Raw genomic sequence first — 113,116 nt, 5'->3', positions numbered from 1 at the left:
AGGACCACAGCCGCGCTCCGGCGGAAAACCGGTCGACGCCGGCCAAGGCGTCTTTCAGCGCAATGCCCTCGGCCTCGATGATTTCTTCGGTGATGCCAGTCAGTCCAGTGAAGAACGGATCGAGCGTGTACCGCTCGCCAAACCGGTCGACCGGTCTGATATAGGCTTTGTGCGTGCCCAGCACGGGGAAGTCACCTTCGAGGCCGAGCCTTGCCGCGCCGATCTGCGCGATGATCGGATCGGGATCGTGGGCCGCGCACCAGAATCGGCGTTGTGATCCCTCAAGGCAGAGAAACTCGCAGTCGAAGATGATTGCCGTCTTCACAGTAGCACCCAGATCTGGAAATCGCGAAACCAAGAGAGATCGCGGTGAGGTGATAAGAAGAGATTAGCCATGCTCTTTGTCACGAACTTCGGAATTTTCTCACATTCATGATTGTCCTCAATAGCTCGATCGCTTGCGGGACCGATGGTCCGCTGATTGGCGGCGGTTCAGCTCGCTCGCAAAATTCCCGCCATATAAAGAGCGTCAGTTCCGCGCCATCGGTGAGCGTGTCGCCCTCCGGCTCTGCAAACGTCTTGAGCAGCCGATATCGAGTGTCCCGCCAGAAGAGTTCCTCGACCCAATCGTATACCGGAATGACATGAAAATGGATCGGATAACCGGGAGTATGTCCATACCGGCCGATATAGACGCGCTGCGCAGTCAATGTTTGCTGCAGGGCACTTTGGGCGCCTGCCAGCAGTGGACCGAGCTCGGACAGGGCCTGCTCGGACAAGGTGGATAAATCGTCGCTGAATCTTCTGGAGCTGACCATCAGATAGCCCGGAAGGGCTGAGTTGATCCGGTGACTTACAAGCCAGCCATCTGTTTCGAAGACATGGAATTGTTGGGGTATCTCCAAAGAACCGACTTTGGTTGGCACTGCGATCTCCCGGCCAAAGACGTATTCTTCTCACGAAAAAGGCGGGAGACAATCCCCCGCCTCTTTCGGTTTGGCTTGTCGACCGCCTAATGCAGGCGGCCGCTGGCATGGGCCAGCATGGTGTAGACCTTGCCGGTGTCCGACGTGAGATAGGTCTGCGCCATGATGTTGTCGCGGTCGTTGCGCGAGACATCCTTGAGCAGCTTCTCGAAATCGTCGCAATAGCGGTCGACGGCGGTGCGGAATTCGGCCTCCGCCTGGTACTTGCGGCGGATTTCATCGAACGTCTGCTGGCCCTTGAGCGTGTAGAGCCTGCGCGTGAACACGTCACGCTCGCCGCGCCGGTAGCGGTTCCACAGCTCGATCGAGGCATCGTGGTCGATGGCCCGCGCGATATCGACGGACAGCGAGTTCAGCGATTCCACGACATGTGCCGGCGAACGCTGGGCAGGGGCCGCGCGCGGGGCTTCCGCTGGCGCCTGGGGAGACGCCGGCCTGAGCTCGGCATCGTTCGACGCGGCGGTCAAGAGATCGCGCACCCAGCCGCCTTGCGGCGCGCGGGCAGTGGCGTCGGTGGCACGCTGGCGCGGTGCTGCCTCAGCCGGGCGCTCCAGATCGAGCGTGCCGCGCAGTCCCGCGCCGCCCAGTGGCGCCTGTGGCGGGCGCAGATCCGCCTGCGGTGCCGGAGCGCGACGGGGCGGCTCGGCGGCGCGTGCGGCCGGCGCCTGCGGCGCAGGACGCAAGGGGCGCGGTTCTGAAGTGTCGCCGCCACGACCGGACTTCGCCACGATGTCCGAAAGCTCCTTCAAGGCGTTGATCTGCTCGGAAACCGCGCGGCGGATGGCCGATGTCGACTCCTTTGCCTCTTCCGGCATCTCGATGACGCCCTTCTTGAGCTCGGCGCGGGTGAGGTCGAGTTCACTCTTGATCGAGCCCGCGGTGCGCCGCATCTCCTCGGTCGCATCGGCGAAACGCTTGGTTGCCGAATCGACGACGTCGGTGATGGCGTTGCGGATCTTGTCGGCGGACTCCATCGTCTTGCCCTCGGCGTTCTGCAGGGTCTGGCCGACGAGATTTTCGAACGAGCGCATGACCCTTTCGAGATCTTCCGACTTCTTGACCAGGCCGACGGCGAGGTCCTCAAGTGAGGACTGCCTTTCCAGCGTGTGTTCGAGGTTGCTCTGGGCCGAGCTCAACAGGTCCGAGGCGCTGGCCAGCAAGCGGCTGTGTTCATCGAACTTGGTGGCGATCGAGGCGACTTCGCGCAAGGTCGACGACGACAGTTCCGTCAGCCTCGTCGTGTTGGAATCGACCAGACGCGCCGAGCTGGCAAAGGTCTGCGCCGCCTTTTCGGTGGTCGCCGCGAAGCTTTGCGTGCTGCCGGTCAGACGTTCGTCGACCTCGCCGAGGTTGACCGCGGCCTGCTCGATCAGCTGACCGAGCTGCGAGCTGGACTTGGTCATGCGGCCGATCAGATCGGCGACGCTGTCGGACAGCGACGAGCGGGCGCCTTCGACCGCCGACAAGGTTTCGGCGGTGCGGCTGGCCAGTGCGTTGACCAGGGCTGCATTCTCGCTGCGCAGCTTCTCGGTCGCGCGTTCCGTGACCTCTTCCATGCTCTTCTGCAGTTCCGAGCCGCCCTGGGCGAAGCGCTCGACCAAAGGCCGCGCGGTTTCGTCGAGGATCTTCGACATCTCGGCCGACCGCGCCGCGAGCATGGTGTTGAGCTCGCGGGTGTTGGCGCCGATCGTCTTGGCCGCGTCATTGGTGCTCTGGCCGATATGTTGTCCGACCGCGGTAAAGGTTTCCGCGATCACATTGGCACGCGATACGAGTTGTGCCTCGGCACTCGACACCTGCTCGTTGAGCTTCTGGCCCATCGTCTCGGTGGTGTAGGCGAGCCGGTTTTCGACCCCAGCGATCTGTTCTTCGACACGGGCGGCCGCTGCCGCCGCGCTCGATGCAAGACGCTCGTCGGCGCCAGCAAGTGCCTGCTCGATTTCGCGGGCGTGCACGGCCAGCTCCTGACCGGTCTGGCGGGCGCGATCGGCGACCCGCTGCTCGGTGCTTGCAAAGGCGCCGACAATGGTCTGCGCATGCTCGCCGATCGTCGAGGTGCTGTCGGCGATGCGCGAAACCAGGCGCTGGTCGGCGTCGTCGAAGATGCGGGCGATTTCGGATGCCCGGCTGGACAGCGCGTCCGAACCCTCGGCGATGCGCGAGACCAAGTGCTGGTCGGCGGCATCGAAGATACGACCGAGGTCCGACGCGCGGGCGGCGAGCGCCTCGGCGGATTCGCCGATGCGCATGCCGAGCCGCTGGTCGGCGCTTTCGAAGTTCCGCAGGATGTCGCCGGCGCGGGCGGCCAGCGACTGCGCCGTTTCCACGGCACGGGCGACCAGCTTCTGGTCGGCCGCGTCGAACGTGCCGGCAATCTCGCTTGCGCGGGCGGCCAGCTGATCGGCGGTTTCCTGGGCGCGGGCGGCAAGCTTCTGGTCGGCCATGTCGAAGGTGCCGGCGATCTCGCCGGCGCGGGCAGCGAGTTGATCGGCGGTTTCGTGGGCACGGGCCAGCAGCGAGCTGGAGGTGTCATCGGCGCGGGCGAGCAGGGCGTTCGACGTATCCTCCGCACGGGCGTGGAGGCGACGATCGGCCTCCTCGAAGGTGCGGGCGATGTCTTCGGCCCGGGCCAGCAGGGCGGCGGACGTCTGCTCGGCGCGCTCGGCGATCTTGCGATCGGCGTCGCTGAAAGCCGCACCGGCCTGTTCGTGCAGCGTGCTGGTGACTTCCAACACCTTTTCGCGCAATGCGCCGGCGACGAAGACAGCGCTCTTCTCGAGCACGTTGCGGACGTTGTCGACACCAGTCGAGAGCGCGCGCTCCATGGTGCCGGCGCGTTCCTCGATGATGCCGGTCTGGCGGCTGAACGCCTGCTCGATCTTGTCGACATCGGCGGCGATCGCGGCGGAAATGTCCGTGCTCCTGGCCGCGATCTGGTCGATGTGGCCGGACAGCGAACGATCGACCTCCTTGCGGCTCTCGGCGAGCTTGCCGAGATCATCTTCCAGCGCGCGGCTGAGCATGTTGCGGCCTTCGGACAACTTGCCGACATGTCCGGCGATGATATCGTCGATATCGCCGCGGCTTTCGGTCAGCTTCTGCAGGTCGGCTTCGAGAGCACGCTTGAGAATGTCGCGGCCTTCGGCGAGCTTCTCGACCTGGCCGGCGACCAGACCGTCGATGCTGGAGCGGCTTTCGGCCAGCTTGGCAAGGTCTGCCTCCAGCGCACGCTTGAGGACATCGCGGCCTTCGGCAAGCTTCTCGACCTGGCCGGCGACCAGACCGTCGATGCTGGAGCGGCTTTCGGCCAGCTTGGCAAGATCGTCCTCGAGAGCCTTCGACAAGGTCGAACGCTCCTGCACAAGCCGTTCCGCATGATTGTTGACGTGGGTGCCGACAGTCTCAAGGTCGGCCTCAAGCGCCTTCGACAAGGTCGAACGCTCCTGCACAAGCCGTTCCGCGTGACTGCTGACGTGGCTGCCGACAGCCTCGAGATCGGCCTCAAGCGCCTTTGACAGTGTCGATCGCTCTTGGGCAAGTCGGTCCGAGTGGCTGTTGACAAGGCTGTTGACAGTTTCGAGATCGGCCTCCAGCGCGCGGGCGAACTGGGCGCGGTCGTCGACCAGCTTCTGGGACTGGTCGGCAACGGTGTTTCTGACCGTGCTGAGGTCGGCTTCCAATGCGCGGCGCAGGATATCGCGGCCCTCGGCGAGCTTCTCGACCTGACCGGCGACCAGACCGTCGATGCCGGAGCGGCTTTCGGCCAGCTTGGCGAGATCGTCCTCCAGCGCCTTCGACAAGGTCGAGCGATCCTGAACCAGCCTGTTCATGTGGTCGGCGATGACGCTGTTCACATTCTGCAGATCGGCTTCCAGAACACGTGAGAGCTGCCCGCGATCCTCGGCCAATCTGTCCGACTGGCTCGATATGACGTTCTTGATCGTATTGAGGTCGGATTCCAGCGCACGCTTGAGGATGTCGCGGCCCTCGGCGAGCTTCTCGACCTGGCCGGCGACCAGACCGTCGATGCTGGAGCGGCTTTCGGCCAGCTTGGCGAGGTCGGCTTCGAGCGTCTGCGACAGCAGGCCGCGGTCTTCCGCCAGGCGTCCCGAATGGCTGTCGATCAGCCCGCGTATCCCCGACAGGTCGCTTTCGAGCGAACGGCCAAGCTGCGTGCGGTCCTCGGCCAGTTTCGCCGAATGCGCCTCGATGAGGTTCTTGATACCGGCAATGTCGTTTTCCAGCGCCTTGGCGAGCACCGCGCGGCCCTCGGCGATTTTCTCGACCTGGCCGGCGACAAGGCCGTCAATGTCGGCGCGGCTCTCGGACAATTTGCCGAGATCGGCCTCCAAGGCGCGCGACAAAATGTTGCGGCCTTCGGCCAGTTTTCCAACATGCCCGGCCACCATTTCATCAATGATGGTACGAGCTTGCACCAATTTTCCGGAGTCTTCGTTGAGAGCCAGTGAGAGCCGGTTGCGGCCTTCTTCCAGCCTTTCGAGGTGGCTGCCGAGCGACGCATCGATGGCGGCACGCGATTCGTTGACCTTGCGCAGGTCTTCTTCGAGCGCACGCGCTATCAGGCTGCGGCCTTCGGCCAGCCTCTGCACCTGGTTGGTCACCGCCGCATCGATGCCGGCGCGGCCTTCGTCGAATTTCTCCAGGTCCGCCTGCATGGCTGCCGCCATGCGCTCGCGGCTCTCGGAGAGCTTGCGGCTATGGTTTTCGACGGCTTCTTCGATACCGACGCGCGCGTCGGCGAGCCGCTGGATGTCGGCATCGAAGGAGCGCGACACGACGTGGCGGGCTGCCTCCATGCGGCCGGCGAAATCGCTGGCGCGCGCTTCGAGCATGGAAGAGGTCGAGGTGACGATGTCGGCCATGTCGGCGCCGATCTGGGTCTTGCCCTGATCGATCATGGCCGACAGCGTGTCCTTGCTCTCGGCGAAGGTGTGGGCGATTTCGCGCGCGCGCTCGACCAGCGTTTCGTTGATCTGGCGGGCGCGGGCTTCCAGCGCGGCATTGAGCTTCTGGGTGCCGGTGTCCAGCGCTTCGGCGCGGGTCTGAAATTCGCTGATCAGCGCCTGGCCGCGTTCGGCCAAGGTGCGTTCGATGCCGTTGAGGCTGGCCTCGAACTCGGAATTGAGGGTGCGCGCGGCGCCGCCGAGCAGCGACACCATGCCGGTGGTGCGATCGTCGAGCAGGTCCGTCAACGAACGGGTCAAGCCGTCCGTGGTGTCCGTCAGCTTGGCGATACGGGTGTCGAGCAGGCTGGCGAAAGCCTCGCCGGAGGTCGAAAGCCGGTCGGTAATGTTGTCGAGACGGCCCTCCACCGAATCGAAGATCGACATCGAGCTTTCGTTGATGCGGTCGATCAGCGTGTCGCCGGAATTGGTGATCGTCATCGACAGTTTGGTCGACGCGTTGAGGATGCTGTCCCGGATGATGTCGCTTGCCGCGCCGATTTCATCGCGCAGCGTCTCGTGCGCGCCGGAGATCGAGGCGCGGACGCGTTCGGCATGGGTGACCACTGCTTCGCGTTCGCTGCCCAATCCGTCGACCAGCGACCTGATGCGGGTTTCGTTTTCCGAATAGGAGCGCTCGATCTGGTTGACCTCGCTGTGGACCAGCGTCTCCAGTTCGACGGCACGGGCAAGGGTGCGTTCGATGCCTTCGCCCATGGCAGCCACCTCGCGGCGGACGGCCTGGCCGATCATCATGACGCGATCCTGGGCCATGTTTTCCGGCTCGGTCAGGCGGAAGGCCACTTCCGTCATCGATTGCGCGGCGATGCGCATGTCCTGAGCGCGGCGAATCATCGTCGCGAAGGCCCAGAACAGGATGACAGGCACGATAGCCGCGACGGCAAGGCCGATCAGTTCGGGGCGGGCGAAGAACTGGTCCAGCGTGCGGATCCGCCAGATGCTCGGTCCAAAAAGCAGGTTCGCCAGTCCGCCGGCGCCCGCGATCCAGGCAAGCGAGACAAAGGCGATGACCCAGTAAATGGTGTTGGAGGCGCGCCTGTTCAGGCTGTGCAGAAGGGTCTTGTAATCTTTCTGACGATCGTCGTTGGCTGGCGCGAAGCCGGCGGGCTGGCCACCATTGCGCGTCTCAACCGGGCGAAGTTCGGCCGGCTTGGCGTTTGGCGCGGGCTTCGCGGCCTGGGGCTGATTGACGACGGGCGCCGGCTGCTGATTGCGTCCCTCGCGTGCCAGTTCGTCGGCGGCCTGTGATATCTGCGCTTCCAGATCTTCCATCGAGGCCGCGATATCGAGGTCGCCGCTATCGGTATCGCCGCTCAGGTCGAGATCGAGCGCTTTTTCGAGTTCCCTGGCTACGTCGCTGTCGAGAGTTCTGGTCGTTGTTGGTTTCTTCGCCATGCCTTCGCTACCCTGTACTAGCTGCCGCGGGGGCTTATAATTGTGCTTGTCTTACCCCCGCGCAGGAGGCTGAAAATGGACCCTCGTATCGTAATGACACAGGGGGGTAAAGAAAACATGCATTCCGCGGGATACGTAAAACTTTAAATATAAGGTTAACGGAAGCGTGATTTGGGCGCCCCTTTCGCAACATTTTTCCGGGCCATCCATTAACCCGTTGTCCACTGGATTCGCCTAGGTTTTCAGGCGACCGAAGAAAATGGAGTTCGAGTTCATGCGTGGCGAAAGCGGCATTGCCTTCTCAATGCCGGGGGGCGACGTATCGGGAACGAGGCAGTCCCGACCGGTCGATTTGGCACACCTTGCCCGACAAACGATGGGCGACCGCGCCCTCGAGCAAGAGGTGCTGGCGCTGTTTGTACAGCAGGCACTGTCGGTACGCGACAAAATAGTCGATGCCGACATCAAGGACCGGCTCCTGCTGGCTCATGGTTTGAAAGGGTCGGCCCGTGGCGTGGGTGCCTTCGCCATCGCCGATTGCGTCACCGATATCGAGCATCGCCCGGAAGACGCCCAGACGCTCAAGCGGCTCGGCAGGCTGATCGACGAAGTGCGCGACTTCATCGCCGCCATCAATCGCTGATCCAGGTTGCGACAAAAACGTCACGGAGCGCCGCTTTCGCACGGCAGTTGACTTGTTTGCCGGAGTGATTATCTCGGGCGAAACTCGCTTTCCCCTCGGGCGAACTCCCTTCGTCCGGGGTGGAACTCCCTTCAGGTGACAAATGACCAAACTGACCTTCATCGCCCATGACGGCACACATTTCGACGTGGACGCCGAAAACGGCTCGACGGTCATGGAGAACGCCATCCGCAACGCTGTCCCGGGCATCGAGGCGGAGTGCGGCGGCGCCTGCGCCTGCGCGACCTGCCATGTCTATGTCGATGAGGCATGGACGGCCGAAGTCGGCGAGCCCGAGGCGATGGAGGAAGACATGCTGGACTTCGCCTACGACGTCCAGCCGAACTCGCGCCTGTCCTGCCAGATCAAGGTACGCGACGCGCTCGACGGCCTGATCGTCCGGGTGCCCGAGCGTCAGGGCTGAAGCCAGCACGGGCGATTTTTGCCGCTGACGCTTGGCAGCGGGCCGCTGGTCATGCAGTCTCGCCCGGACTTTCGCAGCGAGGCGCATCATGACCGGCATCATCAGCACAGACGTCCTCATTGTCGGGGCAGGGCCGGTCGGCCTGTTCGCCGTGTTCGAGCTCGGCCTGCTGGACCTGAAATGCCACCTGATCGACATCCTCGACAAGCCCGGCGGCCAATGCGCGGAACTTTATCCGGAAAAGCCGATCTACGACATTCCCGGCTGGCCCTCGATCTCGGCGCAAGGGCTCGTCGACAAGCTGCTCGAGCAGGTCGCGCCGTTCCAGCCTGAATTCACCTATAACCGCATGGTCTCCAGCCTTGAGAAGCTGGAAGACGGCGGCTTTCGCGTCACCACGGACGAGAACGAGGTATTCGAGGCCAAGGTGGTGGTCATCGCCGCCGGCGGCGGCTCATTCCAGCCGAAGCGCCCGCCGATCCCGGGCATCGAACCCTATGAGGGCAAGAGCGTCTTCTATTCGGTGCGCCGGATGGAGGATTTCCGCGGCCATGACCTTGTCATCGTCGGCGGCGGCGACTCGGCGCTCGACTGGACGCTGAACCTGCAGTCGATGGCAAAGAGCGTGACACTGGTTCACCGGCGGGCCGAGTTTCGCGCGGCGCCCGACAGCGTCAACAAGATGTATGCCATGCAGGAGATGAAGCAGCTGGAATTCAGGGTCGGTCAGGTGACCGGGCTCACCGGAGCCGATGGCCAGTTGTCATCGGCCACCATCAAGGGCGGCCCGGATGGCGACATCGAGGTGCCTTGCACCCGCATGCTGCCGTTCTTCGGACTGACCATGAAGCTCGGCCCGATCGCGGAATGGGGGCTCAATCTCCACGAGAACCTGATCCCGGTCGATACCGAGAAGTTCCAGACCTCGGTGCCCGGCATCTTCGCGGTGGGCGACATCAACTGGTACCCGGGCAAGCTGAAGCTGATCCTGTCGGGCTTTCACGAGGTGGCGCTGATGGCGCAGGCCGCCAAGCGCATCGTCAGCCCCGGCGAGCGTATCGTGTTCCAGTACACGACCTCGTCCACCAGCCTGCAAAAGAAGCTCGGCGTTTCCGGCTAGTTATTCCGCCAGGATCGGCGCCGGATCATCGACGTGGCCCCGAAGTTCTTTCTCGGGCATCAGCGTCAGCGTGACGAGGCCCAATCCCAGAGTGCCGGCCGCGACGAGAAAGATCATCACGAAGGGTTGGGCCGATACGACATGTCCAGCCACCTGAACGCCTTCGCCGGCCAGCGGCAACCCAAAGCCAAGGGCGACCGCGCCGAGCATCGCCACCCCCAATGCACTGCCCAGCGAACGCAGAAAGGTAAGCACCCCCGTCGCCACGCCAAGATGCATGCGGTCGACGGCGTTCTGCACGGACACGGTGGTTACCGGAAATGTCGTGCCGGTTCCCAGCCCGATACAGATGGTCAGGGCTTCGACGACAAGCAGCGATGCATGGCCGGCGACAAAGGCCAGCAGGCCCATGCACAGGATGGCGAAGACGACGCCGACCACGGCGATGCGCTTGTAGTGGGTGAAGCGTGGTATCAGGCGGCCGCTGGAAGCGGCGCCGCCCACGGTTCCAAGCAGAAGACCAAGCATTGCAATGCCCGACTCGCTGGCCGTGAGGCCGAGTATCGACTGCAGATAGACCGGCAGATACACGGCAAGGCCGACGCTGGAGGCCTGGAGCAGGAACATCGACAGGGTGCCGGCCAGGACGATCGGGTTGCCCAGCACCTCGAGCGAGATGAGCGGTTCGGCCGCCCGCATCAGCCGCAAGGCAAAGGCGCCCCAGAACAGCGCGGAGCACGCCAGGACGCCGATGACTTCCGGCGATAACCAGGGATAGGCACTGCCGCCCCAGTTCAGTGCCAGCAGCAACAGCGCCGTTGCCACGATCAGCAGCAATGCGCCAAGGCCATCGATGCTGTGGTTCTTGGCAGCGATGGGCAGCTTCTTGAGCGGCTTGTTGATGATCGCCATGGCAAGAAAGCCCAGCGGGATATTGATCCAGAAAATGAGAGACCAGTGCAGATGCTCAGCGAAGGTGCCGCCCAGCAGCGGCCCGGCGACGCTGGCAACGGCCCAGGTGCCGGAAAACCACGCCGCATAGCGCGCCCGCTCGCGCGGCGGGACGAGGTCTCCGACCACGGTCTGCGTCAGCGCGAAAAGACCACCGCCGCCGGCCCCCTGGATCGCGCGACCCAGGATGAGGACGAACATGTTGGGGGCCAGTGCGCTGACCAGCGATCCAGCAAGGAAGATGAGGATTGCCGCGTAGACGGTTGGCCGACGCCCATAGACGTCGGAAATCTTGCCGTAGAGCGGTGCCACGGCGGTTGCGGTCAAGAGGTAGCCGGTGACGATCCATGGCAGGTATTCGGCACGGCCGAGCAAGCGCCCGATGGTCGGCATGGCGGGCGCGACGATGGTCTGGTCGAGGGCTGCCAGCAGCATCGACAGGAGAACGCCGCCAATAATGGCGTTCTTTTCGCTTTCGCTCAGCGGCGCGCTCACGGCCGCCACGGCCTGCTTGTCGACAGCGTGGTCCATAAATCTTCTCGTCCATGCGCTTTGCGCTGCCGCATCACCATTGGGCTTGTCTGGTGCATCCGCGGCGTGATCGATCGTGATGCCCGTGCTTCTGGATTGTGCCCTTGGCAACCCTGGATATGTCGTTCCGTATAGGCCGATTTCGACGGTTGCTCGAAAAAAATTCCAAGCTGGCACTACGCTTCCGCCCGGCTGGCTTGCATCCAGGCGAACGGAGGCGGCGAGGAGATTCAGGCCGGCGGCCGCAACTGGCCGCTCTCGATGCGCTCCATCCGGTAACGCAGCAGCCGCAGGATGCGGCTTTCGAAATTGGCGCCTTCGACACGGTCGAACCGCACCTGGTCCCTGTCGTGTTTGGCAAGCTCGGCCGCAGTGATCGCGGCGGCCTTGGCCTTTGCGGCATCGCAATCCTTCTGCGGATAAGCTGCCTTCAGGGCGTCTTCCAGCGCGCGGCCGTGGTTCTGGGCGATCTCGACATGGCGGTCTTCATGGCGCTTGATGTCGGCGGACAAGGTATCCCAGAACAGCCGCACATCGGCGTCGGCTTTGCGCGGGCGGCGCCATTCCGGAAGGATCACCTTGACCTTGACGGTGACGGCCGCGTCGGCGATCCGGCAGGAGCCCGGCTGGCTGGCGTAGCTAATGCGTGTCGTGAAAGCCATCTGGGTGGCGCCAGGGTGGCGCGACCCCGTGCTTTTGACCTGGGGCCCGTGTTTGGCAAGTTGCTGCTCGATATCCTCCAGCGTTCTGCCGCCAATGGCGAAATAGCTGTATGTCTTCACCAGATTGGCCGCATTCGCCGGAACGGCGGCGGTAAGCAGCAGTGCGCAGAGCAGGGATCGTATCATCATGTTGCCTCTTCAATCACCTTGCTTTACGGCCTTCGCCGGCGCAACGGAATTGATCCAATGCGGACCACAGATCGTTGATGACATCTTGGTTGATGAGCCCATGGTTGAAGCGCAATGACGGCGGGGCGATGGCAATTGGCGCATGGACGCCATCTCGAGCTTGGCGGCAAGGCCGTGGTCGTCGGCATCCTCAATGTCACACCCGACAGCTTCTCCGATGGCGGCTTGTTTGATGCTCCTGAACCCGCGCTCGTCCAGGCGCGCCGCATGATCGGGGAAGGAGCCGCCGTCATCGATGTCGGCGGAGAATCGACTCGCCCGGGCGCCGCCGCGATATCGGCCAGCGAGGAGCAGGCCCGTATCCTGCCCGTGATCGAGGCGTTGGCGCAGGTCGGCGACGTGCTGATTTCCGTCGACACCTATCGTGCCGACACCGCCCGGCTCGCCGTCAAGGCCGGTGCGCATATCGTCAACGATGTCTGGGGTCTGCAGCGTGAGCCCGACATTGCGCGGGTGGCGGCCGAAACCGGCGCCGGGCTTGTCATCATGCATACCGGACGGGATCGCGACAAGCTGCCCGATGTGATCGCCGACCAGCTGGCGTTCCTGGGAAAATCGCTTGAGATCGGGCGCGGGCAAGGTGTCGCCGACGGCCATATCGTGCTCGATCCCGGCTTCGGCTTCGCCAAGGAGACGGCGGAGGAAAACCTCGATCTGATGGCACGGTTTGCCGAGCTTGGCGCGCTAGGCTTCCCGCTGATGGCCGGTACGTCACGAAAGCGTTTCATCGGCACCGTCACCGGCCGCGACGCCGCCGACCGGGCGGCCGGCACGGCGGCGACCAGCGTCATTCTCCGGCTCAAGGGCGCGCATCTGTTTCGCGTCCATGATGTCGCAATCAACGTGGACGCGCTGGCGGTGGCGGATGCTATGCTGGCGCGGGAAACCGGATCGGAACGCTGAGCCATGTATGTCATCCGCATGAAGAATTGCGCCTTCTTTGCCCGGCATGGCGTGCTGGACGAGGAAGAAGCGCTGGGGCAGCGCTTCTATGTCGATGCCTCGCTCACCGTCGAGCCGGGACGCGCGCTCGTCGATGACGCCATCGGGGAAACGGTGAATTACGGCGTCGCCTTCACCGTCATCGAGGAGATCATCACCGGACACCGGCGCTGCCTGATCGAGGCGCTGGCCCTGGAAGTCGCGAAGGCTCTCACCGGGCGCTTTCCCCAGATCCGGAAAGCCGAGGTCACCGTTCGCAAGCCCAATGCGCCGGTGCCTGGCGTGCTCGATTACGTCGAGGTGACCGTTGTCTGGCCCGAATAACACCGTCTATCTGAGCCTCGGCGGCAATCTGGGCGATCCGGCGGCGTCGATGGGAGCCGCGTTGCGCCTGCTCGACGCCGATCCCGATACCGACATGGCCGCCGTCTCCTCGCTCTACCGGACGCCGCCCTGGGGCAAGCTCGACCAGCCGGATTTCCTCAATGCGGCCGCCGAATTGTCGACGCGGCTGTCGCCGCGGGCATTGCTCGACCTCTGCCTCGATGCCGAGCGAAAGCTCAAACGTGTGCGTGAGGAGAGGTGGGGGCCGCGCCTCATCGACATCGACATCCTGGTGTTCGGCGACCGCATCATCCATGAAACGGGCCTGGAAGTGCCGCACCCGCGCATGTTGGAGCGCGCCTTCGTGCTGGCGCCGCTGGCCGAAATCGCGCCGGATCTTGCCGTCGGCGGCAAACGCGTGGCCGATCGCCTGAGCGCGGTGGATGCGGCCGGCATCGAGCGGCTGCCGTCGGGCCGCGACTGGTGGCGGCGCTAAATCGCGGATCAGCCGGAGAAACCACCGTCATCCAGGAATGCTTTTTCCTCAGCCGTGGTCTCGCGGCCAAGCATCCGGTTGCGGTGCGGAAAGCGGCCGAAGCGCTGGATAATGTCGCGGTGCTCCAGCGCGTATTTCAGATTGAACGCGGCCCTCGCGGTATGAAGTTCGACCGACCGTTCCTGGTCCGCAAGGTTTTCCGAATGTTCGAACGGCAAATAGAGGAACACACGGACCTCCGGCTCCAGTGCCAGATCGTGGCCGGCATCGACCGCTTTTTGCGCAAAATGCTTTGCCAGTGGGTCGGTCGCAAACATGTGGCCGGTGCCGCGAAAGCAATTGCGCGGGAACTGGTCGAGCAGGATCATCAGCGCCAGCGAGCCCTCGGCATGGCTTGACCAGACATCGCATTCACGGCGCGCTGCAGCGTAGTGGAGATCGAGGAAGCGGTCGCGGAAATCGGCATCGAAAGCGTCGTTCTTCTCGAACCAAGCATCCTCGCCGGCGTCGCGCCAGAACTTGGTGATCGACAGGGCTCTTCTGTCCAATTCCATGCCTAACTCCCTCAATCCGCCGATTCGGATTTATGCAGGACGCCGGCCGTTTCCTCGTTGAGCGCCTGGCCAGGACGGCGGGGCGTGGAGAGTGGGGTCGGGATCGGCGTACCGATATTGCCTTTCAGGAAACGCTGTCCCGAGCGGATGCCTTCGGCGAGCTGGGTCTCGAACCGGGCCGTGTCGCGGCGCCTGACGTCCTCGATCGTTTCGGCGACGTCCTCGGGATCGACGCCCAGCGCCTCGAGGGTCGAGCCACCAAAGACGAGCGCCGATTCGAAGGTTTCGCGCAGCTGATAATCGACGCCGGCGCGGATGAGCTGCAGCGCCGTGCCGCGGTCGAACGCACGGGCCAGCACCGTAAGCAAGGGGAACTCAGCCTTGACGAGTTCGGCGATGCGGATGGCGGCGTCGGGCTTGTCGACACAAATGAGCACGGCCCGCGCCCGGCCGGCCCCGGCCGCGTGTAGGATGTCCAGCCGCGTGCCGTCGCCATAATAGACCTTGAAGCCGAAATCGGCGGCCGCCTGGATCATCTCGACATCGTTGTCGATGATCGAGACGTCGATGCCGCGCAAGAGCAGGGGTTGGCTGGCGATCTGGCCGAAGCGGCCAAAGCCGATGATCAGCACGCTGCCGGACAGGCCGTCGGCGACTTCGACGCCGTCCAGCGACTGCTCGTCCCGTGGCGTGAAATAGCGCAAGGCGATGATCGCCAGCGGCGTCAGCACCATGGAGATGATGACTATCGCGGTCAGCGTTGCGTTTGCCTGGCCGTCGATGATGCCGACGGCGGCGGCCGCGGAATAGAGCACAAAGGCGAATTCACCGCCTTGCGCCATGAAGACCGCGCGCTCCAGTGCCTCGCGGTGGCCTGATTTCAGGATGCGGGCGACAATGTAGATGCCGAAAGCCTTCATCACCATGTAGGCCACGACGTAGACGGCGATCAGCTTCCAGTTCGCGGCCACCACATGCAGATCGAGCGACATGCCGACCGCCAGGAAGAACAGGCCGAGCAGGATGCCGCGGAACGGCTCGATGTCGGCTTCAAGCTGGTGGCGGAAGGTTGATTCCGAGAGCAGCACGCCGGCCAGGAACGCGCCCATCGCCATCGACAGGCCGCTGAGCTGCATGGCAAGCGCCGATCCGAGCACGACCAGCAGAGCCGCAGCCGTCATCACTTCGCGCGCACGGGCATCCGCCAGGATGCGGAAGAAGGGGTTGAGGAGGTAGCGTCCCGCCACCACCAGGCCGATGATCGCGGCGAGGCCGATGCCGACCTCGGTCAGCCGCTCCGACAGGCTGGTACCGGCACCGCCCGGCGCCAGGAAAGCAATCAAGGCGAGCAGCGGCACGATGGCCAAGTCCTCCAGCAGCAGGATGGAGACGATGCGCTGGCCCTTGGGCGCGGCGATTTCGCCGCGTTCTTCCAGAAGCTGCATGACGATGGCCGTCGAGGTCAGCACGAAACCGGCGCCGGCGACGAAGGATTGCGCGATCGGAAACCCTCCGGCCATGCCGACACCAGTCAAGAGCACCGCGCAGACGCCGACTTGAAGCGCGCCCAGCCCAAAGATCTCGCGGCGCAGGCCCCAGAGCCGAGACGGCTGCATTTCCAGGCCGATGATGAACAGGAACATGACCACGCCGAGTTCGGCGACATGGAGGATGGCTCCCGATTCGGAAAAGACGCCGAGGCCGAACGGACCGATCACCACGCCGGCGGCCAGGTAACCGAGAATCGAACCGAGACCCATGCGCTTGAAGATCGGGACGGCCACCACGCCCGCCGCCAGCAATGCCACCACCTGAATGAGATCGCTGCCCGCTGCCTCTGCCGCCATGATCCGTCCCTTTGTCGTATAGCACTCCTTGCATGCAGTGGGAGCGGGAGGCAAGGGCGGGAAGCCTGCCAGGAAAGGTAGGGTGCTGCCGGTGCGACTCCCCCGGTGGAACAACGGTCTCCGCTTGTCTGCGGGACGTTCGGCATCTATATCAGCTGCATGCTTGACCGTTCGTCCCAGCCGTCTTCGCCGTCCCATATCCCGATGGATGCGCTCAGCGAAGTCCTGCAAGACTTTCGCCTGAGTGGCGTCAACTATGGCCGCTGCGAGCTCCGACATCCATGGAGCATAGAATTTCCGCGACAATCGCTGCTTCGTTTTCACTTTGTCGGCCAGGGTCCGTGCTGGATTCACACCGAAGCGCAGGGCTGGCAAGAGTTGCGCGATGGCGATCTGGTGCTGCTGCCGCAGGGCATCGCCCATCGGCTGGCGAGTGCGCCGGACGTGGTGGGCGACTCGCTCGAGGGCTGCCAGGTGATCAAGTTAGGGGGCAATGTCTGCGAAGTGGTGCGGGAAGGAACGGGCGCGACAAGCACCCTTTTCTGCGGCTCCATGGCCTTGGACTCCTGTGCGCTCAATCCATTGATCACGTTGATGCCGGCTGTCATCAAGGGTTGCGACGTGGCCGGCAATGACCCGGTCGTTGGTCCTTTGCTGGCTGCCATGACGATGGAGGCCGCGCAACCGCAGATGGGCAGCGCCACCATCTTGTCGCGTATGGCGGATTTGCTGACAGCCCGGCTCATCCGCTGTTGGGTCAATTGCAACGGAGCCTCGACCACAGGTTGGCTCGCAGCCATCCGCGATCCCCATATCGGCCGCGCCCTGGCAGCCATGCATCGAGACCCCGGCCACGACTGGACGCTGGGAAGCCTTGCGAGCGTGGCAGGCCAATCGCGATCGATTTTCGCCGCGCGTTTCAGCGCTGTATTGGGCGAGGGTGCCGCGCGCTATCTCGCCCGCCTGCGCATGCAGCTTGCCCGCGAGTTGTTGGGGCAGAGCGGCTTGTCGGTTGCCGAGGTCGCTACCCGTTTGGGCTATGATTCCGAGGCATCCTTCGCTCGCGCGTTCAAGCGCATCACCAATGTCTCGCCGGGAATTGTGCGTCGCACAAATCCCGGACGAATAGACATGAATTTCGGATTTTAAGATACATATCATCCGACAGAACTCGTCTATCAAGATCTCCAAACTTGGAGATCTTTCCGTGACAGACACAACATTACAGCTTGAAGACACCGCGATTGGCCTTGATGCCGACACGCCGGCCGCGTGGAGTGCAGCCACCTGGTTTGCGGTCATTTCACTGGCGGCCACCAGCTTTGCCCTGGTGTCGGCCGAATTCCTGCCGGCAGGCCTGCTGACGCCAATGGCGCGCGATCTCGGTATCAGTGAGGGAACGGCCGGACAGGTCGTCACCGCCACCGCTTCCGTCGGCGCCGTGACGGCCATGTTGAGCAATGTTCTCATCGGCCGATTGAACCGCAAGACGGTGCTGGTCGGTCTCATGGCTTTGGCGGTGGCTTCCAATATCCTTGCGGCGCTGGCACCCAATTTCTGGCTGTTGTTGTTGGGCCGGGCCGGGCTGGGGATCGCTCTCAGCGCTTTCTGGGCACTTTCGGTTGCCGTCGTGGCGAGGCTGGTCGGCGCCAATGCGACAGGCCGGGGCATGGCTATCGTTACCCTCGGCGTCTCGCTCGCCACCATTGCCGCGCCGTCCTTGGGGGCGTTGATCAGCGACTGGCTGGGATGGCGCAGCGCCATGGCCATGACAGCGGGGCTGGCCGTATTGGCCATGTTGGCGCAGTTGCTCAGCCTGCCGACCTTGCCGGCGACAACAAGCAACAGTCTTGCAGACGTGTTTCGGCTTACACGGCGGCGCGGCATTCAAATCGGCATGCTGGCCATTGTCTTGCTGATGACGGGGCATTTTGCTGGTTCTGTCTATGTGCGCCCCTTCCTCGAACACGTCACGCTGCTTGCAACCGGTCCAATTGCCCTGGCTCTGCTTGGGTTTGGCATCGCCGCTGTGATCGGCAACATTGCCGGCGGCCGCATGGCCGATGCCAATATTCACATGGCTCTCGTGGTCACCGCGGCGTTAATGGCGGTTGCGGCGCTGGCCTTGGTGCTTTGGGGCGTGCACATTGGCGTTGCCTTCGGATTCGTCACGCTTTGGGGCTTCGCCTTCGGCATGGGGCCGGTGGTGCTGCCAACCAATCTCTCGCGTGCGGCACCTGACGCGCTGGAAGCAGCGGGCAGCCTGATGGTCGTCTCTTTCCAGGTTGCCATCACGATCGGCGCGGTTGTCGGTGGCTATGTCGTGGACACCTATGGTGCCACGGCGCCGTTGACCGTTACGGCCATCCTTGCTGCATCGACAGCTGTGCTCGCTCTGCTGCAGCCTCGCGGCTGAACTTTGCTCCAGCTGACATCGAACTCGAACCGCCGCAATGTTGCAGGCTCTTTACACAAGTTTACGCCATGGGCGCGTTGCTTGTTGCCGCAATCGAAGGCTAAGCACGCTCGGCTTCGGCCATTGGGGGTGAGCGGCGATCAAGTCGCACCCTTTTGAGGAGATGACTGACATGAAGAAGTTTTTGCTCGTTGCCGCCGGGCTGGCGGTGCTTGCCGGCTCGGCCTGTTCGAAGGCGCCGGAATGCACGACCGAGATCGCGACCAAGAAGGCGCAGGACATGGCCGCCGCGCTGCAGGAGGCGATCACCAAGGATCCGTCCAAGGCGGCTGACCTGACCGCCAAGGTTCAGGCGGTGACGACCAAGTACCAGGGTTCCACGACCCTGGCCGATGCCTGCAGGGCGTACGACGAGCTGACCAAGGCGATCAAGGGCTGACGCCTGGTTCGTCCGTTTCCAAGGAGGCGGTGGCGATGGGCCGCCGCCTCTTTGTTTTGTGGGGTTCGAAAATCCCAGGAAAAGTGTTTTTCCGTCCGGAATAGCGTAGGCGAGGGTGTGCTCAGTTCGGCGCGATGGAGCCGACTTCGACGGCATCGACGCGCTTCAGGCTCATGCCGATGACGGGCACCAACTGGTCCTGAACGCGCACGGCAACCGTTACGGTCATGGAATTGTCGTCGGGAATGCGGGCCTGCATGACACCGCGCAATTGGTTGCGGTTGATGGTGAAGACCACCTTGTGGGCATCGACGACGTTGCCGCCGATGATATCGAGGCCGGCGCCGGCAGCGCCACCCATGAAGGAACCCTTGTAGTCGCGGCCCTTGCGCTCGATCTTGGCCGACATGGGCTGGGTGAACATGCCGACCCGGCAACCGCCGTCCAGTGTCATGCCCATCTTGCCGTCCGGCGTGGAGCCGGTGAAGCTGCAGTTGAATTTCGTGCCCTTGTATTTGCCGGCGACGATTTCGCCCGGGCCAACCCATTTGCCTTCGGCCGACTGGAAAAACTGCTTGTCCGGTTCCGTGGCAGAGGCCGCCGAGGCAATGCCGACGACAGCTGTGATCACCGTCGCCAGGGGCAGGACGCTGGACAGAATTACGCTTTTCATCGACGACACCCGGCAACAACGAGGCTGTTTGAAACCCGTTCGACCATGAAGAAGATTGGTTAATGCTTCGTCACCGCGGGCCCTCGAAACAGCAGTCCGATCATCGTCCCGAAGAGCTGGACGCTATTTGCCGGAGCCGGCTGTTTCGGCGTCTTTCTTGGCTGCGAACGACGTCAATGCGGCGAGGAAATCGCCCAGCCCCGGGCGCCTGGCAGCGCTGAAGGGCAGGGGACGCGCCGTCTCCATCGCGGCGATACCGATGCGCGCCGTCATCATGCCGTTGACGACGCCTTCGCCCAGCTTTGCCGAGAGGCGGGCCGCCAGGCCGTGGCCGACGATCTGCTGGACGAAACTGTCGCCGATGGCGATCGAACCGGTGACCGCCAGATGCGCCAGTACGCTGCGCGCCAGGCGGAAGAAACCCAGCGTTCCGGGCCGTCCGCCATAGAGTTCCGAAAGCCGGCGGATGAGGCGCCCGGCCTCGAACACCACATAACCGACATCGACCAGCGCGCGAGGGCTCACGGCCGTCACCAGCGAAACCCGCTTGGCGGCCTCGAGAATTATCACCTTGGCCCTGACATCAAGGGGGCCGAGGATTTCCGCCTCCGCCAGGCGCACCAGATTGGCGCCGTCGATAATCTCGCCGCGCAATTCAGCCAGCGCGCGCCGGCCGGCAGCGGTCTCGGGTTTGGCCGCGACAAAGGCCGACAACTCGTCGACCACCGCGCGTGCCGCCTTCGGATCGTCGCGCGCGATGGCATCGAGCGCGCGCTTCTGCAGCTTTTCGACCTCGGCGAGGCGGGCGATGGCCAGGAACTCGCGAATCAGGATTACCAGCAGCGCCAGCAGCGCAATCGCCGCCATCCCGGCGGCCAGCCAGCCCAGCCATTCGGCGCGGGCAAAGAGATCGCGTATCAACTGGTCGGTCCACAGGCCGACAGCCAGCGAAACCAGCACGCCGAAGGCGCCGAAGAAGATGCTGCCGAGAACCGAGCGCCTTCTGGGGGCGACCGATGGCGGCGGCTCGGCGGCAATAACGTCCGGTTCGTCGAAAACGTCGACCTCCGCCGGGATGACCAGCGCCACATCAGCCTTCATGGAGCGCGGTCTGCGCGACGGTTCGGTCTGGCGTGCTTGTGGCGCGTCTTGTTTCGGCGCGGCTTCCGGCTCGATGCGGAATGCCGCCGGTTTGCGGGGCGCGGTCATGCCAGATAGTCTCCGATCAGGAACTGCAAGGCGCGGTCTAGCCTGATATGGGGCAGCGACAGCGTGACACCTTCGGCCGTGCGTTCGAGTTTCGGCGGACGGAACCGGACGAAGCGGATTGCCGGGTCCGTGGAGTCCTGTCTGTGATCCGGCCCCGAAAGGTCGAAAACAGCATCAATGTTCTCCGGCAAATCACCAGGAAATATAGCTGTTTCCGTCTTTCCGTCGAATGTTTCACCATCGATCTTCTCGCCGGCGATCGGCGTGCCGATGATAACAGGCAATGTCTCGCGGCCCTGCTTGACGGTGCCTTCGCGGGTGGCGCGCACCGCCGCCATGGCGACGACGTCGACATCGGCGCCGGTGAAATTCGCCCGCGCCACGGCGCGGTCGGCAAGGCGCCGCACGATCGCCTGCAACCGGTCATGGCTTTCGTGGTGCAGATGATCGGCCTTGGTCGCCGCGACCAGGATGCGGTCGATACGCCGGGAGAAAAGGTCGGTTATGAAGCTGCCTCGGCCGGGGCGAAAACAGCTGAGGATCTCGGTGACAGCGCGCTCCAGATCGGCCATGGCACCAGGCCCGGCGTTCAGCGCCTGCATGGCGTCGATGAGCACGATCTGGCGGTCCAGGCGCGTGACGTGCTCGCGGAAGAACGGTTTGACGACATGCGTCTTGTAGGCCTCGTAGCGCCGTTCCATCATGGCGTGCAACGAGCCGTTGCGCGCGCGCCTGTCGCCCAGGCCGGCCAGCGGCGCGAAAGTCAGCGCGGGCGAGCCTTCGAGATCGCCGGGCATCAGGAAACGGCCGGGCGGCAAAGTCGAAAGCGCCCGTTCGTCGAGCTTGCATGCCTTGAGATAGGCGGCGAAGCTTTCAGCCAGCCGGCGTGCCGTCATTTCCTCGGCGTCGGCATTCGGGTCGATTTCCGCCGAGATCGCTCGCCAGGCCAGCGAAAGGTCCTCGCGCACCGGCAGCGTGGCCATTTCGAGGGCTTCGCGCGAAAAATCGGCGAAGGATTTGCCGAGCAGCGGCAGATCGAGCAGCCATTCGCCGGGGTAGTCGACGATGTCGACCGACAGCTTGCCCGACGAGAACATGCGGTTCCAGCCGGAGGCCGATTCATATTCGATCGTCAGCCGCAGTTCCGAAATGGCGCGGGTCGAGTCCGGCCAGACGCGATCGTTGACCAAAGCGGCGATGTGGTCTTCGTATTGAAAACGCGGCACGGCGTCGTCGGGCTGCTGTTCGAGGAAGGCGCGCGCGATCCGCCCCGATTTCTGCGCCTCGAACAGCGGCAGACGTCCGCCGTGGATCAGATTGTGGACGAAGGCAGAGATGAAGACGGTCTTGCCGGCGCGGGAGAGACCCGTCACACCCAGACGCAGCGATGGAGAAAAAAGTCCGGTGGCACGTCCCGACAATGTGTCGAGGGCAATTCTTGCCTCGTCGGTGAAGGTGGTCAGCGATGATGCCAAAATATGATCTCTCGGGCTTGCGTCCGCCCGATATAGGCGCTGGAACCCGGCTTTGAAATGGCGCTGGAAATCGGCATCAGGGATCGGCCGGTGTCAGGAAGGCTTCGAGATAGCCCGCTCCCTGGGTCGCTTTCGCCAGATCGCCGGGGAAACGGACGACCGCAAGACCCGAGGTTGGAAAGCCGTGATTGAGCATTGCCCGCTCCGCCTCGCCGCCATCACCCGAAACCGCCATGGCGAGATCCTCCGTCATCGGGTTGTGGCCTATGACCAGCAATGAACCGGGGCCGCCATGATCCCGGACGAGGCGGAGATAGCAGGCCGCGTCCTCGCTGTAGAGCGCGTCGAAAAACAGCACCTTGCCTGTGTCGGTCTGTCCGGCCAGACCCTCGAGGGTTTCCCTGGCGCGTTTGGCGTTGGAGCACAGCGTCAGGTCCGGCACATAGGAGCGGGAACGCATCGCGGTCCCCATTTTTTCGGCATCGGCGCGGCCGGATGCGTCCAACGGACGATCGAAATCACGCATGCCCGGCAAGGCCCAGCCGGCCTTGGCGTGTCGCAACAGATAAAGCCTGCTCACCCAACCTCCAACGGTGCCCGAGAGGAGAAGTCCTGCCGCGATTAGCCACGAGAAAAGCCGCACGCACAATGGTACGCGTGCTTCAGCACGGCGAATCACTTGCACGCGATGGGCGAGGATCGTCGTACTTTCGCCATCAAAACAGATTTATGCCGCTCCGGAGAAGGCTGGAGACGCACTTTAACAATTGCGTGAGTCGGTGGCTGATTGCGCTTGTGCAGGCGTCTGGTGGCGAATATATAGGCGCCAAATTTGGGGCTGTTGGGTGAGTCGAATGAACGACATCGTTACCGCCGATTACATACCCTCCGAAGACGAGCCGTTCATGAACGAACGGCAGAAATCCTACTTCCGCCAGAAGCTCGTCACCTGGAAAAATGACATCTTGCGCGAGGCGCGCGAAACCCTCGAAATCCTGCAGCAGGAAAACGCCAACCATCCCGACCTCGCCGACCGCGCCTCTTCGGAAACCGACCGCGCCATCGAACTCAGGGCCCGCGACCGTCAGCGGAAACTCATCTCAAAGATCGATTCGGCGCTGCAGCGCATCGATGAAGGCACTTACGGCTATTGCGAAGAAACCGGTGAGCCGATCGCCTTGAAGCGGCTCGACGCGCGCCCGATCGCCACCTTGTCGATCGAAGCGCAAGAACGGCATGAGCGCCGTGAAAAAGTCTATCGCGACGACTGATGGACCGCCTTTGCATTGATTTCCAAATGGCTGGTTATCCGGCCATTTCTGTTCGATGCGTGCCACCTTCAATAGATTTGAACACGCTTGAACGCCGGCCAGCCTAGTCACTGGCAGGCGACAGTTCATCTCTTGACCTAGGCGCAGTTCATCTCTTTTGGCTTGAAAGTTCGCCCAACAGCCTGGTCATTTCATCGTCGAGCGAGGGCGGCGCCTTGGCTGCCGGTTTGCCCACCGGGCCGCCGGAGCGGGGCTGGTCGAGCGAAACCTCGAGTTCTTTCATCAGCGTGTCGTCGATGCTGTCCTGCGTCGGCGGTGGCGGCGTGTGCCTGGCGGCATTGACGTTGGCGGAGCCATAGGCAGGCAGCGGCGTGACATTGGTCGATTGATAGGTTTGCGCCGCTGGTTTCGGTGCGGGCGCCGGAGCCGGTGGTGGCGCCGCCGGACGCTGGCGGGCAGGCTGTGCCATGGCCACCGGCTGCGGAGCGGGTGCTTGTCTCGGAGGCACGGGAGCGGGCTGCGGCGACCGCGGCTTCGCAGCCGGGGCGGCGGCCGCCGGGACAGGCTGCAGGCCGCCATCTCCAGTCAACGCCGGACGGCGCGGCGCGGCGAGGCGGATGTCGCGTTCGACAACGACGTCGGTCGGGCCGCCGATCAGAAGCAGATGTTCGATGTCGTCGCGTCGCACCAGCACCAGTCGGCGATGGCTGTCGACGGCGGTTGCGTCCATGACGGCGAGCCGCGTCTTGCGGTTGCGCCCGCCGGCGACAAACGTGCCGAAGGTCAGGTTGCGCACGAGCCTGACGATGACGAGAACGATGACCAGCAGGATCAGCGCCGCGAAGGTCCACAGGAGTGCCGCCGCATAACCGGGACCCGCCACGCTATCCAGCCACTGCATTGGTTTCCCCCGAACGGTTTGGAAAGTGGACGCGACACTAGACCGTTGCGACTGGCTACCGCAAGTTGCCTTTCACGCATCGTGAACAGCTTGAAACACAGGGAAGGCCAGCCGACAGCATTTTTATCCGACATTTGCCGCCCGGGCCTTTTCCAGACCAGGAGAATGTGATTCAACCGGCTAAAGCGCGTCGCGCTGAAACGGATTCATGCGGCGCGTTTCAGGTCCGTGTTTTTCATGCATGTCGTTTTCCCAAAACCGAAGTCATTTTTGGGCGACATGCATTGGGGGCGGGTGTCGGAACATCGGATTTCATGAGCAGGGGGCATATGGCCAAGGAAGCGCGCGGCGATTTCTATCCGGCACCGATCGTCGACCAGAATACGCGACCGGGCGCGGTCACCCGGCTTATCATCTTCATCGTCGTCCTGACGGGCGCCGCAATCGTCTTCGGCCTTTTCCGCGAGCGCCTCGGCGATCCGTTCCTGCTCGGCATGCTCGGCGTACTGGCGATGATCGGTGTCGGCTTCCTGTTCGCGACCGCGATCGGCTTCGTGCAGATCACACCGCGCTCGACGGGCGACGAACTGTCCAAGGCCTTCGTCGATTCGATGTCGCAGGGCCTGCTGGTCACGGACACCAAGGGTCGCGTCGTCTACGCCAACCGCGCCTACGCCGATATGACCGGCGCCTCATCGGCCGCTGACCTGAAGACGGTCGAAGGATTGCTCTCCGATGTCCCCGAAGCCTCGGTGACCATTTACCGGCTGGCGTCCGGCTTGCGTGACGGGCAGCCGGGCGACGGCGAGTTCCGGCTGGCGCAATCGATCCGGCCCGGCGCCGAACCGGGCGCGCGCTGGTACCGAGCACGCGCCCGCGCGTTCAGCGTCCCGGGCCAGCGGCTGCCGATGCTGGCCTGGCAGCTCGCCGACATTTCGCAAGAGCGGGCCGAGCAGGAGCGTTTCTTCCTCGATCTGCAGAAGGCAATCGACCACCTCGACCACGCGCCGGCCGGCTTCTTTTCGGCCGACCAGGACGGCCGCGTCACCTACATCAACGCCACGCTCGCCGGATGGCTGGGCATCGATCTCGCCAGCTTCACCCCCGGTGCCGTCGCCTTGCCCGATATTGTTGCCGGCGACGGCATGGCGCTGGTGCGCTCCGTCAAGGCGGACCCCGGGACGACGCGCAATGCGGTCATCGATCTCGACTTGACGACGATGACCGGCGAGGCGCTGCCGGTGCGCTTCATGCATCGCGTTTCGGCCAGCCGTGAGGGCGTCGGCGGGCCAACCCGCACCATCGTGCTTAACCGCACACAGGGCGAGGATGCCTCGGCCGACCTGCGCGCCTCGGAAGTGCGCTTCACCCGCTTCTTCAATTCGACGCCGATGGCGATTGCCGGTGTCGATGCCAGCGGGCGCATCCTGCGCACCAACGCACCGTTCCTGTCGCTGTTTTCCTCGGTCGTCGACCGCGATGCCGTGGATCGCCGCGTGCGGCTCGACACGGTGATCCATGACCGCGACCGGCCGGCCTTTGCCGCGGCTTTCGAGAAAGCCCGGCAGCGGCAGGCCGACATCGATCCGATCGAGACCGTGCTGCCCGGCAATGATGAGCGGCATATCCGTTTCTACGTCAACGCCGTGGCCGATGGCACCGGCGGCGAAGGAGCCGAGGAAGCGGCCATCGTCTACGCCGTCGAGACGACCGAGCAGAAGGCGCTCGAAGGGCAGATGGCGCAAAGCCAGAAGATGCAGGCCGTCGGCCAGCTCGCCGGTGGCATCGCGCACGACTTCAACAATGTGCTGACCGCCATCATCATGGCGTCCGACCTGCTTTTGACCAATCACCGGCCATCGGATCCGTCCTTCCCCGACATCATGAACATCAAGCAGAACGCCAATCGCGCGGCCTCCCTGGTCAGGCAGTTGCTGGCCTTCTCGCGCAAGCAGACGCTGCGGCCGGAAGTGCTGAGCCTCACCGACGTGCTCGCCGATCTCAGGATGCTGCTTGCCCGGCTCGTCGGCAACGACATCAAGCTCAAGGTCGACCACGGCCGCGACCTGTGGCCGGTCAAGGTCGATATCGGGCAGTTCGAGCAAGTGGTGGTCAACCTGGCGGTCAACGCGCGCGACGCGATGCCGGCGGGCGGCGATCTCACCGTGCGCACCCGCAACGTGACCGCCGAGGAATGCAAGACCTTTCCCTACCGCGAACTCGCGGCCGCCGACTATGTGGTGGTCGAAGTCGAGGATACGGGTTCAGGCATCGCGCCCGACGTGCTGAAGAAGATCTTCGAGCCGTTCTTCACCACCAAGGAGGTCGGCAAGGGCACGGGCCTTGGCCTGTCCATGGTCTACGGCATCATCAAGCAGACCGGCGGTTTCATTTTCTGCGATTCCGAAGTCGGCAAGGGGTCCACCTTCCGCATCTTCCTGCCGCGTCACATCGTGGAAGCGAAAACGGCAGCCGAAGCCGGTGAAGCGCCGGCGGCAGCGGCAGTCAAACTGGCCGATAGCACCAAGGATCTGTCCGGATCGGCGACGGTCCTGCTGGTCGAGGATGAGGATGCCGTGCGCATGGGCGGCATGCGGGCACTGACTTCGCGCGGCTATACCGTTCACGAGGCATCCTCGGGCGTCGAGGCGCTGGAAGTGTTCGAAGCGCTGGGCGGCAAGGTCGACATCGTCGTTTCCGACGTGGTGATGCCGGAAATGGACGGGCCGACCCTGCTCGGAGAGTTGCGCAAACGCCAGCCGGACATCAAGTTCGTTTTCGTCTCCGGCTATGCCGAGGACGCTTTCGCCAGGAACCTGCCGGCGGAGGCGCATTTCGGCTTCCTGCCAAAGCCGTTCTCGCTCAAGCAACTGGCCACGATCGTCAAGGATGTCCTTGAATCCTAGGTGCTTCCAATGCCGCACTCTTGCACAACGCCGTAACAACGCCATGATTGTTGAAAATACAGCAGGCGGGCTTGGGGGAGCGGCTGTTGACGCCACACATCGAGGCAGGCAAGGGCGATTACGCCGACACGGTTTTGTTGCCGGGCGACCCGCAGCGCGCGGAGTGGATGGCGCAGACATTCCTGGAGGCATCGCGCTGCGTCAATCGCCGACGCGGCGCTCTCGGCTTTACCGGCTTGTTTCGCGGCAAGCCTGTCAGCATTCAGGCGACGGGCATCGGCGTTTCATCCTTCCTGATCTACGCCCATGAACTGCTTGACTTTTATGGCGTCCGAACACTGATCCGCACCGGTACCTGCGGCAGCCTGAGCGCCGAGGCAAAGCTGCGCAGCCTTGTGATCTCGCAATCGGCACGGCCTGAAAATACCGAGAGCGGTCGAGTTTTTGGCCTTTACGTAGCCGATGTTGGCCCGGATCCGGCGCTGCTGGCTCGCGCATTGAGCAAGGCAGCCGCACTTGGCATCGACCACCACGCCGGCCTGACAGCCTGCACCGATATATTCTACCATCCTGAAGCGCGTGCCCGTTATGCCGACGCAAGGGCGCTCGGGGCGCTGGCGGTAGACATGGAAACCAGCGCTCTCTATCGCATATCGGCCCATTTCGGCGCGAGGGCGTTGTCGCTGCTGACCGTCGTCGACAATCTGCTTACCGGCGAACAGACCGACTATTCCGAACGCCAGGCGCTTTTCACCGACATGAGCCGGCTCGCGCTCGAAGTCGCCACGGAAGGGCGCTAGGCGGCCTCTCGCTTCAACACCTCCTCCATGGATGGTCGGTGGCCGCGTAGATAGAGTGCGCAAGTGGTGCGCAGCATCGACGCGAAATTAGGGATCTCGCCGTTGATCTCGATGGCTTCGTCGTAGAGCTTCGAGATGAATTTCGGCGTCGTCAGGTTCTGGCTTTCGGCGATTTCGTCGAGCAAGGCCCAGAACGTGACCTCGAGCTGGATGCTCGTCGAATGTCCGTCAATGCGGATAGACCGGTTGATCTGACGATAGCCTTCCGGATCCTGTGCGGCAAAGACTCTGCACATCGTTACCTCCCGTTTTTGTTGGTCTTGGGCGCCGACGGGGCGGTCGGTGCCTTTTGAACGCTGCCTGCGGTTTCATCATCGACCGGAAGGTCGTCAACGGCAATCAGACTTTCGTCCTTGGCAGACTTACGTCCTTGGGATGGGCATATCCGTTTTTCCAACCCCATGCGTGGTAGTCGGCTGCCACCACCTTTCTTCACCGGCGCGCATAATCACCTTCGAAAGCACGAAGCTGCGGAGTCTGATTTGGCGAAGGCAATCCACACCATGATCCGGGTTCTCGACGAAGCCCGCTCCATCGATTTCTACACCAAGGCATTCGGCCTTGAGGTCGCCCAACGGCTGGACTTCGAGACCTTCACGCTGGTCTACCTCAGCAATGCCGATGCGCCTTTCGAGGTTGAGTTGACCGTCAACAAGGGGCGCGCGGAGCCCTATGCGCTGGGCGACGGCTATGGTCACCTCGCGGTCTCGGTCGCCGATCTCGACAGCGAACATGATCGGCTCGGCGCTCTCGGCCTCAATCCGAAGAAGATCGTCGAATTCAGCCGCGACGGTTCGCTCATCGCCCGCTTCTTCTTCATCGAGGATCCCGACGGTTACAAGGTCGAGGTCCTGCAGCGCGGAGGGCGCTTCCAATAGGGACAACCGGCCGTGCGGACCGGCGCGGCGCCAGCAACGGCACTCTTCGAGTGCGAACAGCAAGCAGGGAGGAAAACATGGTCACGATCCACGAGGGGAAGCCCGGGCTTTCACGGCGCGAACTTCTCAAACGCGGCGGCGTCGGCGCGCTGCTCGTCATTTCCGGCAGCGCCGTCATCAGTCCGCAACATGCCTGGGGGCTGGAAACCTCGGCTCTGAAGCCCGAGACAATGGCGACGCTGATCCAGCTGGCGCGCGATATCTACCCACATGACCAGGTCCCTGACAAATATTACGCCGTGGCGGTCAAGGGCCATGACGAGATGGCCGCCAAGGACAAGGCTCACAAGGAGCTTATCGAAAACGGGATCGCCGATCTCGACAAGAGAGCCGGCGAGGGCGGTTATCGCGGGCTCGGCTGGGAGGAGCAGCGGGTCGCGCTGCTCAGGGACATTGAGGGTACGGCCTTCTTCCAGGCGGTTCGCGGCGGTCTTGTCGTCAGCCTCTACAACCAGAAGGAGGTCTGGCCGATCTTCGGCTACGAGGGCGAATCCTATTCCAAGGGCGGCTACATCGCGCGGGGATTCAGCGACATCGAGTGGCTCTGACCCGCTTCGCCTCAACCGCATTCAATTGATTTCATGGGAGGAAACCATGGCAGCAGCATTTGATCTGAAAAACGAGGGCGTGGTCGTCATCATCGGCTCCGGCGCCGGCGGCGGCACGCTCGGCAACGAACTGGCGCAGAAGGGCATCGATGTCGTCATCCTCGAGGCCGGTGCCCGCCACGAATATGAGGACTTCATCAACGACGAGTGGGATTCGTTCGCTCAGCTCGCCTGGACGGACAAGCGCACCACATCGGGCGATTGGCGCGTGGCCAAGGATTTTCCCAACCTTCCGGCCTGGATCGTCAAGTCGGTCGGCGGCTCGACCACGCACTGGGCGGGCGCATCGCTGCGCTTCCAGGAGCATGAGTTCAAGACGCTGTCGACCTACGGCAAGCTGGGAGGCGCCAACCTTTTGGATTGGCCGGTGACGCTGGCCGAGATGGAGCCCTATTACGCCAAGGCGGAAGCCAAGATGGGCGTCACCGGCACCAATGGCTGGCCGCGCCTGCCGGGCAATAACAATTTCAAGGTGCTGAAGGCCGGCGCCGACAAGCTCGGCTACAAGGAATGCCATACCGGCAACATGGCGATCAACTCGGTGGAGCGCGACGACCGCAATTCCTGCCAGCAGACCGGCTTCTGCTTCCAGGGCTGCAAATGGGGCGCCAAATGGTCGACGCTCTATACCGAAATCCCGAAGGGCGAGGCGACGGGCCACCTCGAGGTCCGGCCGAACGCCATGGCGATCAAGATCAACCATGACGCCTCTGGAAAGGTCACCGGCGTCGTCTATGCCGACAAGGACGGCAAGCTGCAGGAGCAGAAGGCCCGCATCGTGGCGGTCGCCGGCAATTCGATCGAGAGCCCGCGCCTGCTGCTCAATTCCGAATCAGCCAAGTTCCCGCACGGCCTTGCCAACTCGTCAGGGCAGGTGGGCAAGAACTACATGCGGCATACCACGGGATCGGTCTATGCCATCTTCGACAAGCCAGTGCACATGTATCGCGGCACAACCATGGCCGGCATCATCCGTGATGAGGCGCGCCATGATCCGTCACGCGGTTTCGTCGGCGGTTACGAGTTCGAGACGCTGTCGCTCGGCCTGCCCTTCATGGCTGCCTTCCTGAACCCTGGCGGCTGGGGGCGTTCCTTCGCCACCGCGCTCGACCACTACGACCACATGGCCGGCCTGTGGATCGTCGGTGAGGACATGCCGCGCCAGGAGAACCGCATCACGCTGCATGGCGACGAGAAGGACGAGCACGGCATGCCGATCGCCGATGTGCATTTCGACGACCATGCCAACGACACGGCGATGCGCAATCATGCCTACAAGCAGGCCACCGCGCTTTACGATGCGGTCGGCGCCACACGCACTTTCCCGACGCCACCCTATCCCTCGACGCACAATCTCGGCACCAATCGGATGAGCGAGAAGGCCGCCGACGGCGTCGTCAACAAGCATGGCCAGGCACACGACATCAAGAACCTGTTCGTGTCGGACGGCAGCCAGTTCACGACGGGTGCGGCCGAAAACCCGACCCTGACCATCGTGTCGCTGGCGATCCGCCAGGCCGACTATATCGCCGCGCAGATGTCGGCGAAAACCATCTGACCTCCCGACTGCCTGCTGGCGCGGAACTTGACCAGTTCCGCGCCTTTTTTTATGGCCTCAGGCGCCGACCGGCTGGCGGTCCTTCGGCAACATCCAGATGAGATGAGAAGACGGGCAGGGTTGCAGACCGAGGCGGTGTCATTGCCAGGGAAGATCTATTGATTGCTTCCCCTGGTGCAGGTCGTGGCGGTGAAGGCGCCGTCGGGCTGCTTCATGATGATGTCGAAGGAGGGCGGACTCTGGCCGTCCAGCGTTGCCTGGGTGAGCGAGAGCGAGTTGCCGCCGGTGGTGTAACCGCCAACTGGTCCCAACCAGGAGATCACGCCGTTTGCATCCATCTGGTAGTTGTAGCCCTGCTGCGCGGTCCCGAACGTGACCGGGCCGTTGTAGACGTTTCCCTTGATGGTGATGTCGCCGAGGTTGAGGAACATGCCGAGCAGGTAGGCCTCGCAGTGATAGATGCCGTCGGGCATCCTGCCGTCGCTGAAGTCGGCTCGGGCCGCTCCGGTTGCCGCCGCCAGAGCCACTATGCCGATGAATATGCGTGAAATGGCTGATGTCATGATGCCGTCCGCTTGAACGACCAAGCTTGCCCTATTTTTGCGCCGCGCCGCAACATTTGCCGTCGGCGATCTGCCTTCGAGATCAAAATATAGGCATATAAAGAAAATGGGCAAAACTTAGGCATATGCCTTGTGCATTGCGCAAATTTCCCTCAATCAATTTTTAACCGGCTCTCTTTGTTTCGTTCAATCTAATATAGCAACGCACTGATAACATGTATCTATTTTGCGCTTTTCCGCATGCCTTCAGCGGTTGGCACGGGGGTTGCATTGCATAGTCGCGGTGCAATCAAACCAGCTTGGGAGTCTTCCGCATGAGGGGTAATTTCTCGACAATAGCAAAAATGTTCTCGGCGAGCGTAGTTGCCGCCGGCCTGGTGATGTCTGCTCCGGCCAGGGCCGCCGATGACACGATCAAGGTCGGCATTCTTCATTCGCTGTCGGGCACGATGGCGATTTCGGAGACGACGCTGAAGGACGCCATGCTGATGCTCATCGACGAGCAGAACGCCAAGGGCGGCCTGCTCGGCAAGAAGCTCGAAGCGGTCGTCGTCGATCCGGCTTCCAACTGGCCGCTGTTCGCCGAAAAGGCGCGTGAGCTGATCTCGAAGGACAAGGTCGCCGCGGTGTTCGGCTGCTGGACCTCGGTGTCGCGCAAGTCGGTGCTGCCGGTGTTTTCCGAACTCGACAATATCCTGTTCTATCCGGTCCAGTATGAGGGCGAGGAAAGCGAGCGCAATGTCTTCTACACGGGTGCCGCGCCGAACCAGCAGGCCATTCCGGCCGTCGATTACCTGATGAGCGAGGACGGCGGTTCGGTGAAGCGCTGGGTGCTCGAAGGCACCGACTACGTCTATCCGCGCACCACCAACAAGATCCTCGAAGCCTATCTGAAGGCCAAGGGCGTCGCGGCCGAAGACATCATGGTCAACTATACGCCATTCGGCTTCTCCGACTGGCAGACCGAAGTCTCGGCGATCAAGAAATTCGGCTCGGCCGGCAAGAAGACCGCCGTCGTCTCGACCGTCAATGGCGATGCCAACGTGCCGTTCTACAAGGAACTCGGCAACCAAGGCATCAAGGCCGAGGACATCCCGGTCATGGCCTTCTCGGTCGGCGAGGAAGAGCTGGCCGGTCTCGACACCGCGCCGCTGGTCGGCCATCTCGCCGCCTGGAACTATTTCGAGAGCGTCGATACGCCCGAGAACAAGAAGTTCATCGCCGACTGGCACAAGTTCATCAAGAGCGACAAGCGCACCACAAACGACCCGATGGAAGCTCATTATATCGGCTTCAACATGTGGGTGAAGGCGGTTGAGAAGGCCGGCACCACCGATCCGGACAAGGTCATCGACGCCATGATCGGCGTTTCTGTGCCAAACCTGACCGGCGGCTACTCGACGATGATGCCGAACCATCACATCACCAAGCCGGTGCTGATCGGCGAAATCCAGGCCGACGGCCAGTTCGAAACGGTTTCGCGCACGCCCGGCCTTGTGATGGGCGACGAATGGTCCGACTACCTGCCGGACTCCAAGGATTTGATCTCCGATTGGCGCAAGCCGCTGTCGTGCGGCAACTTCAACGTTGCCACCGGCAAGTGCGGCGGCAAGGGCACAAACTGATCCTCCCCGGGCTGGGCCTTCATGCCAAGCCCAAGACCGCACGCGTCCGGACGGTTTCCTCCACTGTCCGGACGCGCCCATTTCAAACCTTCAAGGGTTAACTCAAGCCGATGACCTTGATCCGCACGATTGGCCTGACGCTGTTGTTCCTGCTGGCGACACTGTCGTCGTCGGGCGCAGGCGAAGCCGATCTGCGCGCCATCATCGCCAAGTTCGCGAGCGCCAAGGGCTTTTCCGAGACCGGAGCCGTCGTGCATGACCTCGCCGCCACCGGCGATCCTTTGGTCGAACACCCGCTTTCGGCACTCGCCGATGGCAATCTCTATATCCGCAAGGCCGATTCCCTGGTCTTCGTCGGCAAGGAAACCGGCGAAAGCGTCCAGCTTTTCGATCCGCTCAGCAGCGAAGCATCCGGCGAGGCGGCCAAGGACGACGTCGCCAAGATCAAGGTCAACAACACACTGCGCCGCGTCATCCGCGATGCGCTCGGCACGCTGACGCTTGGCGCCAAGGATCCGGCGGTGCGGCTGGCCGCCGCCGGCACCATGTTCAAGACGCCCGACGCAGCCAACATCGAGCCACTCGACACGGCTGTCGCCAGCGAGACCGTGGCCAGCGTCAAGGCTCTGCTCGAACAGGCCCGCGCGGCCTCGGTGCTTGTTTCCGACAGGCCCGAGGCCGACAAACTCACCGCGGTCGCCCTGATCGGCGCGCGTGGCGACCGCGACGCGGTTTCGCTGCTCACTTCGGTCGAGGCCAGTGCCTCCGGCGCGGTCAAGGATGCGGCGACGGCAGCGATCGCCAACATCAATTCGACGCTGGCCTTGTGGGATGCCGGACAGAACATCTGGTACGGGATTTCGCTGGGTTCGGTGCTGCTGCTGGCAGCGATCGGGCTTGCCATCACCTTCGGCGTCATGGGCGTCATCAACATGGCGCATGGCGAGATGGTGATGCTTGGCGCCTATACGACCTTCGTCGTCCAGCAGGTGATCCGGACGTCCTTTCCCGGCTTGTTCGACTGGTCGCTGGTGATCGCGCTGCCGCTCGCCTTCTTGGTCGCGGCATTCGTCGGTCTCGTCATCGAGCGCGGCGTGATCCGGTTCCTCTACGGCCGGCCGCTGGAGACGCTGCTGGCAACCTGGGGCGTCTCGCTCATCCTGCAGCAGGCGGTGCGCTCGATCTTCGGACCGACCAACCAGGAGGTCGGCAATCCGTCCTGGATGTCCGGCTCCTTCGACGTCGGACAACTGGCCATCACCTGGAACCGGCTGTGGATTCTGGTGTTCGCGCTCACGGTATTCGGCATGTTGCTCTATGTGATGAAGCGCACGCCTTGGGGGCTGCAGATGCGCGCCGTCACCGCCAACCGGCGCATGGCCGCCTCGATGGGCATCAGGACGCCCTGGGTCGACGCGCTGACCTTCGCGCTGGGATCCGGCATTGCCGGTATCGCCGGCGTCGCGCTCAGCCAGATCGACAATGTCTCGCCCAATCTTGGTCGCGGCTACATCATCGACAGCTTCATGGTGGTCGTCTTCGGCGGTGTCGGCAATCTCTGGGGTACATTGGTCGGCGCCTTTTCGCTCGGCATCGTCAACAAGGTTCTCGAGCCCTATGCCGGCGCGGTGCTCGGCAAGATCGTCGTGCTGGTGCTGATCATCCTGTTCATCCAGAAGCGCCCGCGAGGCCTGTTCGCGCTCAAGGGCAGGGCGGTGGAAGCATGATATCGGGACGCTTCTTTGCCGCCGGCGCGGATCGCCGCATCGCCATCACCATCTTCATCCTGCTGGCGGTGGCTATAATCGTGCCGGTGCTTAACCTGGCCGTCTCGCCGACAAGCGCCTTCTACATTCCGTCCTACATCGTGGCGCTGACCGGCAAATATCTCTGCTATGCACTGCTGGCGCTCTCGCTCGATCTGGTCTGGGGCTATTGCGGTATCCTCTCGCTCGGCCACGGCGCCTTCTTCGCGCTCGGCGGCTATGCGATAGGGATGTATCTGATGCGCCAGATCGGCTCGCGCGGCGTCTACGGCAACCCGATCCTGCCCGATTTCATGGTTTTCCTGAACTACAAGGAATTGCCCTGGTTCTGGACCGGTTTCGACCATTTCTGGTTCGCCGCCATCATGGTGCTGGCGGTGCCCGGCCTGCTTGCCTTCATCTTCGGCTGGTTCGCCTTCCGCAGCCGCGTCACCGGTGTCTACCTCTCCATCATCACCCAGGCGATGACCTATGCGCTGCTGCTTGCCTTCTTCCGCAACGACATGGGTTTCGGAGGCAATAACGGCCTGACCGATTTCAAGGATATTCTGGGCTTCAACGTCCAGGCCGATACGACCCGCTCGGCACTGTTCGCGGCCAGCGCGGTGATGCTGGCACTCGCCGTTTTCATCACCTGGGCGATCGTCGGCTCCAAATACGGCAAGCTGCTGATGGCCGTGCGCGACGCCGAGAGCCGCACGCGCTTCCTCGGCTGGCGGGCGGAGAACGTAAAGCTGTTCGCTTTTACCGTTTCGGCCGTCATGGCAGGCATTGCCGGCGCGCTCTACGTGCCGCAGGTCGGCATCATCAATCCAGGCGAATTCGAGCCGGCCAATTCGATCGAGGTGGTGATCTGGGCGGCGGTCGGCGGCCGCGGCACCATTGTCGGGCCGATCATCGGCGCGTTGCTGGTCAATGCCGGCAAATCCTGGTTCACCGGCGTGCTGCCGGAATTCTGGCTGTTCGCGCTCGGCGGCCTGTTCGTCGCCGTCACCTTGCTCCTGCCCAAGGGCATCATCGGCATGTGGGACAGCTGGCGCGGCAATGCCAGGGCGCTGCGCGTGGCGTCCCTGGCTGAAGAAGCCGGCGCCGAGGTTGGCATCGCGTCCGCGACCTCGAAGCCCGCTCGCTCGCCGGCGAGAAACCCAGGCGAATGGTCCTGGTCCGACCCCGAACCGCAGGCGGCGGAGTAAGCGACCATGAGCAAATCCAACACTATCCTCTATCTCGACGGCGTCTCGGTGTCCTTCGACGGCTTTCGCGCCATCAACAATCTGTCCCTGGTGCTCGACAAGGGCGAGATGCGCGCCATCATCGGCCCCAACGGCGCCGGCAAGACGACGATGATGGACATCGTCACCGGCAAGACGAGGCCGGATGAAGGCGAAGTGTTCTTCGACGGCCAGGTGGACCTGACCAGGCATGACGAAGCCGAGATCGCCATGATGGGCATCGGCCGCAAATTCCAGAAGCCGACCGTTTTCGAAAGCCACACGATCGAAGAAAACCTGATGCTGGCGCTGAAGGGACCGCGTTCGATCTTCCCGGCGCTGTTCCATCGCCAATCGCCCGCCGAGGCGCGGCAGATCGATGACATCCTTGGCATCATCCGGTTGGGCGACAAGCGCCGCGAACTCGCCGCCAATCTCAGCCACGGCCAGAAACAATGGCTCGAGATCGGCATGCTGCTGGCGCAGGACCCGAAGCTGCTTCTGGTCGACGAGCCGGTGGCCGGCATGACCGATGCCGAGACCGAGGAAACCGCGCGGCTGCTCAGGGATATCGCCCGTGACCACTCGGTCATTGTCGTCGAACACGACATGCATTTCGTCCGCGAACTCGGCGTCAAGGTTACCTGCCTGCATGAAGGCTCGGTGCTCTCGGAAGGGACGCTCGATTTCGTTTCGGCCGACGAGCGCGTCGTCGAAGTCTATCTGGGGAGATGAGCATGCATTGGCGGGTTCAATTCCATCGCTTCGATCTGTCTTTGCTGAGGTTCTGGAGAAGGCGCTGACATGCTCGAGGTTTCCAATGCCACGCTGCACTACGGCGCCGCCCAGGCGTTGCGCGGCGTATCGCTGAAGGCGGGCGCCGGCAAGATCACCTGCGTGCTCGGCCGCAACGGCGTCGGCAAGACCAGTTTGATGAGATCGATCGTCGGCCACCACAGGCTGACGAGCGGAAGCGTTGCCTTCGAGGGGAAGGCGCTCGACCGGAGCGCGGCGTATGACCGCGCCCGGTCGGGCATCGCATTCGTTCCGCAGGGCAGGGAGATCTTTCCGCTGCTCAGCGTGCGGGAAAATCTCGAATCCGGCTTCGCGCCCTTGAAGCGCGCCGACCGCAACGTGCCGGCGCACGTCTTCGAGCTGTTTCCGGTGCTGAAGCAGATGCTTGGCCGCCGTGGCGGCGATCTTTCCGGCGGCCAGCAACAGCAGCTCGCCATCGGCAGGGCACTCGTGATGCGGCCGAAGCTGCTGGTGCTCGACGAGCCGACCGAAGGCATCCAGCCCTCTGTCATCAAGGATATCGGCCGCGCCATACGCTATCTGCGCGACCAGGCCGGCATTGCGGTGCTGCTGGTCGAACAGTATCTCGATTTCTGCCGCGAACTCGCCGACGAGGTCAACATCATGGATCGCGGCCAGATCGTCCACACCGGCCCGGCGGAAGATTTAGACCGGGCCGATGTCCGCAAATTCCTCACGGTCTAGAATCGGTGCCAGACTTCATTGAAGATTTGAAGTTATTGGCAAGTCCAATATTTCCTACATCCATCATCTGCGTCTCTGGCACATGCAATATCGCATGCTAGTCTTTCCGTGGCTTTGTGAGTCGGCCGTTTCCGTATCAGTCTGGTTATCGCAGATCGCGGCGCGGCAAAGGCCCTGCAAGTTCCACGCAAGCAAGGCTTCCTAGCTTCCCGATCTGATTGTCGTTCAAACGCGTTTGGGCACACAGGCTAAGGGACAGCCATGGAACGTTACGTCGAGGACTACCAGAAGCGGCGGCTTACCGAACGCGTCGACATCATCGCCGCCATCAACATTCTGAGGTCACAGGGCTGTGACTACGACGACCTGATCGAGGAGATCACCAAGGTCTTCTATGTCGACCTCGATACCTTCAATGAAATCGTCATGGCGGCTTAATGCATGTCGCCCGGCGGGCTTGGCGTGATACGCGCGTTTAGCTCGCGCGTCGGAATGGCGAGGCGGTGACGCGGTTGCGGCCTCCGCGCTTGGCGTCATAGAGCGCCTTGTCGGCGGCGCTGAGCACCTTGTCCAGGCTGATGCCCTCTTTGCTGCCAAACGCAAATCCGGCGCTGACCGTACAGGTGAGGGAACCGGTTTCGGTTTCTATCAGTCGCGTCGCGAAAGCCGCCCGGATACGCTCGGCTGCTTCCTCGACCGCCTCCGGCAGCGTGCGCTTCAGTACCAGCGCGAATTCCTCGCCGCCCATGCGCGCGGCGACGTCGGCCGGTCGAAGGTTGGCTACCAACTCGTTGGCGAACACCCTCAGCACTTCATCGCCCGCCGCATGGCCGAATTCGTCGTTGATGGTTTTGAAGTTGTCGAGGTCGAAGACGACCACCGCGGTAAAGGCGCCGACCGGGACATGGCCATGCATGTCGAACAGCGCGCGCCGGTTGAGCAGGCCGGTCAGGGAATCCGTCTGGGCGTTGCGATGGTGGTGCCTCGCCAGACGCCCCTGATTGAGGGCAAGCGAGAGCGCGCCAATACCTGTCATGCTGGCGATAACCACGACGAGGCTGAGCTCCTCGGCCCAGTTGCTTGGTGCATGTCCGAGCACCAGTTTTCCTTCCCAGGCGAGAACCATGGCGCAGAGCCCGAAGGAGGTGGCCGTGGCCGAATAGAGCGCGGTGATGCCGATCGTCAGGGCGGGTGCCTCATCACGGCCCTTCCAGTATTCGAAAGCCGTGGCGAACAGGAGCACGGCGGCAAACATGTTCTCCGCCACGAAGCCGAGGCCATCGTAGCCCAGAGCCATGGGGGGCAACGCTATCGCCAGGGAATAGCAACCCCACAGGGTCCGCGGCAGTGGCGAGCCGCCGGTTCGGAACTGATAGGCCGCACCCAGCATGGCCGAAAAGCCGATCAGCAGAAACGCGGAGGTGGCGATGCCGAGCAGGCGTCCCGGCATCTCGATATAGGCGTCATAGATAAAAATATCGCCGACCACGAACACCAGGCTGATCGCCCATGTCAGCAGGAATTTTTCCGAGCGGGCGGTCAGCCACATGCCGAACAATGTCAGGCTGAGGCAAGCGGCCGAGAAACCGACGGCCAGCAGAAGTGAAGTGTAGTCGAGCGACATGCCCTCTTTCCCTGCCGGCGGCGGTCCCAGCTCTGCGGCTTGGCGTCGGCGCATTCATGCGGCAAGGAAGTGTCGATAAGGTTACGATCGTGGCGAAGATGCCCAGGAACAGGCGCTTTGCTACGCTAATACGCACAGGCTATGCGCCTATTGTGTGTAGCTGGAAACCGACTGATGCCTTTTCAGTCGGCTACGCGCCTCATCAATGCCATCGCCCCGAACGGCGCCCGCACCTTGCCCTCGGTGATGAAGTAGACGAACACGTCGCGGGGCTGGACCGGGGCATCGGTGGCGGGGTCGGCGCGCCGCAGATCGGCCGGCTGCTTGCCCTGCGCCCAGATCTTGGCCCGCGCCGCCCATTCGTCGAGGCCCGTTGGCGTATAGCAATCGGGATTGTCGTCGCTGCCGGTCTGCAGCCGCGCATAGATGAAATCGCCAGTGATGTCGGCGATATCAGGATATTTGGCATGGTCGGCATAGACGATCGCCGCCTTGTATTTGCGCGCGAGCGCTGGGAATTCCGGCACGATGAAACTGTCGTTGCGCACTTCCAGCGCGTGGCGCAGCGCGACACCATCCTGCTTTTCCGGCAGCAGCTTCAGAAAGGCCTCGAAATCGTCCGGATCGAACTTCTTGGTCGGCGCGAACTGCCACAGGATCGGTCCCAGCTTGTCGCCGAGCGCGGCAACGCCGGAACCCAGGAAACGCATCATCGATTCACCGGCCTCGCCCAGCACGCGCCGGTTGGTGACGAAGCGGTTGCCTTTCAGCGAATAGACGAAATTGTCAGGTGCTTCGTTGGCCCATTTGACGAAGGTCGGCTCCTTGAAGCTCGAATAATAAGTGCCGTTGACCTCGATGCTCGGCACCTGCCGGGTAGCGTATTGCAGTTGCTTGGCCTTCGACAGTTTCTCGGGGTAGAAGGACGTGTCCCAGGGTTCGAAGGTCCAGCCGCCCATGCCGGCGCGGATTGTTCCCGATTTGCTCATTGTCGTCCTCCCAGATTTCTAATGGCGATCAGGCCGTGGTGGACCTGTTGTCGACGGGTTTGGCCATGTCGACGAGCATCCACCCTGGCCGGTAGGGATTGGGCCGGCGACCCGTTTCGCGATAGCCGTAAGCGAGATAGAGCGCGATGTTTCGTTCCATTTTCGCATTGGTGTAGAGCCGTATCTCCGGCAGGCCCCACTGCCGCGCCTGCTCGTCAGCGTGCTTCAGCAATGCAATACCGAACCCCTTGCCCTGGAAGGCAGGCGACACCGCGACGGAGAAGATCATCGCGTGATCTTCATGCCGCTCCAGCGTGATCACTCCGGCAAGTTCATCACCGCTCTCCAGCAGCCAGACCTTGCCCTGGGCAATACGCGGCGCGTAGTCCTCGGTAACCGGGATCGGCGGTGCATCGAGTATGGCATTGTAGGGAGCGTAGGCGGCTTGCGTCAGCGCGACGATCGCGGCGAGATCTTCAGGGCCGGCAAGCCTCATGCCAAAGCTGCTCTGGACCGTGATGAGATCATCCTTACCCATCACTCCGCCGCTTCGCGTTTGCCTCCGGGGCGTCGCTCCAGCAGTTCCTTCAGGAACTGGCCGGTGTAGCTGCGCTTTTCGCGCACGATCGCTTCCGGCGTGCCCGAGGCGACCAGTTCGCCGCCGCCATCACCGCCCTCGGGGCCGAGGTCGAGCACCCAGTCTGCGGTTTTTATCACTTCGAGATTATGCTCGATGACCACCACCGTATTGCCTTGGTCGACCAGTTCGTGCAGCACTTCCAATAGCTTGGCGACGTCATGGAAATGGAGACCGGTGGTCGGTTCGTCGAGGATGTAGAGCGTCTTGCCGGTCGCCTTGCGCGACAGTTCCTTGGCGAGCTTGATGCGCTGCGCTTCACCGCCGGACAGCGTCGTCGCCTGCTGGCCGATATGGATGTAACCAAGGCCGACCTGCTTCAGCGTCTCCAGCTTGTCGCGTACGCCGGGTACGGCGGCGAAGAAATCGACGCCTTCCTCGACGGTCATGTCGAGCACGTCGGCGATCGACTTGCCCTTGAACAGCACGTCGAGCGTCTCCCTGTTGTAGCGCTTGCCGTGACAGACGTCGCAGGTGACGTAGACGTCGGGCAAAAAGTGCATCTCGATCTTGATGACGCCGTCGCCTTGGCAGGCCTCGCAGCGGCCGCCCTTGACGTTGAAGGAGAAACGGCCGGGCTGATAGCCGCGCGCCTTCGCTTCCGGTAGCCCGGCGAACCAGTCGCGGATCGGCGTGAAGGCGCCGGTATAGGTGGCGGGGTTCGAACGCGGCGTGCGGCCGATCGGCGACTGATCGATGTCGATGACCTTGTCGAGGAACTCCAATCCCTCGATGCGGTCATGCTCGGCCGGATGTTCGCGCGAGCCCATGATGCGGCGCGAGGCAGCCTTGAACAGCGTCTCGATCAGGAAGGTCGACTTGCCGCCGCCCGATACGCCGGTGACGGCGGTGAAGGTGCCGAGCGGGATTTCGGCGGTGACGTTCTTCAGATTGTTGCCGCGCGCGCCGACGATCTTCAGCCGCCGGTTTTTCTTCGCCTCGCGGCGCACGCCGGGCGTTGCCACTTCGAGCGCGCCCGACAGATATTTGCCGGTGATCGAATTGGGGTTGGCCATCACCTGCTGCGGCGTGCCCTGGGCGATGATCTCGCCGCCATGGATGCCTGCGGCCGGACCCATGTCGACAACGTAGTCGGCATGCAGGATTGCGTCCTCGTCGTGCTCGACGACGATCACGGTGTTGCCGATGTCGCGCAGGTGCTTGAGCGTATCGAGCAGGCGCGTGTTGTCGCGCTGGTGCAGGCCGATCGACGGCTCGTCCAGCACGTAGAGCACGCCGGTGAGGCCTGAGCCGATCTGCGAGGCCAGCCGGATGCGCTGGCTTTCGCCACCCGACAGCGTGCCGGAATTGCGCGACAAGGTGAGATAGTCGAGCCCGACATCGTTGAGGAAGCGCAGACGCTCGCGGATTTCCTTCAAGACGCGGACAGCGATCTCGTTCTGCTTGTCGTTGAGCTGCGCCGGCAGGTCGGTGAACCATTTGTCGGCGTTGCGGATCGACTGTTCCGTCACTTCGCCAATGTGCTTGCCGGCGATCTTCACCGCCAGCGCCTCCGGCTTCAGCCGGTAGCCCTTGCAGACCGGGCAGGGCGTTGCCGACATGAAACGCTCGATCTCCTCGCGCATCCAGGCGGATTCGGTCTCCTTCCAGCGGCGCTCGAGATTGGGGATGACGCCTTCGAAGGTCTTTGTCGTCTTGTAGGAGCGCAGGCCGTCATCATACTGGAAGGTGATCTCGCGCTCGCCGGTGCCGCGCAGGATCGCTTCCTGGGCTTGCGCTGAAAGATCCTTGAACTTGTCGCCGAGCTTGAAGTCGTACGCCTTGCCCAATGCCTCGAGCGTCTGCGAGTAATAGGGCGAGGTCGATTTCGCCCATGGGCTGACGGCGCCGTCGCGCAGCGACACGTTCTCGTCCGGCACCACGAGGTTGGGGTCGATGGCGCGCTGGCTGCCGAGACCGTCGCAGGTCGGGCAGGCGCCAAACGGGTTGTTGAAGGAGAACAGCCTGGGCTCGATTTCCGGAATGGTGAAGCCGGAAACCGGGCAGGCGAACTTTTCCGAGAACAGGATGCGCTCATGCGTCTCGTTCTTCGACTTGTTGACCGAATCCTCGCCAGTCTGGCTGGCATCGAGCGGCCTGTCGGCGAACTCGGCCACTGCCAGCCCCTCGGCCAGCTTCAGCGCCGTCTCGATGGAGTCGGCAAGCCTTGTGGCAAGGTCGCCGCGAACGACGATGCGGTCGACGACGACGTCGATGTCGTGCTTGTATTTCTTGTCCAGCGCCGGCACATCGGCGATTTCATAGAAGACGCCGTCGACCTTGACGCGCTGAAAGCCCTTCTTCTGCAACTCCAGCAGTTCCTTGCGATATTCGCCCTTGCGGCCGCGCACGATGGGCGCCAGCAGGAACAGGCGCGTGCCTTCCTCGACGGCCAGCACCCGGTCGACCATCTGGCTGACCGTCTGGCTCTCGATCGGCAGGCCGGTGGCCGGCGAATAGGGCACGCCGACGCGGGCAAACAGAAGGCGCATATAGTCGTAGATCTCGGTGACGGTACCGACCGTCGAACGCGGGTTCTTCGACGTGGTCTTCTGCTCGATCGAGATGGCCGGCGACAGGCCGTCGATCTGGTCGACGTCGGGCTTTTGCATCATTTCGAGGAATTGCCGGGCATAGGCCGAGAGGCTCTCGACATAGCGGCGCTGGCCTTCTGCATAGATGGTGTCGAAAGCAAGCGACGATTTGCCGGAGCCCGACAGGCCGGTCATGACGATCAGGCTGTCACGCGGCAGGTCGAGATCGACATTCTTCAGATTGTGTTCGCGCGCCCCGCGAATGGAAAGATATTTATGGTCGGCCATGTCAGGTCGCCGCCTCAGATCTGGAATTTGTGGGATAGGCGGGTTTCCCCGGCCATTCCCTATGTAGTTATTTTTGCCGCCACGTCGAGAGACGCCACAATTCTCGACAGAAGTCGTTTAACCGCCTTTCGCGCGAGGGGGCAAGCGGAAAGAACAAAGACCGAACACGCTCCTGACAAAGCTGTGCGGAAGCTGACCCGAACGTAAGCTCCCGGCGATCACATTTTTCCGTAACCGGCTATTGATGGTTGACGCGGCCAACTCACGGGAGCAGTCTTGCGAAGTCAGCGAAGCCGGCCGTCTATCGATGGCCTCGCCGCCCCAAGGCGGCCTGCGAGACGCCGCAGGCATTTGCGATTTGCGCTTCACGACGACAATGTCGCAACGGACAAGAGGAGCGGAGCATGACGCCACCGGATAGTCCCCCAGGGCTTCAGTTGTTACTGGAGCCGCGGCAGGCATAAGTGCCAAGGGCAGGCGTTTGCGCCCCCCGACAAACCGTGACCTGCCGTATCCCTGAAAATCAGAGACTGCTAGTCGGATCGTCGGCTGAATGCCGCGAAGCATCCGAAATCAAACGCCGGCAGTACACTCCCGGCAAAAATGGATTTGAGATCCAGAAAAGCCCCGTCCGTTTGCCCAAGGCACGGCGGGGCTGTTCTTTTGGCGGGCTCCAGTTGGAAGGCCCGATCTTTGCCTATCTGGGTGGCTTGGTCCCGCCAACTCCGACATCGACGGTGATGCTGCCGGAAATCCTGACATCGGTATTGCCGATCTTGAACTGCCCGTTGCCGCTGCTGGGGAACGCGTCGTCGGGTTCGGGCACCGGGGCGGGCTTTGCGATGCGATAGTCGCCGGTTACGCCGGGCAGGGCGCCTTTCCGAACCGACGACGAGGCCTCGTCGGCAAGTGCCGACCTGGACACAAGGCCGACGATGGCAAGCACCATGGCGGCCGTGACACGGTGCGATGTTCTTGATCGATGAGTGTCGGTCATCCCTTGTTATAGGGGCCTGCCGCCACCGGAGCCAGAGCGGGATCGTCAAATCTTCGACAAGCAGCAGGATTTGACCTCACTCTGGTCCTACGCAGCCTTTTTGCGGGTGTCGAACACATGGTCGACGATGCCCCAGGCCTGGGCCTCGCGGGCGGTCATGAAATGGTCGCGATCGAGCGTGCGCTCGACGTCTTCATAGCTGCGGCCGCAATGCTGGGCGTAGAGTTCGGTCATGTGGCGTTTGGTCTGGCCGATGCGTTCGGCGTGCCGCTGGATGTCGGAAGCCTGGCCCTGGAAGCCGCCCAGCGGCTGATGTAGCAGGATGGTGGCGTTGGGTAGTGCGATGCGGCGCCCGGCGGTGCCCGCCATCAGCAGGAACGATCCCATCGACGCGGCAAAGCCCATGCATACGGTCGACACCGGGCAGCTGATATACTGCATCGTGTCGTAGATGGCGAAGCCGCTGGTCACCATGCCGCCGGGCGAGTTGATGTAGAGCGAGATCTCCTTCTCGGGATTGTCCGACTCCAGCGACAAAAGCTGCGCGCAGACCAGCGCCGAGACGTCATCGTTAATCTCCCCGTTGACGAAGACGATGCGCTCGCGCAGCAGCCGCGAAAAAATGTCGAATGCGCGTTCGCCGCGGCTCGATTGCTCGATTACCATCGGCACAAGACTGGCAACACCGCCCATTTTTCTGTCTCCAATTTTCCGTGTTCAAGCCGCGTGCAGCAGCAAAAGGCGTGGGGTGTTCGCGGCTATAGGCGTGTCGGTCCCGTGCAGCGAAAGCCGGCAGCCTGCCCCCGCCATGGCCACGGCCGGCATCGCCTTGCGAGCAAAGCCGTCATGGACGATGCGCAGATGCGTGCCGCCGGAAACGGTTCGGGCGAGTGTGAAGGTGACGGTGCTGTCGAGTGGGTGCGCGGCATCGTCCGACCGCTCGCGCCAGGAATAGCGCAGCAGGCGTTCGGGCTCGGCATCGAGAATCTCGCATTCGATCGCCGCGTCTTGACCGGCGAAGGCAAAGCGGCTGCCGGTCTGCGGCCTGATGTCGTTGGGCATCATCCAGGCGGCGAGCAGTTCCGGCACGGTCAGCGCCCGCCAAACCTTTTCCGGCGGCTCGGCAAGATCGTATTCGAACTCAATCGCATCGGGAGAGACTTCGCTTTGGCTGTTCATTGATCCATGTCCTTCAAAACCGTCTTCAGCCTTTCGATGCGCTCCGGCCAGAAGGTACGGTAGCGTTCGATCCATGAGAGCAGCGGGGCAAGCCCCTGCGGATCCGCACGATAATAGGCGTTGCGGCCGGCCCGCCGCTCGACCACGAGGCCGGCGCCCCGCAGCACCGCCAGATGCTGCGACACCGCCGGTTGCGACACCGTCAGGCCGTTGCGCAATTCCGAGACGCTCATCTCGCTTGTGGCGAGACGCTCGAAGACGGCGCGGCGTGTCGGGTCGGCCAAGGCGCGGAAAATCTCTGCTTCGATCATGACAAAAGCATAAGTCGATACTTATTGATTTGGCAAGCGTTGTTTTGAGGCCCATATGCGGCGTTCCGGCATTGCTGCCATTCCTTGACAATTGGCGGCGGTGCGTATAGGAACGAAAAGGGAACAAAAACCTTGTGGGAAAAGCCAGCCTTGGCAAGCGGCTGACGTGCGTAGCCTGTAAGGTGCTGCGACAAAAATTTGTTTCGGATAGCGCGGAGAAATATCATGGCGGGTAGCGTCAACAAGGTCATTCTGGTCGGCAATCTCGGCGCTGACCCTGAAATCCGCCGCCTGAACTCGGGCGAGCCGGTCGTCAACATCCGCATCGCGACGTCGGAAAGCTGGCGCGACAAGAATTCCGGCGAGCGCAAGGAAAAGACCGAGTGGCATAACGTCGTCATCTTCAATGAGGGCATCGCCAAGGTGGCGGAGCAGTATCTGAAGAAAGGCATGAAGGTTTATGTCGAGGGCCAGCTGCAGACGCGCAAATGGCAGGACCAGACCGGTGCCGACAAATACACGACCGAAGTCGTGCTGCAGAAATTCCGCGGCGAGTTGCAGATGCTCGATGCGCGTGGCCAGGGTGAGGGCGGTCAGGTTGGCGGCTACAGCGGTGGCGGCAGCAGCCGTGGTTCCGATTTCGGCCAGTCGAGCCCGAACGAAGGGTTCAACCGCGGTGGCGGCAACGCTCCCAGGGGCGGCGGTGGCGGTGGTTCGTCGCGCGAACTGGACGACGAAATTCCGTTCTGATCGAAAGCCGCACCAAATAGCGAATGCCTTTACTTGATATGCCCCGAGGGTCCGCATGGACTTTCGGGGTTTTGCATGGTGGTTTTGAGCTGACGTTGGCGCGATCAGAGACGTAAGAGGACTGGCGATGAAGGCACGGGTAAAATGGGTCGAGGAGCGCACCTTCGTCGGCGAGTCCGGCAGCGGCCACAAGGTCGTGCTGGGCACGGCGTCAAGCCCGGAAGGCAAGACGCCGGGACCGAGCCCGATGGAGCTGGTGCTGATCGGCACCGGCGGCTGCTCGGCCTATGATGTCGTCCATATCCTCGAAAAGGGGCGCGAGGCCGTCGAGGATTGCGTGGTCGAGCTCGATTCCGACCGCTCCGAAACCGATCCCAAAGTGTTCACCCGCATCCATATGCATTTCATCGTCAAGGGCCGGGCGCTGTCCAGCGACAAGGTCAAGCGGGCAATCGACCTTTCGATCGAAAAATACTGCTCGGCCTCCGCCATGATGGCCAAGACCGCGACGATTACCCACGACTTTGAAGTCATCGATACGACCGCAAAATAAGCGGGCCTACGAGGCCATCAGCGCCTTGATGCCATCTGCCACGAACTGCACGGCCAGTGCCGCCAGGATAACCCCGAGCAGGCGGGTCAGGATCGAGCGGCCGGTCTGGCCGAGGATGCGGTCGATGCGTTCCGATAGCACGAACACCAGATAGGTTATGACGAGGCAGACAAGAATGATGCCGACCAGGGCCGCCTGCGCCGCAAAACCCTGAAACGAGCCTGAGAGCAGCACCGTCGCTGAAATCGCGCCGGGGCCGGCGATCAGCGGGATCGCCAGGGGGAAGGCGGCGATGTTGTGGATCATGTCCTTGGTGATGGCGACGTTGCCGATCTTTTCCTTGCGGTCCTGCCGGCGCTCGAACACCATTTCGAAGGCGATGAAGAACAGCAGGAACCCGCCGGCGACACGGAACGCCGGCAAGGTGATGCCGAACACCGACAGGATCGATGCGCCGGCCACCGCAAACAGCGCCATCACCAGAAAACCGATGACCGAGGCGCGCACGGAAACCTGGCTGCGCTCCTCGCGGTTCATGCCGCGCGTCACGGCGAGGAACAGAGGCGCCAGCCCAGGCGGATCGATGGTCACGAGAATGGTGACGAAGGCATTGAACAGGCTGTCGAAACTCGGCATCGCTGACCCTCCCGCCGGGCCAAGCCCGTACCCACATTGGTAGAGCAAAGCCCGGTCGGTGGGAACAGTCAGAACCGCAGGTTAGGCGGCAGCGCCGCAATAGGCCTCCAGGCGATAGCCGTCCGGATCGACAACGAAGGCCGCGTAATAGTTCTCGCCATAGTCGGCGCGCAGGCCCGGTCCGCCATTGTCGCTGCCGCCTTCGCGCAACGCCCCGGCATGAAAGGCACCGACGCTATCCCGTGTCGGCGCGGCGAAGCAGAAATGCAGGCCGGATCTTTCGTCCGCCGGCACCGGGCGCGCCGCCTCGTTGACCCACAGCGCGACAGCCTGGGGCGCGACAGCCTGGACACCATAGCCGAGCGAACCCGGCGATTGGCTGACGCAAGTGAAGCCGAGCGGCCTCAACGCGGCATCGTAGAAACGTTTGGAGGCAGTGACGTCGCTAACGCCGATCGAGTATGATCGAACATGGTTTTCTCCATTGTTACTAAGGGTTGTGGGGTCATCTTTCAGATTGACGACGCGCCAGGAACTCGACTTCGAGGTGCCAGTCCGCGCCGTCATGCGAGCGCTCGCCGAGCCATCGGAAGGAATTCTCGGTGATGCGCGAAAAGCTCCAGCGTACCGAGGAACCAGTGCCGTCGGCGCCGACCTGCACGATCGTGCCGCCTTCGGCGCGGCCGAACTGACGGCTGAAATACTGGTTGCGCGGGTCGCTCCAGAAGATGTGCCAGGCATCGATTCCGGGGTCATAGACCCGCAGCGTCGTGCCGTAAAAGGTCCATTTGCCAAGCGATGGCGAGGGGCCGGCGTCACGCGCGGGCAGGATCCAGACGTCCTGGATGGCGCGGCCTTCCAGCGCCCAGCCGAAGTGCACCTCGCCGCGTCCGGTCAGCACCGTGCCGTCCTCGAGATGGCGCGCGGCGTCAAACGTCCAGGCACCGACGAAGCGGCCGTAAAGGTTCAGTTTTTCGGCAAGCCCTTCGATCGGTCCGGGACTGTGCAAGGCTTCGGCAAATGTGGATTGGTCGGGCATGGCTGCGGCCTCTTCTTGTCAGGAGACCGCGAGCAATAGGTGCCGGCGGGGTTTTGGGCTTGGGAAAAATTGCTATATTTCAGCCATGACGGCGACCGCGAATACCCTTGCGTCCGGACCTGGCTGGGACGTGGCGGATGTGATCTGCACGGCCAGCGCCGGCGATCGGCCGTTCGAGGAAGTCCATCGGGATTTTTGCGTCGCGGCGGTCACCAGTGGCACCTTCCGCTATCGCGCACAGCAAGGCACCGCAATGCTCGCGCCAGGCAGCCTCCTGCTTGGCAATTCCGGCACATGCTACGAATGCGGGCACGAGCATGGCAGCGGCGACCGTTGCCTCTCCTTCCATTTCGGGCCGGCCTATATGGACCGGATCGTCGCCGACGTACCGGGCGCTGGGAAGCTCACCTTCAAGACGCCCCGCCTGCCGCCGTTACCCGCCATCGCACCGCTGCTGGCCGAGGCGGAAGCCGCGCGCGACATGGCCGACGCAGGCGCCTTCGAGGAAGTTGCCCTACGCATCGCCGGTGCCGCCGTGGCGATAATCTCAGGCGCAAGGCATGCCAGTCGCGATCCAAGCCGCCGCGATCAGAAAAGGGTTGCCGAGGCGGTGAGGCGGATCGAACTGGATGCCGACGGACCGGTCTCGCTTCCAGCGTTGGCGGATGAGACCGCGACCAGTCCCTATCATTTCCTGCGCACCTTCCGGCAGGTCGCCGGCATGACGCCCTATCAGTACCTGCTCAGGACCCGATTGCATCGCGCGGCGGTGCGATTGCGCACGTCCAACGATGCCATCTCGGCAATTGCTTTCGAAGCCGGCTTCAACGATCTGTCGACTTTCAACCGCCGGTTTCGGCGGGTCATGGGCGAGACGCCGGGCCGGTATCGGTCCGGGCGGGTTGGCAGCCGCTGAAAAGTTGCCACGAGGTCCAATTGATCGCGCTCGCGGCGTTCGTCTGGGGAAAACGGTCCATTGCCGGCTTTTGCCTTGGTGGCGGCGAAAGCGCCTTGGCCATATCGTCGCAATCAGTGGTATCCATTTGAAATTACCACCAAAATTGACACTGGAAAAGTGCCGCGAACATTGGAGTTTCGGCCTCGCTTCCTATATAAGCAGCGAGTGATTCCTGATTAGATTGTGATCCGATTTGACCGACCAGAAGACACCGCGCGGCACAGACGGCGGCCCCAGCGGCATCGAGCCGATATCCATCATCGAGGAGATGCAGCGCTCCTATCTCGATTACGCCATGAGCGTGATCGTCAGCCGTGCGCTGCCCGATGTGCGCGACGGCCTGAAGCCGGTGCACCGTCGCATCCTCTATGCCGCCCATGAGAGCGGCTACCACTGGAACCGCAAATATGTGAAATCGGCGCGCCCCGTAGCCGACGTGATGGGTAAATACCATCCGCATGGCGACGCCTCGATCTATGACGCCCTGGTGCGCATGGCGCAGGACTGGTCGTTGCGCGTGCCGCTGATCGACGGGCAGGGCAATTTCGGTTCGATCGACGGCGATCCGCCGGCGGCGATGCGCTACACCGAATCGCGCCTGACCAAGGTCGCGCACGAGCTGTTGGAGGACATCGACAAGGATACCGTCGATTTCCAGGACACTTATGATGCTTCGGACACCGAGCCTAAGGTTCTGCCGGCGCGCTTTCCCAATCTGCTGGTCAACGGTTCGGGCGGCATTGCCGTCGGCATGGCCACCAACATCCCGCCGCACAATCTCGGTGAAGTCTGCAACGCCGCTATTGCCGTCATCGACAATCCGGCGATCGACCTGCCGGCGCTGATGGAGATCATTCCGGGCCCCGATTTCCCGACCGGCGGCATCGTGCTTGGCCGTTCCGGCATCTACAGCGCCTATTCCACCGGCCGCGGCTCCATCGTCATGCGCGGCAAGGTCAACATAGAGCAGCGCGGCAATGACCGCGAATCGATCATCATCACCGAGGTTCCCTACCAGGTGAACAAGGCCTCGATGATCGAGAAGATGGCCGAACTGGTGCGCGACAAGCGCGTCGAGGGCATTTCCGATATCCGCGACGAAAGCGACCGCCAGGGTTATCGCGTCGTCATCGAGCTCAAGCGTGACGCCGTTGCCGACGTCGTCCTCAACCAGCTCTACCGGTTCACGCCGCTGCAGACCTCTTTCGGCGCCAATATGGTGGCTCTGAACGGCGGCAAGCCGGAACTGCTGAACCTGACGGACATGCTGAAGGCGTTCGTCACCTTCCGCGAGGAGGTGATCAGCCGGCGGACGAAGTTCCTGCTGCGCAAGGCGCGGGACCGCGCCCATGTGCTGGTTGGCCTGGCCATCGCCGTCGCCAACATCGACGAGGTCATCAAGCTGATCCGTACCGCGGCGGACCCGCAGACGGCGCGCGAGCAGTTGATGGAGCGGCGCTGGCCCTCGGGCGATGTTGAATCGCTGATCCTCCTGATCGACGATCCGCGCCATCGTATCAACGAGGACGGCACCTACAATCTGTCCGAGGAACAGGCGCGCGCTATCCTCGAACTGCGCCTGCAGCGCCTGACCGCGCTTGGCCGCGACGAAATCGCCGATGAGTTGAATACGATCGGCGACGAGATCAAGGACTACCTCGACATTCTGTCGTCGCGCGCGCGCATCCAGCAGATCGTCAAGGACGAGCTCGCCGCCGTGCGCGACGAATTCGGCACGCCACGCCGCACCGAGCTCACCGATGGCGGCGCGGACATGGAAGATGAGGATCTGATCCAGCGCGAGGACATGGTCGTGACGGTGAGCCATTCCGGCTACATCAAGCGCGTGCCGCTGTCGCTCTATCGGGCGCAGCGCCGCGGCGGCAAGGGCCGCTCCGGCATGTCGACCAAGGAAGAGGATTTCGTCACCCGGCTGTTCGTGGCCAACACCCACACGCCGGTGCTGTTCTTCTCCTCGCGCGGCATCGTCTACAAGGAAAAGGTCTGGCGGCTGCCGATCGGCAACCCGCAGTCACGCGGCAAGGCGCTGATCAACATGCTGCCGCTGGAGCAGGGCGAGCGCATCACCACCATCATGCCGCTGCCCGAGGACGAGACGAGCTGGGGCGATCTCGACGTGATGTTCGCCACGACGCGCGGCACCGTGCGCCGCAACAAATTGTCCGACTTCGTCCAGGTCAATCGCAACGGCAAGATCGCCATGAAGCTGGAGGAGGAGGGCGACGAAATTCTCGGCGTCGAGACCTGCACCGACAATGACGACGTGCTTCTGACGGCGAATTCGGGCCAGTGCATTCGCTTCTCCGTCGGCGACGTGCGCGTCTTCCAGAGCCGCAATTCCGTCGGCGTTCGCGGCATAACCATGGCTGAAACCGACCGCATCATCTCCATGTCGGTGATCGAGCATGTCAATGCTTCACCGGCGGAACGCGCCGCTTACCTCAAGCGGGCGGCGTCGGAGCGGCGGCTTGCCGCCGAGACAGCCGGAGAGGAAGAAGAGATCGCGCTCACCAATGAGGAGATCGGCGAGGAGACCGAGCTTCCAGACGACCGCTACGAATTCCTCAAGGCGCATGAGCAGTACGTGCTGACGGTGACCGAATATGGATACGGCAAGCGCTCGTCGTCCTACGACTTCCGCCTGACCGGCCGCGGCGGCAAGGGGATCCGTGCCACCGACGTGTCCAAGGCAGCCGAAATCGGCCAGCTGGTGGCAACCTTCCCGGTCGGCAATGACGATCAGATCATGCTGGTGTCGGATGGCGGTACCGTCATCCGGGTGCCGGTCAATGGCATCCGCTTCGCCAGCCGCGCCACCAAGGGCGTGACCATCTTCAACACGGCTGAAGGTGAAAAGGTGGTTTCGGTCGAGCGGATTTCGGAGCCGCAATCGGACGAGGAAGTGGAAGAGGCCGTCGAGGGTGGCGCGGGGTCGGATTCGAATGACAGCGGTCCGGACAACGCCGAATAGTTCCTGGTACGTTTGACATAGCAACGCCGGCCTGTCGGCCGGCGCGGCAGCGTTGCGGACTGTCTTAGTAGTGGCGATACGGCTTGCGCAGGCAAAAGCCTTCGAAGCGCTTGGTAGTGGCCTTGACGCGGATGCGCTGTGCTTCCTGATGCAGCCCGAATACTGTGGCGATCAGCATGGCGACGGTCATTGCGGTGGCGAGCATGTAGATCAGCATGTGCGTGTTCTCCTGCGCCTTACAACGGATATATGGGACTTTGGTTTCATCTTATTAAGGGTGCAGCCTAGTGAACGCTGCGTGAAGGCTTCGTGATCAGCGTGTTCATCTGTCGTTCATGCGCCGGAAAAGGTTCATGGGCCGCCTGCCAATCGGATTTGCCTTTGTGATAGAGGCTCGCTAGAAGCTCCGCCATGACCGAACGCATCGCCCTTTATGCCGGCTCCTTCGACCCGCTGACCAACGGCCATCTCGATGTGCTGAAAGCGTCGCTGGCGGTTGCCGACATTGTTTATGCCGCGATCGGCATTCATCCGGGCAAGAAGCCGCTGTTTTCGTTCGAGGATCGGGTGCAGTTGATCGAAGCCGCCGCGAAGGCCGAATTCGGCCGCGATGGCGCCCGCATCAAGGTGGTTGCCTTCGATGGGCTGGTGATCGATGCGGCCAGGAGAGAAGGCGCCTCGATCATGATCCGCGGTCTGCGCGACGGCACCGACCTCGACTACGAAATGCAGATGGCCGGCATGAACGAAACCATGGCGCCTGAATTGCAGACGGTTTTCCTGCCCGCCAGCCCGTCGGTGCGCACCATTACCGCCACACTTGTGCGCCAGATAGCCTCGATGGGCGGCGACATCCGCCCCTTCGTGCCGGCGGCCGTGGCCGGCGCGCTCACCGCAAAATTCGCGAAATAAGCTCGGAGAACCCTCATGCAGCTCAAAAGGCTCGCCTCATTCCTTGTTGTGCTCGCCGGTCTCGTGACCGCATCGGTCTCGGCCTATGCCGCAGATCCGGAAAACACGATGATCATCACGCTGAAAGATGGCGACGTGACCATCGCGCTGCGCCCCGATCTGGCGCCCAAGCATGTCGCGCAGATCAAGAAGCTGGTGCGTGACCATGCCTACGACAATGTCGCATTCCACCGTGTCATCGACGGCTTCATGGCGCAGACCGGCGACGTCAAGTTCGGCAACATGAACAAGGGCTTCAATGCCCAGGCCGTCGGCACCGGCGGCTCCGACCTGCCCGACCTGCCTGCCGAGTTCTCGCAGGCCGAGCATTACAAGCGCGGCGTGGTCGGCATGGCCCGTTCGCAGGACCCGAACTCCGCCAATTCGCAGTTCTTCATCATGTTCGCACCGGCGCCGCCGCTCGATGGCCAGTATACGATTGTCGGCAATGTCGTCAGCGGCATGGACCTGGTGGACAAGATCAAGAAGGGCGACGAGGCGGACAATGGCACGGTCACCGATCCCGACCGGATGATCAAAGTGCGCATCGCCGCCGACAAATAGTTCCAATTTTACAAAAGGATATCTGACATGGCTGAGATCAAGGACCGCGAGAACGCGCTCATCATGGAAACGACCAAGGGCAAGGTCGTCATCGAACTGTTTCCCGATTTGGCTCCTGGCCATGTCGCCCGCATCAAGGAATTGGCGCGTGAAGGCGCCTATGACGGCGTCGTCTTCCACCGCGTCATCGAAGGCTTCATGGCGCAGACCGGCGACGTGAAATTCGGCAATTCCAGCAAGCCCAGCTTCGCGCCGTCTCGCGCCGGCATGGGCGGCTCGGAAAAGCCTGACCTGAAGGCCGAGTTCTCCAACGCGAACCACGGCCGCGGCACCTGCTCGATGGCTCGTTCGCAGAACCCGAACTCGGCCAATTCGCAGTTCTTCATCTGCTTCGACGACGCCGCGTTCCTCAACCGCCAGTACACGGTCTGGGGCCAGGTCATCGAGGGCATGGACAATGTCGACAAGATCAAGCGCGGCGAGCCGGTGCAGGATCCCGACAAGATCGTGTCCCTAAAGGTCGCGGCCGACGTCAAGTAAGGACAAACGACAATGATGGGCGTCGTCTGGTCGCTTCTCGGCATCCTGTCCGGCGCCTTCATTGCCATCCAGGCGCCGATCAATTCGCAGCTTGCGCGCGGCTTGGGTCTCCCGGTCGCGGCGGCAGCGTTTTCGTTCCTGTCGGGCGCGATCGTGCTTGGCATCATCTCCGTCACGGTGGTGAAGCTGCAAGGCATCTCGCTCGACTGGAAGGCGCCCGCGCCCTGGTTGTTTGTCGCCGGCGGCATGCTTGGCGGCTTCTATGTCACGCTTTCGACGATCCTGACGCCGCGCATCGGCGCGGCCGCCCTGATGGCGTTCCTGGTGGCCGGCCAGCTGCTCGCGGGTATGCTCATCGACCGCGTCGGCTTCCTTGGGGTCGCCGTGCGTGAAATCTCGCTCGGCCGCGTCGCCGGCGCGGTGCTTCTGCTGGCCGGAGCGCTGCTCGTTCGGCTGTTTTGAGTCCCGATGCGCGTCGACCTCTTTGAATTCGACCTGCCGGAGGAGCGCATCGCACTTCGCCCGGCAGAACCGCGCGACAGCGCCAAAATGCTGGTGGTCAAGCCAGGCAAGGGGCTGGTGGACAGGACGGTTGGCGATCTGCCATCGTTGCTCCGTGCCGGCGACGTGCTGGTTTTCAACGACACCAAGGTCATTCCGGCGCAGTTGAAAGGCATCAGGCGGCGCGGCGAAGCACAGTCGCAGGTCGAGGCCACGCTGCACATGCGCATGGCGCCGGACCGCTGGCTGGCCTTCATGCGGCCGGGCAAGCGCATTGCCGCCGGCGACCGCATCCATTTCGGCCATGACGGCAATTCCTGTTTCCTCGGCCAGCTCGACGCCACCGTGATCGAAAAAGGCGAGGGCGGCGAAGCGCTGCTCGGCTTTGATCTATCCGGTCCTTTCCTCGACGAAGCGCTGCACGCGGTCGGCCACATTCCACTACCGCCCTACATCGCCTCGAAGCGCGATGACGACGAGCGCGATCGTGCCGACTACCAGACCATCTATGCCCGGGAAGAAGGCGCGGTAGCGGCGCCCACCGCGGGCCTGCACTTCACGCCGGCGCTTTTCGCGGCGCTGGACGCCAAAGGGGTCGAACGCCGCTTCGTCACCTTGCATGTGGGCGCCGGTACGTTCCTGCCGGTCAAGGCGGACGATACCGCGGACCATAAGATGCATGCCGAGATCGGCTCGGTCAGCCAGGCGACCGCCGATGCGCTCAATGCGGCGAAGGCGAGGGGCGGGCGCGTCATTGCCGTCGGTACAACCTCGCTGCGCCTGCTCGAGAGTGCGGCGCGTGAGGACGGCACGCTGGCGCCATGGTCCGGACCGACCGACATCTTCATCACGCCCGGCTACCGCTTTCGCACGGCCGACATGCTGATGACCAACTTCCATCTGCCGCGCTCGACGCTGTTCATGCTGGTCTCGGCTTTCAGTGGCCTCGACACGATGAGTGCCGCCTATGCGCATGCCATCGAGAGCGGTTACAGGTTCTATTCCTATGGAGACGCCAGTCTTCTGTTCAGGGAGGAGAACGATGGACGATGATCTGCAAACCTTCGACCGCGACAGGCTGATCGCGGAAGTGAAAAGGCTGCGCGCCGGCATTCGCGCGCACCGCGATACATCAGGTCATGACCTCTGCTGGCATCACCCCGATCTGTGGGACCTGCTGCCGGAAAGGACCGAGCCGTCAATCGCGGTGCCGCCCTGGCCAAAATTCATGCGCGGCTGCATCCAGTACCGTCAGTCGCTCGACGAGCAGGCGCCGGATGCGCCGGTATTCGACAAGGAATTCAATGGCTGAGAATTTCACCTTCAGGGTGTTGGCGACCGATGGCAAGGCGCGGCGCGGCCTGATCGACATGCCGCGCGGCGAAATCCGCACGCCGGCCTTCATGCCGGTCGGCACCGGTGGCACGGTCAAAGCCATGTACATGGACCAGGTGCGCGGCGTTGGTGCCGACATCATCCTGGGCAACACCTATCACCTGATGTTGCGGCCCGGGGCCGAGCGCGTGGCGCGGCTCGGCGGTCTGCACGAATTCGCCCGCTGGCCGCACCCGATTCTGACCGACAGCGGCGGTTTTCAGGTGATGTCGCTGTCGAAGCTGAGGAAGCTGACGGAAAAGGGCGTCACCTTCCGCTCTCACATCGATGGCGCGGCCTACGAGATGTCGCCGGAGCGCTCGATCGAAATTCAAGGTCTGCTCGATTCCGACATCCAGATGCAACTCGACGAATGCACCGCGTTGCCGGCCGAGATCAAGGAGATCGAGCGCGCCATGGAACTGTCGCTGCGCTGGGCGGAGCGCTGCAAGACGGCGTTCGGCGACCAGCCGGGCAAAGCGATGTTCGGCATCGTGCAGGGTGGTGACAACGCGGCGCTCAGGGTTCGCTCGGCACAGGCGCTGAGCGCGATGGAGCTCAAGGGCTATGCTGTCGGCGGCTTGGCCGTCGGCGAGCCGCAGGCGGTGATGCTCGACATGCTCGACATCACCTGTCCCGAACTGCCAGACGACAAGCCACGCTATCTGATGGGCGTGGGAACCCCGGACGATATCCTGAAATCGGTTGCCCGCGGCATCGACATGTTCGATTGCGTGATGCCGACGCGGGCCGGCCGGCACGGGCTGGCCTATACCAGGCGCGGCAAGGTCAACCTGCGCAACGCCCGCCATGCCGACGATCCGCGCCCGCTCGATGAAGAGAGCGACTGCCCGGCAGCCAGGGATTATTCGCGTGCCTATCTGCACCATCTGGTGCGCTCGCAGGAGGCGCTCGGCGCGATGCTGCTGACCTGGAACAACCTGTCCTACTACCAGAAGCTGATGCAGGACATCCGCGCCGCGATCGAAGCCGGCACCTTCAAGACGCGCGGGGCGGGGATCAGCGAAGGCTGGGCGAGGGGCGATATCCCGGCGCCGTAAACCCGTTCAGGTGCTGAGCGAGTTCGACGCCCGCAGGCTGCAGCCGGTGATCTGGAATGTGCCGTCAGGCTGCTGCTGCAGCGTGTAGACCGCCTCGTAGTCCTTGCCGTCGGGGCCGACGATCAGCACTTGCTGGATAATTGAACCCGGGCCTGTCTGCTCGACCTTGCCGAAAGCGTAGGACTGGGGTTTGCGCACAGGCGGGTAGCCATTGGTCACCATATTCATGAAGGCATCGACGGTCGGGAATATCTGCTTCACGTTCGGGGCGGCAAAGCTGTAGGCCTTGGCGCCGTCATCGGCGATGAGGGCCTTCAACTGACCGTCGATGACGGACTGGCCAGCCTTGATCTCGGCATCTCCGGCCAACGCCTGGGAAGCCAATATGAGCGAAACGAACGCAAATGCGAAAAAGCCGCGGCGCATGGCTTGTCTCCACCGTCCCTCGAACCGCCTCCAGAAGTTCCAGGAGACATCCTAACATACGTGCCAGGGCGCCTCACGGTTTCAGCGCCAATATTCGTCGCGCCTCGGTGCAGAAGCCGAACGATATTGCAGGGCACGCTGGCGCTGAGATGGCGGCAGGCGGTCGAAGCGCGGCATGCCGGTTGCGGAGCCGCGCGAGGCGGTGGCCGGGACCCCGCGCCGGCTAAGCGCGCATTCCAGTGCTTGAAAGGCTGCCTCCAGTCTGCCAGAAGGGCCGCTTGGACCTGGAAGTTTAGCGGGACGAAGCCATGAAGGCGTTTTTCGTGCAGATCAAATGCGAGCTGGGCAAATCCTATGAGGTTGCCAGCGCGCTTGCCGACGCCGAGATCGCCTCGGAAATCTACTCCACCGCCGGCAACTACGATCTGCTCGCCAAATTCTATGTCGACGACGAAGAAGACGTCGGCCATTTCGTCAACGAGAAGGTGCAGATTCTTCCCGGCATCAAGGACACGTTCACCGTCGTCACCTTCCGCGCCTTCTAGCAGTGCGAGGCGGTTGCCCGGGCACGAGGCAAAGGCTGATCAAGCTCGTATTTGGGCTGCCTTAATTTTAGGCAGCCGCAACATACTGATCGTCCGCTTCCCCCAAATCACCGATTGCGCTTGATTTTCTCCCACGACGCCAGTGAAATGGCTTCACAGGGGAGTATGCGATTGGCAGCGTTCGATGAAATGCTTCCGGAAGTCTCCGGATTGAGAAGACCGTATTCGGCTTACGATCGCTGGCTGAAGGAGCAGGATCCAGCCAGGCTTACCGAGAAGATGCAGGACGCCGAACGCGTCTTTCGCAAGACGGGCATTACCTTCGCCGTCTATGGCGAACAGGAAGCCTCCGAACGGCTGATCCCGTTCGACATCGTCCCTCGCATCATTTCAGGCAATGAGTGGCGGCGCCTGACGCAAGGCATCGAGCAGCGCGTCCAGGCGCTGAACGCCTTCCTCGACGACATCTACCATCGCCAAGAAATCCTGCGCGCCGGCCGCGTCCCAAGGGATCTCATCGCCAGGAACGAGGCCTTCCTGCCGGAGATGATCGGCGTGCGGCCGCCGGCCGGCGTCTATACCCACATTATCGGCGTCGACATCGTTCGCATCAGCGAGGACGAGTTCTACGTTCTGGAGGACAATGCGCGCACGCCGTCCGGTGTCTCCTACATGCTGGAGAACCGCGAAACGATGATGCAGCTGTTCCCCGAGCTGTTCCAGAAGATCAAGGTGCGGCCAGTGGAGAACTATCCGCAGCTGCTGCGCCAGTCGCTGGCGGCCGTGCGGCCACAGAACACCAACGGTGCCCCGACCATCGCGGTGCTGACGCCGGGCAGTTTCAATTCCGCCTATTTCGAACACGCTTTCCTTGCCGACCAGATGGGCGTGCAGCTTGTGGAGGGCCAGGACCTGCGCGTCGTCGACGGCCATGTCGCGATGCGCACCACCGAAGGCTACAAGCAGATCGACGTGCTTTACCGCCGCGTCGATGATTCCTTCCTCGATCCGCTGACTTTCAGGCCGGATTCAGCGCTTGGCATACCCGGCATCATGGATGTCTATCGCGCCGGCAATATCACCATCGCCAATGCGCCCGGCACGGGTATCGCCGACGACAAGGCGATCTATTCCTATATGCCCGAGATCGTCGAATTCTACACCGGCCGCAAGGCGATCCTCGGCAACATCCCGACCTGGCGCTGTTCGGAACCGGACAGCCTGAAATATGTGCTCGAGCACATCCACGAACTGGTGATCAAGGAAGTGCATGGTTCCGGCGGCTACGGCATGCTGGTCGGCCCGGCGGCGACCAAGAAGGAATGTCAGGATTTCGCCAAGAAGCTGCAGGCCAAACCGTCTAATTACATCGCCCAGCCGACGCTCGCGCTCTCGACCTGTCCGATCCTGACTGAAAAGGGGCTGGCGCCGCGCCACGTCGATCTCAGGCCCTACGTCCTGGTCTCGGATCGCATCCAGATCGTGCCCGGCGGGCTGACGCGGGTGGCGCTGAAGGAAGGCTCACTGGTGGTGAATTCCTCCCAGGGCGGCGGGACGAAAGATACCTGGGTGCTGGATGATTGAGCTGAGCCGGTAGGGATTAGCGATTAGTGAGTAGTGAGTAGTCAGCTACAGAGGGAAAGCGCATGCCATATCTCATATGGATTCAACTATTTAGTACTGACTACTCACTGATCCCTACTCACTAGCCCAAGGGCCTTCCCATGCTTCTCGGCCGCACCGCCAACGGGCTCTACTGGATGAACCGCTATATTGAGCGGGCGGAAAACATGGCGCGGCTGGTCGACGCCGGGCTGCGCATGGCGCTCACTCGCACCCAGAGCGCGTCGGAGGAGTGGAATTCGGTGCTGCTCAGCGCCGGCTCCGACGTCACCTTCAAGCAGAAATACCCGGACTATACCGCCGCCAATGTCTCTGATTTCCTCTTGCGCGACACGTCGAACCCATCGAGCACGATGTCGTCGATCGAGACCGCCCGCAACAATGCGCGCATGGTGCGCACCGCGCTGACGCGCGAGACATGGGAGAGCATCAACGAAGCCTGGATGGCGCTGAAACGGATGCTGGCGAGGCCGATAGACGAGCGCGACCTGCCCAACGTGCTCGACGCGATCAAGCGCGAGACCGCGCTGATCCGCGGCTCGTTTTACGGCACCATGCTGCGCAACGAGATCTTCGATTTCTCGCAGCTCGGCACCTATGTCGAGCGCGCCGACAACACCGCGCGCATCCTCGACGTGAAATACTACGTGCTGTTGCCGTCGATCTCCTGGGTCGGCTCGACGCTCGACAACTATCAGTGGGAATCGATCCTGCGCTCGGTGTCGGCGCATCGCTCGTATCGCTGGGTTTATGATGCCGACTATAAGCCGACCAACATCGCCGACTACCTGATTCTCAACGTCCGCATGCCGCGATCGCTGACCTTCTGCTATCGCTTCCTGGCAGAGCATCTGAAGTTCCTGGGCGACGACTATGGCGAGCGCCATGCCTGCCATGCGACGGCGCAAAACACGCAGGCAATGCTGCAAGCAGGATCGATCAAGGACATATTCGATGCCGGGCTGCACGAGTTCCTGGCCGGGTTCATTCGCGACAACACCAGGCTCGGCGACGAGATCGCGCAGGACTACAGGTTTTATTGAGCATGATGCCGGGAAGTGGATGTCGTTTTTCGCTAGAGATCATGCACGCGAACGGAAGATGGCCATGCGGCTGAAAATAACGCACCGGACTGAGTACCGCTACGACGCACCGGTGCAGTATTTGCTCCAGAGGCTGCGGCTGCTTCCCGTGAGCGGGCCGACTCAGACCGTGCTGTCCTGGGCGCTGAAGGTCGAGGGTGCGCGCGAGGAAGTGCGATTTACCGATCATTACGGCAACGACAACAGGCTGTTGAGCGTCGAGGGTGACCACGACTTCATCACAGTCGAAGCGTTGGGCGAGGTGGTGACGCGCGATACATCGGGTGTTTGTGGGCCTCATCAAGGCTTCGCGCCACTCTGGTTGTTCGCGCAGGAGACCGCTTTGACCACCATAGGCGGCGGCATCCGTGATCTTACCGAGGCGGTCGGCAAGGGCACCGACCTTGACAGGCTGCACCGGCTGATGGCCGCCATTGGCGAGCGCGTCGCCTACACGCCGGGAACAACCAATGCGACGACCTCGGCCGAGGAAGCTTTGGTACTGAAAACCGGAGTCTGCCAGGACCATAGCCACATCTTTGCCGCCGCCGCGCGCGCCATGGGATTTCCGGCCCGCTATGTCAGCGGCTATCTGATGATGGATGCGGTGGAGCAGGCAGCAAGCCACGCCTGGGCAGAAGCGCATGTCGCGGGCCTCGGCTGGGTTGCCTTCGATCCCGCCAACGGTATTTCTCCCGACGAACGCTATGTGAAGGTGGCCACCGGCCGCGACTACCGTGACGCTTCGCCTGTGTCGGGAATTCGACTGGGACAGGCGGAAGAACTGCTTGCGGTCACCGTCACGGTAGAGCAGTAATCCCCCAGGGATTACCGCCTTAAGAGATTCCATGACCTATTGCGTCGGCCTCAAGATCGATCGCGGGCTCGTGTTCATGTCGGACACGCGCACCAATGCCGGTATGGATTCGATCTCGACCTTCAAGAAGATGCATGTCTGGGAACAGCCGGGCGAGCGCGTCATCGTGCTGATGTCGGCTGGCAACCTGGCGACGACACAGGCCGTGGTCAGCCTGCTCGACGAACGCACAAAGGCGGTGACCGACCGTCATGAGAAGCTGCTCGAGACGCCATCCATGTACCAGACGGTGCGGCTGCTCGGCGACACGGTGAAGGAAGTGATCGCGCAATCGTCGCCCGCCGGCGAGAAGGCCGATTCCTATTTCAATGCTTCCTTCATCCTGGGCGGGCAGATCAAGGGCAGCCCGCCACGCCTGTTCATGATCTACCCCGAAGGCAATTTCATTGAGTCGACCGAGGACACGCCGTTCTTCCAGATCGGAGAAACCAAGTACGGCAAGCCGATCATCATTCGCGCCTACGAAAAGACGATGAGCCTGGCCGAGACGGTGAAACTGCTTCTGGTGTCGTTCGATTCGACGCTGAAGTCGAACCTGTCGGTCGGCCTGCCGCTCGACCTGCTTTTCCTGGAGCAGGACGCCTTTCAGGTCGGCCTTAAAAAGCGGATCGGCCAGGACGACCAGTATTATCGCACGATCTCCGATGGATGGTCGAATGCGCTGAAGACGGCCTTCGCCAGCCTGCCGGATTTTCCTGGCTAGTCCGCATATCTCGCGCCCGTCGGCGGCTTCAAATATTTCACTGGTGACTAATATCCGATCTTGAGGAGCCGGCGCTATCACCGGCAGCGAATGACCTGTCGGGAGGACAAGATGAACAATGATGATTTCCGGCAATGGTCGCAACGCGCCGCCGATTGGGGCGCCGACTATCGCAACAATTTGCGTGAGCGGCCGGTGCGGCCGCTGATCGAGCCGGGCGACATTTTCAGGAGCATCGAGGCGTCGCCGCCCGAAGACGCGGAGTCGATGGACAGGATTTTCGCCGATTTCCAAGAGAAGATCGTGCCGGGGATGACGCATTGGCAGCACCCGCGCTTCTTCGCCTATTTCCCGGCCAACGCGGCGCCGGTCTCGGTGGTGGCTGAATATCTGGTGTCGGCGATGGCCGCGCAATGCATGCTCTGGCAGACCTCGCCGGCGGCGACCGAGCTTGAAATGCGGACCGTCGACTGGATGCGCCAGGCGCTCGGCCTGCCGGAAGGATTCTCCGGCGTTATCCAGGATTCGGCCTCGTCGGCGACACTCAACGCGGTGTTGACGATGCGCGAGCGGGCGCTGGACTGGCAAGGCAACAAAAAAGGATTGGCCGGGCAGGGCCGATTGCGCATCTATTCCTCCGACCAGGTGCACACTTCGATCGATCGGGCGATCTGGGTGTCAGGCATAGGCGAGGACAATCTCGTGCGCATTCCTGTCGCCGGCCGTTTTCGCGCCATGGACGCAGCCGCACTCGACGCGGCAATCGTCGCCGACCGCGCGGCCGGCATGTTGCCCGCCGGCATCATCGCCAGCGTCGGCGGCACCAGCACCGGGGGCACGGACGATATTGCAGCAATTGCGGCAGTCGCCGGTCGGCATGGGCTCTACCTGCATGTCGATGCCGCCTGGGCCGGGTCGGCGATGATCTGCCCGGAGTACCGGCATTTCTGGGCCGGCGCCGAGCTGGCGGATTCCATCGTCTTCAACCCCCACAAATGGCTGGGCGCGCAATTCGACTGCTCGATGCAGTTCATTCGCCAGCCCGAGGACCTCGTTCGCACGCTGGCCATCAAGCCCGAATTCCTTAAGACACATGGCCGCGACGGCATCATCAACTATTCCGAATGGTCGGTGCCGCTTGGTCGGCGCTTCCGGGCGCTGAAGCTTTGGTTTCTGCTGCGCGCGCATGGACTGGAAAACCTGCGAACCATGATCCGCAACCATGTCGCCTGGAGCGAGGGCCTTGCCGCTCGGCTGGCAAGGGAGGTGGATTTCGAGATCGTCACCGAGCCGATGCTGTCGCTGTTTTCGTTCCGGCACAAGGCTGCCTCGGGCGCCGATGCCGACGAGCACAATCTGCGGCTCGTCAATGCGATCAACGACGATGGCCGCATCTACCTGACGCAAACGAAGGTCGATGGAAAGGTGGCGATCCGCTTCCAGGTCGGCCAGTTCGACGCGACGGCGGGAGACGTCGATGCCGCTTTCACCGCCATTACCGAAATTGCGCGTGCCACGGCCTGAAAAGGCTGGATGGGTGGCACCGAGGTTCACCCGTACAATCATCAGATTTCGTTAGCCGGCTTGCACCTTTTCATCGGTTTCGTTTTCTATTATAAGCAAAAAAAACGAAAACGGGAGCTTGCCTTATGTATCTGTCGCCGCGCCATGCCGAGATCATCCAGATGGCCAAGGACAACGGCCGCGTGCTGGTTGATGACCTGGCCACGCATTTCAACGTGACGCCGCAGACCATACGCAAGGACCTCAACGATTTGTGCGACCAGCGGCTGCTTTCGCGAGTCCATGGCGGCGCCTTGTTCCCGTCCGGTATCGAGAACATGGAGTATGAAGCCAGGCGCAAGATCGCGGCCGACGAGAAGGAAGCGATAGGCCGCGCGGCGGCCAGATTGATTCCCGACAACGCCTCGCTGTTCATCAACATCGGCACCACGACGGAGGCGGTCAGCAAGGCACTGCTCGATCATGACGGCCTGATGGTCATCACCAATAACATCAATGTTGCCAATAGGATGCGCATCTATCCCTCGATCGAGGTGGTGATTGCGGGCGGCGTGGTGCGCGGCTCCGACGGGGGTGTTGTCGGCGAGGCGGCGGTCGATTTCATCAGGCAGTTCAAGGTCGACTACGCTGTCATCGGCGCCTCGGCTATCGATCATGATGGCGCGCTGCTCGATTTCGATTTCCGCGAGGTGAAGGTGGCGCAAGCGATCATCGCCAACGCCAGGCACGTCATCCTGGTTTCCGACCAGACCAAGTTCGAACGCACGGCGCCTGTGCGTATCGGCCATCTGTCGCAGGTCAACACCTTCATCACCGATCGCTGCGACATCCCGTCCGTGCGCAAGATCTGCCAGGAGGCCGAGGTTCAGCTCATCGAGACGTCGCTTGGCTGACGCAATTCACGGTCTTCTCACAGGCGTGTGATATTTCGTTTGACATTCGTTATGAGTTCGAAATAATTCCGCCACGGTTTCGCAAAAGAGCAAAAATGGTGCAATGCGAAATCGTGGAGGAGCTAGGTGGACACATCTTCAGTCCGGGACATTTTCGTCATAGGTGGCGGCATCAACGGCTGCGGCATCGCCCGCGATGCCGTGGGACGCGGGTTCTCGGTCTTTCTCGCCGAAATGAACGATCTCGCCAGCGGAACCTCGTCCGGTTCGACCAAGCTGATCCATGGCGGGCTGCGCTATCTCGAATTCTATGAATTCCGCCTGGTGCGCGAGGCGCTGATGGAGCGCGAGGTTCTGTGGAAGAACGCTCCGCACATCATCTGGCCGATGCGCTTCGTGCTGCCCTATGCCAAGGGCCTGCGCCCGGCCTGGCTGATCCGGCTCGGCCTTTTCCTTTACGACCACATCGGCGGGCGCAAGTTGCTGCCGGCGACCAGAACGCTCGACATGGCAAGCGACCCGGCGGGCAAGCCTTTGAAGCCGCTGTTCAAAAAGGCTTTCGAATATTCGGATGGCTGGGTCAACGACGCGCGGCTGGTGGCGCTGAATGCTCGTGACGCCGCTGACCGGGGCGCAACGATCCGGACTCGCACCAAAGTGGTTGGAGCGCGCCGCGAGGGCGGAATCTGGGCGATAAAGATCGAGGACCTGCGGACCGGCGAGACCGACGAGGTCAAGGCACGGTTGCTGGTCAATGCGGCGGGTCCTTGGGTCGACCACGTGCTGTCCGGCGTCGTCGGCCTCAACGACGTGCACAATGTCCGCCTCGTGCAGGGCAGCCACATCGTCATCGCCAAGAAGTTCGACGACCCGCGCGCCTATTTCTTCCAGAACAGGGACGGCCGCATCATCTTCGCCATCCCCTACGAGGACGAGTTCACGCTGATCGGCACCACCGACCAGGATTATCCCGGCGACCCACATGATGTGAGGATCAGCGACACCGAGATCGACTATCTCTGTGCCGCGGCGAGCGAGTATTTCGCGGTTCCCGTCAAGCGTTCCGACATCGTCTGGACCTATTCGGCCGTGCGTCCGCTCTACGATGACGGCGCCTCCAAGGCGCAGGAAGCGACACGTGACTATGTGCTGAAGGCGGATGGCGGCGACGGCGCCGCGCCGCTGGTCAACGCGTTTGGCGGCAAGATCACCACCTATCGCCGGCTGTCGGAATCGATGCTGGAGAAGATCGAAGGTTTTCTCGGCAAGCGCGGCAAGCCGTGGACATCAGATGCGCCGCTGCCGGGCGGCGATTTTCCGGCCACGGGTTTCGATGCGCAGGTGGCGAAGCTGAAAAGCGCCTATCCTTTCCTCGACCAGCGCTTGGCGCGCCGGCTGACGAGGCTCTATGGAACGCGTGTACAGGTGCTGCTCGGCTTGGCCAAGTCGATTGCCGATCTCGGCCGCAATTTCGGTGGCGATCTCCACGAAGCCGAGGTGCGCTATCTCGTTGAAAACGAATGGGCTGTGACGGCGGAAGACGTGCTGTGGCGGCGAACCAAGCGCGGCCTGCATCTTAACCGCGAGCAGGTCGCGGCACTCGATGAATTCATGCGCGGCATAAGCCGGCAGCACGTCGCGGCCGCTGAATGAAGAGGTTTTGAGCTGATGCGGAAAGCCTGGGAGGAGGCGTCATGCTGGAACTGAGGAACGTCACCAAGACGGTCGGTGCGGTCGAGCACATCCGCGACGTGTCGCTGACGCTTCAGCACGGCTCGCTCAACGTTTTGCTCGGGCCCACACTTTCAGGCAAGACCAGCCTGATGCGGCTGATGGCCGGCCTCGATGTGCCGACCTCCGGCTCGGTCTGGTTCGACGGCCGGAATGTCACTGGCACGCCTGTGCAGAAGCGCAAGATCGCCATGGTCTACCAGCAGTTCATCAATTATCCGGCGATGACCGTCTATGACAACATCGCCTCACCCCTCAAGGTGGCCGGCGTCGAGCAGGGCAAGATCGACAGCCAGGTGCGCGAAGCGGCGGCACTCCTCAAACTGACCTCCTATCTCGACCGCACGCCGCTCAGTCTGTCGGGCGGGCAGCAGCAGCGCACCGCGCTGGCGCGCGCCATCGTCAAGAATGCCAGCCTTGTGCTGCTCGACGAACCGCTTGCAAATCTCGACTACAAATTGCGCGAGGAATTGCGAGCCGAACTGCCGAGGATATTCGCGGCCGCCGGTACCATCTTCGTCTATGCCACCACCGAGCCACATGAGGCCCTGCTGCTCGGCGGCAATACAGCAACGCTGTCGGAAGGCCGCATCACCCAGTTCGGGCCGACCATCGACGTGTTCCGCAAACCGGTCGACCTGGTGACGGCGAGGACCTTCGCCGATCCGCCGCTCAACACCATCGTGCTGGCCAAGAAGGGGGCGGATTTTCTGCTGGAGGGCGGCGTCAAGCTGCCGGTGCCCGCTGATCTCGTCGGCATCGCCGATGCGAACTATACGGTCGGCTTCCAGCCGCACCATCTTTCGCTCGACCGGCCCAATGCCTCCGCGGTGCCGGTGCGGGCGAAAGTCACCATCACGGAAATCACCGGGTCCGAAAGCTTCATCCATCTCGACTTTGCCGATGTGCGCTGGGTGATGTTGACCCATGGCATCAGGGATTTCGAGACAGACGCGGTGGTCGAAGTGTTCATCGATCCACGTCACATCATGGTCTTCGACGAGCACGGCCGGGCCGTAACCGCGCCGAAGCTGGCGGCTTGAGGAGGGCGATATGGCGCGCATCGACGTCAACCATGTCAGGCATTCCTATCTGCCGAACCCGCGCAAGGATGCCGATTTCGCGCTGCGCGAAGTGCATCACACTTTCGAGGATGGTGGTGCCTACGCGCTGCTCGGGCCGTCCGGCTGCGGCAAGACCACGCTGCTCAACATCATATCGGGGCTGCTGCATCCCTCGCATGGCCAGTTGCTGTTCAACGGCAGGGACGTGACTACCCTGTCGACGCAGGAACGCAACATCGCGCAGGTGTTCCAGTTCCCGGTCATCTACGACACCATGACTGTCTATGACAATCTGGCCTTCCCGCTGCGCAATCGCGGCGTGCCGGAGGCAGACGTCGACCGCAAGGTGCGCGAGACGCTGGAGATGATCGACCTGGCGTCCTGGGCCAAGAAGAAGGCCAGGGGCCTGACCGCCGACCAGAAGCAGAAGATCTCGCTCGGCCGCGGCCTGGTGCGCTCGGACGTCAACGCCATCCTGTTCGACGAGCCGTTGACCGTCATCGACCCGCATATGAAGTGGGTGCTGCGCTCGCAATTGAAGCAGCTTCATCGCCGCTTCGGCTACACGATGGTGTATGTCACCCACGACCAGACCGAGGCGCTGACCTTCGCTGACCAGGTCGTCGTCATGTATGATGGCGGCATCGTGCAGATCGGCACGCCGGCGGAACTGTTCGAGCGGCCGCGCCATACTTTTGTCGGTTATTTCATCGGTTCGCCCGGCATGAACGTCATGCCTGTGGCGATAGACGGCAAGACGGCGACGCTCGGCTCGCAGCGTATCGAACTGCCGGGCGCGCCGAAGGCGGCCGGCGGCGCCGTCGAACTCGGCATTCGCCCCGAATATGTGCGGCTCGGCCGGGACGGCATGGCCGTCTCGATCACCAAGGTCGAGGATGTCGGCCGCCACAAGGTGGTTCGCGCCAAGCTTGAAGGCAGGGACATTGCTGCCGTCATCGGTGAGGACGAGACCGTGCCAGCCGAACCGAAGGTGCGGTTCGATCCGGCCGGCATCAACATCTATGCCGATTCCTGGCGTGTCGAGATGGGGGCATAGATGGACAAGACCTGGAATAACAAGGCCTGGTTCCTCGTGCTGCCGGTGCTGGTGCTGGTGGCCTTCACCGCCGTCATACCGCTGATGACGGTCGTCAACTATTCGGTGCAGGACACGTTCGGCAACAATGTCTTCACCTGGGCCGGCACCGAATGGTTCGAGGAACTGCTTTCGTCCAGCCGCTTCTGGGAAGCGATGGTCCGCAACCTGATCTTTTCCTTTATCATCCTGGCGATCGAGGTGCCGCTCGGCATCTTCATCGCGCTCAACATGCCTAAGAAGGGCTGGGGCGTGCCGGTCTGCCTGGTGCTGATGTCGCTGCCACTGCTGATCCCGTGGAATGTCGTCGGCACCATCTGGCAGGTGTTCGGACGCAACGACATCGGGCTGTTGGGCTATTACCTCAACGCGCTCGGCATCGACTACAATTACGTGCAGGATCCGTTCGATGCCTGGGTGACGATCATCGTCATGGATGTCTGGCACTGGACCAGCCTTGTCGTGCTGCTCTGCTATGCCGGGCTGGTCTCGATCCCCGATGCCTTCTACCAGGCGGCAAAGATCGACGGGGCCTCGCGCTGGGCGGTATTCCGCTACATCCAGCTGCCGAAGATGCAGCGCGTCCTTTTGATCGCCGTGCTGCTGCGCTTCATGGACAGTTTCATGATCTACACCGAACCGTTCGTCGTCACCGGCGGCGGGCCGGGCAACTCGACGACCTTCCTGTCGATCGACCTCGTCAAGACGGCGCTCGGCCAGTTCGACCTTGGCCCGGCGGCCGCCATGTCGCTGGTCTACTTCCTCATCATCCTGTTGTTGTCATGGGTGTTCTACACCGTGATGACCAATTACGACGCGGAGCGCTGAAATGGCTGGCGCCAATGAACGAACCGAGCGCAATGCGATGAACGGGACCGCCTCGGAAAGTCTCGCCGGTACGCTGTCGCAGAGCGATCTCGACAGGCGCATGCGCCGGCGCGGCGAGGAATCGCGCTGGTGGTGGATCGTGCCGACGCTCTACATCATCGTACTTTTGCTGCCGATCTACTGGCTCATCAATATGAGCTTCAAGACCAATGCCGAGATCGTCAACTCGATGACGCTCTACCCACACACGCCGACCATCGCCAACTACGTCACCATCTTCACCGAGAAGGCCTGGTACTCCGGCTACATCAACTCGATCACCTATGTGGTCATGAACATGGTGATTTCGGTATCGGTGGCGCTGCCGGCGGCCTATGCCTTCTCGCGCTACCGCTTCCTTGGCGACAAACATCTGTTCTTCTGGCTGCTGACCAACCGCATGGCGCCGCCGGCGGTGTTCGCACTGCCGTTCTTCCAACTCTACTCGGCCTTCGGGCTGATCGACACGCATATCGCGGTGGCGCTGGCGCATTGCCTGTTCAACGTTCCGCTGGCCGTGTGGATTCTCGAGGGCTTCATGTCGGGCGTGCCGAAGGAAATCGACGAGACCGCCTATATCGACGGCTATTCCTTCCCGCGCTTCTTCATAAAAATCTTCATGCCGCTGATCGCGAGCGGTATCGGTGTGGCCTGCTTCTTCTGCTTCATGTTCTCGTGGGTCGAATTGCTGATCGCACGCACGCTGACCACCACCGACGCCAAGCCGATCGCCGCCACCATGACGCGTACGGTATCGGCCTCGGGCATGGATTGGGGCCTGCTCGCCGCCGCCGGCGTGCTGACGCTGATCCCCGGCGCGCTGGTCATCTGGTTCGTGCGAAATTATATCGCCAAGGGCTTTGCCCTGGGGAGGGTGTAACGTGAACCTCGACTTCTCCTGGATGGCATGGACCTGGCCGACGGCCGCGTTCTTCACCGTCATCGCGCTGCTTTTGCTTGGCATGGGCGCCTGGGAATACGCCTCGCCGGGCGGCAATCCGCGCGTCGGCGTCCTGCGCTTCGAGACGACGCGCGGCGATCGTCTTTTCCTGTCGCTGCTCGGCAGCGCCTTTATCCATCTCGCTTGGCTGGGTCTTGTCGGACCCAACCTGTGGTGGGCTCTCGCTCTCTCCGTGGTCTACGCCATCGGCGTGTTCCGCTACGTATAGAGGGGGAAACTGTTGGAGCGGTCGCGTGCCGGTGACCGCTCCAGATCGTACTTGAAACATTTTAACTGTGGAGGAACACATGCGACGGCAATTTTTGACATCGACGACGGCCCTTGTACTATTGCTCGGGGCCGGTAATGCCTATGCCGGGATGGATGAAGCAAAAGCCTTTCTCGACAAGGAGATAGGCCCGCTCTCGACCCTTTCCCGCGCCGACCAGGAAAAGCAGATGCAGTGGTTCATCGACGCGGCCAAGCCCTTTGCCGGCATGGAAATCAAAGTCGTGTCTGAAACCTTGACCACCCACCAGTACGAGTCTCAGGTGCTGGCACCGGCCTTTACCGCCATCACCGGCATCAAGGTCACGCATGACGTCATCCAGGAAGGCGACGTCGTCGAGAAGATCCAGACCCAGATGCAAACCGGCCAGAATATCTATGACGGCTGGGTCAACGATTCCGATCTGATCGGCACCCACTGGCGTTACCAGCAGGTGCGCAACCTGACCGACTGGATGGCGGGCGAAGGCAAGGACGTCACCGATCCGATGCTCGACGTCGACGACTTCATCGGCACGAAGTTCACCACCGCGCCGGACAAGAAGCTCTACCAACTGCCCGACCAGCAGTTCGCGAACCTCTACTGGTTCCGTTACGACTGGTTCAACGATGAGAAGAACAAGGCGGACTTCAAGGCCAAGTACGGCTACGATCTCGGCGTGCCGGTCAACTGGTCGGCCTATGAGGACATCGCCGAATTCTTTACTGGCCGCGACGTCAACGGCAAGAAGGTCTATGGCCACATGGACTATGGCAAGAAGGATCCGTCGCTCGGCTGGCGGTTCACCGACGCCTGGCTGTCGATGGCCGGCAATGGCGACAAGGGCCTGCCGAACGGCGTGCCGGTCGACGAATGGGGTATCAAGGTCGATGCGAATTCACGGCCTGTCGGCTCGTGCACCGCGCGCGGCGGCGACACCAATGGACCAGCATCGGTTTATGCCATCCAGAAGTATCTTGATTGGCTGAAAGCCTATGCGCCGCCGGAAGCCCAGGGCATGACCTTCTCCGAATCCGGCCCCGTGCCGTCGCAAGGCAATGTCGCTCAGCAGATCTTCTGGTACACCGCCTTCACCGCCGACATGGTGAAGCCCGGCCTGCCGGTCATGAACGAAGACGGCACGCCGAAGTGGCGCATGGCGCCGTCTCCGCACGGCTCCTACTGGAAGGACGGCATGAAGCTCGGCTATCAGGACGTCGGTTCCTGGACGCTGATGAAGTCGACGCCGACCGACCGCGCCAAGGCCGCCTGGCTTTATGCCCAGTTCGTCACCTCGAAGACCGTCGATGTGAAGAAGAGCCAGGTTGGCCTGACCTTCATTCGCGACTCCACCATCCATGACAAGAGCTTCACCGAACGTGCGCCGAAGCTCGGCGGTCTGATCGAGTTCTATCGCTCGCCGGCCCGTGTGCAGTGGACGCCGACCGGTACCAACGTGCCGGACTATCCGAAGCTGGCGCAGCTCTGGTGGCAGAACATCGGTGACGCATCGTCTGGTGCCAAGACACCGCAGGAAGCCATGGATTCGCTCTGCGCCGATCAGGAAAAAGTCATGGCACGTATCGAGAAATCCGGTGTCCAGGGCGACATCGGACCGAAGATGGCCGAAGAGCATGACCTTGCCTACTGGAACGCCGACGCGGTCAAGGCAGGCAATCTCGCGCCTCAGCTGAAGCTCGAGAAGGAGAAGGACAAGCCGATCACCATCAACTACGACGAACTGGTGAAGAGCTGGCAGAAGTAAATTCCGGTGCTGGCGTTCGCGCCGGCGTCATAATGATCGGGGAGGCGGCTTCTTGCCGTCTCCCCTGTTTGTATAAGCTGCTTACCGGGAGGGAGAATGACCGGATATATCCTTGCGATTGACCAGGGTACGACATCGAGCCGGGCGATCCTGTTCGACGGCACGATGAAGGTCGCAGGCGCCGGGCAGAAGGAATTCACCCAGCACTATCCGGCCTCAGGCTGGGTCGAACACGATCCGGAGGAGATCTGGTCGAGCGTCATTGAGACTGTGAGGGCCGCGCTGAAGAATGCCGGCCGCGAGGCTTCGGATGTGGCTGCGATCGGCATCACCAACCAGCGCGAGACGGTCGTCATCTGGGACAAAGCGACCGGCAAGCCGATTCACAACGCCATTGTCTGGCAGGACCGGCGCACCGCACCGCTATGCCAGAAGCTCAGGAAGCAGGGGCTCGAGCAGAAATTCACCCGCAAGACCGGTCTGCTGCTCGATCCCTATTTCTCCGGCACCAAGATCGCCTGGATGCTGGACAAGGTGAAGGGGGCAAGGAAGCGTGCCGAGAAGGGCGAGCTGCTCGCCGGCACCATCGACAGCTTTTTGATCTGGCGGCTGACCGGCGGCAAGGTTCACGCCACGGATGCCACCAACGCCTCGCGCACGCTGGTCTACAACATCGAGAAAAATGTCTGGGACGACGAGCTGCTGGCCATCCTGCGTATCCCCGCCGCGATGCTGCCCGACGTCAAGGATTGCGCCGATGATTATGGAATAACAGAGAAAAACCTGTTTGGCGCAGAAGTTAGAATCCTCGGCGTTGCCGGCGACCAGCATGCCGCGACGATTGGCCAGGCCTGCTTCGAACCGGGCATGATGAAATCCACCTATGGCACCGGCTGTTTTGCGCTGCTCAACACCGGTAGCGATATGGTGCGGTCGAAGAACCGGCTCTTGACCACCATTGCCTATCGGCTGAACGGCAAGACCACCTATGCGCTGGAAGGCTCGATCTTCATCGCTGGGGCTGCCGTGCAATGGCTGCGCGACGGCATCAAGGTGATCGGCAAGGCAGAGCAGAGCGGCAAACTCGCGGCGGAAGCCGATCCGACGCAGAACGTCTATCTGGTGCCGGCCTTTGTCGGGCTCGGTGCGCCGCACTGGGATGCCGAGGCGCGGGGCGCGATTTTCGGATTGACCCGCAACACCGGACCGGCGGAGTTTGCCCGCGCGGCACTGGAATCCGTCGCCTACCAGACCCGCGACCTGCTCGACGCCATGCACAAGGATTGGAAGGGCGCCAAGGCAAAGACGGTGCTCAGGGTCGATGGCGGCATGGTGGCATCGAACTGGACCATGCAGCGCCTGGCCGACATTCTCGACGCGCCGGTCGATCGGCCGACAATTCTGGAGACGACCGCGCTGGGGGCGGCATGGCTTGCCGGTTCGAAGGCCGGCGTATGGCCGAAGGCGCGGGAATTCGCCAAGACCTGGGCCCTGGAGCGGCGGTTCGTGCCCGACATGGAATCCGCTACCCGGTCCGTCAAATTGGCGGGCTGGCGGGACGCTGTGCGCCGGACATTGAGCGTGCCATAATCGCCTTGAGGTGAGGGCTTGGCGAGGGGGAAATGACGCCGGAATGGTATAGCAACTGGTGCGCGGAGGCATTCGAACAGCTTACCGCGAAGAACGCCCGTCTGGAGAAGGATTTCCACTTGGGACACTGGCCGCGCTATGACTACGACCTGACGACGGGGAAGCTGCTGTTTTCACAGGAAGGGAAGGTCGCGGTCGTCGCCGAAATCCAGATCGCGGGTTCCACGAGCACAATGGCTGGCAACTGGCTGTGGGCCTGGGCGAACTCCAACCTGCCCGACGAACTCCTTGTGGACGCAAAGCAGGTCCGATCCTTCGGGGAACAGAACGGCATCGACGAGCTGGCGCAGGCTTACGTGGTCGATACCGACGACGACCTCGAAGCACTCGGATGGGAACTCAGCGGGGCTATGGTACGGATTTGCGACCCTGTTGGAGCGTACCGCTCTCCCCGCGGCAAAGGTGGCGGTCTTTACCTGGTTATCAAGAGCCTGAGCTGGGCCAGCGACAAACGCGACCACTGCCAACCATGTTAGGATAGACGCGACAAGGCCCGCGTCTTCTATACGCGGGCCTTTACTCACCATTACCAGCTACTGATACTCAACAGGGATCAGTAAGGGGAGCGGCACTCCCGACGAGGACCATTGTTCGGCTGGAAGGTGTTGTCGGAAGCGCGATAGCTCCGATAGTGATCGTAGCACCACTGAACGTGCGAGTTGCCTTCATAGACGCGGTTGTTCTCGTTGTTGACAATCGCGCCGGTGATCAGCGCGCCAGTCGCGAAGGCGGCCAGCGGGAACCAGTAGTCGCCATGACGGCGATAGCCGCGGCGATATTCACGATAGCCGCGATGCCCATTCCAATACATGTCACCGTTGCGGCTAAAGCTTCGATTGCGCGAGAAATTGCGGTCGAAGGAGCGGTTTCTCCTCCACTCCCGGTATTGCACCGTCTGTACATCCGGCGCTGCCGCCTGGGAGAGTGGCACGTAGTTGGGCTGGGCGTTGACCGGCACCACCTCCGCCGCGACGAATGTCGCCGAAAGGGTGGCGGCAAGCAGGCCCGTTGTGATTCTATTCATTGGTATTCTCCTCGAGGGTTTGGCGAACGTCCCTTTGGCAAAAAACGACAGTGCGTCGGATTTGTTCCGCCGTGTAGGCAGCCGTTCCCGCACCGAAACCCAAACCGCCGGACTGCTCGCCAGAACCCGGGGGAACAAGCAAGAGGCGGCGAATTAGGGCAAAGAGCAGGTTTGGAACCCATCTTTTCCGGTTGACCGGTCGCGGCACTCTCCCTATGTTCCGCGCAATTTCGAGGGCGGCCTTTTCGAGCCCGCGGGAGCGCGTAGCTCAGCCGGTAGAGCAACTGACTTTTAATCAGTAGGTCATGGGTTCGAATCCCATCGCGCTCACCATCGTCAAATGACATGCCAGCGCTTTTGATTTGCCCATGTATCCTTGCGGCGCTCAACGACCGTTCAGACGCCTCCTGACAGGTGCACGTCCAAAACGGCGGCTTTCTTGGCGATCAGTCCTGTCAGATCCGCGTCGGATCGCTTGGTGCCGGTCCGTTCGCGCAGCAACGAGATGACCGCGCTCATCGAAAGCTGGGCAGTGCGATCGCTCAGGATAGCGTCCACCGCGCCGGCAACATCCGGGGTCTCCGTCGGTGCTCGCATGATCGGTTCCTTTCTGTTCAGGTCGGCCTCGGCGCCGTTGGCCGGTCCCCGCACGCCACGGTCGAAGATGACGGCCAGGCCGTTCTTCACGGCGAGGGCGGCGACCATGTCGTCGAGGTCGTGATCGGAAAGCGCTGGCTCCGAAGGATCGGGCTTCAGGGTTCTGCGGATCACTCGGGCAGCCTGATCAGTCGACACAAAGCCAAAATGCCGTTTTCTGGCCTCGACATATTGCTCGATGATCATGCTCAGGCGCCGCGCTGCGATATCCCTGGGTTGCTGCATCTGGGCCTCCTTCGGCTGCCGCAAGCGCAAGGTCGACAGCACCAGAAGGAAATAGGGCGGCGGATCTACTCAAACAGGGGACGGATCGATCATTCGACGCATCTTGCGCTGATATAGGAACGATCCGGGCCTTGATGCATTTTGGCTCTATGACCAGCTCATTGAGGGACGCCGGGACATGAAGATTGCCCATGTCGCACCACTCTACGAATCGGTGCCGCCACGACTTTACGGGGGTACCGAGCGTATCATCTCGTATCTTACCGAAGCTCTCGTCGATCTCGGCCACGAGGTGACGTTGTTTGCCAGCGGCGACACGAAGAGCTCCGCCAAACTGGTGCCATGCCGCGAAAGGGCGCTTCGTCTCGATCCGCGTCCGCTGAAGTCCGAGATCGCGGCACATTTGTCGATGCTCGACGAAGTGCGCAAACGGGCCGACGACTTCGACGTCGTGCATTTCCATCTGAGCCATTTCCTGCATTTCCCGTTTTTTCGTGATATGCCGCAGCGCACGGTGACGACGCCGCATGGCAGGCTGGATTACGCGGACCTCGCGCAAGCCTATGACCGGTTCCCGCGGTTCCCCATGATTTCCATATCCCGCAGCCAGCGGGCGCGGTTCGCATCCGCGAACTGGCTGGCGACGATCCATCACGGGCTGCCGCTTGACCTTTATGAGGCCGATTTCGAGGCCGGTTCGGACGGTACCTACCTTGCTTTTCTCGGCAGAATGTCACGCGACAAGCGGCCGGACCGGGCAATCGAGATTGCTCGCCGAACCGGCCTGAAACTGAAGCTCGCCGCCAAGGTCGGCGATGGCGACCGCGCCTATTTCGAGGAAGTCGTGCAGCCGCTGATCGATGGCGACCGGGTCGAGTATGTCGGCGAGATTGGTGAGGACCAGAAGGCCCGGTTTCTGGGCAATGCGGCCGCCTTGCTGTTTCCCATCGACTGGCCTGAACCCTTCGGGCTTGCGGTGATCGAGGCCATGGCGTGCGGAACCCCGGTCATGGCTTGGAGTTGCGGCGCTATGCCCGAGATCATCGATCATGGGGCCACCGGCTTTGTCGTCGAAACCATCGAAGATGCCGTCGCCTCGATGCCGGCTCTCCTGCAACTCGACAGGCGACGAATAAGAACGGCCTTCGAAAGGCGGTTTTCGGCCGATAGAATGGCCAGGGATTATGTCGAGGCCTATTCGCGGCTGACCACCGGCCACGAAGAGAGCAGGGCCTCATAGATCTTCAACCCGTTCGGAAACCAGCACGGGACAATCTTCTTGACCATTACCCAACTCGACGAGCGCAAGCTCGATCCTGCGATAGCACTGGCTTCCCTGGACGAAACCGCGCCCAGGGAGCCGCATCGGCTTTACGCTCTCAAGCATGGCGATTGCTTTGCCGTCGCCGACGCCTATGGCGACATACGTGGCGCCGGCGACGGCTTCTTCCGCGACGACACGCGCGTGCTCTCCGAATTTCGCCTGACGGTTGGCGGACGATCGTTGTCGCTGCTGGGCGCATCGCTCAGCCAGGACAACGTCCTGTTCACCAGCAACCTGACCAATCTGCCGATCGAGAGCGCCGCGGGCCGCCAGATTCCGCAGGGCGCGATCCATATCGAGCGGGTCAGGCTTCTGTGGCAGGAAAGGCTATATGAACGCATCACGCTCTCGAACTATAGCCGGGAGCATTCGACGGTCTTGGTGTCACTGCGCTTCGGCGTTGATTTTCGCGACATGTTCGAAGTCCGGGGCTCGACCCGCTCCAAGCGCGGTACCGCGCACACGGCCGAGATCGACCAGAGTTCGGTCGTGCTCCGCTACGAAGGGCTGGACAAGGTCGTGCGGACCTCGGCCATTTCGTTTTCACAGCCCCCGGATCAACTGACCTCCGAGCGGGCGGATTTCTTCATTGCCGTCACCAAGCGCAGCCGCCAGACGCTGTATGTGGAGGTGGGGAGCAAGACACCGGCCCGCCCGCAAAGTGAACGTTTCCGGGCCGCGGCGGCGCGCGCCCGTTTCGGCATGCGCGCCAAGCGCCGGCATGGGGCAACGCTGCACAGTTCAGGCCGCGTCTTCAATGATTGGATGGAACGGGCGCGTGCCGATGTGGCATTGCTCACCACGGAACTGGCGACCGGGCCTTACCCATATGCCGGGATCCCGTGGTTCTCCACCGCCTTCGGCCGCGACGGCGTGATTTCAGCTCTGCAGATGCTTTGGCTCAATCCCGGCCTGGCTCGTGGCGTGCTTGCCTTTCTCGCCCAGCACCAGGCGACCGAAACCTCTCCCTTCAGCGATTCCGAGCCCGGCAAGATCATGCACGAGACCCGCAAGGGCGAGATGGCGGCGCTGAGCGAGTTGCCGTTCGGCCGCTACTATGGCGGCGTCGATACGACGCCCCTCTACATCCATCTCGCCTGCGCCTATGCGGACCGCACGGGAGACACGGCTTTCATCGATGGCCTTTGGCCATCGCTGTGCGCCGCCGCCGAGTGGATCGAGACAGCGAGCCGTTCGACAGGGTTTCTTACCTATCAGCGCGCCGCGGAATCCGGCCTTGCCAACCAGGGATGGAAGGACAGCTTCGATTCCGTCTTCCATGCCGACGGCCGCATTCCGAAAGGGCCGATCGCGCTGGTCGAGGTGCAGGGTTACGTCTTTGCAGCATTTCGGGGATTGGCAAAGCTGGCACGGCTGCGCGGCGAAGAGGAGCGGGCGGAGAATTGGGAGCTGCGCGCCGATGCCATTCGCCAACAAGTCGAACGCCATTTCTGGATCGAAGAGCTTGGCTACTATGCGCTGGCGATCGATGGCGATGGCCAACCCTGCAAGGTGCGCACGTCCAATGCGGGTCACCTGCTCTATGTCGGCCTTCCCAATCCGGATCGCGCACGCATGGTCGCCGACCAGCTGCTGTCGGCTTCGTTCCATTCCGGCTGGGGGCTGAGAACGCTGGCGGACGATGCGATCTTCTTCAATCCGATGTCCTATCATAACGGCTCCATCTGGCCGCACGACACCGCGATCTGCGCCGCCGGGCTGGCGCGATACGGCATCCGCGACAGCGTGGTGCGGTTGATGAGCGGGACCTTCGAATCCGCGGTTCATTTCAACATGCGGCTACCCGAACTGTTCTGCGGGTTCACGCGCTCGGCCGGCGAAGCGCCGATTGCCTATCCGGTGGCTTGCCTGCCGCAGGCCTGGTCCGCGGGCTCCGCCTTCATGCTCATGCAGGCCTGCCTCGGCCTACAGATCGACGGTTGGACGAACGAAATTCACGTGACCCGGCCGCACTTGCCGATCGGCATCGACAATCTTGTCATTCGCCATCTCTCGGTGGGACATGTGGCGGTGGACCTGACGTTTCAGCGCGTGGGGGATCGTGTCGGTGCCTTCCTTGCGGATGCGCATGAAGGATTGGTGCCACTGGTGGTCAAGAGCTGAAAAATCGGAACCAACACCGGGTGCGGAACGTTGGATCAGCACGCCAAGGATGCTGGAGTTCCTGTCGGTGGATCTGCCGCGTCCCATTGAAAGGTAATCAATTCGAAATGCCCGACAACAGTTCGTACCTGGTCGTACCCTCGGCCGCACTGTGGCTCTTCGTTCTCGTAATTGTCGGTATCTCATGCGTCGCGCTCGCGGTGGTGCTGTCACGGGCGCGCCGGGCCAGAAACATGAAGCTCGCCCGTCTCGAAGCAGGATCCGTTCGCAGCCCATTGCCGGAGTTCGAAAAGAACGGGCAATCCGCGGCCGCCGCCCTCGTCCAATGGTCGCCGGAAACGTTGCGTCACATTCTGGCGAAGGAACTTCCCGATGCACAGGTGATCGTGGTGTCAAATCGCGAACCCTACATCCATAACCGCAACGGCGACAGCATCCATCTGGTCGTACCCGCCAGCGGGCTGGTCTCCGCCCTGGAGCCGATCACGCGCGCCTGTGCGGGCACATGGATCGCCTATGGCGGCGGTTCGGCCGATGCGCTGGTGGTGGACGAAAACGACCGCGTCGAAGTGCCGCCGGAAAACCCTTCCTATACGTTGCGCCGTGTCTGGCTGAGCGAGGAAGAACAGCAAGGCTATTATCTCGGCTTTGCTAATGAGGGGCTTTGGCCGCTGTGCCACATAGCCTTCACCCGACCGATATTCCGTGCGTCCGACTGGGAGGCCTACGAGGCGGTCAACCGCAAATTCGCCGACACCGTCGTCGCGGAGGCACGCAACGAGCGGCCCATCGTGCTTGTCCAGGACTACCATTTCGCCCTGTTGCCGCGGATGATCCGGGAGCGCCTGCCGGAAGCCATCATCATCACCTTCTGGCACATTCCATGGCCGAATTCCGAGGTATTCAGCATCTGCCCATGGCGCGAGAAGATCCTAGAAGGATTGCTGGGCAGTTCGATCGTCGGCTTTCACACCCAGTTCCATTGCAACAACTTCATCGACAGCGTCGACCGCTTCCTGGAGAGCAGGATCGAGCGCGAGGATTCCGCCATCTCCTATGGCGGCCAGATCAGCCTGGTTCACGCGTATCCGATTTCAATCGAATGGGAGCCGGCGCGACAGGCCCAGCTGCCCGAGGTGGCGCAATGCCGTCGGCATGTTCGTGAAAAATTCGGGCTGGCGGACGATGTCAGGCTGTGTGTCGGCGTCGAACGTCTCGACTACACGAAGGGCATCCTCGATCGCTTTACCGCACTCGATGAGCTGCTGAGGCTCCATCCGGAATGGATTGGCAAGGTCGCCTTCCTGCAGATCGCGGCACCCAGTCGCGGCACCTTGCCCGCATACCAACAGTTGCATGAAGAGTGTCTGCGTCAAGCCGAGGATCTCAACCGGCGCTATGGCCGCGACGGCTACACTCCCGTCCTGATGGTCACGGAACATCATTCGCAGGAACAGGTCTACGAAATCTACCGGGCCGCCGACGTTTGCTTGGTCACGAGCCTGCATGACGGCATGAACCTGGTGGCCAAGGAGTTCGTCGCGGCGCGCAATGACGAACAGGGGGTCCTGCTGCTCAGCATGTTCGCCGGCGCTTCCAAGGAATTGCTGGAAGCGCTGATCGTCAATCCCTACGACGCCACAATGATGGGCGACGCCTTGTTGCAGGCTTTGACGATGTCGTCGGAAGAGCAGCGGCAGCGCATGCAAAGGATGCGTGAGGTCGTTCGCGACAATAATGTCTACCGGTGGGCAGGCAGCATGCTTCTCGATGCCGCGCGCCTGCGCAAACGCGTTGCGGTCGATCGCGCCGTCGGCGCCGCCCCGACCTCATCGGGCAACGTGATCTCGCTGCTCGATCGCAGACGGGTGGCGGCGCTGTGATGTCGCTTCTGCCAAAGCTGCCCGCGCCTGAGCTCCCAACAGGGCCGTGGGCCTTGTTCCTGGACATTGACGGCACGCTTCTCGAACACGCCGCGCATCCCGATGCGGTGGTTGTCGGCGATGAATTGCGTACGCTGCTGGCGAGGCTCGAATTGCAATTGGATGGAGCTCTGGCGTTCATCACGGGACGATCGATCGCTGCGGTCGACCATCTTTTCCAGCCGCTCAGATTGCGCGCCGCCGGGCTGTATGGGCTTGAGCACAGGCTCATCCGCGACGGCCCGGTCGAGGCAGCGGGAGAGCCGGCCGACATTGCGGCACTTGCCGAGGAAATCGAAGCGGAGCTGGGCAGTTCGGACGTTTATATCGAGCGCAAGGGACCGATCCTGGCAGTCCACACGCGCGCGGCACCGCAACTGTTGCGGCGCGCGACGCAACTGGTCGAACAGGCGTTGGGCAGGTTGCCTACGGGATATCGGGTGCTGGCCGGCAATGCCGGCGTTGAATTGATGCCGCTGGAGGCAGCAAAGGGAGCCGCCATCAGGCGCTTTCTGGATCTGCCGGCTTTCGAGGGGCGGCGGCCGGTGTTTCTGGGCGACGACACATCCGACGAAAATGGTTTCGAGGCCGTGAACGAGATGGACGGCATGTCGATCCGCATCAAACCGCACGGACCGACAGCGGCGCGCCATGTGCTTGCCGACGTCGGGGAGGCTTTGGCTTGGCTGGGTGCGGTGAGCCAGTGTAATTTGGATGGATCGACCGGCCTGGTCCATCCCTTCAATCGAAGGAGTCCGTGATGACCCAATTCACCAGTCTCATCTTGGAGATCATGCCTGCTTGGCTACGCCGGCGGTCGCTGCCGAATACGCACGAGACCCAGCCGAGTTTCGATCCGTCGCGCCCGCAGGACGCGGATGAGGTCTGGCGCCAGTTTGTTCAAAAGGATCTCTTTGACGCCAACATGCATGATTACGACGAGACCGGAGATAGAAAGACCAGCCGCCACTGAGGGCGGTTAGCCTTCCCCGAAAACAAGCGAAACATTTCCACCGGCGTGACGCTCGAGGCGGCCGGCAAGGTCGAGTTCAAGCAGCACCATGAAGACCTGGGCGGGATGCAGGCCGGTGTGGCGGATGATCTCGTCGACCGGCACCGGTGTCGGCCCCAGCGCCTCGATCACCTTGGCCCGGTCGCTCTCGCCTGGTGGCGGTGTGGCCGAAAAGTCGGGCGGGTCCTCAAACGGCGGCAGATCAGGCGCCCGCATGCCGGTCAGCGGAACGATCGCCCTGGAAATGTCCGAAGCTTCGGTGACCAGCGTGGCGCCGTCCTTGAGCAGACCGTTGGTACCGGCCGCGCGCGGATCGAGCGGGGAGCCGGGTACCGCAAAGACCAACCGGCCCATCTCGCCGGCAAGCCTGGCGCTGATCAGCGAGCCTGAGCGCTGTGCTGCCTCAACCACCACCAGCCCAAGAGCGGCGCCCGCGACAAGGCGGTTGCGGCGCGGGAAATCCTGGGCACGCGGCTGCCAGCCGAACGGCATTTCCGAGATGATGGCGCCACGCTCCGCAATGTCATCGCACAGACCGGCATTTTCGGGCGGGTAGGGCAGGTCGAGCCCACCGGCGAGCACGCCGACCGTACCGGTCAAGAGACTGCCCTGATGCGCCGCCGTGTCGATGCCACGTGCCAGGCCGGAGACGATGCCGTAGCCGTCTCGTCCGAGATCGGCTGCCAGCATGCGCGCCATCTTGATGCCGGCAAGCGATGCGTTGCGGGCGCCGACTATAGCGACACCCGGCAACCGGAACACCGCGGCATTGCCCCTGACCGCCAGCATCGGCGGCGGATTGTCCATGCTGCGCAACAGCGGCGGATAGTCCGCCTCCCCAATACCGACAAAGCGTGCTCCAACTCGCCGCGCGGCCTCCATCTCGGCCTCGGCCTCGGCAAGGGAAGGGATGCGCACGATCCGGTTGGCGCCGCCGGAAATCATCAGTTCCGGCAGCATTTCCAACGCGACTTCGGCCGAACCGAAACGGTTGATCAGGTCGCGAAAGGAGGCAGGGCCGACATTCTGGGTGCGGATCAGCCGCAGCCAGCTCAGCCGCTGGCGATCGGTAAGACGCGGCCCGGCGGCCGGTTCGCTCACCCCTTGGCTCCGATCTTGCCTTCGGAGCCGGCAATCAGTCGCGAAATGTTTTCTCGGTGCTTGATGAAGACAATGATGCTCATCACCACGAACAGAATGGCTATCTGCGGCGTGCTCAGGAAATAAAGCGCGATCGGTACCACCACGGCAGCAGCCAGCGCCGCCAGCGATGAGTAGCGGAAGAGGAAAGCCATCACCAACCATACGACAGCGAAGATCAATGCGACTTGCCAGGCAAGGCCGACCAGCACGCCGAGATAAGTGGCGACGCCCTTGCCACCCTTGAAGCCGAGCCATGCCGGGAACAGGTGGCCCAGAAAGGCGCCGAGACCAGCCCAGATCGCGGCTTCAGGCGCGAAATGGCTTGCTATCAGCACGGCGGCCGTGCCTTTCAGCACATCGAGCAGCAAAGTCGCGGCGGCAAGCCCCTTGTTGCCGGTGCGCAGCACATTGGTGGCGCCGATATTGCCTGAACCGATCTTGCGCACATCGCCAAGGCCGGCCGCGCGGGTAAGCAGCAGGCCGAACGGAATCGAGCCCAGCAGATAGCCGAACACCAGCGCCAGGATTGGGCCGTAAGTCATTGTTCCCCCCGCGTTCCCCCAACCATGCCTGAAGTCGCATGGCTACCGCCGGCTCAGGCAGAAAATATTGTGCGGCCCGCCACCAGCGTTTGCAAGACCTTGCCTTGCAGCCGTGCGCCTTCGAAGCAGGTGTTTTTCGAGCGCGAGCGGATACCGCTTTCGCTGACTATCCAGGGTTCATCGAGGTCGACAAGCGCGAGATCGGCGACGGCGCCTGGCTTCAGCGTGCCGCCGGCCAATCCAAACAGCCTCGCCGGCGCGGTGGACAAGGTTTCGATCAGCCTGAGCAGGGGCACGTCGCCATTGTGGTAGAGGCGCAAGGCCGCGCCCAGCAGGGTTTCGAGGCCAATGGCGCCGGCCGCGGCGTCGGCGAAGGGCAGGCGCTTGGTATCGACGTCCTGCGGATCGTGCGAGGAGACGATGACATCGACCGTTCCGTCCTTGACCGCATCGATCATCGCCAACCGGTCCTCCTCGGCCCGCAGCGGCGGCGTCAGGCGGAAGAAGGTGCGGTACTCGCCAACGTCGTTTTCATTGAGAGACAGATTGTGGATCGACACGCCAGACGTCACTGCCGCGCCGTCGGCCTTCGCACGCGCCACGGCGCTTGCCGCCATTGCCGTCGAGATCTTCGCGGCGTGGTACGAACCTTGCGTCAGCCGCGCCAGCGCGAGGTCACGCTCGAGCGGGATGGATTCGGCTTCACGTGGAATGCCGGAGAGGCCGAGCCAACTGGCATACAGGCCTTCGTTCATGACGCCCGACGACCCAAGATCGGCATCCTGCGTTTCATGGACGATGGTGGCGCCGAAATCGCGCGCATAGGTTAGCGCGCGACGCATCACCAGCGCGCTCGATATGGTATGCCTGCCATCGGTGAAAGCGACCGCACCCGCCTCGCGCAGCAGGCCGAACTCCGTCATTTCGCGTCCGTGGAGGCCCTTGGTGATGGCGGCGGCCGGAAAGATATTGACGACGGCCGTGTCCTTGGCGGTGCGCAGCACGAATTCGACCAGCGCCACATTGTCGATCACCGGATCGGTGTCTGGCATCATCACGATGGACGTGACGCCGCCGGCCGCTGCGGCGACACTTGCCGAAGCGATGGTTTCGCGATGTTCGGCGCCGGGCTCGCCGATGAAGACCCGGCCGTCGATCAGGCCGGGGATGATCGCCTTGCCGCTGCAGTCGATCGCCGTAGCGCCGTCGGGGACGCCGTGGTTCAGCGCCGCCTTGCCCGCGGCAACGATTTTCCTGCCTTCGACTATGACGGAGCCGACTTCATCAAGGCCGCGTGACGGATCGACGATGCGGGCGCGTTCAAAGACCGTGATGCTCATGCGCCGCGGCCTTCTTGATTACGGCCCTCTTGATTGCGGCGGGGATCGAGCAGCGCTTCCATCACCGCCATGCGCACGGCGACGCCCATTTCCACCTGCTCCTGGATGACGCTTTGCGGGCCGTCGGCGATTTCGGACGCGATCTCGACACCGCGGTTCATCGGGCCAGGATGCATGACAAGCGCGTCGTCCTTGGCGGCCTTCAGTTTCTCGGCGTCTAGACCAAAATAGCGGAAATATTCGCGCACCGATGGCACGAAGGCTCCTTCCATGCGCTCGCGCTGCAAGCGCAACATCATCACCACATCCGCGTTCTTCAGGCCCTCCGCCATCGAGCGGCAGACGATCACGCCCATCCTGTCGATGCCCGAGGGCAACAGCGTCGAGGGCGCCACCACCCGTATTTGTGCGCCGAGTGCGTTGAGCAGCATGATGTTGGAGCGCGCGACACGTGAATGCAGGATGTCGCCGCAGATCGCCACGATCAGCTTCGACAGCGCACCCTTGGCGCGGCGGATGGTGAGTGCGTCGAGCAGCGCCTGTGTCGGGTGTTCGTGGGCGCCGTCGCCGGCATTGACCACCGAGCAGCCGACCTTCTGCGCCAGGAGGGCCGCCGCGCCCGCCGACTGATGGCGGATGATCAATATGTCAGGCCGCATGGCGTTGAGTGTCATCGCGGTGTCGATGAGCGTTTCGCCCTTCTTTACCGAGGAACTCGCCACCGACATGTTCATGACATCGGCGCCAAGCCGCTTTCCGGCCAGTTCGAACGAGGATTGCGTGCGGGTCGAGGCTTCGTAGAAGAGATTGATCTGGGTGCGGCCGCGCAGCGCCGAGGTCTTTTTTTCGGACTGGCGCGAGATCGCGACCGCCCGATCCGCCCTGTCGAGCAAAAGCTCGATGTCGGCGGGCGAAAGGTCGCTGATGCCCAGAAGATGGCGGTGAGGGTAGAGTGGCAGGGACGAAGCGTCGGTCATCTCAAGGGGCTGCTATAGGGTGCGGATTTCGCGCCCGCAAGCACCCGCTTTGGATTGACGCCGTTCTCCTCAATTTTTTCGTGTAGATAGCCGATTAGATCGGCCGGTATTTTCGTCGCGCGCGCAGCAACGCTTGGCTATATCTAAGCCGACGGCCTCGGATTCGAGGCTTTCCGACAATAGGGCCTTTCTAGAAGGATCGGCTAGAAGGATTGGGCGTGACCGACGACGTAACGAACCAGCCGCCGCCGCTGACGGGCGGCAACGCCTGGCGAGGCGATCCGTTGCTGATCCAGCTTGCCGAGCGCTTTTCCGATCCGGTGCGCAAGGATCTCGACGGGCTCGGCCGTTTCGTGCTGACGCAAGAAGCGCAGGAACTGGCGCGCCTCGCCAATGTCGAGACGCCGAAACTCAGGACGCACGATCGCCAGGGACGGCGCATCGACCTGGTCGAATTCCATCCCGCCTACCACGCCTTGATGCGCCGCTCGGTGGCCAACGGCCTGCATTCCTCGGTCTGGGAAAATGGCGACGCCGAGATCGGCCGCCGCCATCAGGTGCGCGCCGCCCGTTTTTACCTGACGGCGGAACTCGAGACCGGGCATCTCTGCCCCATCACCATGACCAGCGCCTCGCTGGCGGCATTGATGGCCAGCCCAAAACTGTTTCGCGAATGGGCGCCGCGCGTGACGACGCGCAAATACGACCAGAGCCAGAAGCCGCCCGTCGAAAAGACCGGACTGACGCTCGGCATGGGCATGACCGAGAAACAGGGCGGCACCGATGTGCGTGCCAATGTGACCCGGGCGGAACGCGTCGGTAGCGGCTTCTACCGCCTGACGGGACATAAATGGTTCATGTCGGCGCCGATGTCGGACGCCTTCCTGGTGCTGGCACAGGCGCCGGAGGGACTGTCCTGCTTCCTGGTGCCGCGCGTGCTCGGCGACGGGTCTGGCAACGGCTTTCGCTTCCAGCGGCTGAAGGACAAGCTCGGCAATCGCTCGAACGCGTCTTCCGAGGTTGAATTCGTCAACGCCATCGGGGAGATGGTCGGCGAACCCGGCGCCGGCGTCAAGACGATCATGGACATGGTGACGCTGACCCGGCTCGACTGCGCGGTGGCGTCTTCGGCGATCATGCGGGCGGGGCTGGCCGAAGCGATCCATCATGCCCGCCATCGCCAGGTGTTCGGTTCGACCTTGATCGAGCAGCCGTTGATGCAGCGCGTGCTGGCCGACATGGCGCTCGATGTTGCCGCGGCGACCGCGCTGTCGTTCCGGCTGGCGCGTTCCTTCGACGAGGCGGCGAGCGATCGCGGCGAGGCGGCGTTCGCCCGCGCCATGACGCCGGTCGTCAAATACTGGGTCTGCAAGATCGCGCCGCCGCTGCTTTACGAGGCGATGGAGTGCCTTGGCGGCAATGGCTATGTCGAGGAAGCTCCGCTCGCCCGTTATTACCGCGAAGCGCCTGTCAACGCGATCTGGGAGGGATCGGGCAATGTCATGGCGCTCGACGTGCTGCGCGTGCTTGGCCGCGCGCCGGGGCTTTTCGAAGAAGTATTGACCGGTATCGACCGCGACCTCGGCGCCGGCGGGCGCGGCACGATCGGCGTTCTGAAGGCGGCCATGCAGGTCGCTTCGACCGACGAGGGCTCGGCCCGGCTGCTGACGGAACAGCTTGCGCTCTCTGCGGCGGCCGCCGAGTTGCGTCGGCTCGGGGCAGGGCGGATCGCTGATGCCTTCGTCGAAACGCGGCTCGCGGGCCAGTGGCGCAATACTTACGGCATGCTCGATTCGCGCCACGACGCGCGCATGATCATCGATACGCTCTATCCGCCGGTGAATTGACGGAGATGCCTTTCATGTTTGAGCGGCGTTGCCGGAATCCCCACAGACCTCGCCGTCGCCGTTAACCTTAACAAATGGTTTCCGTTGCGGCGGCGAACCGCAAAGCCCACTGTCAATCCTGTCGAAGCAGGAATCACGATGCGACACGTACTGACCTCCTTTCTGTCCGTGCACTGGGCGATCGTTTTTGCCCTGCTTGCGGTGATCTGTATCGATGGAAATCGAGGTGTGACGGCGGCTCTCGGCGTACTCGGCGTGACCGTCGAGAGCGCCCAGTTTGTCAATCTGGAGAACATCGTCGTGGTCGCTCCGCTGGCGATCGCGTTGCTGGTCGTGGCGGTGCTGTTCTTCTGGGCCTTTGTCGATACACTGATCAACGACGCGTCCAGCCCCGGCGCCGACAGCGTCGTTCGCATCGCCTTCATTTCCGCTTCCGGGGTGATGTCGATGATCCTGATCGGCGGTGCGGCCCAAGGCATCAACGGCCTGTTCATGGTGGTCGCAGTGCAACTGGCCGCACTTCTGGTCTCCTATGTCGCAATGCTTGCCGAACGGCGTTCGGTAGCTGCGCTGGATGAGGAGGATTTCCACGCCACGGCGCACAGCATGGCGAAAGCCGCGGCGCACAATTCGCTGCTCTCCATGATATCGGGACGGACCGGCCCGAACGGGAAGGGAGGCCGCTGATGCGCTACATCTTCGCGTTGTGGGCCGCGCCGATGGCGCTGTTTTGGGGCTGGTTCTACCTGTCGCTCAACGACATGAATTTCGGCTATGTGATGCTCAGCCGGCAGCTGCACGATTTCGTGTTCCAGCTCTACGGTCAGATGCTCGGCATCGACCCCGCAACCATCCCGGGCATGGTGGCAAAAGCCTGCGTGTTCGATGGCTTGCTGCTCGTTGCGATATGGGTGTTTCGCAGGCGTCGCGAGATATTGGGCTGGGTCAGGCGTCGCTGGACGGGTCCGGTCCCGTTCGATCGGCTGCATCGAGTGACTGAAGCCGGTCTAAAACTCCCTGCAGAATAAAGGCGGCCGCCGCCGAATCGATCTTGCCGGCGCGTTTGGCGCGCGAGAAATCCATCTCGATCAGCGTCCGTTCGGCCGCGACGGTCGACAGCCGCTCATCCCAGAATACGAAGGGCAGGTCGCTTAGCTGCGCCATGTTGCGCACGAAGGCGCGCGATTTCTGTGCGCGCGGACCTTCCGATCCATCCATGTTGATCGGCAATCCGATCGCCACCGCACCGACATTCTCTTTCGTCAGCAATGCCAGAAGGACGGCGGCGTCGAGCGAGAATTTCCGCCGGATGATGACTGGACGCGGATGAGCGAAGAAGAACCCCCGATCGGAAACCGCCACGCCGATCGTCTTGTCGCCGAGATCGAGCCCCGCCAAGGTCCTGCCGTCGGCGAGCCGTGCCGGCAATTGCTCAATCGTGATGACGGTCAACGGTTTTCCCTCGTTTTTTTCGACAGCACGCGTCCTTTCGGATGCCCGGCGGACACTATACCCTTTGATCTCAAGGCTATCGGCGTTCTATCCTTTGGCTCGGGAAAAATCGAGGAAATGCATTCATGAAACTGACCTGGTATGGCCACTCGGCCTTCCGCATCGAAACCGGTGACGCGAAAATCCTCATCGATCCCTATCTGATCGGCAACCCGTCCTGGACGGGCGGGTGGGAAGGACCGGCCGAAGGGATCACGCATGTTCTTTTGACGCACGGGCACAGCGACCACATCAGCGGCGCGCTGGAAGTGCTCGGCAAGAGCGGCGCGCAACTGGTCGCCAATTTCGAGATCTGCATGTACCTTGTCGGCAGGGGCGTCAGCGACAAGAAGATCAATCCCGGCAACATTGGCGGCACGGTCGATTGCGGCGGTTTCACCTCCACTTTCGTTCAGGCGCTGCATTCGTCCTCCTTTGGCGAAGAGGGCGGCAAGAACGTCTATCTCGGCAATCCGGGTGGGCTGGTCCTGCATTTCCCGGAAGACCAGACGCTCTACCACATGGGTGACACCGACATCTTTTCCGACATGGCGCTGATCAATGAATTGCACGAGCCAAAGATTGGCATCGTTCCGATCGGCGATCGCTTCACCATGGGCGGTGCGGTGGCGGCCCTTGCCTGCCGCCGCTTCTTCAAGTTCGAAACGGTGGTCCCTTGCCATTTCGGCACGTTTCCAATGATCGACCCGACGCCCGAGAAGTTCGAAGCCGGGCTGGAAGGATCTGGGGTCAAGCTTGCATTGCCGAAGATTGGTGAAACGATTACCATCTAGAACAGCCAAAGCGGAACAAATCCATGGCATTAGGGCGATCTCTTTGCGTATCGATGTTTGTCGCGGCGTCGCCCGCGCTTGCTGCGGATGACTTCATCGAAGGTGTCTATCTCCAGTCGGAGGAACTCTGTACCCAAGCCAAAAAGGATACGCTGCAGACGCTGATCGATGCCGGCAACATCGTTCTTTCGAAGAACGGCCTGCAAGGCGTCGAATACAATTGCGAATTCGTTCAGGTCAGCAAGGCGACACGCTCGCCGAGCTGGGCTGTGACGGCGATCTGCCAGGAGCCGGGCTATGTCTTTCCTGACGTCCTGTCGGTGACGCAGATGAACCCGACGCAGGTCGATCTCGTGTCGGCCCGGCCGATCGACGATGAAAGCGAGGCGAGCGGCAACAGCGGCAGCTACTATCTGTGCGAGGGCATTGCCCTGCCATGAGGTTGTTGCCCGATTGTCGGGCGGCACATGTTGCGCGTCGCGCGCCGCGCCGCTATAGCCCGGACTGGTTTTCCCCGAGGCAAATACATGTCCGTTGATGTCAAGACAGTGAAGCGCGTGGCGCATCTCGCCCGCATCGCGGTGAGCGAGGAAGATGCCGAGCGTATGACCGGCGAGTTGAATGCCATACTGGGCTTCGTCGAGCAGTTGAACGAGGTCGATGTTTCCGGCGTCGAGCCAATGACGTCGGTGACGCCGATGGAAATGAAGAAGCGCGGCGATGTCGTCACCGACGGCAACAAGGCGGCCGACATCGTCGCCAACGCGCCCGCGACCGACGAGAATTTCTTCCTCGTGCCGAAGGTCGTGGAGTAAGGCACCGATGGCTATCGAGATCGCCATCGAAACGCCGCTGCAGGACGACGTGCGCGGCTTGGTCGCGGAACTCAACGCGACCTTGCTCGAACTGACGCCGCCGGAGCACTGCTACCACCTGACGGTCGAGCAGATGGCAGGCAAGGACACGACGGTTTTCATCGCTCGCGACAACGGCGTCGCCATTGGTTGTGGTGCACTCAAGCGCCATGACGATGCCATTGGCGAGGTCAAGCGTATGTACACGAGGCCTTCGCATCGTGGCCGCAAGATTGGCGCTGGAATCGTCCAACGGGTCGAGGCGCTGGCGCGCGATGAAGGGTTGAAGCGGCTGGTGCTGGAGACCGGCGATCGCCATCCCGCCGCCTGGACCGTCTATGAACGCGCCGGGTTCTCGCGCTGCGGCCCGGTGCTGGACTATCCCGATTCCGAGTGGTCGGTGTTTTACGAAAAGAGCCTTTGATGAGCGACCTGACCCATCTGACGATTTCGCAGGCCCGCGCCAAGCTGCGCGCCAAGGAAATCACCGCGACCGAGATCACCGAAGCCTATCTCTTGGCGATCGATCGCGCCAATCCGGCGCTCAATGCCTATGTGGCGGTGACCGGCGACAAGGCGCGCGACATGGCCAAGACGTCGGATGCCAGGCTGCTCAAGGGCGAGGGCGGTGCGCTGGAAGGCATTCCGCTCGGGATCAAGGACCTGTTCGGTACCGAAGGCGTCCACACCCAGGCCTGCAGCCACGTGCTCGACGGCTTCAAGCCGCGCTATGAATCAACGGTCACGTCCAACCTGTGGGCCGACGGCGCCGTCATGCTGGGCAAGCTCAACATGGACGAATTCGCCATGGGCTCGTCCAACGAGACCTCCTACTACGGCCCGGTCATCAACCCGTGGCGGCGTTCGCGCCTCGATACGGTGGTGATGCCGACGACGCATCAGGGTGATGGCGGCTTCGTCTCGGCAGGCGGCACGAAAACCCAGCGTAGCCTCGACAATGCGCAGCTGGTGCCGGGTGGTTCTTCCGGTGGTTCGGCGACCGCCGTGTCGGCTTTCCTGTGTGCAGGCGCAACCGCCACCGACACCGGCGGTTCGATCCGCCAGCCAGCCGCGTTCACCGGGACCGTCGGCATCAAGCCGACCTATGGCCGCTGCTCGCGCTGGGGCATCGTCGCCTTCGCCTCGTCGCTCGATCAGGCCGGACCGATCGCCCGCGACGTGCGCGACGCCGCCATTCTTCTGAAATCCATGGCGTCGGTCGATCCCAAGGACACCACGTCCGTCAACCGGCCGGTGCCGGACTACGAGGCGGCGATCGGCAAGCCGATCAAGGGCATGAAAGTCGGCATTCCCAAGGAATACCGTGTCGACGGCATGCCGGAAGAGATCGAGGCGTTGTGGCAGAAGGGCATTGCCTGGCTCAAGGACGCGGGCGCCGAAATCGTCGACATCTCCCTGCCGCACACCAAATACGCGCTGCCGGCCTATTACATCGTGGCGCCCGCGGAAGCTTCTTCCAACCTCGCCCGCTATGACGGCGTCCGCTACGGCTTGCGCGTGCCGGGCAAGGACATCGTCGAGATGTATGAGAAGACCCGCGCCGCCGGCTTCGGCCGCGAGGTCAAGCGCCGCATCATGATCGGCACCTATGTGCTGTCGGCCGGCTACTATGACGCCTACTACCTGCAGGCTCAGAAGGTGCGCAACCTGATCAAGCGCGACTTCGAAAATGTCTTCGCCGCCGGCGTCGATGTCATCCTGACACCTGCGACGCCGTCCGCTGCCTTCGGCATTGCCGACGAGGACATGGCCGCCGATCCGGTCAAGATGTACCTCAACGATATTTTCACGGTCACCGTGAACATGGCCGGCCTGCCCGGCATCGCAGTGCCCGCCGGCCTCGACCCCAAGGGGCTGCCGCTCGGCCTGCAATTGATCGGCAGGCCATTCGAGGAAGAGACGCTGTTCCAGACCGCCGCCGTCATCGAGCAGGCGGCCGGCACATTCCAGCCGGAGAAGTGGTGGTAAGGGTATCGCTCGCCTGACGCATGGTCCTGAAAATCGCGATCGATTTTGGACAGCCTTGCGGGCTGTAATGAGTGAGCGATGTTCTACTATCTTTCCAAGATATTCTGGTTCTTCATCCAGCCGCTCAACCTGACGATCTTCCTGCTTTTGGCAGGCCTGCTCGCCGGGATGGCCGGCCGGCGGCGACTTGCCGTCAGCGGCGGCGTGCTGGCGTTTCTGATCCTTGCGCTGTCGGCGTGGACGTCACTTGGAGCGATGATGCTCAATCCGCTGGAGGAACGCTTTCCCAGGCCGCCGCTGCCGGAGAAGGTAGACGGCATCGTCGTGCTCGGCGGCGGCTTCGAGGGCGCTATCAACCTTGTGCGCGGCGGCTATGAATTGAACAGCAGCGGCGATCGCATGGTTGAGACCGCGATCCTCGCCAGGCGTTTCCCGCAGGCAAAGGTGGTGGTCTCCGGTGGAAACGGTTCACTGTTCTTCGACGGCGAAGGTGATGCCGACACCGCGCCGCGCCTGCTCGAGGCGCTGGGTGTCCCGGCCGACCAGCTGCTCCTCGAAGACAAATCCCGCAACACTTACGAGAACGCGGTCTTCAGCCGCGAACTGGTCAAGCCCAAACCTGGCGAGACATGGCTTTTGGTGACATCAGCCTTTCACATGCCGCGCGCCAAGGCCCTGTTCGACAAGGCAGGTTTTCCAACTGTCCAATGGCCGGTCGACTATCGCACCTCGGGTCGGGAAGGCATCGGCTTGTTTCGCGACAACGCGGCCGATTCACTGCAGAACACGACCATCGCGGTTCGCGAATGGATCGGGCTTTTCGCCTATTGGCTTTCCGGCCGCATCGATCAGCCGTTTCCGACGCCCGGCGGCTGACCGATCACCGCGCGCCGCGCCGCGGAGAAGAACTGCCGCCGTACCAGGACGGCCAGCAGCAGAAGCGTCGACAGCACGAACACCAGGGGATCGACGAACCAGCCGAGATAGCCGATCGAGAAGAACACGCCGCGCAGGCCCGAGTTGAAATGCTTGCCGGCCAGCATGTTCATTTGCGTCGCACGCCACACAGCCGTTTGCGTGAGGGGATTGCGCGAGGCCTCGCCATGCGGGATCGGCACGGCGCCGATCAGGATCGAACAGTAGTTGAACAGCCTATAGGCCCAGCCGAATTTGAAGAAGGAAAAAGCCAGGATCAGCACCAGTCCCAGCACCTTGATCTGAAAGGCCGAGCGCGACGGCGCGCCGCCCAAGGGCAGGGTGCTCAGCACCTCAAGCACCCGGTCCGACGCGCCAAGCAGGGCGAAGCAGCCGCCGAGCGCGATCAGCGAACTGGAGGCGAAGAAGGCTGTTCCCTGCTGCAGGCCGCTCATGATGGCGGTGTCGACGATGCGGATCTCGCGCTCGGCCATGGTGCGCATCCAGGCCTCGCGTTGCGCATTCATGGCGGTGGTCAGCGACACGCGGCTGATCAGGTGGCCGTCCGAGGCGAGCGTGTGCAGCACCCATGCGAGGAGGAAAAAGCCCAGCGCCGCGAGATCGGCCGCCGAAAGATAGGAATCGCCCATGGCGCCGAATCTACCATATTCGGCCGGGTTGCTTCGATGACCTTGCACGGCGCGTTGCACTCGATGTCGCTGCCGGAGCAAACAAGGTCGGCAGGTGCTGCGCCGCGATTGTCAAAAGAGCGGAAACATCCCGGGAATTCCTATATGTAATCCTCGACGTGACCCAGGAGACAGCGTGTTCCTTTCGGTTTTCGACCTGTTCAAGATCGGCATCGGCCCCTCGAGCTCGCACACGATGGGACCGATGACGGCTGCGCGCCGCTTCCTCGATGAGGTCGCGGGCGACGACTGGCCGCGTCCCGCCGGCGCCAAGGTCGATCGCATCGGCGCCAGCCTGCATGGCTCGCTCGCCTATACCGGCATCGGCCATGGCAGCGACCGTGCCGTCATTCTCGGCATTGCCGGCCAGACGCCACAAACGGTCGACCCCGACCGAGCCGACGACATTGTCAGCCGCATCACCGCCGACAAGCTGGTTTCACCGCCCGGCCACCCCTCCTACCATTTCGATCCGGCCACCGATCTGGTTCTCGACCGCAAGACGCCGCTCACCGGCCATGCCAACGGCATGGCGTTCTACGCTTACGACGCCGGCGGCCGGTTGCTGCTCAAACGCATCTACTATTCGATCGGCGGCGGCTTCGTGGTTTCGGAAGAAGAGCTGCAACGGATGAAGTCGAAGGGCTCGGTCACAACCGAGGGCAAGAAAGTGCCGTATCCCTTCAAGAATGCGGTCGAGATGCTGAAGATGGCGGCCAAGAGCGGCCTTTCCATTGCCGAAATGAAGCGCGTCAACGAGGAGACGCAGATGTCGCGCGAGGCGCTCGACACCGGCCTCGACGCGATATGGGACGCCATGAAGGGCTGTATCGACCGTGGCCTTTCGCAGGACGGCATCATGCCCGGCGGCCTGAAAGTGCGCCGCCGCGCCAGACAGCTCCATGACAAGCTGCAGGAGCAGTGGCAGCAGAACCGGCCGAACCCGCTGCTCGCCAATGACTGGCTGTCGATCTATGCGATGGCGGTCAACGAGGAGAATGCGGCGGGCGGGCGTGTCGTCACCGCGCCGACCAATGGTGCCGCGGGCACACTGCCGGCGGTGCTGCGCTACTGGCTGCATTTCCATCCCGAGGCCGACCAGCCGAGCATTCGCGACTTCCTGCTGACGGCAGCCGCCGTTGGCGGCATCATCAAGTCCAATGCGTCGATATCGGGCGCCGAGGTCGGCTGCCAGGGCGAGGTCGGTTCCGCCTCGGCGATGGCTGCGGCCGGCCTGTGCGCGGTCATGGGCGGCACGCCCGAGCAGGTCGAGAATGCTGCCGAAATCGCCTTGGAACACCATCTCGGCATGACTTGCGACCCGGTCGGCGGGCTGGTCCAGGTGCCCTGCATCGAGCGCAACGCATTGGGTGCCGTCAAGGCGGTGACGGCCGCGTCACTGGCCATCAAAGGCGACGGCGTGCATTTCGTGCCGCTCGATGCAGCGATCGAGACGATGCGCCAGACCGGCCTCGACATGAACGAGAAGTACAAGGAAACCAGCCTTGGCGGCCTGGCGGTCAATGTCGTTGAGTGTTGAGGGCTGGCCCAAGCCGGCACTGTGGAGAAGTCCGTCAGGCCGTTGACGTCCCGGCGCTCCGGACTAACCTTGGGCGATGGCTCTCAATCTCCTAAAGCTTTGCGTCGGTTGCGACAGTGTCGAGGATCTCGAAGAGTGGATCGCCTTCCGCCTTGACGAGCGCCGCCGTGCCGGCGAACCAGCCGAACACTGGCACACCACCCGCATGATGCCGACACGTGGCGACGAGGTCACCGATGGCGGTTCGCTCTACTGGGTGATCAAGGGCAGCGTGCAGTGCCGCCAGTTGATCACGGAAATCCGGCCGTTCACCGATGACGACGGCATTGGCCGCTGCCATTTGATGCTCGATCCCGAGGTGGTGCGCACCGACTGGCAGCCGCGCCGCGCCTTCCAGGGCTGGCGTTACCTGAAGCCGGCGGACGCCCCGGCCGACCTCGGCAAGGGCAAGGCGGGATTGGTCGAGATGCCGCCGAAACTCAGGCGCGAGCTGGCCGACCTCGGCCTGCTCTAGGGCTTGAGCGAAGGATTGCCTACTGCCGCGCCCGCGTTTTCTGGCCCTCAATCTTGCCCCGCGCTGGACTTGCAAGCGACGCGACGACGCCACATCTTGAAATCCATGCGCGATGAAGAATTGTCGACACAGGCCGCTGTGCTTTGGAGGATCAGTTCGCATGATGGTCCTCCTTCCGGCCCGATTAAAGGCCATGATTCTGGCGCAGGAAAAGTGTTGAAGGACATCACGCGGCTGTCCGAGCGGACAGGACCCCTGCGGGGCGGTGCGAAATGTTAGGCGCAATTATCATCGTGGTCGCGTTGTTGCTGGTGCTGCTGGGGGTAGCCACCGCATTTCTCCGCGCGGATCCGGCGCAACTCGCAAGCGGAATGAGAAAATTGGGACCGATCCTGCTGGCGCTGGTGGGTGGCGCCGTGCTCCTGGTCGGGCGCCAAGGCATCGGCGGCATCATCCTGTTCGTGGCAATCGCCTGGTACGGCGCCATGCATACGGGCGGGCCAAAGGCCAGACCGGGTGCTGGAAAACGCTCAACGGTGCGGACGGCGGCACTCGAGATGGAACTCGATCACAATACTGGCGGCCTGGAAGGGCTGGTGCTGGCCGGCCGCCACGATGGCAAGATGCTTGGCTCGATGACCCTTGCGCAATTGCAGCATCTTTACCGCGAACTCTCCGGCGATCCGGAGAGCCGGCAGTTGCTAGAGACGTATCTTGACGGCAGATTTCCCGTCTGGCGCAAATACGCTGAGACGAACGGTGGCGAAAGGCTGGGTGTTGCGCCAGGTCCGGGCGCCATGACTAAGGAGGAGGCCTACAAGGTCCTTGGTCTTGAAGCGGGGGCCGCCGCGGCGGATGTCCGCAAGGCGCACCGCCGCCTGATGCAGCGCCTGCACCCCGATATCGGCGGCACGTCTTTCCTGGCGGCGCGGATTAACGAAGCCAAGGACGTCTTGCTCTCCAATCACAACTAGTCTCCTTCGACGCAAAAATTTTCCGGGAGATATCTTCCACGCAGTCCTATTGCTGGACGGCGTAGCACTCGATTTTCTTCTTCTTCAAAGCGGTGCAGGCCTTCCAGGCGGCATCCTTGGACCCAAAGCCGCCGAAGCGAGCGCGGTAGTAGGTGGCGCCGTCCTTGTCGAAAGCGACGGTGAAGCCGGAAGCGTTGGCCAGCACCTTGGGAGCCTGCTTGGTGGTCTTGTCGAGGAAAGCTTGGGCTTCGGACTGCTTCGGCGAGGAGGCAACCTGGATGGCCCAGCCTGACGGAACCGACGCGGTGCTGACCGGATCAACGGCCGGGGTGGGCTCGGCATAGGCGGCCACGACCTGGGCGGTGGCGACCTTGGGAGCGGAGACGATGACCGTCTTTACCTTCTTTGCCGGGACAACCAGCTTGGGTGCCTCCGCCTCGGCTGTATCCTCGTCCTCGCTGTCGCCCTGGGCAATGGTCGCGTCGTCGGCGACGGCCGTATCGGCTTCCGCCACGGCCACCGGCTTTTCGTCCGGGGTCGGCGCGTCATGCTTGGGCAGGAGAACCTTTGCAAGTGCGCTGATGGGGTTGCTGTCCGCCTTGGCAACGAGGTCGCCGCCACCGCGGGTCGAGGCCCTCGGCAGATAGGTGTTGATCAGGCCTGCCATCTGGTTGTCTCGGCTGCCGCCCGACGTGCCGCCCATGACAACGGCGACCAGGCGGCGGTTGCCGTCATTAACGGAGGAGACGAGATTGAAGCCGGAGGCGCGGGTATAGCCGGTCTTGATGCCGTCGACGCCCTTGATGCGTCCGAGCAGACGGTTATGGCCATTGATGCGCTGGCGACCGTAGAGAAAGGATCGCTGCGCGAAATAGCCGTAGTACTGGGGAAAATGTTCCCTGAGCGCAATGCCGAGCGTGGCCATGTCGCGCGCGGTGGTGAACTGTCCCGGATCCGGCAGGCCGTTGGCGTTGCGGAAGACCGTGCCGTTCATGCCGAGCTGCCGCGCCTTGGCCGTCATCATGCGGGCGAAGTTGGTTTCGTTGCCGCCGAGCATTTCGCCGAGCGCGGTCGCCGAGTCGTTGGCCGACTTCGTCACGATCGACAGGATCGCGGTCTCGACCGCCACCGATCCACCAGGCTTCACGCCGAGCTTGGTCGGCGCCTCGGCTGACGCATGGGCCGAAAACACGACTGGCGAGTTTCTGCTGATCTTGCCCTTCGCCATCGCTTCAAAGGTCAGATAGAGCGTCATCATCTTGGTCAGCGAAGCGGGATAGCGCCGGCCATCGGCATTAGCCGAGTACAGCACCTTGCCGGTTTTGGCATCGACGACGATGGCCGCGGATTTCGCCGCGAGCGACGAGGCGACGTCCGCGACGACGAAGGTCATCGCCATGGCGAGGATCATGATCGTTTTAAGAGGGAACGCGGATTTGGAAACGAAGCCCGACAACGCCTGACGCACTGGTAGTTCCTTTGAATTTCTCGTTGCGCTGGAGGCGGCAAAGGGATCCTGCCTCACTTCTGGCCAAGCTAGCGGGGCAGCGTTACCAATCCGTTTATGGTAACCGCCGCGTTCACCATTTTCTGGGGGTTTGAGCCTTCCTTTATTCGAATTTTAGCCATTGCCGCTGCCCGCGGGGTCGCGAGTCCCCGACTTCTTGACTTTTGTGCGCTGCACAATATATATTATGCATTGCACAACGGCGCTCGGGGCAGGGCGCGTCAACCGTCCAGGGAGAGTACGAAATGACCCAGACCTATGAGGACTTCAGCAAATACGGCAAGGAGTTCGCCGACACCGGATTGAAGAGCTTCGCCTCCTTGTCCAAGGGCGCGCAGGCGATCGCCACCGAGGCCGGCGAATACACCAAGAAGAGCTTCGAAGCCGGCAGCGTCGCGTGCGAGAAGCTGTTCTCGGCCAAGTCGCTGGACAAGGCGATCGAGATTCAATCCGACTATGCCAAGCAGTCCTACGAGGCGTTCGTCGCCGAGGCTACCAAGTTTGGCGACCTCTATGCCGAACTCGCCAAAGAGGCCTACAAGCCGTTCGAATCGATCGTTGCCAAGGCAAAGTAATTTTTCGCCCGTGAATTAAAATCCGGCCCTTTGGGCGCGGGACAAAACCCGACCGCGGAAACGCGGCCGGGTTTTTTCATGCCAGCGCTTCACGATTGCGAAAAACCGCCAGGTTGGTCACCTAGCCATATTGTCAGCTAACCAGAAGGGCTTAAAATCGTCCATCGAACACCTACATGTTGAACTCGCATGAGGATTCGAAAGAGGCAGGATTACGTGACGATCGGTTTGACTGCCACGAGACAAGTGGCGCGGATGCAAAACGGCGGCGGCGACGGCAATGAGGCCGGCCGCGGGACGGCCGTCATCACGCGCACCAAAACCAAAACCAAGAAGCCCAGCCTTTACCGGGTCCTCATCCTCAACGACGACTACACTCCGATGGAGTTCGTGGTTCACGTGCTGGAGCGTTTTTTCCAGAAGGACCGCGAAGCCGCCACACGCATCATGCTTCATGTTCACAATCATGGAGTGGGCGAGTGCGGGGTCTATACATTCGAGGTGGCCGAGACCAAAGTGTCTCAGGTCATGGATTTCGCCCGACAGAATCAGCATCCGCTGCAATGCGTGATGGAGAAGAAGTGAGGTAACATGCCGGCTTTCTCCCAAGGCCTGGAAAAGGCGCTTCACCAGGCGCTGACGCTCGCCAATGAGCGCCACCATGAATATGCAACCCTTGAACATTTGCTGCTCGCGCTCATCGACGACACCGAGGCGGCCGCAGTCATGCGCGCCTGCAACGTCGATCTCGACGAGCTGAAGCATACCGTTCTCACCTATATCGATACCGAGCTCGACAATCTGGTTACCGGCTACGACGAGGACTCTAAGCCGACCGCCGGCTTCCAGCGCGTCATCCAGCGCGCGGTGATCCATGTGCAGTCATCGGGTCGCGAGGAAGTGTCTGGTGCCAACGTGCTCGTGGCGATCTTCGCCGAGCGCGAAAGCCATGCCGCTTATTTCCTGCAGGAACAGCAGATGACCCGCTACGACGCGGTCAACTACATCTCGCATGGCATCGCCAAGCGTCCGGGCGCGTCGGAGAGCCGCAGCCCGCGCGGTGCCGATGACGAGCAGGGCGGCCCGAACGGCGCCGAGCCACAGGAGGAGGGCGGCAAGAAGAAGCAGCAACAGGACGCGTTGACCGCTTATTGCGTCAACCTGAACAACAAGGCCAAGGCCGGCAAGATCGATCCGCTGATCGGCCGCGAAGGCGAGATCAACCGCACCATCCAGGTGCTGTGCCGCCGTTCCAAGAACAACCCGCTCTATGTCGGTGACCCCGGTGTCGGCAAGACGGCGATCGCCGAAGGGCTGGCCAAGCGCATCGTCGAGGGCGACGTGCCGGAAGTGCTGCACAATGCCACCATCTTCGCGCTCGACATGGGCACGCTGTTGGCCGGCACGCGCTATCGTGGCGATTTCGAGGAACGGCTGAAGCAGGTCGTCAAGGAACTCGAGGATTATCCGGGTGCCGTGCTGTTCATCGACGAGATCCATACGGTGATCGGCGCCGGCGCCACTTCGGGCGGCGCCATGGATGCGTCGAACCTGTTGAAGCCGGCGCTGTCTTCCGGTGCGATCCGCTGCATCGGTTCGACCACCTACAAGGAGTTCCGCCAATTCTTCGAGAAGGACCGTGCCTTGGTGCGGCGCTTCCAGAAGATCGACGTCAATGAGCCGACCGTCGAGGACGCCATCGAGATCATGAAGGGCCTGAAGCCCTATTATGAGGAATTTCACAAGGTGAAGTTCACCAACGAGGCGATCAAGGCCTCGGTGGAACTGTCGGCGCGCTACATCAACGACCGCAAGCTGCCGGACAAGGCGATCGACGTGATCGACGAGACCGGCGCCTCGCAGATGCTGGTGCCGGAAGCCAAGCGCAAGAAGACGATCGGCATCAAGGAGATCGAAGCGACGATCGCCACCATGGCGCGTATTCCGCCGAAGACGGTTTCGGCCGATGACGAGAAGGTGCTGCAGGGCCTGGACATTGAGCTCAAGCGCGTCGTCTACGGCCAGGACACCGCCATTACGGCGCTGACCTCGGCGATCAAGCTGGCACGGGCCGGCCTGCGCGAACCGGAAAAGCCGATCGGCTCGTACCTGTTCTCGGGCCCGACCGGCGTCGGCAAGACGGAGGTCGCCAAGCAGTTGGCCGCCTCGCTCGGCGTCGAACTGATCCGCTTCGACATGTCGGAATATATGGAACGCCACACCGTCTCGCGGCTGATCGGCGCGCCTCCCGGCTATGTCGGTTTCGACCAGGGCGGCCTATTGACCGACGGTGTCGACCAGCATCCGCACTGCGTGCTGCTGCTGGACGAGGTCGAGAAGGCGCATCCGGACCTGTTCAACATCCTGTTGCAGGTGATGGACCACGGCAAGCTGACCGACCACAATGGCAAGCAGATCGACTTCCGCAATGTCATCCTGATCATGACCACCAATGCGGGCGCATCCGATGCGCAGCGCGCGGCGATCGGTTTCGGTTCGACCAAGCGCGAAGGCGACGATGTCGAGGCGATCAACCGGCTGTTCACGCCGGAATTCCGCAACCGTCTCGATGCGATCATCCCGTTCGGCTCGCTGCCGGTGCCGGTGATCCATCAGGTGGTGCAGAAGTTCGTCATGCAGCTGGAAGCCCAGCTTTCCGAGCGCGGCGTCACCTTCGACCTGTCGCCGGACGCGATCGCATGGCTTGCCGACAAGGGGTATGACGAACGCATGGGCGCGCGTCCGCTTGGTCGCGTCATCCAGGAGCACATCAAGAAGCCGCTGGCCGACGAGGTGCTGTTCGGCAAGCTGAAGAAGGGCGGCACGGTGCGCGTCACCGTCGAGAAGAAGGAAACCGGCGAGACCGGCCTGAAGCTCGAATCCCTCGCCGACGAGGCACCGGTGAAGCCGAAGAAGGAAGAGCCCGAAGACGCGCCGAAGCCGCCCAAGGCGGTGGCCAAGAAGCCCGCGGCCAAGAAGGCCGTGGCGCAGAAGCCGGAGCCCAAGGGCAAGGACGGCGGCAAGCGCAGCCTTGTGCCCCAATTGCCCCGCAAAGGCTGAACAGTCACCCCCTCGAAAAGCCCCGGCAACGGGGCTTTTTTCGTTGGAGAAGAGGCGATCCATGGTCGGGCAAATCATCATCCTGAACGGCGCGCCGCGATCGGGAAAATCAAGCACCGTCCAGGCCATTCAGGAGCATTTCGATGGCGTCTGGATGAATCTCGGCGTGGATGTTTTCGAGCTGGCCACGCCGCCACGATGCCGGCCTGGAATAGGACTGCGGCCGGCCGGCGAGCGTCCGGACCTCGATGGCCTTGTGCCGGAATTATACGCCGCTCTCTACGAGTCGATCGCCGCCCACAGCCGGCTGGGACTGAACGTCGTGGCGGATGTTGGTCACCACGACGCCTATTCGAAGCCCTTTGATTGCCTTGCCCACTGTGCTCGTCGTCTCGTCGGCCTTCCGGTACCATTTGTGGGTATTCGCTGCCCGATCGGAATCATCATGCAGAGGCGTGCCGCCACTGCGACGGCGAGGGGGTATGTGACCGGCTCGCCTGACGATCCCGTGCCGTTGCCGGTGCGCCTGTGGCAAGAGGAGGTGCACCGGCCAGGCGTATACGATCTGGAAGTCGACACGTCGCTGCTGACGCCTGCACAATGCGCGGATGCGATCCACAAACGGCTGCGGCAACATGCAGAGCATCCGACGGCGTTTGAGAAGCTTCCGGCTGTCTCCACGACCAAACCATTCTGATCACGCGTCCCTGGCGGGCGATGGGAATGGATTTCAGCCGGCTGACGGTTGTGTTTTCATTCTGAATTAACGACCTTCGTGCAGATTTGACGAATGGTTCTCCTCCCTGCAGAACGCACGATATTGGCGGCTACCCTGGCGCTGGTGGCGGTTTGCCTTTTTCTTGTTTGGGAGAAAGGAACCGTCGTCTCGCTCGACGGATATATTCCTTCCGCTTATTTTGCCGTTCTCTTGATAATCATCGGCCAGTTCTACCGTCGGGTCCGCAAGGCGGAGCGCGTTGCCCTCACCACACACATTCTGGCGCTGTTCATCGCCTATTCCGTGCCTGCCGCCCTTTTCAACATACTGTTGCTGCCGCGGCCATCGGAGCCGATCGACGCCATGCTTGTCCGGATGGATTCGTGGCTGGGATATTCCTGGCCGGGCTTTTGCGCCTGGATTGCGCAATATCCCCGCCTCTCGGATTTGCTTCGGCAAATCTACAACCTGACGCTGGCCCAGTTGCTGTTCACGTTTCTCTTCCTCGGCATGGCGAACGACCGGCGCCGCCTGCATGCGGCCGCATTGGGGACAGTAATAGCATCACTGGCGACCATATTCTGCTGGGCGCTGTTCCCGTCCGCCGGCGCCGCCGGCTACTGGACGCTGGCGCCGGAGGTGGACCGTATTGTCCGGCCGGTCGTAAGCTCGGCTTATGGCACGGAATTGAATCGCCTGTTCGCCGAGGGCGTACCGGATGTTTCCAGCCTGAAAGTAACCGGTCTCATTGGGTTTCCTTCGTTTCATACCGTCATGGCGCTGATTTCGCTGATCGCGATCTGGCCCTACAGGCCGATGCGTTTTGCATTGATCCTGATCAGTGCCGCCTTATTGCCTGCGATCCTCATCCAAGGCGGGCACAATCTGATGGATGTGTTCGGTGGAACGACGATCACGCTGATATCCTGGCGGCTCGGGTTAATGGTTTTCGATACGCAACTGCGCAATCTCCGCGGAAGTCCGCAGGTGCTGGCAACCGCTGAAAGCCAGGCGTCAGGATAACGCCAACGCCGCTTTTATCCGGCGGGCGTTCTCAGCCAGCACCTCAGGCTTCTCTATTTCGCCCGAATGCGGCTTCAGCGGGATGCCATCGAAACGCGGAATGACGTGGACGTGGAGGTGATAGACAGTCTGCCCCGAAGCAGGCTCGTTGAATTGAATGATGGTGACACCGTCGGCGTCGAAGGCTTTTTTGACCGCTCGGGCCACTTTCTGAACAACCGTGAAAAGCGGGCCGAAGGTCAACGGATCTGCGTCGAGCAAGTTGCGCGACGGCGCTTTCGGCACCACCAGCGTGTGGCCCGGTCCTTGCGGCATCACGTCCATGAAGGCCACTACGGCGTCATCTTCGTAAACGCGGTGCGAAGGAATTTCTCCACGCAGGATCTTTGCGAAAATGTTGTCTGTGTCATAGGCGGTTTCGGCCATGGCGAACGCTCCGGATTGTGCCTCGCCGTCCCGTGTAGCGAAGCTCTTCCGGAGCAGCAAGACTATGGCCGACGTGATCGGCCATCCAAAATTCGACAAGCGCGTCATGAAGCGCCTTTTTGCGCTGCGATGGTGCTTACGCACCCATGGCCGGGGCATGGCGCGCGAAAGAGCCTGCTATTCCTCGAGATCCTTGCGGAAGGGCGTGTGCTCTTCCAGATATTCGCCCATCCGCTCGACTTCGCGCCGCTCGCGCCTGAGATAGTCGGCGACCGCGTTGCGCAGGCCAGGATGGGAAATGTAGTGGGCCGAATGCATAGTCACCGGCCGGTAGCCGCGCGCCAGCTTGTGTTCGCCTTGCGCGCCTGCCTCGACCACCTTCAGCTTGCGTTCGATGGCGAAGTCGATGGCCTGGTGATAGCAAACCTCGAAATGCAGGTAGGGGTGATCCTCGATGCAGCCCCAGTTGCGGCCGTAGAGCGCGTCGGAACCGATGAAGTTGATGGCGCCGGCAATATAGCGCCTGTCGCGCCTGGCCATCACCAGCAGGATGTCGTCCGCCATGCGTTCGCCGATCAGCGAGAAGAACTGGCGGTTCAGGTAGGGGCGGCCCCATTTGCGGCTGCCGGTGTCCATATAGAAGGCGAAGAAGTCGTCCCAGGCCTTTTCGGTCAGGTCCTTTCCGGTCAGCCAGTCGATCGAGATGCCATCGGCCAGCGCCTCGCGCCGTTCCTTCCTCATCTGCTTGCGTTTGCGTGAGGCAAGTGTGGCGAGGAAGTCGTCATAGGCTGAAAAGCCTTCGTTGAAGAAATGGAATTGCTGGTCGGTGCGATGCAGGAAGCCCGCGGCTTCCAGCGTCGCGACGTCGCTCTCCTGCACGAAGGTGACATGCGCAGAGGACACGCCGAGCTTGTCGGTCACCATTTTGAGACCGGCCGCAAGCCCAGCCTTCACCGCATCCTGATCCTCGCCTTTGCCGACCAGCAGGCGAGGGCCGGTGACGGGCGTGAACGGCACGGCACTTTGCAGTTTTGGATAGTAACGGCCGCCGGCGCGCTCGAAGGCATCCGACCAGCCGTGATCGAACACGTATTCGCCCTGGCTGTGCGACTTGAGATAACAGGGAACGGCGCCGAGGAGCCTGCCTTGCGCGGTCTCCAGCCGCAGGTGATGACCTTGCCAGCCGGTGCGACGCACGGCACAGCCGGAATCCTCCAGAGCGCTCAAAAAAGCGAATGAAACGAGCGGGTTGTACCCAGCTTCCGTGTCGCCACGCGTGGTTCCGGCAAAGCCGTTCCATTCGTCGCAGGTAAAGGCACCGATGCCGGCGGCGATGCGGATCGAATAGTCTGCATTCGCCATTTGTCCGTCGCCGTCGTCGCCCTGATCCATGAGGCTTATTTAAGCTCCATTCGGGCCGCTACAAGTCACGTTTCGGGCACCCTGCTCAGGCGACTTCGACCAGGTCGGGTTCGAACCCTTCGAACGTCATCTGGTCGGCATATCTAAAGGTCAGGTCGATCGCGGGCTGATCATGCACCGTCCAGGTGATGACAGGCATTTTGAGCTTTTCGCGCACGAAGCTGACAAACGGATTCGGCAAGTCGCCTGCGGCATAGGAGGTAAAGGCGAGTTCGTGCGCCAGCATGGCGAAATGTGCTTCGATCAGCTTGGCGTCCTTGCCATAGGCGGTCAATCCAGCCGGAATGCCGGGCGCGTGTTTGGGGAAATCGCGGATCAGCCAGTGATCGAATGACATGATCGCCGCCTTGCCCTTGTAGCGCTTGAGCATCTTGCCGACGCGCGCCACCAGGCCTTCGTCGCGACCGGGAGTTCCTTTCAGTTCGACCACCATGGGCACGCGACCATCGACGAGGTCGAGTGCTTCCTGCAACGTCGGCACGTGATCCGCCGTGCCGCCAACCTTGAGCGCGGTAAGTTCGGCCGCGCTGCGTTGCCAGACGAAACCGTCCTGCCCGGTCAGCCGTTGCAAATCGTCGTCATGGATCACGACGGGGATGCCGTCCGACGACAGATGCACGTCGCATTCGATCGCGTAGCCGCGTTCGGCCGCGGCAGCGAAGGCGGAAAGCGTGTTTTCCCAGCGCGTCTTGTTCATGTCGTGAAAGCCGCGATGGGCAACCGGCCGGGCCGTCAGCCAGGAGAGGTCGGTCATGTCAGCACCTACACTCATTCGACTTCGAACATCGCTTCGATTTCCACCGCGGCATTAAGCGGCAGGGAGGCGGTGCCGACGGCCGAGCGCGCGTGCTTGCCGCTTTCGCCGAGCGCGGCAACCAGGAAATCGGAGGCGCCGTTGGCGACCAGATGCTGCTCGACGAAGTCGGGGGCAGAGGCCACGAAGACGGTGATCTTCACCAGGCGACGGATCTTCTCGAGGTCGCCAAGTGCCGCCTTGGCTTGCGCCAGGATGTTGATGGCGCAGTATTTCGCCGCGTCCTTGCCGCTTGCCGTGTCGACGTCGCGGCCGAGCAGGCCGCTTGCCTGCAGCTTGCCGTCCTTGAGCGGCAACTGACCAGCGGTGAACAGCAGGTTGCCGGTCCTGCAATAGGGCACGTAGTTGGCGGCTGGTGCGGCGGCGACGGGAAGCGTCACGCCGAGATCACTTAGCCGCTTTTCGATTGTTTCACTCATTGCTTTTCCCTATTGCTGGAAGGCGCCGCGCTGGCCGGGCCGAAATTGCTATTTTTGCCTCGCTTCCGCCACGACTTTTTTTAAGCTGGACCATCTTTCCCTGCGGCCTGCCATCAGCCGCGACGATCGGAGTACCTCATGCGCGCGACGCGCCTTGCATTCCACGCCGTTCTGTTGTCGGCGCTTTTGCCAACAGGCGCCGCTGTCGCCGCACCGGCGCTGCAGGCGCATCGCGCCGTCTATGATCTCACGCTCAAGAAGGCGGATGATCGGTCCGGCATCACCGGCATCACCGGCCGCATGGTCTACGAGTTCAATGGCTCGGCCTGCGAAGGCTATACGGTGAAATTCCGTTTCGTCACCCAGATCGCCACCAACGACAACACGAAGCTGACCGACCAGCAGACGACGACTTTCGAGGATGCCGAAGGCAAGACCTTTTCGTTCGTGACGAAATCCTTTGTCGACCAGAACCTCGACAAGGAGGTCAAGGGTATGGCCACGAAGGACGCGAAAGGCCTCAAGGTCGACATCGACAAGCCGGAGAAAAACAGTCTCGAACTCGCCGCCACCCAGTTTCCGACCCAGCATCTGGTCGAGCTGATCGGCAAGGCCGAAAAAGGCGAAAACTTCTATCAGACCAACCTGTTCGACGGCTCGGAAGACGCCAACAAGGTGATGACGACCACCGTTGTCGTCGGCAAGAAGAGCGAGGCCGACAAGGCCGATCCGGAAGCGCCGGCATTGGCGAAGCTTGCCACCGACAAATACTGGCCGGTCGACATCGCCTATTTCGACGACAGCGCCCAGAACGGCGAGGAAGTGCCGGAATACCGGATCAGCTTCAAGCTGCACGAGAACGGCATCACCCGTGATCTCGTCATGGACTATGGCGACTTCTCGATGACCGGCAAGCTGGTCAACCTGTCGCTGTTCGACCAGACAAAGCCTTGCCCAGTATCGAAATAGCAGGGTCGGGCAATTGAGCTGGCCGTGGCGGGCTTGATGGCAGTCTATGTCGATGCGGCGATCTGGAAATGGGCCGGCCATCTCTGGTGCCATCTCCTGGCCGACAACACCGACGAGTTGCATCGCTTTGCGGCGGAACTCGGCATCAAGCGCTCATCTTACCAAGGCCCGCCCAAGACATCCGCTCCGCATTATGACATAACCGGCTTCGAGCGCGACCGTGCGGTGCGGCTCGGCGCCATCGAGTGCAGCCGCGAGCAGATCGTCGCCATCTTCCGGCGCGTGCGGGTGCCCAACGGAAAATCCAAGCGATGACACCAACGGCATTCCTGGCATATTGCGCCGCCGTGACGCTCGCCGCCGCCACGCCGGGGCCGGCGATGTTCGCGGTCATCACCAACGGTGTGTCGCGTGGGTTCCTGCGGGCCTTCATGGCCGGCCTTGGGGTCGCCGCCGGCGATGCCGTGCTCGTCACTCTGGCGCTGCTGGGGCTGGTGGCTCTGGCTCAGACCCTCGAATGGATCTTCCTCCTGTTGAAATATGCCGGCGCCGCCTATCTGATCTTTCTCGGCGTCAGGATGTGGCGGGCCTCGGTCGCGCAATCGAATGAGCCGCGGACGGGGCAGGCGAAGTTGTCCCGATCCTTCCTGCTTGGCGCGTCCATAGCGCTCGGAAACCCGAAGGCGATCCTGTTCCATGCCTCGATCATGCCGCTGATTCTCGATCTCGACACGATGACCTTTTTCGATGGCCTGCTGGTGGTGGCGACCGTCATCAGCGTCAATATCGTGACAATGGGGGTCTATGCCGCGCTCGCGGGCCGGGCTTCGGGCTGGTTCAGGACACCCAGGCGCATGCGGCTGATGAACAGGTTCGCCGGCAGCGCCATGATCGGCACCGGAGCGCTGATTGCCGCACGCTAGGCGTTAAAGCGCCGCCCCGCTTGCGTTTGTCGGACTTCCCCTCTATATGCGCGCTCATTCCACACACGGACTTTGGTGTCTGCCCGGGAGAAATCCGGCTGAGACCTCCGGTGGCGTTCGAGGACCTCGGTCCAAAAATGCCTGTGTCCGTGGAGGCTAACCGGAAAGGAACTTAGAATGGCACTGCCTGATTTCAGCATGCGCCAGCTTTTGGAAGCTGGCATTCACTTCGGCCACCAGACCCACCGCTGGAACCCGAAGATGGCGTCCTACATCTACGGCGCCCGCAACAACATCCACATCATCGACCTCTCGCAGACGGTGCCTTTGCTGCACCAGGCGCTGAAGCAGGTTTCCGACACCGTCGCCAAGGGCGGCCGCGTGCTGTTCGTCGGCACCAAGCGCCAGGCGTCGGACATCGTTGCCGATGCGGCACAGCGTTCGGCCCAGTACTACGTCAACTCGCGTTGGCTCGGCGGCATGCTGACCAACTGGAAGACGATCTCGAACTCGATCCAGCGCCTGCGCAAGCTCGACGAGATGCTGGCCGGCGAAGCGCAAGGGTTGACCAAGAAGGAACGCCTGAACCTCGATCGCGAGCGCGAGAAGCTCGACAAGGCGCTCGGCGGTATCAAGGACATGGGCTCGACGCCCGACCTGATGTTCGTGATCGACACCAACAAGGAGGCGATCGCCATCCTCGAGGCCAAGCGCCTGGGCATCCCGGTCGTCGCCATCATCGATTCGAACTGCGATCCGGACAAGATCGATTTCCCGATCCCCGGCAATGACGACGCGGCCCGCGCCATCCAGCTTTATTGCGACCTGATTGCCAAGGCCGCCATCGACGGCATCGCCCGTCAGCAGGGCGCGCTCGGCATGGATATCGGCGCTTCGGTCGAAGCTCCGGTCGAACCGGCGCTCGATCCGGCTCCGGCGTCGGAAGCCCCCGAGGCTTGATAATCGAAGGCCGGTTGCGGCCTTCATCTTTCTCATATTTTGGCACGCTAAACAGACGCACCATCGAATACCGATGGTGCGTCGGTGCATTTAAACAAAGAGGCGACAATGAGCATTTCGGCTGCACAGGTCAAAGAACTCCGCGACTTGACCGGCGCGGGCATGATGGACTGCAAGGCGGCGTTGAACGAGACCAACGGCAACTTGGAAGAGGCCGTTGACTGGCTGCGCAAGAAGGGTATCTCCAAGGCCGACAAGAAGGCCGGCCGTACGGCAGCCGAAGGCCTGATCGGCGTCGACAACGGTGTGCGTGAAGCTGCCGTGGTCGAGGTGAATTCCGAGACCGACTTCGTCGCCCGCAATGCCGCCTTCCAGGAAATCGTCGCCAACGTCGCCAAGGTGGCGCTTGCCTATGGCACGACCGAAGCGGTCGCCGCCGCCAAATATCCGGGCTCCGACAAGTCGGTCACCGACACCATCAAGGACGCGGTCGGCACTATCGGCGAGAATATGGGCTTCCGCCGCTCGGCCAAGCTCACCGTTCCGCATGGTGCGGTTGCGACCTATGTGCACAACGCTGTTGCCGATGGTCTCGGCAAGCTCGGTGTGCTGGTCGCGATCGAGACCACGGGCAACGAGCATGCCGCCAATGCCTTTGGCCGCCAGGTCGCCATGCATGTCGCCGCCACCAACCCGATGGCGCTGACCGCCGAGCAGATCGATCCGGCCGCGGTCGAGCGTGAGAAGGCAATCTTCTCCGACCAGGCGCGCCAGTCCGGCAAGCCGGAAGCCATCATCGAGAAG

114 protein-coding genes, 1 tRNA gene and 1 pseudogene (2 of these 116 only partly in view) are annotated in these 113,116 nt (G+C 62.4%); 76 read left to right on the top strand and 40 right to left on the bottom strand.

Annotation, left to right across the window (positions count from 1 at the left end; genetic code table 11):
• The 3 genes from LB516_RS07450 to LB516_RS07440 form a co-directional block, all read right to left on the bottom strand.
• On the bottom strand, window positions 1-325 hold the 5' portion of the coding sequence (locus LB516_RS07450) for an exonuclease domain-containing protein (RefSeq protein ID WP_224719249.1). Its footprint begins 290 nt before the window's first position; 325 of the gene's 615 nt are visible here — the first part of the coding sequence; the start codon lies at window positions 323-325; its stop codon lies off the left edge, out of view.
• Between the two features lie 79 nt (window positions 326-404).
• Window positions 405-905: an HIT family protein gene (locus LB516_RS07445; protein WP_224719377.1), complete on the bottom strand. Its 501-nt coding sequence runs from the start codon at window positions 903-905 to the stop codon at window positions 405-407.
• Window positions 906-1,012: 107 nt separating this feature from the next.
• Entirely contained in the window at window positions 1,013-7,366 is a 6,354-nt protein-coding gene (locus LB516_RS07440) for a kinesin (RefSeq protein WP_224719248.1), read from the bottom strand.
• Between the two features lie 274 nt (window positions 7,367-7,640).
• Here LB516_RS07440 and LB516_RS07435 point away from each other — a divergent pair, with 274 nt between their 5' ends.
• The 3 genes from LB516_RS07435 (at window position 7,641) to LB516_RS07425 (ending at window position 9,592) form a co-directional block, all read left to right on the top strand.
• Entirely contained in the window at window positions 7,641-8,009 is a 369-nt protein-coding gene (locus LB516_RS07435) for an Hpt domain-containing protein (RefSeq protein ID WP_015317671.1), read from the top strand.
• Between the two features lie 142 nt (window positions 8,010-8,151).
• Window positions 8,152-8,472, top strand: coding sequence for a 2Fe-2S iron-sulfur cluster-binding protein (locus tag LB516_RS07430; protein ID WP_015317672.1), 321 nt, complete (start codon window positions 8,152-8,154; stop codon window positions 8,470-8,472).
• 88 nt (window positions 8,473-8,560) lie between these two features.
• A complete protein-coding gene (locus LB516_RS07425) occupies window positions 8,561-9,592 on the top strand; it encodes an NAD(P)/FAD-dependent oxidoreductase (protein WP_140616266.1) in 1,032 nt (343 codons plus the stop codon).
• Here LB516_RS07425 and LB516_RS07420 read toward each other — a convergent pair whose 3' ends face one another.
• Window positions 9,593-11,074 carry an MDR family MFS transporter gene (locus LB516_RS07420; protein WP_224719247.1) on the bottom strand — a complete coding sequence of 494 codons (1,482 nt, stop codon included), beginning with the start codon at window positions 11,072-11,074 and terminating at the stop codon, window positions 9,593-9,595.
• A 230-nt stretch (window positions 11,075-11,304) separates the two neighbouring features.
• Complete coding sequence (locus tag LB516_RS07415) at window positions 11,305-11,925, bottom strand: DUF922 domain-containing Zn-dependent protease (protein ID WP_141906691.1); 621 nt, start codon at window positions 11,923-11,925, stop codon at window positions 11,305-11,307.
• 114 nt (window positions 11,926-12,039) lie between these two features.
• Between LB516_RS07415 and folP the strand changes: the two genes are divergently transcribed.
• Genes folP through folK form a run of 3 tightly spaced genes read left to right on the top strand, consistent with a single transcriptional unit; the run spans window position 12,040 to window position 13,747 of the window.
• Window positions 12,040-12,888 (top strand): dihydropteroate synthase, encoded by an 849-nt coding sequence (folP, locus tag LB516_RS07410; protein ID WP_140664267.1) that lies wholly within the window; start codon window positions 12,040-12,042, stop codon window positions 12,886-12,888.
• Window positions 12,889-12,891: 3 nt separating this feature from the next.
• On the top strand, window positions 12,892-13,251 hold the full coding sequence (gene folB, locus LB516_RS07405; RefSeq protein WP_140616272.1) for a dihydroneopterin aldolase: 360 nt from the start codon (window positions 12,892-12,894) through the stop codon (window positions 13,249-13,251).
• The gene (gene folK / locus LB516_RS07400; RefSeq protein WP_015317678.1) at window positions 13,235-13,747 is read left to right on the top strand and encodes a 2-amino-4-hydroxy-6-hydroxymethyldihydropteridine diphosphokinase; all 513 of its coding nucleotides are present in this window, start codon (window positions 13,235-13,237) and stop codon (window positions 13,745-13,747) included. The genes folB and folK overlap by 17 nt, the downstream gene beginning before the upstream one ends.
• 8 nt (window positions 13,748-13,755) lie before the next feature.
• On the opposite strand, the gene LB516_RS07395 is transcribed toward folK, so the two are convergent.
• Together LB516_RS07395 and LB516_RS07390 are read right to left on the bottom strand one after the other, a co-directional pair.
• On the bottom strand, window positions 13,756-14,301 hold the full coding sequence (locus LB516_RS07395; protein ID WP_224719246.1) for a DUF924 family protein: 546 nt from the start codon (window positions 14,299-14,301) through the stop codon (window positions 13,756-13,758).
• A gap of 11 nt (window positions 14,302-14,312) precedes the next feature.
• Complete coding sequence (locus tag LB516_RS07390; protein WP_015317680.1) at window positions 14,313-16,148, bottom strand: monovalent cation:proton antiporter-2 (CPA2) family protein; 1,836 nt, start codon at window positions 16,146-16,148, stop codon at window positions 14,313-14,315.
• A gap of 159 nt (window positions 16,149-16,307) precedes the next feature.
• On the opposite strand from LB516_RS07390, the gene LB516_RS07385 reads away from it, so the two are divergent.
• The 3 genes from LB516_RS07385 (at window position 16,308) to LB516_RS07375 (ending at window position 19,003) form a co-directional block, all read left to right on the top strand.
• Window positions 16,308-17,297, top strand: a complete 990-nt coding sequence (locus LB516_RS07385; protein WP_015317681.1) for an AraC family transcriptional regulator — start codon at window positions 16,308-16,310, stop codon at window positions 17,295-17,297.
• Window positions 17,298-17,355: 58 nt separating this feature from the next.
• Window positions 17,356-18,564, top strand: coding sequence for an MFS transporter (locus LB516_RS07380; protein ID WP_224719245.1), 1,209 nt, complete (start codon window positions 17,356-17,358; stop codon window positions 18,562-18,564).
• A gap of 172 nt (window positions 18,565-18,736) precedes the next feature.
• Window positions 18,737-19,003, top strand: coding sequence for a hypothetical protein (locus tag LB516_RS07375; protein WP_224719244.1), 267 nt, complete (start codon window positions 18,737-18,739; stop codon window positions 19,001-19,003).
• A gap of 121 nt (window positions 19,004-19,124) precedes the next feature.
• Here LB516_RS07375 and LB516_RS07370 read toward each other — a convergent pair whose 3' ends face one another.
• From LB516_RS07370 to LB516_RS07355, 4 genes are all read right to left on the bottom strand, one after another.
• Entirely contained in the window at window positions 19,125-19,676 is a 552-nt protein-coding gene (locus tag LB516_RS07370; RefSeq protein ID WP_140716846.1) for a hypothetical protein, read from the bottom strand.
• 123 nt (window positions 19,677-19,799) lie between these two features.
• On the bottom strand, window positions 19,800-20,885 hold the full coding sequence (locus LB516_RS07365; RefSeq protein ID WP_140821797.1) for a YcjF family protein: 1,086 nt from the start codon (window positions 20,883-20,885) through the stop codon (window positions 19,800-19,802).
• The gene (locus LB516_RS07360; protein ID WP_224682573.1) at window positions 20,882-22,360 is read right to left on the bottom strand and encodes a YcjX family protein; all 1,479 of its coding nucleotides are present in this window, start codon (window positions 22,358-22,360) and stop codon (window positions 20,882-20,884) included. The genes LB516_RS07365 and LB516_RS07360 overlap by 4 nt, the downstream gene beginning before the upstream one ends.
• A gap of 76 nt (window positions 22,361-22,436) precedes the next feature.
• Window positions 22,437-22,940: a SixA phosphatase family protein gene (locus LB516_RS07355; RefSeq protein ID WP_140616288.1), complete on the bottom strand. Its 504-nt coding sequence runs from the start codon at window positions 22,938-22,940 to the stop codon at window positions 22,437-22,439.
• Window positions 22,941-23,214: 274 nt separating this feature from the next.
• Between LB516_RS07355 and dksA the strand changes: the two genes are divergently transcribed.
• Window positions 23,215-23,631 carry an RNA polymerase-binding protein DksA gene (gene dksA, locus LB516_RS07350; RefSeq protein WP_140792588.1) on the top strand — a complete coding sequence of 139 codons (417 nt, stop codon included), beginning with the start codon at window positions 23,215-23,217 and terminating at the stop codon, window positions 23,629-23,631.
• Window positions 23,632-23,779: 148 nt separating this feature from the next.
• On the opposite strand, the gene LB516_RS07345 is transcribed toward dksA, so the two are convergent.
• On the bottom strand, window positions 23,780-24,532 hold the full coding sequence (locus LB516_RS07345; RefSeq protein WP_015317689.1) for a flagellar biosynthetic protein FliO: 753 nt from the start codon (window positions 24,530-24,532) through the stop codon (window positions 23,780-23,782).
• Between the two features lie 329 nt (window positions 24,533-24,861).
• On the opposite strand from LB516_RS07345, the gene cckA reads away from it, so the two are divergent.
• The gene (cckA, locus tag LB516_RS07340; protein WP_224719376.1) at window positions 24,862-27,438 is read left to right on the top strand and encodes a cell cycle histidine kinase CckA; all 2,577 of its coding nucleotides are present in this window, start codon (window positions 24,862-24,864) and stop codon (window positions 27,436-27,438) included.
• A gap of 86 nt (window positions 27,439-27,524) precedes the next feature.
• The gene (locus tag LB516_RS07335) at window positions 27,525-28,238 is read left to right on the top strand and encodes a DeoD-type purine-nucleoside phosphorylase (protein WP_015317691.1); all 714 of its coding nucleotides are present in this window, start codon (window positions 27,525-27,527) and stop codon (window positions 28,236-28,238) included.
• Here the strand turns inward: LB516_RS07335 and LB516_RS07330 are convergent.
• A complete protein-coding gene (locus tag LB516_RS07330) occupies window positions 28,235-28,534 on the bottom strand; it encodes a ribbon-helix-helix domain-containing protein (protein WP_015317692.1) in 300 nt (99 codons plus the stop codon). The genes LB516_RS07335 and LB516_RS07330 overlap by 4 nt on opposite strands.
• A 246-nt stretch (window positions 28,535-28,780) precedes the next feature.
• Here LB516_RS07330 and LB516_RS07325 point away from each other — a divergent pair, with 246 nt between their 5' ends.
• From LB516_RS07325 to LB516_RS07315, 3 genes are all read left to right on the top strand, one after another.
• Entirely contained in the window at window positions 28,781-29,176 is a 396-nt protein-coding gene (locus LB516_RS07325) for a VOC family protein (protein ID WP_140664242.1), read from the top strand.
• A gap of 77 nt (window positions 29,177-29,253) precedes the next feature.
• Window positions 29,254-29,784: a hypothetical protein gene (locus LB516_RS07320; protein WP_015317694.1), complete on the top strand. Its 531-nt coding sequence runs from the start codon at window positions 29,254-29,256 to the stop codon at window positions 29,782-29,784.
• Between the two features lie 46 nt (window positions 29,785-29,830).
• Window positions 29,831-31,402 carry a GMC family oxidoreductase gene (locus LB516_RS07315; protein WP_224719243.1) on the top strand — a complete coding sequence of 524 codons (1,572 nt, stop codon included), beginning with the start codon at window positions 29,831-29,833 and terminating at the stop codon, window positions 31,400-31,402.
• Window positions 31,403-31,557: 155 nt separating this feature from the next.
• On the opposite strand, the gene LB516_RS07310 is transcribed toward LB516_RS07315, so the two are convergent.
• On the bottom strand, window positions 31,558-31,965 hold the full coding sequence (locus LB516_RS07310) for a hypothetical protein (RefSeq protein WP_015317696.1): 408 nt from the start codon (window positions 31,963-31,965) through the stop codon (window positions 31,558-31,560).
• Between the two features lie 344 nt (window positions 31,966-32,309).
• On the opposite strand from LB516_RS07310, the gene urtA reads away from it, so the two are divergent.
• The 6 genes from urtA (at window position 32,310) to LB516_RS07280 (ending at window position 38,505) form a co-directional block, all read left to right on the top strand.
• Window positions 32,310-33,590: an urea ABC transporter substrate-binding protein gene (urtA, locus tag LB516_RS07305; RefSeq protein ID WP_224528120.1), complete on the top strand. Its 1,281-nt coding sequence runs from the start codon at window positions 32,310-32,312 to the stop codon at window positions 33,588-33,590.
• Window positions 33,591-33,700: 110 nt separating this feature from the next.
• Complete coding sequence (gene urtB / locus LB516_RS07300) at window positions 33,701-35,317, top strand: urea ABC transporter permease subunit UrtB (RefSeq protein ID WP_224719242.1); 1,617 nt, start codon at window positions 33,701-33,703, stop codon at window positions 35,315-35,317.
• Entirely contained in the window at window positions 35,314-36,549 is a 1,236-nt protein-coding gene (urtC, locus tag LB516_RS07295) for an urea ABC transporter permease subunit UrtC (RefSeq protein WP_140664227.1), read from the top strand. Before urtB ends, urtC begins: the two co-directional genes overlap by 4 nt.
• Window positions 36,550-36,555: 6 nt before the next feature.
• Window positions 36,556-37,302 carry an urea ABC transporter ATP-binding protein UrtD gene (gene urtD / locus LB516_RS07290; protein WP_015317700.1) on the top strand — a complete coding sequence of 249 codons (747 nt, stop codon included), beginning with the start codon at window positions 36,556-36,558 and terminating at the stop codon, window positions 37,300-37,302.
• Between the two features lie 69 nt (window positions 37,303-37,371).
• Window positions 37,372-38,067 (top strand): urea ABC transporter ATP-binding subunit UrtE, encoded by a 696-nt coding sequence (gene urtE, locus LB516_RS07285; RefSeq protein WP_140616298.1) that lies wholly within the window; start codon window positions 37,372-37,374, stop codon window positions 38,065-38,067.
• Between the two features lie 261 nt (window positions 38,068-38,328).
• Window positions 38,329-38,505, top strand: coding sequence for a hypothetical protein (locus LB516_RS07280; protein WP_013531844.1), 177 nt, complete (start codon window positions 38,329-38,331; stop codon window positions 38,503-38,505).
• Window positions 38,506-38,542: 37 nt separating this feature from the next.
• Here LB516_RS07280 and LB516_RS07275 read toward each other — a convergent pair whose 3' ends face one another.
• The 8 genes from LB516_RS07275 to LB516_RS07240 all read right to left on the bottom strand — a co-directional run bounded on the left by LB516_RS07275 (window position 38,543) and on the right by LB516_RS07240 (window position 46,626).
• Entirely contained in the window at window positions 38,543-39,691 is a 1,149-nt protein-coding gene (locus LB516_RS07275) for a GGDEF domain-containing protein (protein ID WP_224719241.1), read from the bottom strand.
• A gap of 182 nt (window positions 39,692-39,873) precedes the next feature.
• Window positions 39,874-40,680, bottom strand: coding sequence for a DUF72 domain-containing protein (locus tag LB516_RS07270; protein ID WP_224719240.1), 807 nt, complete (start codon window positions 40,678-40,680; stop codon window positions 39,874-39,876).
• A gap of 28 nt (window positions 40,681-40,708) precedes the next feature.
• Window positions 40,709-41,176, bottom strand: coding sequence for a GNAT family N-acetyltransferase (locus tag LB516_RS07265; protein ID WP_224719375.1), 468 nt, complete (start codon window positions 41,174-41,176; stop codon window positions 40,709-40,711).
• 41 nt (window positions 41,177-41,217) lie between these two features.
• Complete coding sequence (gene uvrA, locus LB516_RS07260; RefSeq protein ID WP_140664219.1) at window positions 41,218-44,139, bottom strand: excinuclease ABC subunit UvrA; 2,922 nt, start codon at window positions 44,137-44,139, stop codon at window positions 41,218-41,220.
• Window positions 44,140-44,836: 697 nt separating this feature from the next.
• Window positions 44,837-45,136, bottom strand: a complete 300-nt coding sequence (locus LB516_RS07255) for a hypothetical protein (protein WP_140664216.1) — start codon at window positions 45,134-45,136, stop codon at window positions 44,837-44,839.
• A gap of 87 nt (window positions 45,137-45,223) precedes the next feature.
• Window positions 45,224-45,829 carry an ATP-dependent Clp protease proteolytic subunit gene (locus LB516_RS07250; RefSeq protein ID WP_015317707.1) on the bottom strand — a complete coding sequence of 202 codons (606 nt, stop codon included), beginning with the start codon at window positions 45,827-45,829 and terminating at the stop codon, window positions 45,224-45,226.
• Between the two features lie 24 nt (window positions 45,830-45,853).
• Window positions 45,854-46,315, bottom strand: coding sequence for an SRPBCC family protein (locus LB516_RS07245; protein WP_224719239.1), 462 nt, complete (start codon window positions 46,313-46,315; stop codon window positions 45,854-45,856).
• A complete protein-coding gene (locus LB516_RS07240; RefSeq protein ID WP_224719238.1) occupies window positions 46,312-46,626 on the bottom strand; it encodes an ArsR/SmtB family transcription factor in 315 nt (104 codons plus the stop codon). The genes LB516_RS07245 and LB516_RS07240 overlap by 4 nt, the downstream gene beginning before the upstream one ends.
• A gap of 225 nt (window positions 46,627-46,851) precedes the next feature.
• On the opposite strand from LB516_RS07240, the gene LB516_RS07235 reads away from it, so the two are divergent.
• Together LB516_RS07235 and LB516_RS07230 are read left to right on the top strand one after the other, a co-directional pair.
• On the top strand, window positions 46,852-47,376 hold the full coding sequence (locus LB516_RS07235; protein ID WP_023773877.1) for a single-stranded DNA-binding protein: 525 nt from the start codon (window positions 46,852-46,854) through the stop codon (window positions 47,374-47,376).
• Window positions 47,377-47,503: 127 nt separating this feature from the next.
• Window positions 47,504-47,929, top strand: coding sequence for an OsmC family protein (locus LB516_RS07230; protein WP_224719237.1), 426 nt, complete (start codon window positions 47,504-47,506; stop codon window positions 47,927-47,929).
• 6 nt (window positions 47,930-47,935) lie between these two features.
• Here LB516_RS07230 and LB516_RS07225 read toward each other — a convergent pair whose 3' ends face one another.
• The 3 genes and pseudogenes from LB516_RS07225 to LB516_RS07215 all read right to left on the bottom strand — a co-directional run bounded on the left by LB516_RS07225 (window position 47,936) and on the right by LB516_RS07215 (window position 49,604).
• Window positions 47,936-48,565 (bottom strand): MarC family protein, encoded by a 630-nt coding sequence (locus LB516_RS07225; RefSeq protein WP_224719236.1) that lies wholly within the window; start codon window positions 48,563-48,565, stop codon window positions 47,936-47,938.
• Between the two features lie 81 nt (window positions 48,566-48,646).
• Window positions 48,647-49,038, bottom strand: a pseudogene (locus LB516_RS07220) (VOC family protein).
• A 32-nt stretch (window positions 49,039-49,070) separates the two neighbouring features.
• Window positions 49,071-49,604, bottom strand: coding sequence for a hypothetical protein (locus LB516_RS07215; RefSeq protein WP_224719235.1), 534 nt, complete (start codon window positions 49,602-49,604; stop codon window positions 49,071-49,073).
• 85 nt (window positions 49,605-49,689) lie between these two features.
• On the opposite strand from LB516_RS07215, the gene LB516_RS07210 reads away from it, so the two are divergent.
• Together LB516_RS07210 and gyrA are read left to right on the top strand one after the other, a co-directional pair.
• Window positions 49,690-50,520, top strand: a complete 831-nt coding sequence (locus LB516_RS07210; RefSeq protein WP_224719234.1) for a helix-turn-helix transcriptional regulator — start codon at window positions 49,690-49,692, stop codon at window positions 50,518-50,520.
• A gap of 235 nt (window positions 50,521-50,755) precedes the next feature.
• The gene (gene gyrA, locus LB516_RS07205; RefSeq protein WP_224719233.1) at window positions 50,756-53,554 is read left to right on the top strand and encodes a DNA gyrase subunit A; all 2,799 of its coding nucleotides are present in this window, start codon (window positions 50,756-50,758) and stop codon (window positions 53,552-53,554) included.
• Window positions 53,555-53,618: 64 nt separating this feature from the next.
• Here gyrA and LB516_RS07200 read toward each other — a convergent pair whose 3' ends face one another.
• The gene (locus tag LB516_RS07200; RefSeq protein ID WP_224719232.1) at window positions 53,619-53,771 is read right to left on the bottom strand and encodes a hypothetical protein; all 153 of its coding nucleotides are present in this window, start codon (window positions 53,769-53,771) and stop codon (window positions 53,619-53,621) included.
• A gap of 194 nt (window positions 53,772-53,965) precedes the next feature.
• Here LB516_RS07200 and coaD point away from each other — a divergent pair, with 194 nt between their 5' ends.
• The 7 genes from coaD (at window position 53,966) to tgt (ending at window position 58,545) form a co-directional block, all read left to right on the top strand.
• Window positions 53,966-54,466, top strand: coding sequence for a pantetheine-phosphate adenylyltransferase (gene coaD, locus LB516_RS07195; protein ID WP_015317718.1), 501 nt, complete (start codon window positions 53,966-53,968; stop codon window positions 54,464-54,466).
• Between the two features lie 108 nt (window positions 54,467-54,574).
• Window positions 54,575-55,069 (top strand): peptidylprolyl isomerase, encoded by a 495-nt coding sequence (locus LB516_RS07190; protein WP_411908818.1) that lies wholly within the window; start codon window positions 54,575-54,577, stop codon window positions 55,067-55,069.
• A 27-nt stretch (window positions 55,070-55,096) separates the two neighbouring features.
• Window positions 55,097-55,609 carry a peptidylprolyl isomerase gene (locus tag LB516_RS07185; protein WP_015317720.1) on the top strand — a complete coding sequence of 171 codons (513 nt, stop codon included), beginning with the start codon at window positions 55,097-55,099 and terminating at the stop codon, window positions 55,607-55,609.
• Window positions 55,610-55,621: 12 nt separating this feature from the next.
• Window positions 55,622-56,071, top strand: coding sequence for a DMT family transporter (locus LB516_RS07180; protein WP_015317721.1), 450 nt, complete (start codon window positions 55,622-55,624; stop codon window positions 56,069-56,071).
• 6 nt (window positions 56,072-56,077) lie between these two features.
• A complete protein-coding gene (queA, locus tag LB516_RS07175; protein WP_224719231.1) occupies window positions 56,078-57,163 on the top strand; it encodes a tRNA preQ1(34) S-adenosylmethionine ribosyltransferase-isomerase QueA in 1,086 nt (361 codons plus the stop codon).
• Complete coding sequence (locus LB516_RS07170; protein ID WP_140616328.1) at window positions 57,153-57,422, top strand: hypothetical protein; 270 nt, start codon at window positions 57,153-57,155, stop codon at window positions 57,420-57,422. Before queA ends, LB516_RS07170 begins: the two co-directional genes overlap by 11 nt.
• On the top strand, window positions 57,415-58,545 hold the full coding sequence (gene tgt, locus LB516_RS07165; protein WP_224719230.1) for a tRNA guanosine(34) transglycosylase Tgt: 1,131 nt from the start codon (window positions 57,415-57,417) through the stop codon (window positions 58,543-58,545). The genes LB516_RS07170 and tgt overlap by 8 nt, the downstream gene beginning before the upstream one ends.
• A 6-nt stretch (window positions 58,546-58,551) precedes the next feature.
• Here the strand turns inward: tgt and LB516_RS07160 are convergent, their stop codons facing one another.
• Window positions 58,552-58,971 (bottom strand): DUF4864 domain-containing protein, encoded by a 420-nt coding sequence (locus LB516_RS07160; RefSeq protein ID WP_224719229.1) that lies wholly within the window; start codon window positions 58,969-58,971, stop codon window positions 58,552-58,554.
• Window positions 58,972-59,279: 308 nt separating this feature from the next.
• Between LB516_RS07160 and LB516_RS07155 the strand changes: the two genes are divergently transcribed.
• The 16 genes from LB516_RS07155 (at window position 59,280) to LB516_RS07080 (ending at window position 76,075) form a co-directional block, all read left to right on the top strand.
• A complete protein-coding gene (locus tag LB516_RS07155; RefSeq protein ID WP_010909609.1) occupies window positions 59,280-59,516 on the top strand; it encodes an Lrp/AsnC family transcriptional regulator in 237 nt (78 codons plus the stop codon).
• 171 nt (window positions 59,517-59,687) lie between these two features.
• Window positions 59,688-61,100, top strand: coding sequence for a circularly permuted type 2 ATP-grasp protein (locus tag LB516_RS07150; RefSeq protein ID WP_041163444.1), 1,413 nt, complete (start codon window positions 59,688-59,690; stop codon window positions 61,098-61,100).
• A 140-nt stretch (window positions 61,101-61,240) separates the two neighbouring features.
• On the top strand, window positions 61,241-62,182 hold the full coding sequence (locus LB516_RS07145) for an alpha-E domain-containing protein (RefSeq protein ID WP_224719228.1): 942 nt from the start codon (window positions 61,241-61,243) through the stop codon (window positions 62,180-62,182).
• A gap of 64 nt (window positions 62,183-62,246) precedes the next feature.
• Window positions 62,247-63,038: a transglutaminase domain-containing protein gene (locus tag LB516_RS07140; RefSeq protein WP_015317728.1), complete on the top strand. Its 792-nt coding sequence runs from the start codon at window positions 62,247-62,249 to the stop codon at window positions 63,036-63,038.
• A 31-nt stretch (window positions 63,039-63,069) separates the two neighbouring features.
• A complete protein-coding gene (locus LB516_RS07135; protein ID WP_023773863.1) occupies window positions 63,070-63,801 on the top strand; it encodes a peptidase in 732 nt (243 codons plus the stop codon).
• A 111-nt stretch (window positions 63,802-63,912) separates the two neighbouring features.
• On the top strand, window positions 63,913-65,325 hold the full coding sequence (locus tag LB516_RS07130; RefSeq protein ID WP_140616335.1) for a pyridoxal phosphate-dependent decarboxylase family protein: 1,413 nt from the start codon (window positions 63,913-63,915) through the stop codon (window positions 65,323-65,325).
• Window positions 65,326-65,450: 125 nt separating this feature from the next.
• Complete coding sequence (locus tag LB516_RS07125; RefSeq protein WP_015317731.1) at window positions 65,451-66,218, top strand: DeoR/GlpR family DNA-binding transcription regulator; 768 nt, start codon at window positions 65,451-65,453, stop codon at window positions 66,216-66,218.
• A gap of 126 nt (window positions 66,219-66,344) precedes the next feature.
• The gene (gene glpD / locus LB516_RS07120) at window positions 66,345-67,871 is read left to right on the top strand and encodes a glycerol-3-phosphate dehydrogenase (RefSeq protein WP_140616337.1); all 1,527 of its coding nucleotides are present in this window, start codon (window positions 66,345-66,347) and stop codon (window positions 67,869-67,871) included.
• Between the two features lie 41 nt (window positions 67,872-67,912).
• Entirely contained in the window at window positions 67,913-68,992 is a 1,080-nt protein-coding gene (locus LB516_RS07115; RefSeq protein ID WP_224719227.1) for an ABC transporter ATP-binding protein, read from the top strand.
• Window positions 68,993-69,002: 10 nt separating this feature from the next.
• On the top strand, window positions 69,003-70,070 hold the full coding sequence (locus tag LB516_RS07110; protein ID WP_140726885.1) for an ABC transporter ATP-binding protein: 1,068 nt from the start codon (window positions 69,003-69,005) through the stop codon (window positions 70,068-70,070).
• Window positions 70,071-70,937 carry a carbohydrate ABC transporter permease gene (locus LB516_RS07105; RefSeq protein ID WP_015317735.1) on the top strand — a complete coding sequence of 289 codons (867 nt, stop codon included), beginning with the start codon at window positions 70,071-70,073 and terminating at the stop codon, window positions 70,935-70,937.
• A gap of 37 nt (window positions 70,938-70,974) precedes the next feature.
• On the top strand, window positions 70,975-71,856 hold the full coding sequence (locus tag LB516_RS07100; protein ID WP_411969384.1) for a carbohydrate ABC transporter permease: 882 nt from the start codon (window positions 70,975-70,977) through the stop codon (window positions 71,854-71,856).
• 22 nt (window positions 71,857-71,878) lie between these two features.
• On the top strand, window positions 71,879-72,145 hold the full coding sequence (locus LB516_RS07095) for a DUF2160 domain-containing protein (RefSeq protein ID WP_181174667.1): 267 nt from the start codon (window positions 71,879-71,881) through the stop codon (window positions 72,143-72,145).
• 79 nt (window positions 72,146-72,224) lie between these two features.
• The gene (locus LB516_RS07090; protein WP_140726894.1) at window positions 72,225-73,949 is read left to right on the top strand and encodes an ABC transporter substrate-binding protein; all 1,725 of its coding nucleotides are present in this window, start codon (window positions 72,225-72,227) and stop codon (window positions 73,947-73,949) included.
• 96 nt (window positions 73,950-74,045) lie between these two features.
• Window positions 74,046-75,539, top strand: coding sequence for a glycerol kinase GlpK (gene glpK, locus LB516_RS07085; RefSeq protein WP_224719225.1), 1,494 nt, complete (start codon window positions 74,046-74,048; stop codon window positions 75,537-75,539).
• Window positions 75,540-75,571: 32 nt separating this feature from the next.
• Window positions 75,572-76,075: a DUF6882 domain-containing protein gene (locus tag LB516_RS07080; protein ID WP_224719224.1), complete on the top strand. Its 504-nt coding sequence runs from the start codon at window positions 75,572-75,574 to the stop codon at window positions 76,073-76,075.
• Window positions 76,076-76,152: 77 nt separating this feature from the next.
• On the opposite strand, the gene LB516_RS07075 is transcribed toward LB516_RS07080, so the two are convergent.
• Window positions 76,153-76,623, bottom strand: coding sequence for a BA14K family protein (locus tag LB516_RS07075; RefSeq protein WP_140664185.1), 471 nt, complete (start codon window positions 76,621-76,623; stop codon window positions 76,153-76,155).
• 257 nt (window positions 76,624-76,880) lie between these two features.
• Between LB516_RS07075 and LB516_RS07070 the strand changes: the two genes are divergently transcribed.
• Window positions 76,881-76,956 (top strand) — tRNA-Lys (locus LB516_RS07070).
• Window positions 76,957-77,019: 63 nt separating this feature from the next.
• Here the strand turns inward: LB516_RS07070 and LB516_RS07065 are convergent.
• Window positions 77,020-77,466, bottom strand: a complete 447-nt coding sequence (locus LB516_RS07065) for a hypothetical protein (RefSeq protein ID WP_224527789.1) — start codon at window positions 77,464-77,466, stop codon at window positions 77,020-77,022.
• 217 nt (window positions 77,467-77,683) lie between these two features.
• Here LB516_RS07065 and LB516_RS07060 point away from each other — a divergent pair, with 217 nt between their 5' ends.
• From LB516_RS07060 to LB516_RS07040, 5 genes are all read left to right on the top strand, one after another.
• The gene (locus LB516_RS07060) at window positions 77,684-78,745 is read left to right on the top strand and encodes a glycosyltransferase family 4 protein (protein WP_224719223.1); all 1,062 of its coding nucleotides are present in this window, start codon (window positions 77,684-77,686) and stop codon (window positions 78,743-78,745) included.
• Window positions 78,746-78,790: 45 nt separating this feature from the next.
• Complete coding sequence (locus LB516_RS07055; RefSeq protein WP_140874453.1) at window positions 78,791-80,953, top strand: amylo-alpha-1,6-glucosidase; 2,163 nt, start codon at window positions 78,791-78,793, stop codon at window positions 80,951-80,953.
• 107 nt (window positions 80,954-81,060) lie between these two features.
• Window positions 81,061-82,836 carry a trehalose-6-phosphate synthase gene (locus tag LB516_RS07050; protein WP_224588022.1) on the top strand — a complete coding sequence of 592 codons (1,776 nt, stop codon included), beginning with the start codon at window positions 81,061-81,063 and terminating at the stop codon, window positions 82,834-82,836.
• Window positions 82,836-83,636, top strand: coding sequence for a trehalose-phosphatase (gene otsB, locus LB516_RS07045; RefSeq protein ID WP_224719222.1), 801 nt, complete (start codon window positions 82,836-82,838; stop codon window positions 83,634-83,636). Before LB516_RS07050 ends, otsB begins: the two co-directional genes overlap by 1 nt.
• Window positions 83,636-83,848 carry a hypothetical protein gene (locus tag LB516_RS07040; protein WP_224719221.1) on the top strand — a complete coding sequence of 71 codons (213 nt, stop codon included), beginning with the start codon at window positions 83,636-83,638 and terminating at the stop codon, window positions 83,846-83,848. Before otsB ends, LB516_RS07040 begins: the two co-directional genes overlap by 1 nt.
• Window positions 83,849-83,854: 6 nt before the next feature.
• On the opposite strand, the gene dprA is transcribed toward LB516_RS07040, so the two are convergent.
• Genes dprA through LB516_RS07020 form a run of 4 tightly spaced genes read right to left on the bottom strand, consistent with a single transcriptional unit; the run spans window position 83,855 to window position 87,889 of the window.
• On the bottom strand, window positions 83,855-84,988 hold the full coding sequence (gene dprA, locus LB516_RS07035) for a DNA-processing protein DprA (protein ID WP_224719220.1): 1,134 nt from the start codon (window positions 84,986-84,988) through the stop codon (window positions 83,855-83,857).
• Window positions 84,985-85,572 (bottom strand): glycerol-3-phosphate 1-O-acyltransferase PlsY, encoded by a 588-nt coding sequence (gene plsY / locus LB516_RS07030; protein ID WP_015317748.1) that lies wholly within the window; start codon window positions 85,570-85,572, stop codon window positions 84,985-84,987. The genes dprA and plsY overlap by 4 nt, the downstream gene beginning before the upstream one ends.
• Window positions 85,573-85,625: 53 nt before the next feature.
• Window positions 85,626-86,912 (bottom strand): dihydroorotase, encoded by a 1,287-nt coding sequence (locus LB516_RS07025; protein WP_140718066.1) that lies wholly within the window; start codon window positions 86,910-86,912, stop codon window positions 85,626-85,628.
• Window positions 86,909-87,889, bottom strand: a complete 981-nt coding sequence (locus LB516_RS07020; protein WP_140718064.1) for an aspartate carbamoyltransferase catalytic subunit — start codon at window positions 87,887-87,889, stop codon at window positions 86,909-86,911. The genes LB516_RS07025 and LB516_RS07020 overlap by 4 nt, the downstream gene beginning before the upstream one ends.
• A 218-nt stretch (window positions 87,890-88,107) precedes the next feature.
• On the opposite strand from LB516_RS07020, the gene LB516_RS07015 reads away from it, so the two are divergent.
• The 3 genes from LB516_RS07015 to LB516_RS07005 all read left to right on the top strand — a co-directional run bounded on the left by LB516_RS07015 (window position 88,108) and on the right by LB516_RS07005 (window position 90,764).
• The gene (locus LB516_RS07015; RefSeq protein WP_015317751.1) at window positions 88,108-89,736 is read left to right on the top strand and encodes a DNA alkylation response protein; all 1,629 of its coding nucleotides are present in this window, start codon (window positions 88,108-88,110) and stop codon (window positions 89,734-89,736) included.
• Window positions 89,737-89,874: 138 nt separating this feature from the next.
• Window positions 89,875-90,423 (top strand): hypothetical protein, encoded by a 549-nt coding sequence (locus tag LB516_RS07010; protein WP_015317752.1) that lies wholly within the window; start codon window positions 89,875-89,877, stop codon window positions 90,421-90,423.
• Window positions 90,423-90,764, top strand: coding sequence for a DUF6105 family protein (locus tag LB516_RS07005; RefSeq protein ID WP_015317753.1), 342 nt, complete (start codon window positions 90,423-90,425; stop codon window positions 90,762-90,764). The genes LB516_RS07010 and LB516_RS07005 overlap by 1 nt, the downstream gene beginning before the upstream one ends.
• On the opposite strand, the gene ruvX is transcribed toward LB516_RS07005, so the two are convergent.
• Window positions 90,682-91,188 (bottom strand): Holliday junction resolvase RuvX, encoded by a 507-nt coding sequence (ruvX, locus tag LB516_RS07000; protein WP_224719219.1) that lies wholly within the window; start codon window positions 91,186-91,188, stop codon window positions 90,682-90,684. The genes LB516_RS07005 and ruvX overlap by 83 nt on opposite strands.
• A gap of 125 nt (window positions 91,189-91,313) precedes the next feature.
• Between ruvX and LB516_RS06995 the strand changes: the two genes are divergently transcribed.
• From LB516_RS06995 to LB516_RS06970, 6 genes are all read left to right on the top strand, one after another.
• Window positions 91,314-92,021 carry a metal-dependent hydrolase gene (locus LB516_RS06995; RefSeq protein ID WP_140790171.1) on the top strand — a complete coding sequence of 236 codons (708 nt, stop codon included), beginning with the start codon at window positions 91,314-91,316 and terminating at the stop codon, window positions 92,019-92,021.
• A gap of 23 nt (window positions 92,022-92,044) precedes the next feature.
• Window positions 92,045-92,461, top strand: coding sequence for a hypothetical protein (locus LB516_RS06990; RefSeq protein ID WP_140616363.1), 417 nt, complete (start codon window positions 92,045-92,047; stop codon window positions 92,459-92,461).
• A gap of 87 nt (window positions 92,462-92,548) precedes the next feature.
• Window positions 92,549-92,836, top strand: coding sequence for an Asp-tRNA(Asn)/Glu-tRNA(Gln) amidotransferase subunit GatC (gatC, locus tag LB516_RS06985; protein WP_015317757.1), 288 nt, complete (start codon window positions 92,549-92,551; stop codon window positions 92,834-92,836).
• Window positions 92,837-92,843: 7 nt separating this feature from the next.
• Window positions 92,844-93,299, top strand: coding sequence for a GNAT family N-acetyltransferase (locus tag LB516_RS06980; protein WP_140616365.1), 456 nt, complete (start codon window positions 92,844-92,846; stop codon window positions 93,297-93,299).
• Window positions 93,299-94,864 (top strand): amidase, encoded by a 1,566-nt coding sequence (locus tag LB516_RS06975; protein ID WP_140616367.1) that lies wholly within the window; start codon window positions 93,299-93,301, stop codon window positions 94,862-94,864. The genes LB516_RS06980 and LB516_RS06975 overlap by 1 nt, the downstream gene beginning before the upstream one ends.
• A gap of 78 nt (window positions 94,865-94,942) precedes the next feature.
• Window positions 94,943-95,740 (top strand): YdcF family protein, encoded by a 798-nt coding sequence (locus LB516_RS06970; protein WP_015317760.1) that lies wholly within the window; start codon window positions 94,943-94,945, stop codon window positions 95,738-95,740.
• Here the strand turns inward: LB516_RS06970 and LB516_RS06965 are convergent.
• Complete coding sequence (locus tag LB516_RS06965; protein WP_224719218.1) at window positions 95,713-96,429, bottom strand: DUF599 domain-containing protein; 717 nt, start codon at window positions 96,427-96,429, stop codon at window positions 95,713-95,715. The two genes, LB516_RS06970 and LB516_RS06965, sit on opposite strands and share 28 nt — an antisense overlap.
• Before the next feature lie 175 nt (window positions 96,430-96,604).
• On the opposite strand from LB516_RS06965, the gene LB516_RS06960 reads away from it, so the two are divergent.
• From LB516_RS06960 to LB516_RS06950, 3 genes are all read left to right on the top strand, one after another.
• On the top strand, window positions 96,605-98,008 hold the full coding sequence (locus LB516_RS06960) for an L-serine ammonia-lyase (protein WP_140616373.1): 1,404 nt from the start codon (window positions 96,605-96,607) through the stop codon (window positions 98,006-98,008).
• Between the two features lie 76 nt (window positions 98,009-98,084).
• Window positions 98,085-98,522: a DUF1489 family protein gene (locus tag LB516_RS06955; protein ID WP_140616375.1), complete on the top strand. Its 438-nt coding sequence runs from the start codon at window positions 98,085-98,087 to the stop codon at window positions 98,520-98,522.
• Window positions 98,523-98,794: 272 nt separating this feature from the next.
• Window positions 98,795-99,496, top strand: a complete 702-nt coding sequence (locus tag LB516_RS06950; protein WP_224527731.1) for a DnaJ domain-containing protein — start codon at window positions 98,795-98,797, stop codon at window positions 99,494-99,496.
• Window positions 99,497-99,542: 46 nt separating this feature from the next.
• On the opposite strand, the gene LB516_RS06945 is transcribed toward LB516_RS06950, so the two are convergent.
• Window positions 99,543-100,964, bottom strand: a complete 1,422-nt coding sequence (locus LB516_RS06945; protein WP_224527728.1) for an SPOR domain-containing protein — start codon at window positions 100,962-100,964, stop codon at window positions 99,543-99,545.
• 284 nt (window positions 100,965-101,248) lie between these two features.
• On the opposite strand from LB516_RS06945, the gene LB516_RS06940 reads away from it, so the two are divergent.
• The 5 genes from LB516_RS06940 (at window position 101,249) to LB516_RS06920 (ending at window position 106,379) form a co-directional block, all read left to right on the top strand.
• Window positions 101,249-101,578: a phasin family protein gene (locus LB516_RS06940; protein WP_224719217.1), complete on the top strand. Its 330-nt coding sequence runs from the start codon at window positions 101,249-101,251 to the stop codon at window positions 101,576-101,578.
• A gap of 255 nt (window positions 101,579-101,833) precedes the next feature.
• Window positions 101,834-102,163 (top strand): ATP-dependent Clp protease adapter ClpS, encoded by a 330-nt coding sequence (gene clpS / locus LB516_RS06935; protein ID WP_010909565.1) that lies wholly within the window; start codon window positions 101,834-101,836, stop codon window positions 102,161-102,163.
• A 6-nt stretch (window positions 102,164-102,169) separates the two neighbouring features.
• On the top strand, window positions 102,170-104,638 hold the full coding sequence (clpA, locus tag LB516_RS06930) for an ATP-dependent Clp protease ATP-binding subunit ClpA (protein WP_140824591.1): 2,469 nt from the start codon (window positions 102,170-102,172) through the stop codon (window positions 104,636-104,638).
• A 61-nt stretch (window positions 104,639-104,699) separates the two neighbouring features.
• A complete protein-coding gene (locus tag LB516_RS06925; RefSeq protein ID WP_224719216.1) occupies window positions 104,700-105,335 on the top strand; it encodes a chloramphenicol phosphotransferase CPT family protein in 636 nt (211 codons plus the stop codon).
• 93 nt (window positions 105,336-105,428) lie between these two features.
• The gene (locus LB516_RS06920) at window positions 105,429-106,379 is read left to right on the top strand and encodes a phosphatase PAP2 family protein (RefSeq protein ID WP_224719215.1); all 951 of its coding nucleotides are present in this window, start codon (window positions 105,429-105,431) and stop codon (window positions 106,377-106,379) included.
• On the opposite strand, the gene LB516_RS06915 is transcribed toward LB516_RS06920, so the two are convergent.
• The 4 genes from LB516_RS06915 to LB516_RS06900 all read right to left on the bottom strand — a co-directional run bounded on the left by LB516_RS06915 (window position 106,371) and on the right by LB516_RS06900 (window position 109,460).
• Entirely contained in the window at window positions 106,371-106,805 is a 435-nt protein-coding gene (locus LB516_RS06915) for an HIT family protein (RefSeq protein WP_140664140.1), read from the bottom strand. The two genes, LB516_RS06920 and LB516_RS06915, sit on opposite strands and share 9 nt — an antisense overlap.
• Before the next feature lie 177 nt (window positions 106,806-106,982).
• Window positions 106,983-108,197, bottom strand: a complete 1,215-nt coding sequence (locus LB516_RS06910) for a GNAT family N-acetyltransferase (protein ID WP_224719214.1) — start codon at window positions 108,195-108,197, stop codon at window positions 106,983-106,985.
• Window positions 108,198-108,252: 55 nt separating this feature from the next.
• On the bottom strand, window positions 108,253-108,981 hold the full coding sequence (locus LB516_RS06905) for a glycerophosphodiester phosphodiesterase (RefSeq protein ID WP_015317773.1): 729 nt from the start codon (window positions 108,979-108,981) through the stop codon (window positions 108,253-108,255).
• Between the two features lie 14 nt (window positions 108,982-108,995).
• Window positions 108,996-109,460 (bottom strand): RidA family protein, encoded by a 465-nt coding sequence (locus tag LB516_RS06900; protein WP_224719213.1) that lies wholly within the window; start codon window positions 109,458-109,460, stop codon window positions 108,996-108,998.
• A 138-nt stretch (window positions 109,461-109,598) separates the two neighbouring features.
• Between LB516_RS06900 and LB516_RS06895 the strand changes: the two genes are divergently transcribed.
• The 5 genes from LB516_RS06895 to tsf form a co-directional block, all read left to right on the top strand.
• Window positions 109,599-110,429 (top strand): cell envelope integrity EipB family protein, encoded by an 831-nt coding sequence (locus LB516_RS06895; RefSeq protein WP_015317775.1) that lies wholly within the window; start codon window positions 109,599-109,601, stop codon window positions 110,427-110,429.
• Window positions 110,430-110,465: 36 nt separating this feature from the next.
• Window positions 110,466-110,744, top strand: coding sequence for a DUF4031 domain-containing protein (locus tag LB516_RS06890; protein WP_015317776.1), 279 nt, complete (start codon window positions 110,466-110,468; stop codon window positions 110,742-110,744).
• Complete coding sequence (locus LB516_RS06885; protein ID WP_224719212.1) at window positions 110,741-111,352, top strand: LysE family translocator; 612 nt, start codon at window positions 110,741-110,743, stop codon at window positions 111,350-111,352. The genes LB516_RS06890 and LB516_RS06885 overlap by 4 nt, the downstream gene beginning before the upstream one ends.
• 177 nt (window positions 111,353-111,529) lie before the next feature.
• Window positions 111,530-112,312 carry a 30S ribosomal protein S2 gene (gene rpsB / locus LB516_RS06880; RefSeq protein ID WP_015317778.1) on the top strand — a complete coding sequence of 261 codons (783 nt, stop codon included), beginning with the start codon at window positions 111,530-111,532 and terminating at the stop codon, window positions 112,310-112,312.
• A 108-nt stretch (window positions 112,313-112,420) separates the two neighbouring features.
• Window positions 112,421-113,116, top strand: the 5' portion of a protein-coding gene (gene tsf / locus LB516_RS06875) for a translation elongation factor Ts (protein ID WP_015317779.1). It continues 225 nt past the right edge of the window; the window shows 696 of its 921 coding nt (coding positions 1-696); the start codon lies at window positions 112,421-112,423; its stop codon lies beyond the right edge, outside the window.

This window comes from Mesorhizobium sp. CO1-1-7, from assembly GCF_020164885.1.
In the GTDB taxonomy this organism is placed as follows: domain Bacteria; phylum Pseudomonadota; class Alphaproteobacteria; order Rhizobiales; family Rhizobiaceae; genus Mesorhizobium; species Mesorhizobium australicum.
The sequence above is the reverse complement of the archived record's forward strand: the minus strand, read 5'-3'. Positions and strand labels throughout refer to the sequence as shown.

Coding starts and splice junctions, on each gene's coding strand:
- LB516_RS07050 (WP_224588022.1), top strand. CDS start 81,061: ATGCCCGACAACAGTTCGTACCTGGTCGTACCCTCGGCCGCACTGTGG.
- LB516_RS07135 (WP_023773863.1), top strand. CDS start 63,070: ATGACCTATTGCGTCGGCCTCAAGATCGATCGCGGGCTCGTGTTCATG.
- LB516_RS07280 (WP_013531844.1), top strand. CDS start 38,329: ATGGAACGTTACGTCGAGGACTACCAGAAGCGGCGGCTTACCGAACGC.
- clpA (WP_140824591.1), top strand. CDS start 102,170: ATGCCGGCTTTCTCCCAAGGCCTGGAAAAGGCGCTTCACCAGGCGCTG.
- LB516_RS07435 (WP_015317671.1), top strand. CDS start 7,641: ATGCGTGGCGAAAGCGGCATTGCCTTCTCAATGCCGGGGGGCGACGTA.
- LB516_RS07255 (WP_140664216.1), bottom strand. CDS start 45,136: ATGACCGACACTCATCGATCAAGAACATCGCACCGTGTCACGGCCGCC.
- LB516_RS07145 (WP_224719228.1), top strand. CDS start 61,241: ATGCTTCTCGGCCGCACCGCCAACGGGCTCTACTGGATGAACCGCTAT.
- LB516_RS07345 (WP_015317689.1), bottom strand. CDS start 24,532: ATGCAGTGGCTGGATAGCGTGGCGGGTCCCGGTTATGCGGCGGCACTC.
- LB516_RS06920 (WP_224719215.1), top strand. CDS start 105,429: ATGGTTCTCCTCCCTGCAGAACGCACGATATTGGCGGCTACCCTGGCG.
- LB516_RS06970 (WP_015317760.1), top strand. CDS start 94,943: ATGTTCTACTATCTTTCCAAGATATTCTGGTTCTTCATCCAGCCGCTC.
- LB516_RS07315 (WP_224719243.1), top strand. CDS start 29,831: ATGGCAGCAGCATTTGATCTGAAAAACGAGGGCGTGGTCGTCATCATC.
- LB516_RS06895 (WP_015317775.1), top strand. CDS start 109,599: ATGCGCGCGACGCGCCTTGCATTCCACGCCGTTCTGTTGTCGGCGCTT.
- otsB (WP_224719222.1), top strand. CDS start 82,836: ATGTCGCTTCTGCCAAAGCTGCCCGCGCCTGAGCTCCCAACAGGGCCG.
- LB516_RS07200 (WP_224719232.1), bottom strand. CDS start 53,771: ATGCTGATCTACATGCTCGCCACCGCAATGACCGTCGCCATGCTGATC.
- LB516_RS07210 (WP_224719234.1), top strand. CDS start 49,690: ATGACGGCGACCGCGAATACCCTTGCGTCCGGACCTGGCTGGGACGTG.
- LB516_RS06995 (WP_140790171.1), top strand. CDS start 91,314: ATGAAACTGACCTGGTATGGCCACTCGGCCTTCCGCATCGAAACCGGT.
- LB516_RS06900 (WP_224719213.1), bottom strand. CDS start 109,460: ATGAGTGAAACAATCGAAAAGCGGCTAAGTGATCTCGGCGTGACGCTT.
- urtA (WP_224528120.1), top strand. CDS start 32,310: ATGTTCTCGGCGAGCGTAGTTGCCGCCGGCCTGGTGATGTCTGCTCCG.
- LB516_RS06905 (WP_015317773.1), bottom strand. CDS start 108,981: ATGACCGACCTCTCCTGGCTGACGGCCCGGCCGGTTGCCCATCGCGGC.
- LB516_RS06990 (WP_140616363.1), top strand. CDS start 92,045: ATGGCATTAGGGCGATCTCTTTGCGTATCGATGTTTGTCGCGGCGTCG.
- LB516_RS07080 (WP_224719224.1), top strand. CDS start 75,572: ATGACGCCGGAATGGTATAGCAACTGGTGCGCGGAGGCATTCGAACAG.
- coaD (WP_015317718.1), top strand. CDS start 53,966: ATGACCGAACGCATCGCCCTTTATGCCGGCTCCTTCGACCCGCTGACC.
- LB516_RS07005 (WP_015317753.1), top strand. CDS start 90,423: ATGCGCTACATCTTCGCGTTGTGGGCCGCGCCGATGGCGCTGTTTTGG.
- LB516_RS07025 (WP_140718066.1), bottom strand. CDS start 86,912: ATGAGCATCACGGTCTTTGAACGCGCCCGCATCGTCGATCCGTCACGC.
- LB516_RS07010 (WP_015317752.1), top strand. CDS start 89,875: ATGCGACACGTACTGACCTCCTTTCTGTCCGTGCACTGGGCGATCGTT.
- LB516_RS07185 (WP_015317720.1), top strand. CDS start 55,097: ATGGCTGAGATCAAGGACCGCGAGAACGCGCTCATCATGGAAACGACC.
- LB516_RS07420 (WP_224719247.1), bottom strand. CDS start 11,074: ATGGACCACGCTGTCGACAAGCAGGCCGTGGCGGCCGTGAGCGCGCCG.
- gatC (WP_015317757.1), top strand. CDS start 92,549: ATGTCCGTTGATGTCAAGACAGTGAAGCGCGTGGCGCATCTCGCCCGC.
- LB516_RS07330 (WP_015317692.1), bottom strand. CDS start 28,534: ATGTGCAGAGTCTTTGCCGCACAGGATCCGGAAGGCTATCGTCAGATC.
- LB516_RS07395 (WP_224719246.1), bottom strand. CDS start 14,301: ATGGAATTGGACAGAAGAGCCCTGTCGATCACCAAGTTCTGGCGCGAC.
- LB516_RS07180 (WP_015317721.1), top strand. CDS start 55,622: ATGATGGGCGTCGTCTGGTCGCTTCTCGGCATCCTGTCCGGCGCCTTC.
- LB516_RS07225 (WP_224719236.1), bottom strand. CDS start 48,565: ATGCCGAGTTTCGACAGCCTGTTCAATGCCTTCGTCACCATTCTCGTG.
- urtC (WP_140664227.1), top strand. CDS start 35,314: ATGATATCGGGACGCTTCTTTGCCGCCGGCGCGGATCGCCGCATCGCC.
- LB516_RS07365 (WP_140821797.1), bottom strand. CDS start 20,885: ATGACCGCGCCCCGCAAACCGGCGGCATTCCGCATCGAGCCGGAAGCC.
- glpK (WP_224719225.1), top strand. CDS start 74,046: ATGACCGGATATATCCTTGCGATTGACCAGGGTACGACATCGAGCCGG.
- LB516_RS07065 (WP_224527789.1), bottom strand. CDS start 77,466: ATGATCATCGAGCAATATGTCGAGGCCAGAAAACGGCATTTTGGCTTT.
- uvrA (WP_140664219.1), bottom strand. CDS start 44,139: ATGGCCGACCATAAATATCTTTCCATTCGCGGGGCGCGCGAACACAAT.
- LB516_RS07140 (WP_015317728.1), top strand. CDS start 62,247: ATGCGGCTGAAAATAACGCACCGGACTGAGTACCGCTACGACGCACCG.
- folP (WP_140664267.1), top strand. CDS start 12,040: ATGACGGCGGGGCGATGGCAATTGGCGCATGGACGCCATCTCGAGCTT.
- LB516_RS06910 (WP_224719214.1), bottom strand. CDS start 108,197: ATGGATCAGGGCGACGACGGCGACGGACAAATGGCGAATGCAGACTAT.
- LB516_RS07130 (WP_140616335.1), top strand. CDS start 63,913: ATGAACAATGATGATTTCCGGCAATGGTCGCAACGCGCCGCCGATTGG.
- LB516_RS07245 (WP_224719239.1), bottom strand. CDS start 46,315: ATGAACAGCCAAAGCGAAGTCTCTCCCGATGCGATTGAGTTCGAATAC.
- LB516_RS07250 (WP_015317707.1), bottom strand. CDS start 45,829: ATGGGCGGTGTTGCCAGTCTTGTGCCGATGGTAATCGAGCAATCGAGC.
- LB516_RS06885 (WP_224719212.1), top strand. CDS start 110,741: ATGACACCAACGGCATTCCTGGCATATTGCGCCGCCGTGACGCTCGCC.
- LB516_RS07265 (WP_224719375.1), bottom strand. CDS start 41,176: ATGAGGCTTGCCGGCCCTGAAGATCTCGCCGCGATCGTCGCGCTGACG.
- LB516_RS06890 (WP_015317776.1), top strand. CDS start 110,466: ATGGCAGTCTATGTCGATGCGGCGATCTGGAAATGGGCCGGCCATCTC.
- LB516_RS07430 (WP_015317672.1), top strand. CDS start 8,152: ATGACCAAACTGACCTTCATCGCCCATGACGGCACACATTTCGACGTG.
- LB516_RS07060 (WP_224719223.1), top strand. CDS start 77,684: ATGAAGATTGCCCATGTCGCACCACTCTACGAATCGGTGCCGCCACGA.
- LB516_RS07075 (WP_140664185.1), bottom strand. CDS start 76,623: ATGAATAGAATCACAACGGGCCTGCTTGCCGCCACCCTTTCGGCGACA.
- LB516_RS06975 (WP_140616367.1), top strand. CDS start 93,299: ATGAGCGACCTGACCCATCTGACGATTTCGCAGGCCCGCGCCAAGCTG.
- LB516_RS06965 (WP_224719218.1), bottom strand. CDS start 96,429: ATGGGCGATTCCTATCTTTCGGCGGCCGATCTCGCGGCGCTGGGCTTT.
- LB516_RS06915 (WP_140664140.1), bottom strand. CDS start 106,805: ATGGCCGAAACCGCCTATGACACAGACAACATTTTCGCAAAGATCCTG.
- LB516_RS07110 (WP_140726885.1), top strand. CDS start 69,003: ATGGCGCGCATCGACGTCAACCATGTCAGGCATTCCTATCTGCCGAAC.
- urtD (WP_015317700.1), top strand. CDS start 36,556: ATGAGCAAATCCAACACTATCCTCTATCTCGACGGCGTCTCGGTGTCC.
- LB516_RS07240 (WP_224719238.1), bottom strand. CDS start 46,626: ATGATCGAAGCAGAGATTTTCCGCGCCTTGGCCGACCCGACACGCCGC.
- LB516_RS07270 (WP_224719240.1), bottom strand. CDS start 40,680: ATGAGCAAATCGGGAACAATCCGCGCCGGCATGGGCGGCTGGACCTTC.
- LB516_RS07235 (WP_023773877.1), top strand. CDS start 46,852: ATGGCGGGTAGCGTCAACAAGGTCATTCTGGTCGGCAATCTCGGCGCT.
- LB516_RS07415 (WP_141906691.1), bottom strand. CDS start 11,925: ATGATGATACGATCCCTGCTCTGCGCACTGCTGCTTACCGCCGCCGTT.
- LB516_RS07385 (WP_015317681.1), top strand. CDS start 16,308: ATGCTTGACCGTTCGTCCCAGCCGTCTTCGCCGTCCCATATCCCGATG.
- LB516_RS07320 (WP_015317694.1), top strand. CDS start 29,254: ATGGTCACGATCCACGAGGGGAAGCCCGGGCTTTCACGGCGCGAACTT.
- LB516_RS06925 (WP_224719216.1), top strand. CDS start 104,700: ATGGTCGGGCAAATCATCATCCTGAACGGCGCGCCGCGATCGGGAAAA.
- LB516_RS07370 (WP_140716846.1), bottom strand. CDS start 19,676: ATGAAAAGCGTAATTCTGTCCAGCGTCCTGCCCCTGGCGACGGTGATC.
- LB516_RS06940 (WP_224719217.1), top strand. CDS start 101,249: ATGACCCAGACCTATGAGGACTTCAGCAAATACGGCAAGGAGTTCGCC.
- rpsB (WP_015317778.1), top strand. CDS start 111,530: ATGGCACTGCCTGATTTCAGCATGCGCCAGCTTTTGGAAGCTGGCATT.
- LB516_RS07090 (WP_140726894.1), top strand. CDS start 72,225: ATGCGACGGCAATTTTTGACATCGACGACGGCCCTTGTACTATTGCTC.
- tgt (WP_224719230.1), top strand. CDS start 57,415: ATGGCTGAGAATTTCACCTTCAGGGTGTTGGCGACCGATGGCAAGGCG.
- LB516_RS07375 (WP_224719244.1), top strand. CDS start 18,737: ATGAAGAAGTTTTTGCTCGTTGCCGCCGGGCTGGCGGTGCTTGCCGGC.
- dksA (WP_140792588.1), top strand. CDS start 23,215: ATGAACGACATCGTTACCGCCGATTACATACCCTCCGAAGACGAGCCG.
- LB516_RS07390 (WP_015317680.1), bottom strand. CDS start 16,148: ATGGCGGCAGAGGCAGCGGGCAGCGATCTCATTCAGGTGGTGGCATTG.
- LB516_RS07115 (WP_224719227.1), top strand. CDS start 67,913: ATGCTGGAACTGAGGAACGTCACCAAGACGGTCGGTGCGGTCGAGCAC.
- LB516_RS07275 (WP_224719241.1), bottom strand. CDS start 39,691: ATGTCGCTCGACTACACTTCACTTCTGCTGGCCGTCGGTTTCTCGGCC.
- LB516_RS07230 (WP_224719237.1), top strand. CDS start 47,504: ATGAAGGCACGGGTAAAATGGGTCGAGGAGCGCACCTTCGTCGGCGAG.
- clpS (WP_010909565.1), top strand. CDS start 101,834: ATGCAAAACGGCGGCGGCGACGGCAATGAGGCCGGCCGCGGGACGGCC.
- LB516_RS07160 (WP_224719229.1), bottom strand. CDS start 58,971: ATGCGCCGCGGCTTTTTCGCATTTGCGTTCGTTTCGCTCATATTGGCT.
- LB516_RS06955 (WP_140616375.1), top strand. CDS start 98,085: ATGGCTCTCAATCTCCTAAAGCTTTGCGTCGGTTGCGACAGTGTCGAG.
- LB516_RS07095 (WP_181174667.1), top strand. CDS start 71,879: ATGGCATGGACCTGGCCGACGGCCGCGTTCTTCACCGTCATCGCGCTG.
- LB516_RS07040 (WP_224719221.1), top strand. CDS start 83,636: ATGACCCAATTCACCAGTCTCATCTTGGAGATCATGCCTGCTTGGCTA.
- queA (WP_224719231.1), top strand. CDS start 56,078: ATGCGCGTCGACCTCTTTGAATTCGACCTGCCGGAGGAGCGCATCGCA.
- LB516_RS07170 (WP_140616328.1), top strand. CDS start 57,153: ATGGACGATGATCTGCAAACCTTCGACCGCGACAGGCTGATCGCGGAA.
- folB (WP_140616272.1), top strand. CDS start 12,892: ATGTATGTCATCCGCATGAAGAATTGCGCCTTCTTTGCCCGGCATGGC.
- LB516_RS07020 (WP_140718064.1), bottom strand. CDS start 87,889: ATGACCGACGCTTCGTCCCTGCCACTCTACCCTCACCGCCATCTTCTG.
- plsY (WP_015317748.1), bottom strand. CDS start 85,572: ATGACTTACGGCCCAATCCTGGCGCTGGTGTTCGGCTATCTGCTGGGC.
- LB516_RS07440 (WP_224719248.1), bottom strand. CDS start 7,366: ATGGCGAAGAAACCAACAACGACCAGAACTCTCGACAGCGACGTAGCC.
- cckA (WP_224719376.1), top strand. CDS start 24,862: ATGGCCAAGGAAGCGCGCGGCGATTTCTATCCGGCACCGATCGTCGAC.
- urtB (WP_224719242.1), top strand. CDS start 33,701: ATGACCTTGATCCGCACGATTGGCCTGACGCTGTTGTTCCTGCTGGCG.
- LB516_RS07425 (WP_140616266.1), top strand. CDS start 8,561: ATGACCGGCATCATCAGCACAGACGTCCTCATTGTCGGGGCAGGGCCG.
- LB516_RS06950 (WP_224527731.1), top strand. CDS start 98,795: ATGTTAGGCGCAATTATCATCGTGGTCGCGTTGTTGCTGGTGCTGCTG.
- LB516_RS07100 (WP_411969384.1), top strand. CDS start 70,975: ATGAACGGGACCGCCTCGGAAAGTCTCGCCGGTACGCTGTCGCAGAGC.
- LB516_RS06980 (WP_140616365.1), top strand. CDS start 92,844: ATGGCTATCGAGATCGCCATCGAAACGCCGCTGCAGGACGACGTGCGC.
- LB516_RS07215 (WP_224719235.1), bottom strand. CDS start 49,604: ATGCCCGACCAATCCACATTTGCCGAAGCCTTGCACAGTCCCGGACCG.
- LB516_RS07155 (WP_010909609.1), top strand. CDS start 59,280: ATGAAGGCGTTTTTCGTGCAGATCAAATGCGAGCTGGGCAAATCCTAT.
- LB516_RS07190 (WP_411908818.1), top strand. CDS start 54,575: ATGATCATCACGCTGAAAGATGGCGACGTGACCATCGCGCTGCGCCCC.
- LB516_RS07125 (WP_015317731.1), top strand. CDS start 65,451: ATGTATCTGTCGCCGCGCCATGCCGAGATCATCCAGATGGCCAAGGAC.
- LB516_RS07105 (WP_015317735.1), top strand. CDS start 70,071: ATGGACAAGACCTGGAATAACAAGGCCTGGTTCCTCGTGCTGCCGGTG.
- LB516_RS07310 (WP_015317696.1), bottom strand. CDS start 31,965: ATGACATCAGCCATTTCACGCATATTCATCGGCATAGTGGCTCTGGCG.
- urtE (WP_140616298.1), top strand. CDS start 37,372: ATGCTCGAGGTTTCCAATGCCACGCTGCACTACGGCGCCGCCCAGGCG.